Annotated in this window: 88 protein-coding genes, 4 tRNA genes and 2 pseudogenes (1 of these 94 cut by a window edge); 42 read left to right on the top strand and 52 right to left on the bottom strand. The window is 70.6% G+C overall.

Features of this window, described 5'->3' with window-relative positions; genetic code table 11:
- Positions 1-233 (bottom strand): hypothetical protein (locus ACGFR7_RS15785; protein WP_393318556.1); only part of this gene is annotated, 233 nt, incomplete at its 3' end.
- 22 nt (positions 234-255) lie between these two features.
- Here ACGFR7_RS15785 and sigJ point away from each other — a divergent pair.
- Together sigJ and ACGFR7_RS15775 are read left to right on the top strand one after the other, a co-directional pair.
- Entirely contained in the window at positions 256-1146 is an 891-nt protein-coding gene (sigJ, locus tag ACGFR7_RS15780; RefSeq protein WP_393318610.1) for an RNA polymerase sigma factor SigJ, read from the top strand.
- 92 nt (positions 1147-1238) lie between these two features.
- On the top strand, positions 1239-1865 hold the full coding sequence (locus tag ACGFR7_RS15775; RefSeq protein WP_096211573.1) for a flavodoxin family protein: 627 nt from the start codon (positions 1239-1241) through the stop codon (positions 1863-1865).
- 6 nt (positions 1866-1871) lie between these two features.
- Here ACGFR7_RS15775 and ACGFR7_RS15770 read toward each other — a convergent pair.
- From ACGFR7_RS15770 to ACGFR7_RS15735, 8 genes and pseudogenes are all read right to left on the bottom strand, one after another.
- Positions 1872-2727 (bottom strand): annotated as a pseudogene (locus ACGFR7_RS15770) (IS5 family transposase); the annotation flags it as partial.
- Between the two features lie 282 nt (positions 2728-3009).
- Positions 3010-3861, bottom strand: a complete 852-nt coding sequence (gene mltG, locus ACGFR7_RS15765) for an endolytic transglycosylase MltG (protein WP_393318554.1) — start codon at positions 3859-3861, stop codon at positions 3010-3012.
- 237 nt (positions 3862-4098) lie between these two features.
- Complete coding sequence (locus ACGFR7_RS15760; protein ID WP_393318551.1) at positions 4099-5385, bottom strand: CynX/NimT family MFS transporter; 1287 nt, start codon at positions 5383-5385, stop codon at positions 4099-4101.
- A gap of 175 nt (positions 5386-5560) precedes the next feature.
- Positions 5561-6271 carry a FadR/GntR family transcriptional regulator gene (locus ACGFR7_RS15755; protein ID WP_393318549.1) on the bottom strand — a complete coding sequence of 237 codons (711 nt, stop codon included), beginning with the start codon at positions 6269-6271 and terminating at the stop codon, positions 5561-5563.
- A gap of 319 nt (positions 6272-6590) precedes the next feature.
- The gene (gene lysA / locus ACGFR7_RS15750) at positions 6591-8114 is read right to left on the bottom strand and encodes a diaminopimelate decarboxylase (RefSeq protein WP_393318546.1); all 1524 of its coding nucleotides are present in this window, start codon (positions 8112-8114) and stop codon (positions 6591-6593) included.
- A 15-nt stretch (positions 8115-8129) separates the two neighbouring features.
- A complete protein-coding gene (locus tag ACGFR7_RS15745; protein WP_393318543.1) occupies positions 8130-8444 on the bottom strand; it encodes an SAV_915 family protein in 315 nt (104 codons plus the stop codon).
- A 321-nt stretch (positions 8445-8765) separates the two neighbouring features.
- A complete protein-coding gene (locus ACGFR7_RS15740) occupies positions 8766-9689 on the bottom strand; it encodes a LysR family transcriptional regulator (RefSeq protein ID WP_393318540.1) in 924 nt (307 codons plus the stop codon).
- A gap of 175 nt (positions 9690-9864) precedes the next feature.
- Entirely contained in the window at positions 9865-11505 is a 1641-nt protein-coding gene (locus ACGFR7_RS15735) for an MFS transporter (RefSeq protein ID WP_393318537.1), read from the bottom strand.
- A 185-nt stretch (positions 11506-11690) separates the two neighbouring features.
- Here ACGFR7_RS15735 and ACGFR7_RS15730 point away from each other — a divergent pair, with 185 nt between their 5' ends.
- Together ACGFR7_RS15730 and ACGFR7_RS15725 are read left to right on the top strand one after the other, a co-directional pair.
- On the top strand, positions 11691-12917 hold the full coding sequence (locus ACGFR7_RS15730) for an Lrp/AsnC family transcriptional regulator (protein ID WP_393318534.1): 1227 nt from the start codon (positions 11691-11693) through the stop codon (positions 12915-12917).
- A gap of 8 nt (positions 12918-12925) precedes the next feature.
- Positions 12926-13753, top strand: a complete 828-nt coding sequence (locus ACGFR7_RS15725; RefSeq protein ID WP_393318531.1) for a rhomboid-like protein — start codon at positions 12926-12928, stop codon at positions 13751-13753.
- Here ACGFR7_RS15725 and ACGFR7_RS15720 read toward each other — a convergent pair.
- The 9 genes from ACGFR7_RS15720 to ACGFR7_RS15680 all read right to left on the bottom strand — a co-directional run bounded on the left by ACGFR7_RS15720 (position 13741) and on the right by ACGFR7_RS15680 (position 24833).
- Positions 13741-14556, bottom strand: a complete 816-nt coding sequence (locus tag ACGFR7_RS15720) for an HAD family hydrolase (protein ID WP_393318528.1) — start codon at positions 14554-14556, stop codon at positions 13741-13743. The genes ACGFR7_RS15725 and ACGFR7_RS15720 overlap by 13 nt on opposite strands.
- On the bottom strand, positions 14553-15842 hold the full coding sequence (gene serS, locus ACGFR7_RS15715) for a serine--tRNA ligase (RefSeq protein WP_393318525.1): 1290 nt from the start codon (positions 15840-15842) through the stop codon (positions 14553-14555). Before serS ends, ACGFR7_RS15720 begins: the two co-directional genes overlap by 4 nt.
- Positions 15843-16591: 749 nt before the next feature.
- The gene (gene pheA, locus ACGFR7_RS15710) at positions 16592-17518 is read right to left on the bottom strand and encodes a prephenate dehydratase (RefSeq protein ID WP_393318522.1); all 927 of its coding nucleotides are present in this window, start codon (positions 17516-17518) and stop codon (positions 16592-16594) included.
- Positions 17519-17736: 218 nt separating this feature from the next.
- Positions 17737-19173: an iron uptake transporter deferrochelatase/peroxidase subunit gene (efeB, locus tag ACGFR7_RS15705; RefSeq protein WP_393318519.1), complete on the bottom strand. Its 1437-nt coding sequence runs from the start codon at positions 19171-19173 to the stop codon at positions 17737-17739.
- Positions 19173-21668: a copper resistance CopC/CopD family protein gene (locus tag ACGFR7_RS15700; RefSeq protein WP_393318516.1), complete on the bottom strand. Its 2496-nt coding sequence runs from the start codon at positions 21666-21668 to the stop codon at positions 19173-19175. Before ACGFR7_RS15700 ends, efeB begins: the two co-directional genes overlap by 1 nt.
- 207 nt (positions 21669-21875) lie before the next feature.
- The gene (locus ACGFR7_RS15695) at positions 21876-22325 is read right to left on the bottom strand and encodes a copper chaperone PCu(A)C (RefSeq protein ID WP_393318513.1); all 450 of its coding nucleotides are present in this window, start codon (positions 22323-22325) and stop codon (positions 21876-21878) included.
- Positions 22322-22966 (bottom strand): SCO family protein, encoded by a 645-nt coding sequence (locus ACGFR7_RS15690; RefSeq protein ID WP_393318510.1) that lies wholly within the window; start codon positions 22964-22966, stop codon positions 22322-22324. Before ACGFR7_RS15690 ends, ACGFR7_RS15695 begins: the two co-directional genes overlap by 4 nt.
- An 87-nt stretch (positions 22967-23053) precedes the next feature.
- On the bottom strand, positions 23054-23815 hold the full coding sequence (locus ACGFR7_RS15685; RefSeq protein WP_393318607.1) for a YcnI family protein: 762 nt from the start codon (positions 23813-23815) through the stop codon (positions 23054-23056).
- Between the two features lie 136 nt (positions 23816-23951).
- Positions 23952-24833 carry a hypothetical protein gene (locus ACGFR7_RS15680; protein ID WP_393318507.1) on the bottom strand — a complete coding sequence of 294 codons (882 nt, stop codon included), beginning with the start codon at positions 24831-24833 and terminating at the stop codon, positions 23952-23954.
- A 246-nt stretch (positions 24834-25079) separates the two neighbouring features.
- Between ACGFR7_RS15680 and ACGFR7_RS15675 the strand changes: the two genes are divergently transcribed.
- Positions 25080-25577: an ATP-binding protein gene (locus ACGFR7_RS15675; protein WP_393318504.1), complete on the top strand. Its 498-nt coding sequence runs from the start codon at positions 25080-25082 to the stop codon at positions 25575-25577.
- A gap of 269 nt (positions 25578-25846) precedes the next feature.
- On the top strand, positions 25847-26494 hold the full coding sequence (locus ACGFR7_RS15670) for a TetR/AcrR family transcriptional regulator (RefSeq protein ID WP_393318502.1): 648 nt from the start codon (positions 25847-25849) through the stop codon (positions 26492-26494).
- Between the two features lie 85 nt (positions 26495-26579).
- Here ACGFR7_RS15670 and ACGFR7_RS15665 read toward each other — a convergent pair whose 3' ends face one another.
- Positions 26580-28040: an aminopeptidase P family protein gene (locus ACGFR7_RS15665; RefSeq protein WP_393318499.1), complete on the bottom strand. Its 1461-nt coding sequence runs from the start codon at positions 28038-28040 to the stop codon at positions 26580-26582.
- Positions 28041-28340: 300 nt separating this feature from the next.
- Positions 28341-30023 (bottom strand): PP2C family protein-serine/threonine phosphatase, encoded by a 1683-nt coding sequence (locus tag ACGFR7_RS15660; protein WP_393318496.1) that lies wholly within the window; start codon positions 30021-30023, stop codon positions 28341-28343.
- 716 nt (positions 30024-30739) lie between these two features.
- Here ACGFR7_RS15660 and ACGFR7_RS15655 point away from each other — a divergent pair.
- Together ACGFR7_RS15655 and ACGFR7_RS15650 are read left to right on the top strand one after the other, a co-directional pair.
- A complete protein-coding gene (locus ACGFR7_RS15655) occupies positions 30740-31450 on the top strand; it encodes a bifunctional DNA primase/polymerase (protein ID WP_393318493.1) in 711 nt (236 codons plus the stop codon).
- Positions 31451-31767: 317 nt separating this feature from the next.
- On the top strand, positions 31768-32400 hold the full coding sequence (locus ACGFR7_RS15650) for a hypothetical protein (protein ID WP_393318490.1): 633 nt from the start codon (positions 31768-31770) through the stop codon (positions 32398-32400).
- Positions 32401-32648: 248 nt separating this feature from the next.
- On the opposite strand, the gene ACGFR7_RS15645 is transcribed toward ACGFR7_RS15650, so the two are convergent.
- The 3 genes from ACGFR7_RS15645 to ACGFR7_RS15635 all read right to left on the bottom strand — a co-directional run bounded on the left by ACGFR7_RS15645 (position 32649) and on the right by ACGFR7_RS15635 (position 35410).
- Complete coding sequence (locus tag ACGFR7_RS15645; protein ID WP_393318487.1) at positions 32649-33617, bottom strand: DUF5926 family protein; 969 nt, start codon at positions 33615-33617, stop codon at positions 32649-32651.
- Positions 33618-33815: 198 nt separating this feature from the next.
- Positions 33816-34424 (bottom strand): ATP-binding protein, encoded by a 609-nt coding sequence (locus tag ACGFR7_RS15640; protein WP_393318485.1) that lies wholly within the window; start codon positions 34422-34424, stop codon positions 33816-33818.
- A gap of 140 nt (positions 34425-34564) precedes the next feature.
- On the bottom strand, positions 34565-35410 hold the full coding sequence (locus ACGFR7_RS15635; protein ID WP_393318482.1) for a glycerophosphodiester phosphodiesterase: 846 nt from the start codon (positions 35408-35410) through the stop codon (positions 34565-34567).
- 629 nt (positions 35411-36039) lie between these two features.
- On the opposite strand from ACGFR7_RS15635, the gene ACGFR7_RS15630 reads away from it, so the two are divergent.
- Together ACGFR7_RS15630 and ACGFR7_RS15625 are read left to right on the top strand one after the other, a co-directional pair.
- Positions 36040-37566, top strand: a complete 1527-nt coding sequence (locus ACGFR7_RS15630; protein WP_393318479.1) for a S1C family serine protease — start codon at positions 36040-36042, stop codon at positions 37564-37566.
- Between the two features lie 54 nt (positions 37567-37620).
- Positions 37621-37707: transfer RNA gene (locus ACGFR7_RS15625), tRNA-Ser, on the top strand.
- Positions 37708-37848: 141 nt separating this feature from the next.
- Here the strand turns inward: ACGFR7_RS15625 and ACGFR7_RS15620 are convergent.
- Entirely contained in the window at positions 37849-38034 is a 186-nt protein-coding gene (locus ACGFR7_RS15620) for a hypothetical protein (protein ID WP_393318476.1), read from the bottom strand.
- Between the two features lie 611 nt (positions 38035-38645).
- Between ACGFR7_RS15620 and ACGFR7_RS15615 the strand changes: the two genes are divergently transcribed.
- From ACGFR7_RS15615 to ACGFR7_RS15590, 6 genes are all read left to right on the top strand, one after another.
- On the top strand, positions 38646-38960 hold the full coding sequence (locus tag ACGFR7_RS15615; protein WP_393318474.1) for a WXG100 family type VII secretion target: 315 nt from the start codon (positions 38646-38648) through the stop codon (positions 38958-38960).
- 200 nt (positions 38961-39160) lie between these two features.
- On the top strand, positions 39161-40579 hold the full coding sequence (locus tag ACGFR7_RS15610) for a toxin glutamine deamidase domain-containing protein (RefSeq protein WP_393318471.1): 1419 nt from the start codon (positions 39161-39163) through the stop codon (positions 40577-40579).
- A 10-nt stretch (positions 40580-40589) separates the two neighbouring features.
- A complete protein-coding gene (locus ACGFR7_RS15605; protein WP_393318469.1) occupies positions 40590-40898 on the top strand; it encodes a hypothetical protein in 309 nt (102 codons plus the stop codon).
- 1383 nt (positions 40899-42281) lie between these two features.
- Positions 42282-42683 carry a DUF4186 domain-containing protein gene (locus ACGFR7_RS15600; protein WP_393318466.1) on the top strand — a complete coding sequence of 134 codons (402 nt, stop codon included), beginning with the start codon at positions 42282-42284 and terminating at the stop codon, positions 42681-42683.
- A gap of 282 nt (positions 42684-42965) precedes the next feature.
- Positions 42966-43430 carry a GNAT family N-acetyltransferase gene (locus ACGFR7_RS15595; protein WP_393318604.1) on the top strand — a complete coding sequence of 155 codons (465 nt, stop codon included), beginning with the start codon at positions 42966-42968 and terminating at the stop codon, positions 43428-43430.
- A gap of 102 nt (positions 43431-43532) precedes the next feature.
- The gene (locus ACGFR7_RS15590; protein WP_393318463.1) at positions 43533-44291 is read left to right on the top strand and encodes a class I SAM-dependent methyltransferase; all 759 of its coding nucleotides are present in this window, start codon (positions 43533-43535) and stop codon (positions 44289-44291) included.
- Between the two features lie 225 nt (positions 44292-44516).
- Here ACGFR7_RS15590 and ACGFR7_RS15585 read toward each other — a convergent pair whose 3' ends face one another.
- Complete coding sequence (locus ACGFR7_RS15585; protein WP_393318460.1) at positions 44517-45548, bottom strand: bifunctional DNA primase/polymerase; 1032 nt, start codon at positions 45546-45548, stop codon at positions 44517-44519.
- A gap of 819 nt (positions 45549-46367) precedes the next feature.
- Between ACGFR7_RS15585 and ACGFR7_RS15580 the strand changes: the two genes are divergently transcribed.
- The 9 genes from ACGFR7_RS15580 to ACGFR7_RS15540 all read left to right on the top strand — a co-directional run bounded on the left by ACGFR7_RS15580 (position 46368) and on the right by ACGFR7_RS15540 (position 53624).
- The gene (locus ACGFR7_RS15580; RefSeq protein WP_359003949.1) at positions 46368-46673 is read left to right on the top strand and encodes a hypothetical protein; all 306 of its coding nucleotides are present in this window, start codon (positions 46368-46370) and stop codon (positions 46671-46673) included.
- A gap of 226 nt (positions 46674-46899) precedes the next feature.
- Positions 46900-48213, top strand: a complete 1314-nt coding sequence (locus ACGFR7_RS15575) for an acyl-CoA dehydrogenase family protein (RefSeq protein ID WP_393318457.1) — start codon at positions 46900-46902, stop codon at positions 48211-48213.
- Complete coding sequence (locus ACGFR7_RS15570) at positions 48210-49466, top strand: bifunctional MaoC family dehydratase N-terminal/OB-fold nucleic acid binding domain-containing protein (RefSeq protein WP_393318454.1); 1257 nt, start codon at positions 48210-48212, stop codon at positions 49464-49466. Before ACGFR7_RS15575 ends, ACGFR7_RS15570 begins: the two co-directional genes overlap by 4 nt.
- A 1-nt stretch (position 49467) precedes the next feature.
- Positions 49468-50661 carry an acyl-CoA dehydrogenase family protein gene (locus ACGFR7_RS15565; RefSeq protein WP_393318451.1) on the top strand — a complete coding sequence of 398 codons (1194 nt, stop codon included), beginning with the start codon at positions 49468-49470 and terminating at the stop codon, positions 50659-50661.
- Complete coding sequence (locus tag ACGFR7_RS15560; RefSeq protein ID WP_393318448.1) at positions 50648-51040, top strand: MaoC family dehydratase; 393 nt, start codon at positions 50648-50650, stop codon at positions 51038-51040. Before ACGFR7_RS15565 ends, ACGFR7_RS15560 begins: the two co-directional genes overlap by 14 nt.
- On the top strand, positions 51037-52239 hold the full coding sequence (locus ACGFR7_RS15555) for a lipid-transfer protein (RefSeq protein ID WP_393318445.1): 1203 nt from the start codon (positions 51037-51039) through the stop codon (positions 52237-52239). Before ACGFR7_RS15560 ends, ACGFR7_RS15555 begins: the two co-directional genes overlap by 4 nt.
- A 126-nt stretch (positions 52240-52365) precedes the next feature.
- Positions 52366-52902, top strand: a complete 537-nt coding sequence (locus ACGFR7_RS15550; RefSeq protein WP_393318442.1) for a SigE family RNA polymerase sigma factor — start codon at positions 52366-52368, stop codon at positions 52900-52902.
- Between the two features lie 274 nt (positions 52903-53176).
- A complete protein-coding gene (locus ACGFR7_RS15545) occupies positions 53177-53305 on the top strand; it encodes a hypothetical protein (protein ID WP_393318440.1) in 129 nt (42 codons plus the stop codon).
- Positions 53306-53396: 91 nt separating this feature from the next.
- On the top strand, positions 53397-53624 hold the full coding sequence (locus ACGFR7_RS15540; RefSeq protein ID WP_393318438.1) for a hypothetical protein: 228 nt from the start codon (positions 53397-53399) through the stop codon (positions 53622-53624).
- A gap of 162 nt (positions 53625-53786) precedes the next feature.
- Here ACGFR7_RS15540 and ACGFR7_RS15535 read toward each other — a convergent pair whose 3' ends face one another.
- Entirely contained in the window at positions 53787-54653 is an 867-nt protein-coding gene (locus ACGFR7_RS15535) for a helix-turn-helix domain-containing protein (RefSeq protein WP_393318435.1), read from the bottom strand.
- Between the two features lie 49 nt (positions 54654-54702).
- Here ACGFR7_RS15535 and ACGFR7_RS15530 point away from each other — a divergent pair, with 49 nt between their 5' ends.
- Complete coding sequence (locus ACGFR7_RS15530; protein WP_393318432.1) at positions 54703-55071, top strand: cupin domain-containing protein; 369 nt, start codon at positions 54703-54705, stop codon at positions 55069-55071.
- A 224-nt stretch (positions 55072-55295) separates the two neighbouring features.
- Here the strand turns inward: ACGFR7_RS15530 and infA are convergent, their stop codons facing one another.
- The 4 genes from infA to ACGFR7_RS15510 form a co-directional block, all read right to left on the bottom strand.
- Positions 55296-55520, bottom strand: coding sequence for a translation initiation factor IF-1 (gene infA, locus ACGFR7_RS15525; protein ID WP_010981942.1), 225 nt, complete (start codon positions 55518-55520; stop codon positions 55296-55298).
- Complete coding sequence (locus ACGFR7_RS15520) at positions 55517-56308, bottom strand: GNAT family N-acetyltransferase (RefSeq protein WP_393318429.1); 792 nt, start codon at positions 56306-56308, stop codon at positions 55517-55519. Before ACGFR7_RS15520 ends, infA begins: the two co-directional genes overlap by 4 nt.
- A 1157-nt stretch (positions 56309-57465) precedes the next feature.
- A complete protein-coding gene (locus ACGFR7_RS15515; protein WP_393318426.1) occupies positions 57466-57735 on the bottom strand; it encodes a DUF397 domain-containing protein in 270 nt (89 codons plus the stop codon).
- The gene (locus tag ACGFR7_RS15510) at positions 57732-58580 is read right to left on the bottom strand and encodes a helix-turn-helix domain-containing protein (protein ID WP_393318601.1); all 849 of its coding nucleotides are present in this window, start codon (positions 58578-58580) and stop codon (positions 57732-57734) included. Before ACGFR7_RS15510 ends, ACGFR7_RS15515 begins: the two co-directional genes overlap by 4 nt.
- A gap of 111 nt (positions 58581-58691) precedes the next feature.
- On the opposite strand from ACGFR7_RS15510, the gene ACGFR7_RS15505 reads away from it, so the two are divergent.
- From ACGFR7_RS15505 to ACGFR7_RS15490, 4 genes are all read left to right on the top strand, one after another.
- Positions 58692-59105, top strand: a complete 414-nt coding sequence (locus tag ACGFR7_RS15505; RefSeq protein ID WP_393318424.1) for an ATP-binding protein — start codon at positions 58692-58694, stop codon at positions 59103-59105.
- A gap of 270 nt (positions 59106-59375) precedes the next feature.
- Complete coding sequence (locus tag ACGFR7_RS15500; RefSeq protein WP_393318421.1) at positions 59376-60392, top strand: helix-turn-helix domain-containing protein; 1017 nt, start codon at positions 59376-59378, stop codon at positions 60390-60392.
- A gap of 181 nt (positions 60393-60573) precedes the next feature.
- A complete protein-coding gene (locus ACGFR7_RS15495; protein ID WP_393318418.1) occupies positions 60574-60732 on the top strand; it encodes a winged helix-turn-helix transcriptional regulator in 159 nt (52 codons plus the stop codon).
- Between the two features lie 316 nt (positions 60733-61048).
- Positions 61049-61192, top strand: coding sequence for a hypothetical protein (locus ACGFR7_RS15490; protein ID WP_393318415.1), 144 nt, complete (start codon positions 61049-61051; stop codon positions 61190-61192).
- 237 nt (positions 61193-61429) lie between these two features.
- Here the strand turns inward: ACGFR7_RS15490 and ACGFR7_RS15485 are convergent, their stop codons facing one another.
- On the bottom strand, positions 61430-62308 hold the full coding sequence (locus ACGFR7_RS15485) for a two-component system response regulator (RefSeq protein ID WP_393318412.1): 879 nt from the start codon (positions 62306-62308) through the stop codon (positions 61430-61432).
- Positions 62305-66606, bottom strand: a complete 4302-nt coding sequence (locus ACGFR7_RS15480; protein ID WP_393318410.1) for a HAMP domain-containing protein — start codon at positions 66604-66606, stop codon at positions 62305-62307. Before ACGFR7_RS15480 ends, ACGFR7_RS15485 begins: the two co-directional genes overlap by 4 nt.
- A 301-nt stretch (positions 66607-66907) precedes the next feature.
- Here ACGFR7_RS15480 and ACGFR7_RS15475 point away from each other — a divergent pair, with 301 nt between their 5' ends.
- The gene (locus tag ACGFR7_RS15475; protein WP_393318407.1) at positions 66908-68746 is read left to right on the top strand and encodes a SpoIIE family protein phosphatase; all 1839 of its coding nucleotides are present in this window, start codon (positions 66908-66910) and stop codon (positions 68744-68746) included.
- Between the two features lie 108 nt (positions 68747-68854).
- Here the strand turns inward: ACGFR7_RS15475 and ACGFR7_RS15470 are convergent, their stop codons facing one another.
- Positions 68855-69094 (bottom strand): hypothetical protein, encoded by a 240-nt coding sequence (locus ACGFR7_RS15470; protein WP_393318404.1) that lies wholly within the window; start codon positions 69092-69094, stop codon positions 68855-68857.
- A 308-nt stretch (positions 69095-69402) separates the two neighbouring features.
- Here ACGFR7_RS15470 and ACGFR7_RS15465 point away from each other — a divergent pair, with 308 nt between their 5' ends.
- Entirely contained in the window at positions 69403-71052 is a 1650-nt protein-coding gene (locus tag ACGFR7_RS15465) for a long-chain fatty acid--CoA ligase (RefSeq protein WP_393318401.1), read from the top strand.
- Between the two features lie 201 nt (positions 71053-71253).
- On the opposite strand, the gene ACGFR7_RS15460 is transcribed toward ACGFR7_RS15465, so the two are convergent.
- Together ACGFR7_RS15460 and ACGFR7_RS15455 are read right to left on the bottom strand one after the other, a co-directional pair.
- Entirely contained in the window at positions 71254-75837 is a 4584-nt protein-coding gene (locus ACGFR7_RS15460) for a PAS domain-containing protein (protein WP_393318398.1), read from the bottom strand.
- A 192-nt stretch (positions 75838-76029) separates the two neighbouring features.
- Positions 76030-76890: an SSI family serine proteinase inhibitor gene (locus ACGFR7_RS15455; protein ID WP_393318395.1), complete on the bottom strand. Its 861-nt coding sequence runs from the start codon at positions 76888-76890 to the stop codon at positions 76030-76032.
- A gap of 242 nt (positions 76891-77132) precedes the next feature.
- Here ACGFR7_RS15455 and ACGFR7_RS15450 point away from each other — a divergent pair.
- The 3 genes from ACGFR7_RS15450 to ACGFR7_RS15440 all read left to right on the top strand — a co-directional run bounded on the left by ACGFR7_RS15450 (position 77133) and on the right by ACGFR7_RS15440 (position 78441).
- A tRNA-Ser gene (locus ACGFR7_RS15450) sits at positions 77133-77223 on the top strand.
- 340 nt (positions 77224-77563) lie between these two features.
- Positions 77564-78235 carry an HD domain-containing protein gene (locus ACGFR7_RS15445; protein ID WP_393318392.1) on the top strand — a complete coding sequence of 224 codons (672 nt, stop codon included), beginning with the start codon at positions 77564-77566 and terminating at the stop codon, positions 78233-78235.
- Between the two features lie 133 nt (positions 78236-78368).
- Positions 78369-78441, top strand: a tRNA-Arg gene (locus ACGFR7_RS15440).
- 101 nt (positions 78442-78542) lie between these two features.
- Here ACGFR7_RS15440 and xerC read toward each other — a convergent pair.
- From xerC to ACGFR7_RS15405, 7 genes and pseudogenes are all read right to left on the bottom strand, one after another.
- Entirely contained in the window at positions 78543-79832 is a 1290-nt protein-coding gene (gene xerC / locus ACGFR7_RS15435; RefSeq protein WP_393318389.1) for a tyrosine recombinase XerC, read from the bottom strand.
- Complete coding sequence (locus tag ACGFR7_RS15430; protein ID WP_393318386.1) at positions 79832-79966, bottom strand: excisionase family DNA-binding protein; 135 nt, start codon at positions 79964-79966, stop codon at positions 79832-79834. Before ACGFR7_RS15430 ends, xerC begins: the two co-directional genes overlap by 1 nt.
- Positions 79967-79988: 22 nt before the next feature.
- Positions 79989-81571 (bottom strand): annotated as a pseudogene (locus tag ACGFR7_RS15425) (replication initiator).
- A gap of 129 nt (positions 81572-81700) precedes the next feature.
- Positions 81701-82429, bottom strand: coding sequence for a DUF2637 domain-containing protein (locus tag ACGFR7_RS15420; RefSeq protein WP_393318383.1), 729 nt, complete (start codon positions 82427-82429; stop codon positions 81701-81703).
- A gap of 44 nt (positions 82430-82473) precedes the next feature.
- A complete protein-coding gene (locus ACGFR7_RS15415; protein WP_393318380.1) occupies positions 82474-83895 on the bottom strand; it encodes an FtsK/SpoIIIE domain-containing protein in 1422 nt (473 codons plus the stop codon).
- Positions 83896-83897: 2 nt separating this feature from the next.
- Positions 83898-84095: a hypothetical protein gene (locus ACGFR7_RS15410; RefSeq protein ID WP_393318377.1), complete on the bottom strand. Its 198-nt coding sequence runs from the start codon at positions 84093-84095 to the stop codon at positions 83898-83900.
- Positions 84092-84448 carry a hypothetical protein gene (locus tag ACGFR7_RS15405; RefSeq protein ID WP_148588860.1) on the bottom strand — a complete coding sequence of 119 codons (357 nt, stop codon included), beginning with the start codon at positions 84446-84448 and terminating at the stop codon, positions 84092-84094. Before ACGFR7_RS15405 ends, ACGFR7_RS15410 begins: the two co-directional genes overlap by 4 nt.
- 167 nt (positions 84449-84615) lie before the next feature.
- Between ACGFR7_RS15405 and ACGFR7_RS15400 the strand changes: the two genes are divergently transcribed.
- The gene (locus ACGFR7_RS15400) at positions 84616-85059 is read left to right on the top strand and encodes a GntR family transcriptional regulator (RefSeq protein WP_393318374.1); all 444 of its coding nucleotides are present in this window, start codon (positions 84616-84618) and stop codon (positions 85057-85059) included.
- Here ACGFR7_RS15400 and ACGFR7_RS15395 read toward each other — a convergent pair.
- From ACGFR7_RS15395 to ACGFR7_RS15360, 8 genes are all read right to left on the bottom strand, one after another.
- Positions 85056-85241, bottom strand: a complete 186-nt coding sequence (locus ACGFR7_RS15395; protein ID WP_393318371.1) for a hypothetical protein — start codon at positions 85239-85241, stop codon at positions 85056-85058. The two genes, ACGFR7_RS15400 and ACGFR7_RS15395, sit on opposite strands and share 4 nt — an antisense overlap.
- Before the next feature lie 1908 nt (positions 85242-87149).
- Positions 87150-87530, bottom strand: a complete 381-nt coding sequence (locus ACGFR7_RS15390) for a hypothetical protein (protein WP_393318368.1) — start codon at positions 87528-87530, stop codon at positions 87150-87152.
- A 28-nt stretch (positions 87531-87558) separates the two neighbouring features.
- Positions 87559-88464: a radical SAM protein gene (locus ACGFR7_RS15385; RefSeq protein ID WP_393318365.1), complete on the bottom strand. Its 906-nt coding sequence runs from the start codon at positions 88462-88464 to the stop codon at positions 87559-87561.
- 205 nt (positions 88465-88669) lie between these two features.
- Complete coding sequence (locus ACGFR7_RS15380; protein ID WP_393318362.1) at positions 88670-88828, bottom strand: hypothetical protein; 159 nt, start codon at positions 88826-88828, stop codon at positions 88670-88672.
- Positions 88829-89300: 472 nt separating this feature from the next.
- Positions 89301-89540 (bottom strand): hypothetical protein, encoded by a 240-nt coding sequence (locus ACGFR7_RS15375; RefSeq protein WP_393318359.1) that lies wholly within the window; start codon positions 89538-89540, stop codon positions 89301-89303.
- On the bottom strand, positions 89537-89851 hold the full coding sequence (locus tag ACGFR7_RS15370; RefSeq protein ID WP_393318356.1) for a hypothetical protein: 315 nt from the start codon (positions 89849-89851) through the stop codon (positions 89537-89539). The genes ACGFR7_RS15375 and ACGFR7_RS15370 overlap by 4 nt, the downstream gene beginning before the upstream one ends.
- A 39-nt stretch (positions 89852-89890) precedes the next feature.
- A complete protein-coding gene (locus ACGFR7_RS15365; RefSeq protein ID WP_393318353.1) occupies positions 89891-91144 on the bottom strand; it encodes a helix-turn-helix domain-containing protein in 1254 nt (417 codons plus the stop codon).
- 1606 nt (positions 91145-92750) lie between these two features.
- The gene (locus ACGFR7_RS15360) at positions 92751-93425 is read right to left on the bottom strand and encodes a hypothetical protein (protein WP_393318351.1); all 675 of its coding nucleotides are present in this window, start codon (positions 93423-93425) and stop codon (positions 92751-92753) included.
- 173 nt (positions 93426-93598) lie between these two features.
- On the opposite strand from ACGFR7_RS15360, the gene ACGFR7_RS15355 reads away from it, so the two are divergent.
- Positions 93599-93672, top strand: a tRNA-Met gene (locus ACGFR7_RS15355).
- 116 nt (positions 93673-93788) lie between these two features.
- On the opposite strand, the gene ACGFR7_RS15350 is transcribed toward ACGFR7_RS15355, so the two are convergent.
- Positions 93789-94580: an NAD(P)H-dependent oxidoreductase gene (locus tag ACGFR7_RS15350; protein ID WP_393318348.1), complete on the bottom strand. Its 792-nt coding sequence runs from the start codon at positions 94578-94580 to the stop codon at positions 93789-93791.
- Positions 94581-94680: 100 nt separating this feature from the next.
- Here ACGFR7_RS15350 and ACGFR7_RS15345 point away from each other — a divergent pair, with 100 nt between their 5' ends.
- The 3 genes from ACGFR7_RS15345 (at position 94681) to ACGFR7_RS15335 (ending at position 98399) form a co-directional block, all read left to right on the top strand.
- Positions 94681-95817, top strand: coding sequence for a GlxA family transcriptional regulator (locus ACGFR7_RS15345; RefSeq protein ID WP_393318598.1), 1137 nt, complete (start codon positions 94681-94683; stop codon positions 95815-95817).
- Positions 95818-96032: 215 nt separating this feature from the next.
- Positions 96033-96890: a DUF2797 domain-containing protein gene (locus tag ACGFR7_RS15340; protein ID WP_393318345.1), complete on the top strand. Its 858-nt coding sequence runs from the start codon at positions 96033-96035 to the stop codon at positions 96888-96890.
- 633 nt (positions 96891-97523) lie between these two features.
- Entirely contained in the window at positions 97524-98399 is an 876-nt protein-coding gene (locus ACGFR7_RS15335) for an amidohydrolase family protein (protein WP_393318342.1), read from the top strand.
- A 42-nt stretch (positions 98400-98441) separates the two neighbouring features.
- On the opposite strand, the gene ACGFR7_RS15330 is transcribed toward ACGFR7_RS15335, so the two are convergent.
- Positions 98442-99035: an NADPH-dependent FMN reductase gene (locus ACGFR7_RS15330; RefSeq protein ID WP_393318339.1), complete on the bottom strand. Its 594-nt coding sequence runs from the start codon at positions 99033-99035 to the stop codon at positions 98442-98444.
- A 409-nt stretch (positions 99036-99444) separates the two neighbouring features.
- Here ACGFR7_RS15330 and ACGFR7_RS15325 point away from each other — a divergent pair, with 409 nt between their 5' ends.
- Both ACGFR7_RS15325 and ACGFR7_RS15320 read left to right on the top strand, forming a co-directional pair.
- Positions 99445-100146 carry a response regulator transcription factor gene (locus ACGFR7_RS15325; RefSeq protein ID WP_129298580.1) on the top strand — a complete coding sequence of 234 codons (702 nt, stop codon included), beginning with the start codon at positions 99445-99447 and terminating at the stop codon, positions 100144-100146.
- 205 nt (positions 100147-100351) lie between these two features.
- Positions 100352-100862 carry the 5' portion of a sensor histidine kinase gene (locus tag ACGFR7_RS15320; protein WP_393318337.1) on the top strand. Its footprint extends 1082 nt past the window's final position, so 511 of the gene's 1593 nt are visible here — the first part of the coding sequence; it begins with the start codon at positions 100352-100354; its stop codon lies beyond the right edge, outside the window.

The following is a 100862-nucleotide window of genomic DNA, read 5'->3' as shown; positions in this document are numbered from 1 at the left end:
ACCAGAACCGACCCACTCCACAGTCCCCTCAGCACCACACCACTACGCGAAAGAAAAGGCGTAATAACGGGACACCAGAGATGAAAACGACCTCTGAGTGGGTGTTTCACAAGTCCGCCCTTTCCCACTATGAGATACCGCCGCCTTGCGTCGTCGGTCTGAGCGGGCTCGCTCGCTTCTGCGGGGCTGTCTTCGAAGATCCCGAGTTCGGGGTAGCTACGCTGGATCCGCATGCTGGAGGAGGTTGCGATCGGTATGGGTGAGGGGCACGGGCCCGGACCGGCTGAGCAGGAGGAGGCGCTCGGAGCCGGATGGGAGAGGCACCGGCCTGCGGTTTTCGGTGTGGCCTACCGGCTGCTGGGGAGTGTGGCTGATGCCGAGGACGTGACCCAGGATGTGTGGTTGCGGGCGGCCGGAGCGGATCTGCGGGACATCGGTGATCTGCGGGCCTGGCTGGTGACGGTGGCCGCGCGGCGGTCGTACGACATTCTCAAGAGTGCCCGTTTCCGTCGGGAGAGCTATGTCGGGCCGTGGCTGCCCGAGCCGCTGCTGACGGGGCCGGACGCGTCGCAGCCGGTACTCGTCGATGAATCCGTCAGCTCGGCGATGCTGCTGATCATGGAAGAGCTGAGCCCGCCGGAGCGGGTGGCTTTCGTCCTGCACGATGTCTTCGGTCTTGAGTTCGGCAAGATCGCCGAAGTGCTGGACGTCTCCGTGCCGGGCGCCCGGCAGCTCGCCTCGCGGGCGCGACGGCGGGTGGCCAAGGCCAAACAGTCCATGCCGCAGGCGTCGAAGGCGGAGCGCGAACGCGTCCTCGCGGTTTTCCGCGCCGCGTACGAGGCCGGGGACCTGGCCGGCTTGGTCAGGCTCCTGCACCCGGACGCCGTCTTCGTCACCGACGGCGGCGGCAAGGCATTCGCGGCACGCAAGCTCATCCACGGCGGCGAGCGCGTTGCCGAGGTCATGGTGCGTGTGGGACGCCGGTGGCGTCCGGACCGTATCGCCTTCGCTGAAGTCGGCGGCGAGCTCGCCCTGGTGTCCTACCGCGAAGGCCGGGTTCACTCCGTGGACACGGTCCAGATCACAGACGGTCTGATCACCGCGTACCGCAGGGTCATCAATCCCGACAAACTCGTGCGCGTCTGAGCTGTCACACCTGGAGGGGCTACCTCGTCTCCCTGGTGAATTGACCGCCTCGCGCCGCGCCACGCGGCACGATCCTGAGGAGCCCTGCCATCATGACCACGCCTGCCCCGGCCGCTTCTTCCGCCGCTGCCGTCCCGCCGGTCGTCGCCATCGCCCATCACTCGGGCTTCGGCCACACCTCGGTGCTGGCCGAGGCGGTGCGCGAGGGCGCCGCCGACACCGGGGCGACCGTCCACCTGGTCAAGGTCGACGAGATCACCGAGGAGCAGTGGGCGCTGCTCGACACCGCCGACGCGATCGTCTTCGGCTCGCCGACCTACATGGGCACCGCGTCCGGCGCCTTCCACGTCTTCGCCGAGGCCACCTCGAAGCGCTGGGCGACCCGCGCCTGGCAGGACAAGCTGGCGGCGGGCTTCACCAACTCCGGTTCAAAGAGCGGCGACAAGCTGCACACCCTGCAGTTCTTCTCCGTGCTGGCCGCCCAGCACGGAATGCACTGGATCAACCTCGGCCTGCCGTCCGGCTGGCACTCCACCACCGCCTCCGAGAACGACCTCAACCGCCTCGGCTTCTACCTGGGCGCTGGCGCGCAGACCGACACCGACCGGGGCCCGGACGGCGTCCACAAGGCCGACATAGCCACCGCCGAACACCTTGGCCGGCGAGTCGCCGCCCAGGCCGCGGTGTACGCCGCCGGTCGCGCCGCGGTCGCTGCCTGATCCGCCTCCCACGGGGCCGGGCGCCCGTGCGCGACGTACGCGCCCGGCCCGCGCGCCCCGTTCCGCGCGTGCCGCCCGTACTGCTGGCGTCACGCGGCCTGGACGAGTTCGCCGGGCCGCGGCGGGGCGGCGCTGGGGTAGCGGCGGGGCCGGGTCAGGCGGCGGGCCAACAGCGTGATCGCCACCCAGGTGATGAGGGTTTCGGAGCGTTGGACGAGCCGTTCGTAGTCCCGGGCATGGCGGCGGGCGTGCATCATCCAGGCCAGCGACCTCTCGACGATCCAGCGGCGGGGCAGGATGACGAACCCGGAGGTGTCGCGGGGCCGGGAGACGGTCTTGATCGTGCGGTTGAGGTGTCTTTCCACCCAGGTCACGAGCTTGTCCGCGTAGCGGAGTCGGCTCAGACGATCGTGATCTCCGGGTGCATCAGGCGGAGCCTGAACAGCACCTCCTTCGCTGCCGCGGAGTCGTGCAGGTCCGCCGGTGGCACCATGACCAGCAGGGGAAGCCCGCGGCTGCCGACGACCAGGTGCCGCTTCCTGCCGTTGATTTTCTTGCCCGGGTCGTAGCCGCGGGTCGCCCGGCTGACGGTCTCGGCGGCCTTCACCGACTGCGAGTCGATGATCGTGGCGACCGCCCGCGGGCTCTTGCCCAACTCCCGACGGACCCGCCCAGCGAGCGCGTCGCGGATCTGCCCGACGATCCCGCCCGCCGCCCACCGGGCCATAAACCCCCACACCGTGCGCCATGGAGGGAAGTCGGCGGGAAGGGCCCTCCACTTGCAGCCGGTGTCCACGACATAGCGGATGGCGTCCACGATCTCCCGGCGGGGAGGCTTCTCCGGCCGCCCGCCGGACGCCGTCGACCGCCGGTCCACGCCGACGATCCACCGGCTCCGCACACCGGACACACCGCCTCGCACGCACCATCCCGGACGGCCGCCAGCCGCTTCCGCAGCCGCCGCTCCGCCCGCCACTGCCTGGAACGACACGACGACGAGCAGAACACAGCCTCCAGCCGGGCCCCCGGCCGCAGCCCTTCACCGCACGCCTGGCAGAACCTTTCCCCGGCCCGCCCCGCGTCCTCGGACACGGACCCGGCGTAGGCCGCTTTCCCACCTCCGGGCTGGGGATCGAAACCTCTACTAAGCCCCACCACCGCCACGACCGCCACCCCCACGACCGCCACCGCCACTCCCGGCGTTCGCCTGCCGGCCGTTGAACTCCCGGACGTTGCGCAGATGTTCCTGGTAGTCGGCGGTGAAGCGGGTGTCGCCCGGTTTGACGGTGACGAAGTAGAGCCAGTCCCCCGCGGGCGGCGCCCCGGCCGCCTTCAGCGCGTCCGCCCCGGGATTGTCGATCGGCGTCGGCGGCAGGCCCTGGTACCGGTAGGTGTTGTACGGGTTCTTGGTCCTGGTGTCGGCGTGGCTGGTGTGGAGGGTGCTGCGGCCCAGCGCGTAGTTGATCGTCGAGTCCATCTGCAGCGGCATGTGGTGCGCAAGCCGGTTGTCGATGACCCGGGCGACCTTGCCCATATCGGCCGGCCGGTCCGCCTCGGCCTGCACGATGCTGGCGATGACGATCGTCCGGTAGGAGGAGATGCCGTCGGCGGCGAGCCGCTGCTTGGCGGTTTTGACCATGTAGCCGAGCAGCGACGCCGGGGTGGTGTCCGAGTCGAGGGGGTAGGTCGCCGGGAAGAGGTAGCCCTCGGGGTTGCCCTTCGCCCCGGCCGGCAGGTCCAGATGCGCGCCCTTGGCGGCCTTCGCGGTGGACCCGGCCGGACGGTGCAGGGCCTTGTCGGCGGCCGCGTAGACCTGCGAGGCCCGCTGTCCCTCCGGGACGGTCAGCGTCTGCCCGGGCCGCAGCCCCCGCAGCAGCCGCGGCAGCAGCAGAACGGCAAGGACGACCAGCACACACAGCACCGCTACGAGGACGAGCCGGCCGGCGCGGGGGAGCCGCGGTCCTGACCGGCGAACGGTGCGCTCCACATCGCTCATGGGGGCACGGTAGGCGAGACCGAAGGGGCGCATGGCGGCTGCTCCCCGGATCTCCGCCGACGGCGGAGATCATTCACCGGCTCGCCATCCACCGGCCACACCCCGGCCGGTAAGGGGACGAGGGCCGGCGGCCGCATCAGCCCGACCGGCGGCCCTCCGCCCCCCGGCCCCGTCAATCCGTCGACCCCGGCCCCGACCCCGGCCCCGGCGCCAGCCCCGGCCTCTGCCCCGCCTTCCTCACCGGACGGCTGGTGTTCCGATCCGCTGGTCCCGGCCCGCACCCATGCCCACCAGGGCCAGGCCGGCGCAGACGGCCATCAGCAGCACGAGGGGGACGGTCCAGCCGTGGGTGGCCTGGTGGACGGCCCCCAGGACGAGGGGGCCGGCGGCCGCCAGAAGGTACCCGCCGGTCTGGGCCATACCGGAGAGGCGGGCAGCGGTGTGGGCATCGCCCGAGCGCAGCACCATCATCGTCAGGGCCAGGCCCAGCGCACCGCCCTGCCCGACGCCGAGGAGCGCCGCCCACAGCCACGCCCCCGCCACCGGTGCCAGCAGCAGTCCGCTGATTCCGCAGGCCATCAGCGCGGACACGGCGACTGCCAGCAGCCGCTGACGCCGCATCCGCCCCGCGAGCATCGGCACGATGAACGAACCGACCATCTGCACCAGCGTGCTGAAGGCGAAGACCAAGCCCGCTTCACCCTTGCCCATGCCGTGGTCGGTGAAGATCGTCGGCATCCAGGCGATGGACACGTACGCGATCAGCGACTGCGAACCCATGAAGAGCGTGACCTGCCAGGCCAGCGGAGAACGGCTCAGCTTCGGCCCGTCCTCGCCGACGCGCAGCGGGGTGGCCGCGGCCGCGCCATGGCGGGTGCCGCGCCGGGCCATGAGCGTCTGCGGAATCCAGACGACCGCGGCGACGGCGGCCGGCAGCGACCAGGAGACCAGCGCACCCTGCCAGTTGCCGAGCGCGCTCTCCAGCGGGACCGCGGAGGCGGCCGAGACGGTCGCGCCCAGGATCATCGCGGTCGAGTACAGCGCCGTCATCCCCGCGGCCCGCTCCGGGAAGTCCCGCTTGATCAGGCCCGGCATCAGCACGTTCAGCAGGGCTATGGAGGTACCGACCACGGCACACCCGGCGAACAGCGCGACCACCGGCGGGGCGATCCGCAGCACGATGCCGCCGCACAGAGCCACCAGCGCCCCGCACAGCGCCGCCTCCGTGCCCCAGCGGCGGGCCAGCTTCGGTGCCACGATCGAACCGAGGCCCATGAAGATCAGCGGGATGGTCGTCACCAGGCTGCTGGCCGTCGCAGCCAGCCGGAAGTGCCGTCCGATCTCGCCGAGCAACGGCGAGACGCCGGCCAGCGCCGCCCGCATATTGACCGCGGCAAGAATGATTCCGGCCATGACCAGGGCCGGGTGGGCCCGCAGACGCCGGCGGGCCGCGGCGACCGGCGGTGCCGCGACCAGATCCTCCTCAGCGTCGATCAAGGTTGCTTCGGACCTGGGCCCTGCCATATGTGCGTACCTCGCCAAGGGTGGTGTGTGTTCGGGGAAGGGAGTGGTGTGCGTTCGCGGAAGAGAGAAGGGACAGGAGACAAGAGCGAGAAGACAGAAGGGAGAAGGGTGAGCGGAGAAGGGAGAGGAGAGAGAAGAGAAGGCGGCAATCGCGCATTGGAAGTGAGCGAGGGCGTCAGCGGTCGGCCAGCAGGTTCTCCACGGCCCGCTTCGGCTTCTCCAGCAAGTCGCGGATGGCCTGTTGAGCGGCCTCCGGGTTGCCCGCCGCGATCGCATCCAGGACTGCGGCATGATCGCCGTGCACGATCTTCGGCATCGCCCGGTCGCCGAGAGCGTTGACCAGCGCTTCCCGTACCGAGCTGCTGAACCAGCCGTAGGTGGCCGTCAGCGCGGTGTTGTGTGCGGCCTCGACGACGGCCTTGTGGAAGGCGATGTCGTGATCGGCGTAGAGCTCCAGGCTGTCGGCATCGGGCTCTCCCTCCGCGTCCGCCAGCTCGGCCTGAGCGTCCAGGGCCGCCCGCATCCGCTCCAGATCATCGGGCAGATGGCGGAGCGCGGCCAGCCGGGCCGCTTCCGCCTCCAGGGCGATGCGCAGCTCCAGTACGTCACGGATTCCGGCCCGTTGGACGCCGCGCATGACGTCGCCCGGGTCGGTGGTGGAGACGACGAAGGTGCCTTCGCCCTGCCGTGAGCGCAGCATCCCGGCGTGTACGAGTACCCGTACGGCCTCGCGGACGGTGTTACGGCCGACCTGGAGCTGTTCGGCGAGCGCATGCTCGGTGGGGATCCGGGACCCCACCTGCCACTCCTTGGCCGTCAGTTGGGACCGCAGGGCTTCGACGACGGTGTCCACCAGGGACTGCCGTCCCGCTGCCTCTAGTGCCATGCCCGATCCGATCCGATTCGATCTGGTCCGGGTCTCATCTGAACCGCTCTTGCCCGGTCATCCTACAACTGATGCGTTCACGATACACGGAGCGAGGGAGGTGAGGGAGATGAGGGAGATGAGGGAGATGAGGAGGTGAGGCAGGCGAGGCAGGCGAGCAAGGGGGTGAGGGGGCGAGGGGGCCCGAAGAAGGTGAGGAAAGACGAGGAGCGCGACAGCCAGGAGGGCCCGCCCGCCGGGCGCCCGCGGGATGCGGAGGTGCAGCGCACGGGCGTTCGTGGCGGGCCTTCGGGGGCCCCCGCGGCGGGCCCTCCCGGCGTCACAGCCCGATGTCCCGCTCCTGGATGTCCGCGAGGGATTCGCGCCGTACAAGAAGGCGGGCGTGGCCCGCGGTGACGGCGATGACCGGTGGTCGGCCGACGAGGTTGTAGCCGGAGGCCATCGAGAGGTGGTACGCACCGGCGACGGGCACGGCCAGCAGGTCGCCGGGACGGATGTCGCCGGGCAGCCGGACATCGGCGGCAAGCACATCGCCTGCCTCGCAGTGCCGTCCGACCACGGTGACCCGTTCCGGTGCGGCGGACGTGCGGCGGCCGATCAGCCGTGGCGCATAGCGCACCCCGTACAGCGCGGGCCGCGGGTTATCGCTCATCCCGCCGTCAACCGCCACGAACGTATGCGTACCGGTGCGTTTGACGGACAGCACCCGGTAAAGGACGACACCGGCCGGGCCCGCGATGGCGCGGCCGGGCTCGATGGCGAGTCGTGGCACCGGCAGCCCGGACGCCGCGCAGCCGCCGGCCAGTTCGGCGCGGATCCGGTCGCCGAGGGAGAGGAGATCGAGCGTGGGCTCGCCGGGCTGGTAGGCGACGCCGTGGCCGCCCCCGAGGTCCAGCTCGGGCAGGGTGATGCCGTGCTGCTCGTGAATCCGCGCCAGCAGCCCGATCAGTCGGCGTACGGCCGAGAGATAGGGCTTGACGGTGGTGATCTGCGAGCCCAAGTGGCAGTGCAGGCCGACCAGTTCGAGACGTGGCTGGCTGAGTACCCGCGTGATGGCGTGCTGCGCGGAGCCGTCGGCGAGCGACAGCCCGAACTTCTGGTCGTCGGTCCCGGTACGGATCTTGGCGTGGCCGCCGGCGGCGATGCCCGGTACGACCCGGATCAGCACCTTCTGCCGGCTGCCGGCGGGGACCGCCGCGGCCAGCCGGGCGATCTCCGAGGTGCTGTCGATGACGATCCGGCCGACGCCGAGCCGCAGCGCCGCCCGCAGGTCGGCCGGGCTCTTGGCGTTGCCGTGGAGCACGATCCGCGCGGGCGGAAACCCGCTGGAGACGGCCAACTCCAGCTCACCGGCGGAGCAGACATCCAGGCCGAGCCCTTCCTCCCGCACCCAGTGGACCATGGCGCGGCACAGGAACGCCTTGGCGGCGTAGAAGACATCGGCACCCGGGAACGCCCGAAGGTAGGCGCGGCAGCGGTGGCGTACCTCGGCTTCGTCCAGGACGTAGGCGGGTGTGCCGAAGCGGTCGGCGACCTCGGTGAGCGGGACGCCGCCCACGGCGAGGTCGTCGTGGCCGAGCGGCGCCGCGGACCCGGGCCAGATGGACAACGGCTCGTCGATAGCCAACGGACGGTCGGCGGGCAACGGCTCGTGGGTGGACAACGGGTGGTCGGCGGGCAACGGCTCGTCGGTGGACAACGAGTGGCCGGCGGACGGCAGTTGGCCGGCGGACGGTGGCGGGGTGGCGGCCGGTGGCGCGCTCGTCACGGCGGTGGCCGGCGACGGGGTGGCGGTGTGGCGCGTGGTGCGGTGAGGGGGCTGGGGCAGTGTGCGATGGCTCATGGCGGTGGCTCTCCCTCACCCGGCCCGGAGGTGCTGACCACGGGGGACGGCGGGGGCGAACCGCGGATCGACGGTCAGGTCCGTCGCTCCGACGGGTTCGGCCAGCGCACGCAGCGCGGGCTCGGAGAGCCTGACCCAGGGCTGATCGCTGCCGAGGGCCGCGGCGAGCCGCTGGCGCGAGGTGAAACCGACGGCGGTACGGCCGCCGAGCGGAGTACGGAACAGGCGGGCGGTGCAGCCCGCGGGGCCCGACCGGACAGGGACGAAGAGAAGCCCGGCCGGGGCACGTTCGGCAGGCTCGGGATCTTCCGCGTACAGAAGGTGGGACACGGCGTTGCTCCTCGGACAGGACCTCGGCCCCGGACCGGTGGGAAACGCGTATGCCGGGGCTCGGCCCTGACGCTATTCCCGGGGAACCGGGCACTCCGCCGGCCACTGACGCGTCATTGACGGGTTGTGGACGCTACTTGACGCGATGCTGCTGTCTGGTGACCGATTGTGCAGCGGTGGTGACACCGGGGTGCCGGTCCCTGCGGCCGGGGCGGTCCCGGCCCGTTCCCCCCGCCGCCGCGTCTCCCGGGTCCGCCGGTCTGTACCTGGAGTGCCCGCCGGATCAGGAGAAGTGGGTCACCGAGATCCAGGAGCCGGTGGTCAGGGCCTGAGGCGCTCCGTACCGTCGCCGTCGCCCAGGCGCGCGGTGACCGTCTCCGCGAACGCCACCGCCGCCGGGCTCAGCGCCTCCCACCGGCGTACCGCCCAGCCGGTGGCCAGCGGGGGCAGCGCGGCGATCGGGATCAGCCGCAGTGCCGGAGGGACGGAAGCGTGCAGACCCGGCAGTTGGGGGACGACCGCATGGCCGACCCCGAGTTCGGCCAGCAGCAGGGCGGTGTCCCAGTCGGCGACGCTAGTGGCGCTCGGGGGCGGCACGGGTCCGGCCTCCCGGTGGCTGAGGTGATCGTCGAGGCGCATACGGGAGGTGGAGTTCTCCGGCAGCCGGATGTGCCGGATGCCTGCCAGTTCCTCGGGCTCGATCCGCTCCCGGCCGGCGAGCGGATCGTCCGCGCGTACGGCGAGGACCCAGGGCAGCCGGACCACCGGATGCTGCTCGATGCCCGGTACCGCCGGGCCGATGGTGATCCAGGCCAGCTCGGAGCTTCCGTCCGCGACGACCTCGAAGCAGCGGCGGCTGGAACTCTCGGTCCGGAACTCCAGGTTGACGTGCGGATGGTGCGCGCGGAAGGTGACGACCGCCTCGGACATGAAGTGCCGGACGGTCGTGGCGCCGGTGGTCACCCGGACCGTGCCGCCGTCGCCCGCGCGCAGGTCGGCCAGCCGGTGCAGTGCCAGGTCCAGTCCGCCGATGCCGTCCGCCGCCGCGCGGTGCAGGATCCGGCCCGCCTGGGTCGGTGCCACCCCGCGCGGCCGGCGTTCCAACAGCCCGCTGCCCGCCTCCCGTTCGAGGCGCTTGATGCGCTGGCTCACGGCCGACTGGGTGCAGCCGAGATCGCGGGCGACGGCACTGAGGCTGCCCGCCTCGCACACGGCGACGAAGACGCGCAGATCATCGAGGGTCACCCCCGTACGGTAGCTTCAACCCAAGCTATTGCTAAGGGCTTTGGAAGGAAGTCAGAGGATTGACTTGGGTGTGGGGTGCGGCGAAGATCGGCACAGGGCCCAGGGCGGCAACCCGGAACCCCATACGGCCGTACGGTTCCGGGTGCCGACCCGCACAGGGCGTGCTCCATCGTGGCTACGCCCCCTCTCTCGCCCCCTCTCTCGCCCCTTCTCGCGCCCCCGCTCGCGCCCCCTCCCGCACCGGGGCCGCCGAGGCGCCCTCCGCCTCGGGCGGGACGGCCGGACCGTCGCCGCTCTCCTCGCGCCGTACCACCGCAAGGACCAGCAGTCCGCCCGCCAGGGCCACCACCCCGGAGATCAGCATGATGTCCGTCAGCCCGCAGACATACGCGGATCCGAGCGCCGTACGGGATGCGCCGGGCCGTGCGGTGTCGCGCAGCGCGGTGGTGAAGACGGTGCCGAGGACCGCGATGCCCAGGGCGTAGCCCAGCTGACGGAAGGTGTTCACGGCGCCGCTCGCCATCCCCGCTCGCTGCGGGGGCGCCGCACCGAGTGCCGCGGAGACCAGGACCGGCATCGCCATCCCGATGCCAAGTCCGGTCACCGCGAGCCCGGGGACCAGCACCGCCCAGCCGGAGTCGTCGTCCAGCAGCGCGCAGGACACCAGTGCCCCGGCTCCCACGAGCAACATGCCGAGGCCGACCGGGAGTCGTGGCGCCATCCGCTGCAGTCGCCGGCCACCCAGCGAGCCGACCAGCAGGGACATCAGCGCCATCGGTGTCACCGCGAGACCCGCCTGCACCGGGCTCAGGCCCACGACGTTCTGCACCCACAGCCCCACGAACGACAGATACGGGAACGCCGCGGCCTGCAGCAGCAACGCCGCCGCCATCAGCGCCGCGAACGACGGCCGGCGCAGCAGCCGCAGATCGAGCAGCGGCCGGCGCACCTGCCGCTCGACGACGAGGAACACCAGCAGCGCGAGCACCGCCCCGCCGAACGAGGCGAGTGTCCCGTACTCCGTCCAGCCCTCCTCGCCGCCGCGGATCAGCCCGTACGTCAGCGCGCCCGCGCACCCGGTGAAGGACGCGGCCCCCGGCCAGTCGATACGGGTGAGGGGGCTCCCCGCGGCCGCGTGCGTTCGGGGCCGGGGGAGGTCGCCGTACGACTCCCCGACCGTGCGCAGGGTGATCCACACCGCGACGGCGACCAGCGGCAGATTGACCAGGAAGATCGCCCGCCAGTCCACGTACTCGGTGAGCAGCCCGCCCAGTACGGGGCCGATGGCGGCCGCGGCGCCGCTGGTGCCGCCCCAGACACCGAACGCCACACCACGGTCCCGGCCCTGATAGGCGGCCATCAGCAGCGGGGTGTTGGTGGCGAACATCGCCGCCGCGCCCACGCCCTGGACGGCGCGGGCCGCGACCAGGACGCCCGCGTCCGGGGCCAGACCGCAGGCGAGCGAGGCGAGCGCGAACAGGGCCAGCCCGGCCACGTACAGCCGGCGCCGTCCGAAGAGGTCGGCGGCCGAGCCCGCCACCATCAGCAGCGCGGCCAGCGCCAGCGCGTAGATGTCCAACACCCACTGGAGCGAGGTGAAGGAGGCGCCCAGGCCGTCGGCTATCCGGGGCAGCGCGGTGTTCACGATCGTCACATCGACCAGCAGCAGGAAGTTGCCGAGGGTGATGGCGACCAGTGGCCACCACTTTCCGGCCCGTCTCCCCACCGCACCTTCCGCCGGGCTCCTGCTCTTCTCCCCGCCCGCGCCTGCCGCCCGTCCGTCGGCCGCGGTCCCCCTCTCGGGTGTGTTCCCCATGCCCTTTCTTCCTCCACTCGTGTTGCCGTCTGCTGCTGCTGCCTGCCGGCGTTTGCTGCTGTCTGTTGCCGTCGCGTCGCCATGCCGGCGCCGCCCGTATTGCCGACGCCACCGTGCGGTCCGCGCCACCTGTTCTCCCAGCCACCGCGCTCCCGGCGGCGTAATCCGACACGCGCTAGCCTCGAATGGTGAAAATCGACGGGAAGTCCGGCGGGAAGTCCGGCGGAACATTCCGGGGGAGAGCCACCGGCCAACCCCCCAGCGGCCCTGGTGGCCCTGGTGGCCCCGGCGCCCCCGGTGTCCCCGCCGGCTTCGATGCCCTCGACCGCCAACTCGTGCATGCGCTGCAGCTGGACGGCCGGGCGCCGTTCAGCCGGATCGCGGCGGTGCTCGGCGTCTCCGACCAGACCGTCGCCCGCCGCTACACCCGGCACCGCACCAGCGGCGCGCTCAAGGTGCTGGGGCTCGCCGATGCGCAGGCGCTGGGCGACATCACCTGGATGGTGCGGGTCCAGTGCACGCCGGACGCCGCCGTCTCCGTAGCCGAGGCGCTGGCCCGCCGCTCGGACACGTCCTGGGTGAGCCTGATGTCCGGCGGCACCGAGATCGCCGCCGTCTGCCGCGCGCCGAGCAGCGACCACAGCGATGCGCTGCTGCTGCAGAAGCTGCCGCGCACCCCGAGCGTCGTCGGCGTCACCGCGCACTGCCTGCTGCATGAGTTCTTCGGCGGTCCGCAGGGCCTGATCAGCAAGTCCGGGGCGCTCACCGGCGCACAGATCGCCGAGCTGAGCCCCAACCCACCCGACCTACCCGACCCACCGAACTCGCCGAATTCACCCAACCTGGCAAACCAGCCCAGCCCACCGAACTCACTGAACTCACTGAACTCACTGAACTCACTGAACCCACTGAACCCACCGAGCCCGCCCGCCACCCCGGTGACGCTCACCGACGCCGACCGCCGGCTCTTCGCCGCGCTCGCCCGTGACGGCCGGACGCCGCTGGGCGAGCTCGCCACCGTCACCGGCTGGTCGCCCAGCACCGTCCGCCGCCGGCTGGCGGAGCTGCGTGCGGACGGTGTCCTGTACTACGACGTCGACTACGACCTGCGGCAGTTCGGTTACGGCGTGATGGTCGCCCTCTGGCTGTCCGTCGCGCCCGCCGAACTCGCCGCCGCCGGCGAGGCGCTGGCGGCACACCCGGAGGTCGCCTTCGCCTGTGCCACCACCGGACCGAACAACCTCTTCGCGTCCGTGCTGTGCCAGGGCACCGAAGCGCTCTACGCCTATCTGACGACCCGGGTCGCGGCGCTGCCCGGCGTACGGGCGATGGAGAGCGCGCCCCGCATCCGGCACATCAAGGGCCCGGGGCCGCTGTTCACCACCTCCCCCGCCGCCGGGCGCCGACGGTGAGACCGCTGATGGAGCCACCGCGCGGCGGCCGCCGGCCGTGGCCCGGCAACCCCCTGACCTGGGTGAAGGACGGAGTGAAGGACTGGGTGCGCAGCAGTCCAGGCACCCATATCTGGCTGCTGGTCATCGGCATCACCAGCCTGGTGATCGCCTCCGCGTCCGAGGGGCTGGGACAGTTCCTCATCCACCGCACCAGCAGCAACATCCACGAGCTGAACGAGCATCCGCTGCCGTCGCTGCTCATCAGCGGCTTCTGGATCGAACGCCCGTCGTCCTTCCTGCTCTACGTCGTGATGTTCGAGTTGCTGCACGCCAACGTGGAGCGCTGGATGGGCAGCACGCGCTGGCTGCTGACCGTCGGCGGTGCGCATATCGCGGCCACCCTCGCCAGCCAGGAGCTCGTCCTGCTGGCCATCGAGGGCCACCGGCTGCCGGGTTCGATGACCCATGTCGTGGACATCGGGGTCTCGTACGGGCTGGCCGCGGCCGCCGGTGTGCTGACCTACCGGCTGCTGCCGCCCTGGCGCTACGGCTATCTCGCCGCGGTGCTGGTCTTCTTCGGCATCCCGCTGACGACCGGAGCCTCTTTCACCGACTTCGGCCATGCCATCGCGCTGACCATGGGCTTCGCGGCCTGGCCGCTGACCCCTTCGGCAGCCGGGAAGCGGCCGGAGCGAGAGGCACACCAGGAGGCAGACCAGGAGGCACACCAGGCGTCCGCCGGGAAGCCGCCACCGCGTCACGAGCCGGACCCGGGCCCATGCCCCGACCCGGGCCCATGCCCGGACCCAGACCCAGACCCGGGCCCGGACCCAGAAGGCAGTCAGGAGAGGTAAAGCCGCTCCAGCACCACCGCGACGCCGTCCTCCTCGTTGGAGGCGGTGAGTTCGTCCGCGACGGCCTTCAGCTCGTCATGGGCGTTGGCCATGGCCACCCCGCGTGCGGACCAGGCGAACATCGGGATGTCGTTGGGCATATCGCCGAAGGCCAGGGTCTCCTTGGCGGTGACGCCCAGCCGGCGGGCGGCCAGCGACAGGCCGGTGGCCTTCGTCAGGCCCAGCGGCAGCAGTTCGACGATGCCCTCGCCGGCCACCGTCACGCCCACCAGATCCCCGGCGACCTGCCGTGCGGCCAGCGCCAGCGCATCGTCGTCCAGGTCTGGATGCTGGATGTAGACCTTGTTGAGCGGTGCCGCCCACAGCTCGCCGGGATCGTCCAGCATGACGCTGGGCAGCGGGCCCTCCTGGACGCGGTAGCCGGGGCCGACCAGCACCTCGCCCTCCAGACCGTCCCGGCTCGCCGCCAGATGCAGCGGGCCGACCTCCGCCTCGATCTTGGCCAGCGCGAGACCGGCCAGCTGGCGGTCCAGCGTCACCGAGGTCAGCAGGCGGTGCTCACCGGCGTGGTAGACCTGCCCGCCCTGTCCGCACACCGCGAGGCCCTTGTAGCTCAGGGCGTCGAGGATGTGGCGGGTCCAGGGCACGGCCCGGCCGGTGACGACGATGTGCGCCGCGCCCGCCGCGGTGGCCGCGGCGAGCGCCTGGCGGGTGCGCTCGGAGACGGTCTCGTCGTGACGCAGCAGCGTCCCGTCGAGATCCGTCGCGATGAGCTTGTACGGCAGCGGAGCGGACGAGCTCACTTGGCGACGGGCTCCAGGATCTCGCGGCCGCCCAGGTAGGGGCGGAGCACCTCGGGGACGCGCACGGAGCCGTCCGCCTGCTGGTGGTTCTCGAAGATCGCCACGATCGTGCGCGGAACGGCGCAGAGCGTGCCGTTGAGGGTCGCCAGGGGCGAGACCTTCTGCTTGCCGTCGACGGTCTCGCGCATCCGGACCGAGAGCCGCCGGGCCTGGAACTCGTCGCAGTTCGAGGCCGAGGTCAGCTCGCGGTACTTGCCCTGGGTGGGGATCCACGCCTCGCAGTCGAACTTGCGGGAGGCCGAGGCGCCGAGGTCACCGGTGGCGACATCGATGACCTGGAACGGCAGCTCCAGACCGGTCAGCCACTGCTTCTCCCAGTCCAGCAGCCGCTGGTGCTCGGCCTGGGCGTCGTCCGGCGCGACGTAGGAGAACATCTCCACCTTGTCGAACTGGTGGACCCGGAAGATGCCGCGGGTGTCCTTGCCGTAGGTGCCGGCCTCGCGGCGGAAGCACGGCGAGAAACCGGCGTAGCGCAGCGGCAGCTTGGCGCCGTCCACGATCTCGTCCATGTGGTACGCGGCGAGCGGGACCTCGGAGGTGCCGACCAGGTAGTAGTCGTCCTTCTCCAGGTGGTAGACGTTCTCCGCGGCCTGGCCGAGGAAGCCCGTGCCCTCCATGGCGCGCGGGCGCACCAGGGCCGGGGTCAGCATCGGCGTGAAACCGGCCGCGGTGGCCTGCGCGATGGCGGCGTTGACCAGGGCGAGCTCCAGCAGTGCGCCGACGCCCGTGAGGTAATAGAAGCGGGAGCCGGACACCTTGGCACCGCGCTCGACGTCGATCGCGCCGAGCAGTTCGCCGATCTCCAGGTGGTCCTTGGGCTCGAAGCCCTCCGCCGCGAAGTCACGGATCGTGCCGTGCGTCTCCAGGACGGTGAAGTCCTCCTCGCCGCCCACGGGCACATCGGGGTGGACGAGGTTGCCGAGCTTCTGCAGCAGCGCCTGCGTCTCCTCCTTGGCCTCGTCCTGAGCGGCGTCGGCGGCCTTGACGGCGGCCGACAGCTCACCCGCCTTCTTCAGCAGCACGGCCTTCTCGTCGCCGGAGGCCTTGGGGATGAGCTTGCCGAGCGCCTTCTGCTCGGCACGCAGCTCATCGAAGCGGACGCTGGACGACCTGCGCCGCTCGTCGGCGGAGAGAAGCGCGTCGACGAGCTCGACGTCCTCTCCACGGGCGCGCTGGGACGCGCGCACACGGTCGGGGTCCTCACGGAGCAGGCGAAGGTCAATCACCCCACCAGGCTACCGGGCCCCGCTCCGCCCTTCGACGCGATATTCACCCGCATCACCTTTTGCCCGTTTTGGGTAATTTATTCCCCTAGGGTCAGAGGAGGGAAAACGGGCGGGAAATTCGCGCGCATTCCGTGCTGCCGGTGACCGGGAAGGGGGCGCTCGGTGTGGTCGGCGGGAGTCTTTGCGGTAGCCGTCGGAGGCCTTCGCGGCGTTCGTCACGAGATCTTCGCACTGTCCGCGACGAGGCTTTCGCGGTCCGGGCGCCGGGTGATCCACGGTGTGGACAACGGGAGTTGGACGGGCGCCGGAGCGGGTGGCGAGCCCTGATTCTCCTCCTGGTTATCCCCTGGAATCCCTCGGTTGTCCACAGGGGGCAACGGTTTCGGGATCGTTATCCACAGGCTGTGTGCGAGATCTGTGGAAGTCGGAGCCGACCATTCCGCCCCCGAAATGCTCGGCTATGGATTCCCTGTCCAAACCCCGTTCACGCACTCTTTCGTGTGGGATTACCTCGCTCTAAAGGATTGATCACGTGAATTGTGCTGACGGCGTCCGACGTGCGGCACTGTGGAGCGGTGTGTGGTCAGTAGGGCGATATGTCGACTCTGTCCGACTCTCATGTCGACTTACCCACAGGTCGAGAACCAAGCCTGTGGATAACTTTGTGGATAACCTGCAGTCCCTCCAAAGGTGCAGGTCGTGCTGCTCCGCAGGGCCCGCCGGCCGGGCGCGGAGCACCCGTAACCGGCTCAGCCCCGCCCGTCCATGCAGCGCGCCAGCCAGTCCGACGCCTCGGTGAACGCCGCGTCCGTCATCTGCCGCCGCACGCTCGGCGGCGCCTCGTCCGCCCGCGGATAAGAGCCGAGGAAGCGCACCTCACGGCAGACCCGCTTGAGGCCCATCAGCACCTCGCTGACCCGGCGGTCGGTGACGTGCCCCTCGCAGTCCACGGAGAAGCAGTAGCGGCCGATGCCTTCACCGGTCGGCCGGGACTCGATCCGCATCATGCTCACGCCGCGCACCGCGTACTCCTGCAGCAGTTCGAGCAGCGCACCGGGGTGGTCCTCGGCCAGCCACAGCACGACCGAGGTCTTGTCGCTGCCGGTGGGCGCCGCGGGCCGGGCCGGGCGGCCCACCAGCACGAAGCGGGTGGCCGCGTTCTGCGCGTCATGGATGTCGGTGACCAGCGGCTCCAGGCCGTAGGTCGCCGCCGCGAACTCGCCCGCGAAGGCACCGTCGTAGCGGCCCTCCTGCACCAGCCGCGCGCCGTCGGCATTCGAGGCCGCCGACTCCCATACGGCCTCCGGGAGTTGGGCCGCCAGCCACTTGCGCACCTGCGGCTGGGCGACCGGGTGCCCGGTCACCGTCTTCACATCGCTGAGCACCGTACCGGGGCGGACGAGCAGCGCGAAGGCGATCGGCAGCAGCACCTCGCGGTAGATCATCAGCGGTCGGCCGGCGGCCAGTTCGTCGAGCGTGGTGGTCACCCCGCCCTCGACGGAGTTCTCGATCGGCACCAGCGCCGCGGCGGCCTCACCGTCGCGCACCGCGTCCAGGGCGGCCGGCACCGACACCATCGGCACCAGCTCGCGGGTCGCCGCCTCGGGAAGCGTGCGCAGCGCGGCCTCCGTGAACGTGCCCTCGGGGCCGAGATAGGTATAGCGGCTGGCCGACATGGATAAGGACTCCCTCGCGTGACTGCGGGGGCACCCCGCCGATCTTCTCCCTGTCCTGCCACGATACCCAGCCCCGCGGAACCCGGGCGGGACTTCTCCGGAGGGCCGGGCCCGAGGGCTGCCCGGCCGGGGCCGGTGCCTCGGTCCTGCGGGAGCGGCCGGCTGCCTCAGCTTCCAGGAGTGGCCGGCTCCTCGGCCTTCAGCGGCGGCCGGCGGCCTCAGCCCTCCAGCAGCGGCCGGCCCACGTAGTCGCCCGGTCCGGCCGCCGGGGGCACCGCGTACAGCCCGCTCGCCTCGTGCCGCAGGAACCGCGACAGCGCGTCCCCGCGGTCCAGCTTCCGCTGGACCTGGGTGAAGGCGCGCAGCGGGTCGGCCTGCCAGCAGACGAAGAGCAGCCCGGCGTCCGGGGCGCCGTCCTCCCGGAACCCGTCGTGGAAGGAGAACGGGCGGCGCAGCATCGCCGCGCCCTGGTTGGACTCCGGCGCCGCGATCCGCGCGTGCGCATTGGCCGGTATGACCGGCAGCCCGTCCGAGCCGTTCGCCTCCAGCCGCATCGGGGTGGTCTCCGAGCCGCCGGTCAGCGGTGCCCCGTTGTCCTTGCGGCGCCCGATGACCCGCTCCTGTTCGTGCCGGGAACGCTTCTCCCAGTCGTCCAGCAGCATCCGGATGCGGCGGACGACGGCGTACGAGCCGCCGTGCATCCAGGCCTGGTCGGCGCCTTGCCCCACGAAGATCCGCTCGTCGAAGTCCTTGTCCGACGGTTTGGGGTTGTTGGTGCCGTCGATCTGGCCCATCAGATTGCGTGCGGTCATCGGGTGTGCGGTGGCGCCCGGCGTGCGGTTGAAGCCGTTCATCTGCCAGCGCAGCCGCGCGCTGCCCGCCGCGTCCTTCTGCAGTGCGCGCAGCGCGTGGAAGGCGACCAGCGCGTCATCGGCGCCGATCTGTATCCACAGATCCCCGTTGCTGCGCCCGGGGTCCAGCGCATCGGCCGAGAAGTCGGGCAGCGGGTCGAGCTGCACGGGGCGCCGCTTCGTCAGGCCCGTACGGCCGAAGAAGCTGTGGCCGAAGCCGAAGGTGACGGTCAGCGAGGACGGGCCCGCGTCCAGCGCGACCCCCGTGTCGGCATCCGGGGCGCGCCCGGCCATCAGCTCCTCGGCCGTCCGCGACCAGCGGCGCAGCAGCGCGGCGGCGGTCTTGCGGTTCGCGTCCGGTGCCAGGTCGAAGGCGACCAGATGCCCCGTGGCCTGCAGGGGGGTGGTGATCCCCGCCTGGTGCCCGGCGCGCGCCGGGCGGAACGGAACCTCGGTCGATCCGATGCTGGTCACGGCCTTGGCGGCGCCGTCCTGCGGGGCGGACTGCGCGGCGGCGACCCCGATGGCGCCGCCGGCCCCGCCGACGACCAGCCCGGCCGCGCCCGCCGCGCCGACGGTGCCGAGCAGCCGGCGACGGGAGAGCTCCAGCGAGGGGGAGGGAGAAGGCGAGGGGGAGGTCGAGGGAGAGCTGTCGGCTTCGGGCGCCGGGGCGGCGCCCGGTGCGGGCACGCCCGCCGCGCTGCCCGGCCCCGCGGACTGCGCGCCCGCGGACTGCGCCCCCGGGGTCTTCTTCCCGGGCGCCGCCTTGCCGGGCGCCTTCTTGCTGGACTTCTGCTTGCTCATCAGCCGATCTTCACGTTCTTGATCTCGGTCACCTGGTCGATGTCGGAGGTCCGTACGAGCAGCGAGAGCTGCCACTGCCCCGGGACCGGCAGCTGGACCCCGTCCGCCCGCCATTGGCCCTTGCCGAGGTGCTTCGGGACGATCGGCAGCGGCCCGATCTTCTTGGCCTTCTGGGTGAAGGAGATCTTCACCTCGGGGACGTCGACCGCCTTGCCCGAGGGGTCCGAGATCCGCAGCCGCAGCGTGTTGGCGCTGCCGCTGCGCCCCGGGGCGAGGTCGAGGCGGGCGGTGCCCTTGCCGCCCGTGCCGCCGGTGTCGAACGGGATCTTCAGCACCTGGGGCCGGCCGGCCGTGGTGGACTGCCCGCCCGAGCGGGCCTTGACCGCCTCCTCGGTGCGAGCCGGTTCGGTGGCGGTCAGCACCGTGGTCACCACGAGCAGGACGACGGCGACCGACGCCTCGGCCAGCACCGACCGGCGCAGCGCCAGCCGCTCCGGATCGGCGTCGCGCTTCTGCTTGGTACGGGCGGTACGCAACGCGGCCTGCTGACGGGCGAGTTGGGCGGCGCGAGCCGGGTCGGGGGATTCGTCCGGCGCCCGGTCCGACGTCCGGTCAGGGTTCCCGTCCGGGTTCCGGTCCGGGGCCTGGCCCGAGGTCCCTTCCGCGGTCTTGCCGGGGCTCTGCGCGGGCGCGGCAGCGGAAGCCGAAGCCGAAGCCGAAGCCGAAGCCGAAGCCGAAGTCGAAGTCGAAGTCGAAGCAGCGGAAGGGGGCGGAGCCGAAGCGACGGGCGGAGCCGAAGCGACGAGCGGAGCTGATGCGGTGGCCGCGCCGGCCGTGGCCGAGACGCCGATGGCCGCCTTCTCCGCTTCGCCGCCCTTCTCCGCTTCGCCGCCCTTCTCCGCTTCGCTGTCCTGCTCCACCGCAGTGGCCTCGGCGGCCTGCGGCACCCCGGCCTCGGACGACCGGCCCTCGGACGGCTGACCTTCGGCCGCCCGGACCTCCGCCAGCCGCCCCGTCCACCGCCGCGACACCCCGGCGATCCCGACGAGCACCACGACCAGGCCCACCTTGAGCAGCAGCAGCCACCCGTAGGTGGTGTCGGTCAGCGCACGCCAGCTGCCGACCTGCCGCCAGGACTGATACACACCGGTGGCCACCAGCACCAGCACGGAGCCGAACGCGATTCGCGAGAAGCGGCGTACGGCGGTCCGCTCGACGGGCGGCCCCCAGTACAGGGACACGACCAGCGCCGCCAGCCCGCCGAGCCAGGCGGCGACCGCCAGCAGATGCAGCACATCGACCGGCATCGCGACGGCGGTCTGCAGACCGGTCGAGGCATGTTCGGCCAACGCCCAGGTAGCGGCGAGTCCCGCGGCGACGATCACCCCGCCGAAGGCGAGTCCGAAGGTGAGGTCCCTGCGCTGCCTGGCGAGATCGGCGGCCTCCACGGCCGGCTGCCCGGCAGCGTCGGTGTCCTTCTTCCCGGCGCCCGCGCCGTCCTTCTTCCCGGCGCCCACGCCGTCCTTCTCGTCCGGCGCGCTCCTTCCCGCCGGCTGCCCGGCAGCCCGCTCCTCTCCCGATACCCGCTCCTCTCCCGATACCGGCTCCTCGCCCGCTGCCGGCTCCTCTTCCGGAGCCGCCCCCTCTTCCGGAGCCGGCCCGTCCTCCGCCACCGGCTCGTGCAGCCGCGCGAACGTCCCGAAGAGCACCGCCACGAACAGCGCCGCGGCGGCGAGCAGCAGCAGCCGGGAGACCAGCGCCGCGCCCGGCTTGGTGACCAGGACCTGCTGGAGTCCGCCGAGGTCGAAGACATCGGCGAGATCGCCGGACCCGGTGTACGGGGTGCGTAGCAGCAGCATCACGACGGTGGTGCCGGCCAGCAGCGCCCACCCCTGGACGACCAGCCGCTGCACGGACCGTACGAGGGCGGCGGCCGGCCGGCAGGCCACCACGAAGGCCGCGCCGCCGACGAGCAGGATGAACCCGGCGTAAGCGAGGTAGCGGGCGACGCCGTAGAGCGCGCCGACCAGACCGCCGCCGGCCTTCTGCTGCGGTACCGGGGCAACGGCCTTGGAGGGCGCGCCGACCGAGAAGGTGAAGGCGCCGGAGACGGGGTGGCTGTCGGCGGAGACCGCCTGCCAGGTCACGGTGTATGTGCCGTTGCCCAGGCCCGGTGGCAGCCCCGCGCCGTATTTGACGATGCTGCCGCTGCTCAGGTTGCGCAGCTTGCCGGGGTCCACCCGTTTGCCCCGCGGATCCAGCACCCGGATCGAGTTGTCGCCCATCGCGACGCCCTCGGAGAAGGTGAGCGTCACCTGCTCCGGGGCCTTTTCCACCACCGAACCCTGCGCGGGGGTGCTCCCGGTCAGCGCGGCATGCGCCGAGGCCGGGGTGGCGCCGCCGAACCCGCCGAGCAGCGCGCCGGCCAGCGCCACCGCGACGACCAGCAGGCGCAGCACGGCGGACCGTCGGGGCCCGAGCCCGGTGGTGACCATAGTGATCGCTCCCCTTACTCCCGTTGTCTGTACGCCTGTGTGGTGATCCGCCGGTGGCCCGTACGGGCCCCTACGGCCCCTGCGGCCCCTTCGGCCCCTACGGCCTGTGCGGTTCCTCGGTCCCCTGTTGCTGCTTCCTCGGCCCCGGTCTGCTGCTTCGGCCCCGGGCTGCTTCTACGGGCCGGGGCTGCCCGCTTCGGTCCCCGGCTACTTCTTCGGTGCGTAGGTGAGGGCCTTGACCGGGACCGTCACCTTGATCGGACCGGCGGTGGCGAAGTGCAGCTCGATGGCCACCTTGTCGCCCTCGGCCGGCTTCTTCTTCAGCCCCATGAACATCAGGTGGTTGCCGCCGCGGCTGAGCCGGAGCTCACCGCCCGCCGGTATCGCCAGCGAGTTGACCTGCTCCATCTTGGTGCCGGCCGTCTTGTGGAGCGTGATGTCCTTGGACAGGTCGCTGGTGACCGAGGTGAGCTTGTCCGCGGTGCCGCCGCTGTTCTTGACGGTGAAGTACGCGCCGGCCATGTTCTGGTCGACCGGCTGGGGCATGTACGGGTCCGCGACCTTGAGCTGCGGTGCGCCGTCCGCGCCGCCGCAGCCCGCCAGGGCGAGAGCGGCGGTGAGGGTGAGGGCGGCGGCGAGGGTGGTGCGGCGGTTCACGGGTTCTGCCCCTTGACGATCTTCGGAAGTGCCTTGGTGTAGTTGTCGGAGGTCGCCTCCTGCATGCCCATCCAGTGGATCTTGTCGTCCTTGGGGGAGGTCAGCAGCACCTGCGCACCATGGGTGGAGACGACATCGCCGTTCTTCTTCTTGACCGGCTTCTCGATCCCTATGTTCACGTCGCGCGCACCACCCTGGATGGTGTCGAAGTTGCCGGTCAGGCCGGTGAAGTCCTTGTCGATACCGCCGAGCCACTTCTTGAGCGCGGCCGGGGTGTCCCGCTCCGGGTCGGAGGTGATGAAGACGACCCGCAGGTCCTTCCGTTCGGCCGGCGGCAGCTGCTTCACCGCGACCGCGATGTTGGCCATCGTCAGCGGACAGACGTCCGGGCAGTTGGTGTAGCCGAAGTAGATCAGCGTCGGGTGGCCCTTGGTCTTCTCCAGCAGGTCGTACTTCTTGCCGCTGGTGTCGGTCAGGACGAGGTCCGGCTTCTTCAAGGGGCTGTCGAGCGTGACGATCGGCTTGGCCGCGGTGCCCCCGGAGACCTCGGCGGCGGGCTTGTCGTCATCGCCGTTGCAGGCGGTCAGGCTGAAAGCCGCGGCCGCCGCCAGGGCGGACGCGAGCAGGGTCCTTCTGTGCATTGCAGACAAATCCTGTATCTGGGAATCCCGTTTGTCCGGGAAGGGTTGGCGGGCCGGCGCGGGTCGGGCGCCGGCCCCCGCCGGTGGTCAGGCGTTGCGGCGCCGGCCGGCGAACACACCGAAGCCGACTCCGACGACGCCGACGACGATGCCGATGGCGCCCAGGACGCGGGCCGTGGTGTCACTGCCGGACGCGTCCGAGGCGGCGGCCGTGGCCTTCATGCCGGTGGTGGCACCGCTCTTGTCGTTCGCGCCGGCGGCGCCGTGGCCGTCCTCCTCGGGCGCGCCGAGCTTGAGGACCGGGGCCGGGTTCTCCGGCTCCGGGCCGCCCTCCTTCGTCGGCTCGATCCAGCGCACGACCTCCTTGTTGTCGTACGTCTGGAGCGCCTTGAAGACGACCTGGTCGGTGTCCTTGGGCAGCTGGCCGACGGAGAGCGGGAACTGCTGGAACTGGCCGGGCTCCACGCCCTTGCCGTCGGCGGTCCAGGTGATCTTCGAGGGCGCTTCGGTGATCTTCTCGCCCTCCATCTCGATCGGCTTGGGGAGCTTGGCCTTGGTGACCGAGATCTTCCAGCCGGGCACCGGCTGCGGCATCACGGACGCCAGCGGGTGGTCGGTGGGCAGCGTCACCTCGAGCTTCACCGTCGAGGCGTCGTCCTTCTCATTGGGCACCTTGAAGTTGACGGTCGCATAGCCGCCCTTGGCTGCCGGACCCGACGGCTGCACACTGACGTGCGCAAAGGCCGGGCCGGCGAGCAGCAGCACGCTGCCGGCCGCGGCGGCGCCCACCAGCGGCAGCCGCCGTGCGAGCCGGCGCGTGGGCGACGCGTCCGACTGCCGCTGCGACATCTTCGCCATCTTCGAGTTCTTCGACATCGGTAAACACTCCACAGGAAGGAGAGAGGTACGGGTGACGGTGCAGGTGGCGCGCGCGGATGGCGGCGCATAAGCCCGTACCCGTCCTGTGGGAGCGTGCTTCGCGTCGTCAGGCCGCGAGGGCGAGGGGGGCCGGGGCGGGGGGCCCTCGCCTGATGACACTGTGGTGGAGTGCGCCGTTCTTCGGGCCGGGTTTGTCATCCCCGTACGAAACGGGGGCGCGCAGCGCTTCGTCGTGCGCCGTTTCCAGGCCCGTGAGCAGGGCGCGAGCCAGGGCGAGTGCCCCGCGCAGCACGCCGACGAGTGCCCGCACCGTGATCTCGTACGCCGCCGGAGCCGAGAGCCGGACCAGCCGCCACAGGGCCGCCTCGCCCCGCCGCAGCAGCCAGCCGACCGCGAGTGCGGCCAGCAGATGCCCCAGCAGCATGGGCAGCGACGGCAGGAGGCCATGCGTGATAGCAGGGTCGGCGGCGGTCGCGCCCCCGGCCGTGCCACCCGCCGGTCCGGTGCCTGCCGGAGAGGTCATCCCGGCGGCTGAGGCGGTGTCGAAGCCGCCCGAACCGAGAATCCGGCGCGCCTGCGCGCCGTCCAGCCGGCCGCTGCCGAGCCCGCAGGTCACATGCCGGGCCAGGGCCTCGGCCGCCCGGTCGGACAGCCTGCCGTCACCGAAGCCGATTCCTCCGCTTCCTGCGCGCCGCGCCATGGCGGGCATCGGAAGCTGGCCCCAGGCGAACAGCGCATGCAGGGCGAGCTGCCCCATGGCAAGACCGGCGGCGATCCCCGGCAGCGAACGTTCCCGCCCGGCCAGTGGTGCCGCGACCGCGAACACCACGGCCGCCGCCACACCCAGCGTCCACAACGGGACGGTGGCGCACGAGGCGGCGATGTGCCCGCCCGCGGACAACACGACACAGACCGCGGTGAAGACCGCGGCCCTCAACAGCCGAAGATCGGCGGCTGCGCGCGCTGTGGAGGCGGGCGGTGGAGTCATGGCGGCGCCATCATCCCACTGGTCCGACCTGTCACCTACGGCAGGGCACGCCGAGAAGGCTCCCTGCCCGGTGTCCAGGGAGCCCGGCGGGGCGCGCGGCAGCGCATAGCAGGCGCTTCGCCTACACCGATGCGCTCGCTCTTCGCATCCGCCGAATGAGCGGTATCACGTCCCGGACATGCTTACGGACCATGCGGCGCGGCAATAGGTATCGATATGTCGAGCCGCGGCCAGGAGGCTGGAGCGATGAGCATCTGGTGGTCACTCCATTTGCGGCGTGAGGCTGCGAGCGTGCCGCTGGCCCGTCGTCTGCTGCTGGGCACGATGGAGACGGCGGGCGTCGACCCGGACATCTGTTACGACCTTGCGGTGGCCCTCTCCGAGGCCTGCGCGAACGCCGTCGAACACGGCGGGGACGCCGCCACCGAGGACTACCGCGTCACGGCCTTCATCGACGGTGACACCTGCCGCATCGAAGTGACCGACTCGGGCCCAGGGTTCCGCCCCTGCCCCGCACCCCCCGCTCCACCCCATACCGCCGCGGACCGAGCCCTCCCGCCGGCCCCCGTGCCCACCCCCGCACAGGCTCCCGCCTTTGCCGAGGACGGCCGGGGGCTCTTTCTGATCGAGGCCCTCACCGACCACGTCCGCTACCGCAACCGCACGGGCCGCCCCGGCGCGGTCGTCAGCTTCGACAAGATCCTCAAGTGGCGCGAGGGGGCGGCGCTGCCGATGGCGTCCTAGGACGTCCGGGGAGCGCCGCATGCGGGATGTCCGCGTAGGAGATGTCCGCGTACGAGGTGTCAATCCGGGCTAACATCAGCAGTCGGAAAACTGGCTGGAAACCACCCTTGGCGGGAAGTGGGCAGCGCGGTCTCGCGGTGAGAGAACCTCCCCCGCGGCGTCCCCTGTCCCTGCGAGACCAGCGCGCACCATGGTTAACGCGAAGTTGCTCGCGTTAACCTTTCCCGGACAATACTTGGCGTGAACCCGCACTGCAATACGGAGCCGTCGTGACGACAGCGCACCATGCCCCGGGCGAGTCCAGGCCCGGTGGTCGTACCGCCCGCACCCGCCAAGCCGTATTGGCCGCCGTGTTCCAGGAGTTGGGCGATGGCGGCTTCGCCGCGCTGACCATGGAGAGGGTCGCGCAGCGGTCCGGAATTCATGTGGCGACGCTCTACCGTCGCTGGCGCTGCACCGAGGGCCTGGTGTGCGACCTGCTGACCGACCTGAGTTCGGAGGTGCCGCTGCCGGACTCCGGCACCCTGCCCGGGGACCTGCAGGCGCTGGCCGGCTCGATAGCCGCCTTCTACGGGGAGGCGCGGATGCGCCGGCTGATCGAGGCGGTGGTCTCCGCCGCGGCCCGTGACCCCGAGGCGGCGGCGGTGCTGCGGACCTTCTTCGGCGAACGGCTGGCGCTGGCCGGCCGGATGGTGGAGCGGGCCGTCGAGCGCGGCGAACTGCCCGCGGACACCGACCCGGAGAAGGTGATGTCGGCGCTCGGCGCGCCCTTCTACTACCGGATTCTGATCGCCCGTCGCCCCGTCGACCAGGATCTCGCCGCATCCGCCGCCACCGCGGTCTGGGCGGCGGCCCGGGCCGGTGCGTACGGGCGCAAGGACGACGGCTCCGCACATGACACGTCTCCCGGCGGCTGATGCCACCGGGAGACGCAAAACGAGCGGCGCAACGGGTGCTGCACACGGGGCGCCCACTCGGGCAGCCCCGCCCCGTACAGTGCGGCTACTTGCCGAGCAGCCCCGCCATCCAGGCCTCGACCTCGTCCGACCGCCGCGGCAGCGCGGCCGACAGGTTCCGGTTGCCGTCGTCCGTCACGAGGATGTCGTCCTCGATCCGGACGCCGATTCCGCGGTACTCCTCGGGCACCGTCAGATCGTCCGCCTGGAAGTACAGACCGGGCTCCACGGTCAGCACCATGCCCGGCTCCAGCGTCCCGTTGACGTAGTGCTCGGTGCGGGCCGCGGCGCAGTCGTGGACGTCCAGGCCGAGCATGTGGCCGGTGCCGTGCAGGGTCCAGCGGCGCTGCAGCCCCAGTTCCAGCACCCGCTCGACCGGGCCCTCGACCAGGCCCCATTCGACCAGCTTCTCGGTGAGCACCCGCTGCGCCGCGTCATGGAAGTCGCGGTAGGCCGCGCCCGGCTTGACCGCGGCGATGCCCGCCTCCTGCGCCTCGTACACCGCGTCGTAGATCGTGCGCTGGAGGTCGGTGTAGCGGCCGTTGACCGGCAGGGTGCGGGTGACGTCGGCGGTGTAGAGGGTGTGGGTCTCCACACCGGCGTCCAGCAGGAGCAGATCGCCGGAACGCACCTCGCCGTTGTTGCGGACCCAGTGCAGGGTGGTGGCGTGCGGTCCCGCGGCGCAGATCGAGCCGTAGCCGACGTCATTGCCCTCCACGCGGGCGCGCAGGAAGAACGTGCCCTCGATGTAGCGCTCGCTGGTCGCCTCGGCCTTCTCCAGGACCTTGACGACGTCCTCGAAGCCGCGCACCGTCGAGTCGACGGCCTTCTGCAGCTCACCGATCTCGAACGCGTCCTTGACCGCACGCGCCTCGGAGAGGAAGACGCGCAGCTCCTCGTCGCGCTCGGCGGTGACCTTGTCGGTCAGCGCGGCCTCGATGCCGGCGTCATGGCCGCGCACCACACGGACCGGTCCTGTGGCCTCCTTGAGCGCGCCGGCCAGCTCGCGGACGTCCTTGCACGGAACGCCGAGCAACGCCTCGGCCTCGTCGAGGCTGTGGCGCCGGCCGACCCACAGCTCGCCCATGCCGTCGAGCCAGAACTCGCCGTTCTCGCGGTTGGAGCGGGGCAGCCGGTGGATCGTCGCCTCGTGGCCGTCCTTCGTGGGCTCCAAGACCAGGACGCTGTCGTCGGTCTGGTCGCCGGTGAGGTAGACGTACTCCGTCGAGGCGCGGAAGGCGTACTCGGTGTCGTTGGAGCGGGTCTTCAGGTTGCCCGCGGGGATCACCAGGCGCTCACCGGGGAAGCGCGCGGACAGCGCGGCGCGGCGGCGGGCGGCGTTCGGGGCCTGCTCGACCGGCTGCAGGTCATGCAGCTCGGTGTCGGCCCAGCCGCCCTTCATGTTCTCCGCGAGCTCATCCGAGACGCCCGGGTAAAGGCCGTTCTTGCGCTGCTTGATCGGCTGCTCGTCCTCGTCCGGGGTCTCCGGCGTGAGCTCGTCGGTCACAATGCCTCCTTTTAAGACTGAACCGCCTTCCATCGTATGTGCGGATCGAAAGCGGTCCAGAGGCGGAAAGGCGTGACCTTCCCGTACGAAGGCGTGACCTTGCCGGTGCGGCGGCTGCCGGACGCGGGGCCGCCCACGGGACGGACGGGCGGCGGTACGACTGTGCTCCCCGGTTCCGGGGGTCCGGTATCCGGGGTGCCGGGTGCGTCCGGGGGCACGCCCCGGCACGCGGCTCCGTGCGCCGTGTGCGTCGCTCCGTGCCGGTCCGGCGCGGCCTGCGGCCCGGGCCGCCCCTGCTCCTCACTCCTCGAAGTACGCCGCGAGCAGCACCACGTCCTCCTCCGACGACGGATCGTCCAGACCCTGCGGCAGCATCGTGCGCACGATGTGATCGACGACCGCCTCCGGATCATGGCGGCTCGCCCTGGGCACGCCCGCGGCGGCCGCGTGCAGCCGGGTGAAGGCGCGGTCCATGGGCTCGCCGGTGCGGTGCAGCAGCCCGTCGCTGTAGAGCAGCAGGGTCTCGCCGCCGGCCGGTTCGATCTCCACGCTCGGCGCTTCCCAGCAGGCGAGCATGCCCAGCGGCGCGGACAGCGAGGTCTCCACGAACTCGGTCCGCAGATCGCCGAGGATCAGCGGCGGGCAGTGGCCGGCCCCGGCCAGCAGCAGCTTGCGGGCGAAGGGGTCGGCGACGCCTCCCGGCAGCACCGGCGGCCCGCCCGGAGCGCCGGGCGGCGGCTCGGTGAAGGCGAACAGCGCGGTGGCGCTGCGAGCCGGCTCGGTCAGCCGGAGCAGCAGTTCGAGGTCCGAGAGGACCGCGACCGGGTCCTCGCCCTCCATGACGGCGTAGGCACGCAGGGACGCCCGCAGCCGCCCCATGGCCGCCACCGCGCTCGGCCCGGAGCCGGTCACCGAACCGACGGCCAGCCCCAGGGCGCCGTCGGGCAGCGGCAGCGCGTCGTACCAGTCGCCGCCGCCGCGCGGCCCGGTGCTGTGCCGCACCGCGAGGCGTACGCCGGGGATCCGCGGCAGCCGGTGGGGCAGCAGCTCCTCGCGGAGGGTTTCGGTGGCCCGCCGGCTGCGGTGGAGTTCGAGGAGGCGGGCGACGTGTTCGGCGGCGTGCGCGCGGTAGAGGCCGACGAGATGGCGCTGCCGTGCGGTGGGCTCGGCCGGTTCGTCGTAGAGCCAGACCGCGGCGCCGGTCCTGCCGAAGGGTTCACCGCAGAGCGGGACCGCATAACTCGCGGCGTACCCGAGGCGGGCGGCGACCTCGCGCAGGCGGGGGTCGAGGTCCTTCTCGCCGGGGATGTCGGGTTCGGCGATCTCGGTGCAGGGGCCCGCCGGAGCGTCGTTGCGGGGGCCGGCGGCACGGCTCTCGCCGCGCGTCGGGTGGCGGGTGTCGTCGAGCGGACCGGTCCGGGTGTCGTCGCCGGTGGCCCGCTCCGGGAGGCCGTCCAGTATCCGCGCGTACGACAGGGCGCGGCGCGGGATGGTCTCGATGTGCCCGATCTCGGCGTGGCCGAGGCCGAGGCCGACGGTGGTCTCCGGGCCGAGCCCGTCGGACGGCGCGAGGACGACCAGACCGCGGCGCGCGCCGACCAGGGAGGCGCCGGCGCGCAGCAGCTCGTGGAGGGCGTCCTCCAGCGTACGGGTGCGCGCGAGCCGTTCGGTCAGGTCGTGCAGGGTGCTGAGGTCGGAGATCCAGCCGGCCAGCCGGTCCTGGACCGCGGCGAGTTGGTCGACGACGGAGATGTCGGGGACGGCACCGGGCGCGGAGCCGGGCGCGGTGCCGGGCGCGGCACCCGGGGAGCCGCCCGCGGAGGCGTCGGACAAGCCGTCGGACGACCCGGCTGACGAGGCGTCGGAAGGGACGCCGGCAGCGGGTCCCGGGGGAGCTTTCGGCCCGTGCGGGTCGACAGTGTGCGCGGGGGCGGGAAGGGCTGGTTCGATTCCAGCCACTTTCGGCACGTGAGGGGCGGTCATGGCCGACGGCTATCGTCGTGCCTGGCATTTCCCCAGGTCAGGCCGCTCTTTGGTAGGGAGTGCGGCATTTTGTTGAGTGATGTTGTGCGGTAAGGTTGGCCGCTCAATTTCCTCAATAGCATCGCAAACCCCCATGTCATGCTGCTCCGCTATTAATGCCTCCACATGTACACGGAGCAGTGATGCGATGTCCAGCATTGTCCCCATGGGGTTTGTGGTGTCAACGAGGTCTGTAGATTGGCCTGAAAAAAGCCCCCCGAACGTCAATTTGCGGTCGACTGACGGCGATCAGCAGCGCGTCATCACCACAGTGGCGGGTACGTAATCGGAAAGGTGCGGGGTCAGTTGGCGCCGCACCGGAACTCTCCGGCGGGCACCGGCGTCTAACAAGCCGACGACCGCGACGCACTCCCAAGAGGCGGGGACTGCACCACGGAAGCGCAAGCGCCAACGCACGCCACCCCTCGCCACACTTCACGCCCGGCGTACGGCGTGATGCGCTGCTTTGTACACGCGGTGACAAGTGACCACGTGGCGTGATCGATGCCGATCGACCCCGGGCTCCCGGCCGGGCCGCAGGACACGCCCCACAACGGCATGAAGCGGCACGGCGCGAAACGATGGTGAACCCGGCATGTAGTGCCATGTAGTGCCATGCAGTGCGATGCAGTGCGATGGACAAAGCCCTCGGCGTTAACGGAAAGGAACGAGCGCTCATGCGCGAGATCCTCGGAAGGCGACGCAAGCTCCTGTTCCGGCGCGGCGGAAAGCCGGCGCAGCTCGGTGCGGCGCTCCACTACGCCACCGAGTGGCAGTGGCCCGTACTTCCCGGTGTGGGACTCCGGTCCGGCGGCCGGCAGCCGGCCGGCGCCCGGCTCGGCCTCGGCGAGCGGGTCACGCGTCGCTGCAGCTGCCCGGACCCCGACTGCGTGGTGCCCGGCGCGCACCCCTTCGACCCCGGCCTGCTCGCCGCCACCACCGATGCCCGGATGGTGCGTTGGTGGTGGACGAACCGCCCCGATGCCCCGGTCGTGCTGGCCACCGGCGGCGGCGCGCCCTGCGCGGTGAGCCTGCCCGCGGTCGCCGGGGCCCGCGCCCTGGCGGCGCTGGACCACTTCGGCGTGCGCCTGGGCCCCGTGGTGGCCACGCCCACCCGCTGGTCACTGCTCGTATCGCCCTACGGCCTGCCGGAGTTGGGCGAGCTGCTGCACTCCCAGGACTGGGTGCCCAGCTCGCTGCGGTTCCACGGCGAGGGTGGCTATGCGGTGCTCCCGCCCTCCCAGATCGGCTCCGGCCGGGTCCGCTGGGAACGGCCGCCGGCCGTCACCCCGGCCGCACCCTGGCTGCCGAAGGTGGCCACCATCGTGGACGCGCTGGTCACGGCGAGCACCGGTTCCCCCGACGGCGGCAGCCGGCTCGCCTACTGACTTACGCGGATGCTCCGGGCGCCCGACGTGTACTCGGGCGCCCTCGTGCTGCGCGGGCCTGCCGCGGACGGATGAGGGCGGACGGGCGGACCCGGGGCCGCGCCCGACGGGCGACGGCCGAGGGGTGGACGCGAGGGACGGTGGACGCGAGGGACGGACGCCAGGAATGCCCCTCGGCGGATCACCCGTACGGGTGTGTCCTGCCCCGATCTCTCGGGGAAACGGGCGTCCGGGTGCCCGGGCGCACCCCCGAGGGCCGATAGGTTCGGCCCACCGTCAAGCCGTGGTCAGCGGCATCTCAAGTGCAGGTGGGGCCCATGCAGCGTGCGCACAAGATCCGCATGATCGGGCTCGCCGGCTCGGCGGTGCTCGCCCTCGCCGTGCCGCTGGGCGCCGCGATGGCCGGCCCGGCCGGCACCTCGTCCCCGGGAGCGGGACCCGGGGAAGCAGCCAAGGCCGGAAATAGCCCCTCGGAGGAAAAGGGAAACAGGGGAAATAACGGCACCAAGCCGGGCAAGACCCCTTTCGTTACCACCGCCGGCTCCAGAAGGCAGGGCGGCTTCTCCGACCGCCCCGGCCTGCCACAGCTCTCCGGCCGTACCTCCCGCTGCGGCCCCGAACTCACCGCTCCCCAGGGGATCGCAGCCCAGACCTGCGTGCTCGCCGAGGACGGTGTCACCTGGGGGCGTACGTACTACCGCAACCGCACCGCCGGCCGGCTCCGCGCCGTACTGACGCTGCTGCGGCCCGACGGCAGGACCGTCCAGGTGAACTGCGAGGTGGCGGCGGGTGGTGCACCGGGCGTGTGCGAGACGCCGACCGCCCCGACCGTGCACCGGAGCCGGCCGCCGTACGCGGCCGTGGCGGAGATCGCCGACGCGGCGGGGAAGCGGCTGCTGCTGCGGTCCGGCAGCAACTCGTCCGCGGCGGGCAGCGGTTCGGGGCACTGAGGCCGCAGGCTGCCGAGGGGCCGGACGAGCCAAGCGGAATGCCTGGTTCCGGACATGGAAGCGCCCGGTCGCTGGCGACGGGGGATGCACCAGCGACCGGGCTTTTAGAACCGTAACAAGAGATCGGCGGTTCGCAAATTCGATCGTGGAATTCCGGACGCCTATTTACCGGCAGGTACGGGGAGTTGTGACAGGTGTCACGCCTGGGGTTCCCCGAGGCGTCCGGACCACGGTCGAGGACGGCGCGATCAGCTCAGGGTGACCTGACGGTTGGTGAGCCCGCCGCGCGCCCGGCGCTCCTCGGGCGTCAGCGGGGTGTCCGTCGCCAGCGCGTCGGCCAGCCGCTCGGCGAACGCCGCGGCCGGCTTGGCGACCTCGTCGGCGCCCATCTCCGAGGGCAGGTCCCAGACCGGGACGACCAGGCCGTGGGCGCGGAACGAGCCCACCAGACGGGTGCCTTCACCGAGCGAGGCGGCACCCGCCGCGTGCAGCCGGGCGAGCGCGTCCAGCAGCTGCTCCTCGGGGTGCGCGGTGACCCAGCGCAGGTGGTTCTTCTCCGGGGCCTCGCACCAGTACGCACCCTCCAGGCCGGGGATCCGGGCGGTCGGGATGGCCGCCGCGTTGGCCCGCTCCAGGGAGGCGGCGACCTCGCCGGTGGCGTTCTCGGCGTCCTCCACCCAGAACTCGAAGCCGGTGTGGACCGTCGGCTCAAAAGTGGCGTCCGGGTCGAGCAGATCCTGCAGCCGCGGACCGTCGGCGGAGTGCCGCTCGGCGGGGACCGGGTTGCCGGGGGCCGTGGCCAGCGCGCGCTGCAGGGTGTCCGCCAGGTCGCGGCTGAGGTCGCCGGAGGCGGTGTCGTTCTGCAGGCCGAGCAGTACCGCGCCGTTGTCGCGCCGCAGCGCGGGCCACGCCATCGGCAGCACGGTCGCCAGCGTCACGGACGGGACGCCCTCGGGCAGCCCGCCCTTCAGCGTCAACTCGGCGGTGGCGGCGGGCACCAGCTCGCGCAGGGCCACCCAGTCGCACTCACCGGGCAGGCCCTCGAAGGGGCGCTGCACGAGCTCGGTGGCGGCGTGCGCCGCCTGCCGCCCGTGACAGGCCTTGTACCGGCGGCCGGAGCCGCACGGGCAGGGCTCACGAGCGCCGACGACCGGCACCTCGCCGTCCTTGATCTGCGGTGCTGCGGCCTGGGGCTGGGGACGGCGCTTCTTGGCCATGGCGACGGGGTCTCCTGGTCGATCCTGGGCGTACGGACGCGTATCTGCGCGAGCCTAGAGGATCGCTTGCGCGGTCGCGCCCGGTTGCATACCGGGCCGTGTCATGCCCGCCGCCGCGGACGTCGGCGCATCCCGGCCGGACGCCGCCCCGTCGCGTCGCCCCGTCACCGCCAGGCCTCGGCGTGCCGCTGCCTGCCGCTATGTCAGATCGTCGAATTCCGGGAAGGCCGGCCCCAGCGGCAGTCCGTTGCGCACGCCCGCGCCCGTGGTGAGCGAGGGCGGCAGATCGGGCATCAGGTCCACGCGCGTAGCGAACGCGCCTTGCAGGGAGAGGGCCGCCCAGACCGTGACTTCGCCGGCGACCGTGTCGCGCACGCCCCAGTCCTTGGCGAGCGACCGGATGATCGCCAGTCCGCGGCCGCCGCGTGCCGTGACCGACGGAGTGGCCGGAAGGGGGCGGGTCGGACCGCCGCCGTCCGTGACCGCGACGGTCAGTCGGCCCTGCGCATCGATACGCCAGGATGCCCGCACGGATGCCGAAGGGGCGTCCTTTGTGTCGGGCGCGACGGATGCGCCGGGAGTTACGGAGCCCGGTGATCCGTTTTCGTATATCGGACGCGCATGGCGACACGAATTGCTCAACAGCTCCGACAGAACGAGCACCGCGTCATCGACGACGCTGTCCTGAACTCCACTTGCCAACAGCTCTTCACGCATGCGTCGCCTGGCCATACCCACACCCACTGGACCATGGGGTACGGCCATGATCGACGACGTCGGCACCTCTTGTGCCACCACCAACGCCACCCCCGAGACCTCCTTTGCCCCACGCCACGGGATGAATGCCCCAATGGACTGGACCGGAAACCGGCCAAGCGGCACACAGTGACGCACTGGACATAACCGAATACAGCCCGAATGCGCCGGTGCACACCCTGTGAGGAGCTTTAGCCAAGGCCGAGTTGCTTACGCACCTGTTTGGGACGGTTTGTAATGACCGCATCCACCCCCAATTCCCGGCACAGCTCGACATCTTCGGCGTCATTGACGGTCCAGACGTGCACCCGGTGGCCGGCCCGGTGCGCCCTGGCGACGTACTCGGGGTGCGCGCGGAGGATCCGCATCCCGGGGCCCGCGATGCCGACGCCGGGCGGAAGCCGGCCGTCGCGGTGCCGCGGAGTGAGGAATTGCATCAGGTAGACGCCGGGGATGTCCGGCGCAGCCGCCCGTACGCGGTGCAGCGAACGCGCCGAGAAGCTCATGACCCGGACCGGGGAGGTCCAGTCGGTGCGGGTGGCCGGTCCGGTGTGCCCGAACCGGGCGAGCAGCTCGACCAGCCGCTCCTCCACCTGCCCGGCCCAGCGGGTGGGGTGTTTGGTCTCGATGGCCAGCTCGACCCGGCGGTCGGCGTCGGCGACCAGCTCCAGCAGCCGCTCCAGCGTCAGTACGGAGGTCCGCTCGGGGTCCTCGTGCTGCCGGTCCGGTGCCTCGTTCGCGGACCCGTCGTCCTTCCAGGAGCCGAAGTCGAGCGTGGCCAGGTCGGCGAGCTCGAGGGCCGAGACCGAGCCGCGCCCGTTCGAGGTGCGGTTCACCCGCCGGTCGTGGACGCACACGAGGTGACCGTCCGCGGTGAGCCGGACGTCGCACTCCAGGGCGTCCGCGCCGTCCTCGATCGCTCTGCGATAGGCGGCGAGGGTGTGCTCCGGGGCGTCCTCGGAGGCACCGCGGTGGGCGACGACGGAAATGGCGGGAAGGCCCGGACGGCCGTCCTGAGCGGGGCGTGCATAGGTCACCGCGTTATCGTGCCATCCACCGTCGCCGGGCCGCCGGGCGCGTACCCCGAGGTGCGGAACCGGGGGTGCGCCGGTTTTGTCCGGCATAAAGGATGAGGTGACAGTCACAGCCTTGGCTTACGGCGCTCTGACGCGCGGTGGGAAAGGCTGTGAAGGGAGGCTCGCCCGTACCGTCCGGCCCGTAGTGCCCGGCCGGACCTGCGGCCGGGTCTCGCGACAGCCGGGATGTGCGGGCCGGGTCCGCGGATCATGGCCCGCGGACCCTGATCCGCGGACTGTGATCCGCGGACCGGGACTCGCCCGTACTGCCCGGATCCTTGATGCTGGAGTACCGGGTCCCCCGTCCGGCAAGGGGGAGCCGCACGACCGGAGGGCCCGCCGGGTCCGCCGGACCAAAAGAGAGGACCGGGAGGCCCAGGGGCCTCCCACCACACGAACCGCACCACCCGGCGGACCGCACGGCCCGCCGTACCGCACCACTCGGACGCACCCCAGGGTGCGGCCGAACCGCAAGCCCCGGAAGAAACGGCCCGCCCCGGACCCCGCACAGTTGGCTGAGGCACCGGGCGGAGGGGACACTCTCCCGCCAGGCCGTGGGCGCCGACAGTCGTGAAGCTGAGGAGAGAGCTGTGAGCACCGAGAACGAGGGAGCCGCCGTCCCGTCGGAGGCCAGGCCGCCGACCGGGCCGCAGCCGGACAGCGCCCCCGCGTCCGCCTCCGGCGCCCGGACTCCCGGCGTCCCGCCCGCGGCGCCCCCGCCGCCGGACTTCGCGCCCACCGTCACCTCGGCCGCCGGCGCCGGCTTCGACGAACCGGGCCGGATGCCGCCTTACAGCGACGGACGGCTCCCGCAGCCCGGCTACGGCAGGCCCGGCCACGGCCACCCCGGCGACGACCCGGCGGCCGACCGGACCAGCCAGTTCCCCACCTACTCGGCGGCCGGCCCCGGAGCCGGTGCCGGCGGCTGGGGCCAGCAGCCGCCCTACGGTGGCGGCGGCGACCCCTGGGGCACGACCGGCAGCCCCGCCCCCAAGCGGCGCAACGGCGGGCTGATCGCGGCCGTCCTGGTGGCCGCGCTGGTCGCGGGCGGTGTCGGCGGCGGCATCGGCTTCTGGGCCGCGGGCCAGAGCGACAGCGACTCGACGACGGTCTCCGCGTCCGGCGACCCCGGGGCGCTGAACCGCAAGCCCACCTCCGTCTCCGGGATAGCGCAGAAGGCGCTGCCCAGCGTCGTGACGATCGAGGCGCAGGGTGCCACCGGCGACGGCGGCACGGGCACCGGCTTCATCTACGACAAGCAGGGCCACATCCTCACCAACAACCACGTCGTCGCCAGCGCGGCCGACGGCGGCAAGCTCACCGCGACGTTCTCCAACGGCAAGAAGTACGACGCCGAGGTCGTCGGCCGTGCCCAGGGCTACGACGTCGCCGTGATCAAGCTCAAGAACACCTCCGGCGCCCCGCTCAACCCGCTCCCGCTCGGCAAGTCCTCCAACGTGCAGGTCGGCGACGCCACGATCGCCATCGGCGCGCCCTTCGGCCTGTCCGGCACGGTCACCACCGGCATCATCAGCGCCAAGGACCGCCCGGTGGCCTCCAGCGACGGCGGCGGCACCAGCGCCTCGTACATGAGCGCCCTGCAGACGGACGCCTCGATAAACCCCGGTAACTCCGGCGGCCCCCTGATGGACGCCGCAGGCAATGTCATCGGCATCAACTCCGCCATCCAGTCGGCCGGCAACGGCGGCGGACTGGGCGGCGAGTCCCAGCAGTCCGGCAGCATCGGCCTGGGCTTCGCCATCCCCATCGACCAGGCGCGGCGGGTGGCGCAGGACCTGATCAAGACCGGCAAGCCGGTCTACCCCCAGATCGGCGTCCAGGTCGGCATGCGGGACACCGGCAACGGCGCGACCATCGCCCGGACCGGCAACAACGGCTCCGATGCCGTCACCCCGAACGGCCCGGCCGACAAGGCGGGCCTCAAGCCCGGCGACACCATCACCAAGCTCGACGACACGGTGGTCGACAGCGGCCCCACCCTCATCAGCGAGATCTGGCAGCACAAGCCGGGCGACCAGGTCACCCTGACCTACAAGCGCGGCGGCAAGGAGCACACCACCCAGGTCACCCTGGGCCAGCGCACGGGCGACAAGTGACGCGCTAGTCTGATCCCGCGACACCCAAGCGCCCCGCGCGCCGCGGTGCCGCGGGGAGGCTTGCCCGAGCGGCCTAAGGGAACAGTCTTGAAAACTGTCGTGGCGGCAACGTCACCGTGGGTTCAAATCCCACAGCCTCCGCAGAGGTAGGAAAACATGCAGGTGGGCGGCGGTTCTGGAGCGATCCGGGGCCGTCGCCCACCCGCATGTTGTCTCACTCAGGGCCGCCCCGGCCCGCCGTGTATCAGCCCGTGTGGACGGGATGTGGACGAGGAACCCGGCCTACTCGGCTTCCCGGAGGGCCCGCTCAATCCGCTCGTTGGCCTGGTCCCGCTTGCCGTCGAGCACTTTGGCGTAGAAGCGGGAGAGCACGGCCACGCTGTGGCCGGCCCGGCGGGCGACCTCGGTCGGATCGACGCCGGAGGCGAGCCACAGGGATACCCCGGCGTGCCGAAGGGAGTACGGCACCGCGGCGAGCGGAGTCGCGGCCTGCTCTGGCGATAGGGCGGGTGTTCGCCGTCGGCCGGCCGAGGGTCGGCGGCGGACATCATCAGCGGGTCTCCGTCGGGCCGGGCGGCCGTCACCCGGCCCGGCGGGGGCCCGCCCTTTGCGGGGTTTTCTGGCCGGCGGAACGTGATTCTGAGAGGTGCGGACGCACGGGCGCGGGGCGGCGCATCGCACGGAGGCAGGAGAAGCCTCTGCAACTGGGTGCCCACGTGGGAGGGAAGGCCGGGCGGAAGAGCCGCTCGATGCGTCGGTGCCGCCCCCGCGCCGGACCTTCAAAAGATCAGCTGGAGATGGTCAAGGGGGCTTCCATGAAGCTTCAAAAGTACGTTCGTTTCTCACCGTGCGTCGGGGAGCCGGGTGCGGCTCGCCGTCGGGGCCACGGGCTGTCAGCTGGTCCGGTACAGGGCGATGTCGTGCGCCGAGGCGGTGCGTGGCCCGGGTCGGCTCCGGTCGGCACGTCGGATGGGCGCGTCGATGTGCCGCCATCAGGAGTCACGGCTTGGCCAAGGAGCGCAAAGGGGCGTGCTCTAGGTTGGCCGTTTGGCATCCGCCCGGAAGAAGGGATTGGCCTGATGGCCGAGAACGGCCAGTTCTCCGTGCACCCGGAGGACATGAAAAGTGTGGCGCCGACTTTCGGCACGCAGAGTGCGCACCTGAACAAGGCCTTGGGCACGTTGAAGCACACGCTCGAGGGTCTCGGGGCGCCGTGGGGCGATGACAAGCAAGGAAAGCAGTTCGCCCACTCCTATGGGCCCCATCGCGATGCCATCCTCAAGGCGCTCGGCGTCCTGGCCAAGGGCTTGGACAGCGTCCACGACGGACTGACGCATCATGCCGACAATCATGCCGAAGGGGATCGGCACGCCGCCGGGCACTTCCGGCGCTGACCTCAAAGTGACGTCAAACAGGGCAATATGAGGGGGCGCCAATGGGCGAGTCCACCACTGCAAAAATTGTGCAGAAGACCACAGGAATGTGGTGGCCTGATGCCGATTCGGACGGTCTTCGCCAAGCGGCTGATGCCTGGCGAGTGATGGCCACCGCCATCGATGACGTCAGAGGGCCCACCGGCAAGGCAGCCCACAGCGTGATCGATGGAAATCACGGGAAGGCCATTGACGCCTTTCACTCCTTTTGGAACCGCTACGACAGCAACGGCAAGGGCTGGTTGCCCCAGACGGCTCACGCCTGTCGGCAAATGGCCAAGGCGTTGGACGAATTCGCCGACGAGGTCGACAAGGCCGTACACAAGCTGGAAGAAGAAGCGGCGATAGTCGGTGCCACGCTGGTCGCCGGCACCGCGCTGGCCTTCTTCACCGCCGGTATCTCCGAAGCCGCGGCGGGCGCCGCCACGGCAGGGATCGTTGCAGCGGCGGAGACGGTGGGAGTCGCGGTCTCCGAGACGGTCGCCTCCATCGCCGCCACCACGCTGACGGGTGCGGCGTTCGGCGCCGTGGAATCGGTGGCGGTCGACGTCGCCGTCGCCCAGCCCGTCCGTATCGCCTTCGGCGACGGCGGATTCAGCGGAACCGAACTCCTCGACGCTGCCGAGACCGGCGGCCTGGGAGGCGGGCTGGGCGCCGGCGCAGGCGCCGGCGCGCGGGCGGTGGGCAAGGCGGCCACGGGTGCGGAAGGGACGTCCACGGTACTCGCCGGCATCGGCAAGATCTCCACGGGAATGGACACCATGCCCGGCAGGATGGTCACCGGTGCAGCGATGGGTGCCGGGCAGGATGCCCTGTTCAACGGCGGCCACGTCAATCCCCTGGACGTCGCCACGGGAGCGATCGGAGGCGCTGCCGGCCCCGGGGGTGAAAAGGGCCACGAGTTCGAACGGGCGGACACCACGCACTTCGCGAAGAGTTCACGTCTCGATGAAATCCGCACGCCCCTTCTCGACCGCTCCACCGAGGGCCTCAGGCCGATTCGCGCACTGGACCAGCACATGCTGGAGGAGGCCATGCCGAGGACATCGGACGGCAGCTTCGAGAAGCACGCCGATCCCACGAAGTCCTGGGTGCAGCACCAGAATGACGGCGGACCTCAGGTACCGGGGCGCAGCAACAACTGTGCGGACAGTACGCGTTCATTTCTGGAGACGTGGTACGGAAATCCTCGGGTATCCGCCGCACGTACCCCCGACCTGCTGCCGGACGGCACCCTGGACCGGGCCACGCCGGAGCACGACTCCGTGGGAAACATGGAGAAGTGGACCGGGGCCGGGCACAGTGAGGGCGGTTGGGGCTACGCCGGCTACAAGCCCGTCCATGACGATCTCATCGCGGGTGGGCACGGGTCGTCCGCGATGGTCGGCGTGAGCTGGCCCGGCGGCGGCGGACACGCCTTCGCCGCGGTCAACCACCACGGAACGGTCCACTGGGTGGACCCGCAATCGGGTGTGGTCGGCACTCACCCGATCCATCCCGGCGCCGAATACGTCCGCTACATCCCCCTCGGGCCGGACCGGACGCCCATGCGTCCCGGTACGCGGCTCGCCACATCATGAAGGAGTTTCGATGAACAATATGAACACCCCCGCACCAGTGGGCCCCAGGACTCCGGAGGAGGCCGTGGAGATGGCTCGCCCCCACTACGGCTGGCGTCGGCCCGACGGCAGTGCCGGGCAGCTGATCGCCCGGGAATTCAGCCACGGGTACATCATCCTGCCGGACCAGTTTCCGCCTGCCGCCTCGCCCTCGCAGCCGCCGCCCGCGGTGGGATGCGCTGTCATCGACAAGGAGGACGGTAGGATCACGCACCTCCCGTACATGGGAGTGGAGGGAACCGCCCAGTTCTACCTGCAGCGGCGCGGACCACGGGGCTGACGAACCGGGTGGAGCGAGCTCGTCGACGGTGTGGTCGCCGGGCCGGTGCACCCCGGTCTCCTTGATGAGGCCGGGTGTACCGTCCCGGCTCGTCGTCCCGGCTCGTCGTTCCGGCTCGTCGTCCCGGCCTGTCGTCCCGGCCTGTCGTCCCGGCCGGTCGCGTCCCGCCCGGTCCGTTCCTGCCGGAGACGTCGAGCGGCAGTTCGTTGGGGCTGCCCATCCGTCTGGGTAGGCGGCCGCTGACAGCCACCCTGGGGGGGGGTGTGGGGCGCCGCCCTCGGTCAGGCGGCCTGAGACGGTGATCAGCGAGGCCCGCGGCGAGGAGCGGCGGCACGGCGTAAATGTGCCGCCGGGTTCCCGTCCCGGAGCTCCGCGGAGGAACGGCCTCTGACCGGCGATCTCCCGGTCAGGGGCCGCTTCCTTTCCCCGGGGCAGTTGATCCGAGGCGGTCGGTCCTGCCAGGAGACGCCACAAAGGCAATATGGAGTTTGCGGGGTTTTCAAGGCGCCCGTTGAGATCTATCGGGATGTGTTCCAGTTGCGATATTTGCAGGGTTGGTAAAGGGGTGAAGGTGGATTTGTGGTGGAGTACGTCGGGATCCGCTTCAGTCAGTGGACAAGCTGATCTGACGTCTGGCGCTATGGGGGCTCGCCGGTGAGGCGTCCGATACAGCATGCGGTCGTCGGGACTGCCCTGTTGCTTGCGTGCGTTGCATGTACATCAGGGGAGGGTGAAGGTAATCGTTCCGGCCTCCCGTCATCCGCTTCCGCTTCCGCTTCCGCCGAGCCTTCGCGGTTGCTTCAGCTTCCAGTGGTCGATCTGCCGGACGATCCGTTGTCCGAGCGGGACGGGTCGAGCGGACCGGAGAAGCGGCGAGTGATCGGGGAGGTCCGCGATGGGGCCGACCGGATCATCCTTTACGTCACGGAGCGGAAATGCGGTCTGGCGACGACTCGTGGGGGCGACCAGAACAATCTCTCCATTCACGTGCTCGACACTTGGTCGAAAGAAGGCGCTCAAGATGCTGTCGCCCTTCCCTACGGGCCCTACTCGCATACTTCGGCTAATGGGTCGGGCGGCACCTGGGCATCCCTTTCCTGCGGGAGGGATGCGATGGTGGTGAAGCTCTCCTCCCCGAACGTATCCAAGACCGTGAAACATCGGGGTTCGCTTGATGTCGTCAAGCCGACGAGCGCGGAACGTTCTATGTCCATTGTCGTAGGGACAAGAGGGACCAGGGAGAAGGTCAGGGCTGCTCTTCAGGACCATTCGTGAGTCGTGGGGATACGTCGATGGACGTCGCCTGCTTCTCCTGGCGGGCTCATGCGTACGACTTCGGTCATATGATCGAGGGGGAGCACCGTCTTTCCTGGGAATTCTTCGATGTCTGATCCGCTGCCTCGCCCGCTCGACCAACGGCTGGACGCCCTTGCGCGGCATCCGTTTCGTGCGAAGTTTCATCTGCGCGGCCGCGAGCGGGCCACTGCCGAGTTGAGCGGCCCGGCGACGATGCGGTGGCACGCCTACGACCTCATTGCCAAGCGGCTGGCACCGGCCGAGCCGTACAAGGACGGCAAGCAGACCCCGTACCGCGGCCATCCGGTGTTCGTCGCTCAACATGCGACCGCGACATGCTGTCGTAATTGCCTCCAGCGCTGGCACCAGATCCCCAAGGGGCGGGAGTTGAGCCGTGCGGAGCGTGCGTATGTGGTGGGCGTGATCTGCCGCTGGATCGAGCGCGAGCTGGCGGGCTCGGGCTCCTCGGGGTCGGTCGACGAGTCCTGACGGTCATTCCGGATGCATTTCTGATGCATTCCTGGCGCATTCCTGGCGCATCTCTGAATTCTTTCTGATTCTGATGCGCTCCTCTCAGAGATGAAGGAATGGCGGGATTTTCTTGGCCTATTCGCTGCAGGGGGTTCTGGAGAGGTTGGTGCCAGGGATTTTCTCGTGCCGTAGAGTGGTGGTGGGGAATGGAATTTGGTGGTCGTCGAGATGTGGGAAGCGGGCAGATTCGCCGTGGGTGCGCGTAGGGCGGGGGCGGTCGGTGGGGCGTGGCGGGGGAACGTGGTGATCCGGCGGGCTGAGGAACGGGATGCGGGCCGGCTCACGCGGCTGGTGCGGAGATCTCGGGCTTATCAGGGGCCCTATTCCTCGATGGTCGAGGGGTATCGGGTGGGGCCGGATTACATCCTGGCGCATCGGGTCTTTGTCGCCGTGGAGGAGTTGACCGGCGAGGAGGGGGGCGGCGAGCGGGAGGTGGGGTTCTATTCGCTGATGGTGGAGCCGGCCGAGCTGGACTTGATGTTTGTGTCGGACCAGGCCCAGGGGTACGGCATCGGGCGCCGGCTGGTGGAGCACATGCGGGGGGAGGCGCGGAGTGCCGGTCTCGACAAGGTGCGGGTGGTTTCGCATCCGCCTGCCGAGGGCTTTTACCGCAGTGCGGGCGCCAGGTTGGTCGGAACGGTGCCCGCGAATCCGCCGGCGGTGAGGTGGGACCGGCCGGAGCTCGAATTCTTGGTGGTCGAGTAGAGGGAGAACGCGAGGAGAGGGGGAGGGGAATGAGGAAGCGGGTGCCGGGCCGGGGGGAGTAAATCGGTGGTCAGGTGGTTCCTTGGCAGTGAGGGTGTGGGGATGACGCGATCTTTTGAGGAGCTGGTGGCCGAGGCCGATGCCGTATCGGTCGAGGGATGGGACTTCTCGTGGCTGGCGGGGCGTGCCACGGAAGAGCGGCCCTCGTGGGGCTATCAGCGGGCGATGAGCGGGCGGTTGGCGCGGGCGTCGGCGGCACTGGACATCCAGACGGGCGGCGGGGAAGTGCTCGCCGGGGCGGCGAAGCTACCGCCGGTGATGGTGGCGACGGAGTCCTGGCCGCCGAATGTCGCCAAGGCCACGGAGCTGTTGCATCCGCTCGGCGCGGTCGTGGTGGCCGACGCGGATGAGCCGCCGCTGCCGTTCGGTGATGCGGCCTTCGATCTGGTGACGAGCCGTCATCCGGTGACCGTGTGGTGGGAAGAGATCGCCCGCGTGTTGCGGCCCGGGGGTACGTACCTCTCCCAGCAGGTCGGACCGGCGAGCGTGTTCGAGCTGGTCGAGTACTTTCTGGGGCCGCAGCCGGAGCACGTCCGGCGGGCCCGTCACCCCGAGGATGCCCGCCGGGAGGCGGAGGCGGCCGGCCTGGAAGTGGTCGATCTGCGTGCGGAGTCGCTGCGGACCGAGTTCTTCGACATCGGGGCGGTCATCTACTTCTTGCGCAAGGTGGTGTGGATGGTCCCCGGGTTCACTGTTGCGCAGTACCGGGAGCGTTTGCGGGAGTTGGATGAGCTGATCCGCGCGGAGGGGGCGTTCGTGGCGCATACGACCCGGTTCTTGATTGAGGCGCGTCAGGGCTGATCGTCCTGTTGGCTTGGCTTGGCTTGGCTTGGCTTGGCTTGGCTTGGCCTGCCTCTGCCTCTGCCTCTGCCTCTGCCTCTGCCTCGGAGCCTTTCCCTTCCCCTTTCCCTTTCCCTTCCCCTATCGACCCTCCGCCGCTTTTCCCTGCGGGCTCCCGTGCCTGCTTTTCCCTACGGGTTCCCGCGTCCGGCTTCCCCTACGGGTTCCGGGGCCCGGCCTCTTCCCCTACGGGTTCCCGCGTTCGCCGCTCACCTGCCGGTGGCGGGCTGCGGAGGCGATCGTGGCGCGCGCCTCCTGCGCTGACAGGCCGGTGTGGCGGGCGGCCTCCGTCAGCCGGGCGGCGAGTTCCTGGCCGAGGCCGGACTCGTCGGCGCGGCAGGCGGCCCAGAAGAGGCGGGCATTGCGCTGGCCGGCCGGGGCGGTGCGGACGAAGCGTACGAGGGCCGCGGCGGGCTGGGGCGGGACGCCGGGCGGGGGTGCGCGGCGGGCGGACGGGGGCGGAGCCGTGAGGAGTGCGAGCAGGGCGTCCGGTGCGGGGGCGGGGCGCTGTGTTGTGTCCGGCGCCAGGGCGTAGCGCCCGTGGACGGTGAGCGAGCCGGGGCCCACGAGGTAGCCGCCCGCGCCGCGGATATCGATGCCGGGCGCAAGCCGGCCGACCGAATTCGCGATGACGGGGGACGGCGGGCCGGTGAGCCAGAGGTGGCGGCCGCCGCTGGGGGTGAGGACCGTGATCGTGGGCGGGATCGGGAAGGCGTGCTGTTCGGCGAGGAAGCGGAGGGCGGTCAGGCCGTCGGCGCCGTGCTTGGTGTCGAGGTCGATGCCGATGAGGTGGTGCGGAGGCCGTCCGCAGGCGAGGCCGTAACCGGTGGCCCAAGGGGCGGCGGCGAACATGCGGCGGACGGTGAGCGGGTCGGTGCTCGCGTCGTGTACGCCGTGCCCGAGTCGGCCGCACTCGCCGCGGCAGGGCGGGACCTCGGGATGCCCGCGGTGCGGGGACCGGAGGGCCGGAAGTTTGTTGCGGGTGAGCGGGAAGACGGGGTAGCCGCGTTCGGCGGCAAGGAGGGCGTGGGCGAGGGCGGCGGCGTGCGCATCGGTGGGGCCGGTGGGACTGGTAGGGCCGGTGGGGTCGGTGGGGCTAGTGGGGCTGGTAGGGCTGGTGGGTTTGGTTGGGCGGAGGGTGAGGTGCGGCGGCTCGGGATGGTCTTCCGGCGGCGGCTCGGGTCCGATCTCCGTTGGCGCGTCGGGTCGGTCCTCCATCGGCGGGCCGGCTGGTATCCCGGTGTTCGGTGCGCAGGCCGGTGGCCCGGCGTTCGGCGGGGCGGTCGGTGTCCCGGTGTTCGGTGTAGAGGCCGGTGGCCCGGCGTTCGGCGGGCAGGCCGGTGTTCTACCGTCCGGCGGGGCGGTCGGTCTGCCGGACGGTGTTCCGGCGGGGCGTCCATGGCGGCGGTGCAAGGCCATGGATCTATTTTCGTACGAATGTTCGAGGAAGGGAAGGGGGGCGCGCGTGAACCGGCCCGCGCGCCGGTTGTGGCGGCCGGGCGTGTGGGGCGCGCGGGCATGGGGAGGGCGGGCCGTGGTGGGGTGCTGTGCTGCCGAGGGCTGCTGACGGGGAGGTCGTGCGCCGGCCGGGGTTTACCCGGGGTCCCTCATGCTTGCGGGGGAATCGCCTCTTCGCGGCGGGTTCGCCGGGGATTGATGGGCAAGCCTGAGTGCGCGACGTCGAAGCAAGCATCGTGGCGGTCGGCCAACTGCCCGGTGCGCAAGCGGAGTTCGAGTTCCCCCGATCCAAGTAGCCGAGCAGCACGACCGATCCAAACAGCACGACCGATCCAAACAGCACGACCGATCCAAACGGCACTGCCGATCCAAACAGCACGAGCGATCCAAGCAGCCAAGCAGCCCAAGCGATCCAAGCAGCACAAGCGATCCAAGCAGCACAAGCGATCCGCAAGCAGCCCGAACGATCCGAGCGACCGAGCGATCCGAGTGGTCCGGACGATCCAGGCAAGCCGACCGATCCAAGCGATCCAAGCGACCCAAGTGATCCAGCAGTCGTGTTCCGTAGGAGGAAGAGACATGGCAAGTACCCGTACCGCCCGCGTCATCGCCGTTGTTGCCGCACTGCCCTTTGCGGCCGCACTCTTCACGGGCGTGGCGCAGGCCGACAACGGCGGCTTTGCGACGGGTGGGTCGAGCTCGGCGGCGACGAGTCAGACGGGAACCGGTGTCGGGGGCAGTAACTTCGGTAACTCCACCACCGGTCAGCAGGTCGCCAATGGCGCCGGCGCCTCCAATCAGAACAACACCGCGAGCGTGAACGGCTCCGGCCCCACGCGTATCGACCAGACCAATGCCACCGTCAACTTCACCAACCTCTGGTGACCCGGCCCGCCGCAAGGGGAGGCGGCGGCTGACCGAGGGGTGATGCGTCAGGGGCGGCACGGAGAGAATGGGGCTTCTCCGGGGTTCACTGCGCCGGCCTTGACAGCGAGCGGGTTTCTGACGGACAGTCAGAAACCCGCTCGCTCGTCCGTACGCCGGGACCTCGTGTTCGTCCGCCGGGGCCCTGCGCACCGGACGTACGGCCACCAGAAGGGGAGCCGCCGACGTGCACCTCGCCCCCACCGCGCGCCAGGAGCAGCTGCGCACCGACCTCCGCTCGTACTTCCGTGAGGTGCTGCCGGACGGGCCGGTCGAGGACCCCGCCCAGCAGCGGGCGGTGCTCCGCCGGATCGGCGCCGACGGCATGCTGGGGCTGGGCTGGCCCACCGAGTACGGAGGGCAGGGCCGCGGCGCCGACGAACAGTTCGTCTTCTTCGACGAGGCGTACCGCGCGGGCGCGCCGGTCTCGATGGTCACCCTCAACACCGTCGGCCCGACCCTGATGAAATACGGCACCCGGCTCCAGAAGGACTACTTTCTGCCGCGGATCCTCAGTGGTGAGCTCGTCTTCGCGATCGGCTATACGGAACCCGAGGCCGGCACCGACCTCGCCGCGCTCCGCACTCGCGCGACGAAAGGCCCGACCAGCGGCCCGACCAGCGGCCCGACAAGCGGGTCCACCAACGGCCCGACCAGCGGGGCGACCAACGGCACGACCAGCGGCACGACCAGCGGGGCGATCGAAGAGGCGGGCGAAGAGGCGATCGAAGAGGCGGGCGAGGGCGACGACCGCTGGCTGATCAACGGCGCCAAGAGCTTCACCAGCAATGCCCATCGGGCCGACTGGATCTGGCTCGCCTGCCGCACCGACCCCGACGCCCCGCAACACCAGGGCATCTCGATCATCCTCGTGCCCACCGATGCCCCGGGTTTCTCCTGGACGCCGATCGAGACGGTCGGCGGGCTGACGACCACCGCCACCTACTACGACAACATCCGCGTCCCGGCCGGGAATCTCGTAGGGGAGGAGAACGCCGGCTGGCGGCTGATCACGCACCAACTCAACCATGAGCGCGTGGCGTTGGCGGCGATCGGTATGCAGGCCGAGGATGCCTTCGAGGCGGCGCTGGCTCATGCCCGTACGCCGGATGCGGTGACCGGTGAGCGGCCCGCCGACCGTCCATGGGTGCGGTCCCGGCTCGCCGAGGCGCATGCCCGGCTGGCCGCCACCCGACTGCTGAACTGGCGGTTGGTCGATGACGTGGGCGCCGGGACGCTCGGGCCCGGTGACGCCGCCGGCGTCAAGTTCGCCGGGACGGAGAGCGCCGTCGAGGTCTACCGGATGTGCCAGGAGGTGGTGGGCGACGCCGCCCTGGTGCGGACCGGTTCGCCGGGCGCCTTCGGGGGCGGCGAGCTGGAGCGGATGAACCGCGCGGCGCAGATCAACACCTTCGGGGGCGGAGTGAGCGAAGTCCAGCGGGAGATCGTCGCGTCGATGCGTCTGGGGATGCGGCTGGGGAAGCGGAGGGGACGGCGATGAGCCAGGCGCAGCTCACCCACGAGCAGCTCAAGGCCTACGAGGGGCGGCCGACCGGGACCGCCGGCGTGGGAAAGGACCTGGTCAACGAGCCGATGATCCGCCACTGGTGTGAGGCCGTGGGCGATGCCAACCCCTCCTACCGGGGGCCGGACGCCGTCGCCCCGCCGACCATGCTGCAGGCCTGGACGATGGGCGGCCTCTCCGGCCACACCGACCGCTCGGGGGCGTACGGCGAACTGTCCGAGCTGCTGGACGGCGCCGGGTACACCTCCATCGTCGCCACCGACTGCGAGCAGGAGTATCTGCGGCCGCTGCGCCCCGGTGACCGGATCACCTTCGACGCGGTGATCGAGTCGGTGTCGGCGCGCAAGACCACGAAGCTGGGGACCGGGCACTTCATCACGACGCGGATGGATATCCGCGCGAACGGCGAACCGGCCGGCACCCATCGCTTCCGGGTCCTCAAGTACGCCCCGGCGGTACGGGACGCCAAGACGGCCGAGCGCGCGCGGGCACAGTCACGGGCTCAGGCACGGGCACCTGAGCAGGCGCAGGCACCTCAGCAGGTGCAGGCGCCCCGGCAGGTGCAGGCGCCCCGGCAGGTGCAGGCGCCCCGGCAGGCGCAGGCGCCTCAGCCGGCGCAGGCACCCCAGCAGCGGCGTGCGCATCAGCAGGCGGAGGCGCCTCAGCAGCCCCGGGCCCGACGGCCCCGCCCCGTCGTCAACCGTGACAACGCCGGCTTCTGGGAAGGCGTCGCCGGACACCGGCTGCTGATCCAGCGCTGCACGGAGTGCCGGACGCTGCGTTTCCCCTGGTTGCCGGGGTGCAATGCCTGCGGGTCAGCGGAGTGGGACGCCGTCGAGGCGAGCGGCGCGGGAACGGTCTTCTCCTACGTCGTGATGCACCACCCGTCCTTCCCGGCTTTCACGGGGCCCGCTTTCACGGGGCCAGAGGTCACGGGACCCGAGTTCACGGGACCCGAGTTCACGGGACCCGAGTTCACGGTGCACGAGCACGGCGCGGACGGGCCCGGCCCCCAGACGGACGCCCCCGGCGGCCCCCGCACGGAAGCACCCGGCCCCTACGCGGTCGGGCTGATCGAGCTCGCGGAGGGGGTGCGGATCGTCAGCAATGTCGTGGGCGTCCCCGCCGACAAGGTGCGGATCGGGATGCCGGTACGGCTCGCATTCCTGCGCGTCGACGAGGAGTTGGAGCTTCCGGTCTTCCGCGCGGAAGAGGGCGGTGAGGGGTGACATGGACTTCACTCCCACGCCGGAGCAGGCGGCGGCCCGCGAGCTGGCGGCGCGGATATTCGGTGACCTGTCCACGCCTGGGCGGCTTGCCGTCTGCGGCGGTGGCACGGACGCCGCGCTGTGGAAGGCCCTGCGCGCGGCCGGCCTGCTGGGCGCGGTGGAGGAGACCGGCCTCCTCGGGCTCGTGCTGATGCTGGAGGAGCAGGGGCGTACGACGGCGCAGGTGCCGTTCGCGGCGACCTGTGTGTACGGACTGCTGGCGATCGGCGCGCAGGGTGACCCGGAACAGCGGGCGCGGCTGCTGCCCGCGCTGCGGGACGGCGACGCGATCGCCACCGGGGCGTTTCCGGCGCGGCGCGGCGGCGTACGGGCCGAGCGCACGGCGGACGGTACGGGGCGGCTGACCGGCACCGTCCCCGTGGTGCCGTGGCTGCGCGAGGCCACCCATGTACTGGTGCCGGACGGGACGGCGCGGACGCTGTGGCTCGTACGCACCGACGACTCCGGGGTGCGGCGGGGCCCGGTCGAGACCACCGCCCCGTGGTCGGCGGGCCGGCTCACTCTGGACGACGCCCCCGCCGAAGGCCTGCACGGGCGAGACGCTTCCCACCGGCCGGAGGCCACGTACGCCGGCACCCCCGCAGCCCCCGATGCCGCTCCCCGCCCCACCCCCTACGCCGACGTCCTCGCCCTGGCCCGTACTGCCTTCGCCGGCCTCCAGGCCGGGGTCTGCGCGGGCTCCCTGGCCCGGGCGGTCTCCCACACCACCACCCGTGAGCAGTTCGGCCGCCCGCTCGCCACGAACCAGGGGGTGCAGCTCCGCGCCGCCGACGCCTGTATGGACACCGAGGCCATCCGCGTCACCGCCTACGAGGCGGCCTGGCGCCGGGACGCGGGCCTGGACGCCGGGCCGCATGCGCTGACCGCCGCCTGGTGGGCCTCCGAGGCCGGCACCCGCGTGGTGCACACCGGCCAGCATCTGCACGGCGGCATCGGCGCCGACGTCGACCACCCCGTCCACCGGCATTTCCTGTGGGGCAGACAGCTGGCCGCGTATCTGGGTCCTGGGGCAGAAATCCTGGACGAATTGGGGGAGTTGCTGATCTCGCCACCCAGGGGTGGCGAAGCCCCGAGGAGACGACGACCGGAAGGCGACCGGAAGGCGACCGTAAGGAGACCGGATGAAGGCCGGTGACGAACTGCCGACGCTCACCATCCCCCTCACCCGCACCCTGATCGTCGCCGGGGCGATCGCCTCCCGCGACTACCAGGACGTGCATCACGACACCGAGGCGGCCCGGGAAAAGGGCTCCCCGGAGATCTTCATGAACATCCTGACCACCAACGGCCTCGTCGGCCGTTACATCACCGACCACTTCGGGCCGCGCTGCACCCTGCGCAAGGTCGCCATCCGCCTCGGCGCCCCCAACTACCCCGGAGACACCATGGTGTTGAGTGGCACCGTCACCGAGGTGACGGACGGTACGGCGGTGGTGCGGGTGGTCGGCGCGAACGGCATCGGCCACCACGTCACCGGCACGGTGACCGTCAGCCTCCCGGAGGGCACGGCATGAGCGTCCACCGCCCCGACACCCTCGGCGGCCGGGCCGCCATCGCCGGGATCGGCGCGACCGAGTTCTCCAAGGACTCCGGCCGCAGCGAACTGAAGCTCGCCGTCGAAGCCGTGCGCGCCGCCCTCGACGACGCCGGGCTGACCCCGTCGGACGTCGACGGCCTGGTCACCTTCACCATGGACACCAACCCCGAGATCACCGTCGCGCAGGCGGCCGGTATCGGCGAGCTGTCCTTCTTCTCCCGGGTCCACTACGGGGGCGGCGCGGCCTGTGCCACCGTCCAGCAGGCGGCCCTGGCGGTCGCCACCGGCCTCGCCGAAGTCGTCGTCTGCTACCGCGCGTTCAACGAGCGCTCGGGCCGCCGCTTCGGCTCCGGCGTCCAGCAGCGGGAGCCCACCGCGGAGGGTGCGGCGCTCGGCTGGAACCTCCCCTTCGGCCTGCTCACGCCCGCCTCCTGGGTCGCCATGGCCGCCCAGCGCTACCTCCACACCTACGGGCTGACCCCGGACGCCTTCGGCCCGGTCGCGGTCACCGACCGGCGCCACGCCGCCCGCAACCCGGCCGCGTACTTCTACCGCAAGCCCATCACCCTCGCCGACCACGCCGCCTCCCGCTGGATCGTCGAACCGCTGCGGCTGCTGGACTGCTGCCAGGAGACGGACGGCGCCCAGGCGATCGTGGTGACCTCACCCGAGCGGGCCCGCGCACTGCCCCACCCGCCGGCGCTGATCAGGGCCGCGGCGCAGGGCGCGGGCCGCGCCCAGGAGCAGATGACCAGCTTCTACCGCGACGACCTGACCGGCCTCCCCGAGATGAACGTGGTCGCCCGCCAGCTCTGGCGCACCGCCACCCTCACCCCCGCCGAGATCGACGTCGCGATCCTCTACGACCACTTCAGCCCCTTCGTGCTGATGCAGCTGGAGGAGTTCGGCTTCTGCGCCCCGGGCGAGGCCTCGGACTTCGTCGCCGCGGACACCCTCCCCCTGAACACCCACGGCGGCCAGCTCGGCGAGGCCTATCTGCACGGCATGAACGGCATCGCCGAGGCCGTCCGCCAGCTCCGCGGCACCTCCGTCAACCAGGCCGGCAGCCCCGCTCACGTCCTGGTCACGGCCGGGACCGGAGTCCCGACCTCGGGGCTGATCCTGGGAGCTGACTGCGGTGGCGGGGCGGCCCGGTCCTCCAGCGACAGGACCTAGGGGTCCGCCGGCCCCCGTCCCCCTGGAGTAGGTGGAGTCGGCTCCACCCCTACAACTTGAGAGGGATGGCGCTTCGGCACCTTGGGGCGATCCGCTCGCCCACCCTTCGCTTCTAGCGTGGTTCCCATGACCACGCCAGTGTGCACCAGCGCTTCGACCGTCGCTGTGTTCCCGACGTTTTCGTCCTATGTACGGGCCCGGGGGCCGGTCCTGCTGCGCGCCGCGCGGTCGCTGTCCACCAACCCGAACGACGCCGAGGACCTTCTCCAGACCGCCCTGACCAAGACCTTCGTGGCCTGGGACCGGATAGAGGACCACCGCGCACTGGACGGCTATGTCCGCCGCGCGCTGATCAACACCCGCACCTCCCAGTGGCGCAAGCGCAAGGTCGACGAATTCGCCGTCGACGAGATGCCGGAGCCGGACCCGCTGCCCGCCCCCGACCCGGCCGAGCTCCAGGGCCTGCGCGACGCGATGTGGCGCGCGGTGATGCGACTGCCCGCCCGCCAGCGTGCCATGGTCGTCCTCAGGTACTACGAGGACCTGAGCGAGGCCCAGACCGCCGAGGTCATGGAGGTCTCGATCGGCACGGTCAAGAGCGCCGTCTCCCGCGCCCTGGCCAAACTCCGGGAAGACCCGGAGCTGGCCATGATCTCGGGCTGAGGCCTCGCCTCGGGGGAGCGCATCCCGACAGCAGCCGGGCCGCCCGAACCCCACCGCGGCCGACTCCACCACCGCGGCCGACTCCCCCACCGTGGCCGCAGCAGGCTCGTTGACCTCTCATCCGACGCCCGGCGAAGCAATCGGCAGAGCCGGTTGCTGGACCCTTGGCCATCCCCCTGCAAAAAGCCAGCTCGTGTGCCGTGCTCGTGATCAGGCCTGGCGCCGTACACCGTCAGGCATGCGGATCGATCGCATCAACCAGGGGGAACTGCACATGAACACACGCAAATTGGCCGGCGTCGGCATCATTACTACTGCCCTGATCGGCACCGCCCTGACCAGTGGTGCCGTCACCGCCACCGAGCGACAGCTCCAGCCATGTGGCCTCCGTCCGCCCCTGTAGCGGCAGCGCCTACCAGAAGTGGGACTGGGTGCCGGGCATGGGCGCGTATGACTTGCTCCAGAACAAGGCAACCCACCGCTGCCTCCGGAGCGTGCTCCACACACCCGAGGCCAAGGTCACCACGGTCAAGTGCAACAAGAAGTCGGAAGGGGTGCTCTGGGGGTGGGACGCAAAGTTCGGCATGATTGACGGCGTGTCGAACCAGACCGGGATGCGTACGATTCTGGTCACGAAGAAGAAGGGCAGCCGCGCCGTCTTCGCACTCGGCCAGAACAACCCTGCCGGGTCCCACGGTCTGCACTGGTCCCACCCCAACTGACGCCCGGCAGCCGGACGACGTGTAGCGCCGGCCCCTGGCAGGCCGGCGCTCCGCACACCTGCCGAGCACTACGCCGCTTTCACCAGCATTGCCTGCACCGGCATCGCCTCCACCCGCATTGCCTGCGGCCTTCAGCTGCTGCCGCAGGCTCGGTGACGGCCTTCAGGACGGGGGCGGCCGTAGCCCGGTCGCATAGCGGGCCGGTGTGGTGCCCACATGGCGGGTGAAGTGCCGGTTCAGATGCGCCTGGTCATGGAAGCCCACGGCGGCCGCAACCGTCGCCGGACGCCTGCCGTCGAGCAGCAGCCCACGGGCCCGCTCGATGCGCTTGCCGGTCAGGTAGGCGTGCGGCGGCAGGCCGTAGGTCTGCTTGAAGCAGCGGATCAAATGGGTGGGGTGGGCGTGCAGGACGATGGCGGCCTCCTGCAGGGACAGGCCGGTCGGCAGACGGGCATCCAGCAGCTCCCGTAAGGCGGCAGCCAGGCGATTCGCCTCGCGCCCCGGCGTACGAGAGGGCGGCAAGGCGTCCAGGTGGAAGCGCAGCCGTTCCCGTATGAAGGACAGCCGGGACTCGGCCTCGAAGCCGTCGCCCGGGTGACCGAGGGACCTGTGCAGCAGGTGGATGCGATGGCGCAGCACCTCATCGCCGAAGACCGGACCGTCCACGGCGCGGCCGGTCAGCCCCTCGGGGAGCACGGTCGTGTCGAGGTAGATCACGCGCTTGCGGAAGCCCACCGCCGTGACCGTCCTGCCGTCATGGGCGACCCCGGGAGGCAGCAGAACGACCGTGCCGGTCCCGGTCACGCCATGACGGTGGCGGTCACAGGCGAAGTCGACCGCCCCGTCACTGAGGATCATCAGTGCCCAGGTGTCATGGGTGTGGGACGGGTACGCGTGCTCGGTGAAGTGCGCGTGGAAGACCTCGGCTATGCCCGGGACGGGCGGCCGCCAGGCACTGATCGTCGTACGGGGCAGGCCATTCGTCGTACGGGGCGGGCCGATCGCCGTACGGGGCGGGCCGTCTGTCATGCCAGGAACGTACAAGACCGCCGGAGCACGGGCACGGCAATCTCAGGGCATGACCAATACTCCCGCTCCCGTCAATCTCACCGACAAGCTCGCGCAGTTCAGCGACCTGTGGTCGCAGAAGAAGATCGCTGACATCAACGACTACGAGGTCAAACTCGCGAAGCTGAAGGGGGAGTTCGTCTGGCACACGCACGACGAGACCGACGAACTGATGATGGTCGTCAGTGGCCGGCTCATTCTCCAGCTCAGGGACGGCGAGGTGGAGCTCGGACCCGGCGAGCTGTACGTCGTCCCCCGAGGCGTCGAGCACTGCCCGGTGGCCGAGGAGGAGACCGCCATCCTCCTGCTCGAACCGGCGGGCACGCTCAACACGGGTGACGCGGGCGGGCCCAGGAGCAAAGCACCCGAGGCCCTTTGACTCGTCAGCGCCCCTCCGCGGCGTACGCGACGAAGTCGGCCCGGGCGGCGCAACGACATCGCCTGCCAACTGCGGCCCCTGGCTGGGGTTCGCCTCTGGCCAGGCCTCCTGGCGGCCGCTGGAGCGGCGGCCGCCGCAGCCGTGCGAGCCATCCTGGGGCCCCGGTCACGGAAACGCCGTGACCGGGGCCCAGGATCAGCCACCGCGAAGGGGGCCGACCGCCGCTAGTTCCGGTACCGGAACACGATCCGGCCGCGCGTCAGGTCGTACGGCGGGAGCTCCACCAGCACCCGGTCTTCCAGCATGATCTTGATGTAGTTCTTGCGGATCTTCCCGCTGATGTGCGCGAGCACCTGGTGGCCGTTCTCGAGCTCCACGGTGAACATGGCGCTGCGCAGGCACTCGACGACCTTGCCCTCGACCTCGATGACATTCTTGTTCTTCGTCATCGCACCAGCTCCAGATTGCTGCTCATCGGCCGGGCGCCGATGCCCTCGAACAGCGACGAGGCTGCTTGGTTGGACTCGTGGACTTCGGTCCAGGCCGCGGCGGACCCGGAGCGGTGCAGCGTCCCCAGCGTGTGGGCCAGCAGCGCCCGCGCGATGCCGCGGCGCCGCTCGCCGGCCCGGACCGCGATCAGACCGATGCGCGGCCGGTTCACCGTCACCACGCGGATCAGACCCAGGTAGCGGTCCGGCGCCGCGGCCACCGCGTACTTCGACGGGTCGACGATGGTGTCGCCTTCGGGGCGGGGAATTACCTCCGCGGGCATCGACTGCCACCCGACGGTCGCCTCGACTTCGTCACGGATCGCGCGGTCCACCGCCCGCAGCAGACTCTCGTCCGCCTGACCGGCGGGCACGACCGTCACGCCCGAAGGCGGCAGGGCTGCTTCGAGCCCTGTGACCTGCGGGTCGGTCGGCACGACGTACTCCCACTCGCGGCGCCGGACCGTGAAACCGGCCCGCCGCCAGCCGGCCGTCAGCTCGATGTCGGCTTCGTCGACCACCGTGTACAGCGGCGCCGGCAGTTCCGCCGGCATCGCCTCGGCGAGCCGGTCGAAGACGGCGTCGTGCCAGGCGTCGATGCTGACGAACAAGCGGCCGTCGGGCCGGTGCTCCGCATGTCCGCGGCCGACCACCAGGTCGTCATCCAGTGCATGCCATTGCCTGTCCGCAACGCGCGTGATCACCACCGCGTTCCCGCTCAGGCCGGATGTGAAGGGCTTCGTGTTCATCGGAGTCTCCTTCCAGGAGTGCCTCGGTCTCAGGCGCTCCTGGCGGCACCGAACGTCAGCCGCCGGACCGTGACGGGTTGAGGGAGCACCCACGGGTAACTGTGTTCACGGGGGCTCACCTCCCTACGACGACTTCACGGTCCACCGCGAAAGTAGCAGCGGGGCGCCGCCGCACTCAACGCATTTCCTATGAGCTCGTAACGCGATCAGGATCCGGTCTTCTTGAGGCGTCTCCAGCAGATGAGGCTGCAAGCCAACGAGAGGAAGGGGTATACACAGCAGGCTCCCGGGACCAGGTCCCGGGAGCCTGCTGCTGGAGGACGAACGTGCGGGCTGATGGTCTTGTCAGCGTTGTCGTCCTGCTCGGGCCGGAGCATCGCGCCCCGCGGAGCTCACCGCCGTCCGCCCTTCGCCGTACTCCTGGCCGAGGCCGGAGTATGTCGGCGTCACGTCAGCCATGAAGCCGATCTGCGCTTCTTACGCCAGGTCGCAGGCCTTGATTGCGTACGCCTCCTTGACGTGGAGGTCCAGCAGCTCCCGCCAACATGCGTCGCTGCCCACCGGGCCTGGGACGGTTCCAGCGGCACATGCATGCTTCACCCCGGGGCCGACCTTGTAGCCCCTCCCGGCCAGGTATGCAGTGCAGTCTGACTGGGACGCCGAGGCCGGCGTCGCAAGCGCCACAGGCACAGCCGCTGCGATCAGGGTCAGAGACGCGGCGGCAGCTGCACGACGCAGCGCTCCCCGGTGGTTCGTACGAACTTTGTCGCGCATGGAACTTCCCCTCGTTTCCTGCATGGAGCTTTCCCCAGTTGCATCTTCTTGGCGCGGCCTTCCTCACCGAGTGCGCGCCGGTCATGCGCGCACTCGGCAACGTCGGCTGACGGGCACCGGGATACGAGAACACTCACCGGAGAGTGCCGCATCGGCGATACGGAGGTTCCGGGTATGGCGCTCTCGCGCCTCGCTGCCCTGCCAACGTGCGCCAGTCGAACAGATGATCACGATACCTGCGCGTCTCACACGCCGCCCGGGTTTTCGAAAGCCTCGCTCTGACGCGGCGGTACGGCTGGATCGCGCCGGGTGCGTCGGCTTCGGCGTCCGATCTGTCCGTCAAGTCCGCTCAGGTGAGCCCACCCACGGCAGCAGCCGTGCGCTCAACCCCCTTCGACGGCAAACGCGACGAAGTCGGCCCAGGCCGCCGGCTGGAGGTGCAGCCGCGGGCCCTGAGGGTTCTTGGAGTCGCGGATGTGGATGGTGTCGGGGGTGGTGGCGACCTCGATGCACTCGTTGCTGTTGCTGTCGCCGCTATAGCTGCTCTTCCGCCAGGCGACCTCGATGCAGTCGTTCCCGTTACTGCTGTCGCTGTAGCTGCTCTTCGTCCGCTCCAGCACGGAAGCGTTCACCGCAGAGGGCTTGAGGGTCATGTCTCTCCCAGCACTTTCTCGATGAAGGCCAGTGACTCCCGGGGCGTGAGAGCCTGGGCCCGGATGATGCCATAACGCAGCTCAAGGACCTGGATCTCCTTTGGGTGGGAGACGCGGCGATTGCCGTATTGCCCCTCGGAGTGACCTACAACTGAGCCCTCGCCGAACTTGAGTAGCTGGATCCGGCCGCCCATACCTGCGTGGTCCTCGCGGTCCGTCGGCATCACCTGGATCTCGACGTTCCGCAACTTGCCCACCTCCAACAATCGTTCGAGCTGCGGACGCAAGACCATTGTGCCTCCGAGAGGACGGCGAAGTGTCACCTCTTCCTGGACGAATGTGAGCGCCGGGGCGGGGGTGCGGTCGAAGATCGACCGTCGGGCCATGCGGGCGGCGACCTCGCGGTCTACCTTGTCTTGCGTCCATGCAGGCCGCCGCATCTCGAAGAGCGCCCGCGCATACTCCTCGGTCTGCAACAAGCCATGCAGGTTGTGGTTTTCGTACGAGCCCAGCTCGACGGTCTCGGACTCCCACCGCGTCAGGTCCCTTACCTTCTTCGGATATCGGGCCTGCTCCACGTCCTTCTTCATGGCGGCGACCTTGCCGTCCGCGCCTAAGACCTCATCTGCCTTGTCGAGGAACTCCGGGCGTGGGATGCGGGCGCCGCGCTCGATCTTGTAGATCAGGTTCTCTCCGTAGCCGACGGCCGCCGCGAACTCGGCCGGGCGTAGCCCCGCCGCCTCCCGCCACAGCTTCAGCTGGCGCCCGACCGTCTCGACGGTCGCCTGTGCGTCGTCTTCCGGGTCAAGTTCCCAACCCCCGTCTTCCACAGCGTCAACATTCATCCACTTCCACCTCCTGGACAGCGGGGACGCCTCTGGACAACCCGTGGACATCACCATGAGTACTGGCGCCATCACTATTCAGCGTAAGCACCCACGACCACGCTGAGTGACATGAATCAGGAAATCGCCGAGTACAAGCTCCAGTTCAAGGTTCAACTCTCCGCGACCCGTCGGGGCGCGCGCCTCGCGCGCCTGCTTGCCACTGAACAACTCCGCTCGTGGGGCCTGCCGTTCGAGTCCACGGCTCATGTGATCGCCGAGCTGGCCGCGAATGCCGCCACGCATGGGCGCGTACCGGGGCGCGATTTCCGCCTCGCCGTCCTGGCTGACGCGGACACGCTCCGTATCGAGGTGACGGACGCGCGCGGTGACCGGCTTCCGGTCCTGCAGTCGTCAGGGCTACGGGAATCGGGTCGCGGGCTGGTCCTTGTCGATGCGCTCGCCGACCGGTGGGGCACCTGCCGGGGGCCGGTCCCGTGCAAAACGGTGTGGGCGGAATTCGACCTTCCGATGTGGGGTCGATGAGACCGCGGGTGAGGAGACCGGCCGCCCGCCGACCGGAGGCCGGGAAACCGGGCGCCGGTCCGCCGCGGGCCGGGGTTTGGGCCGGTAAAAGACCCATAACCGCAGGTAGAGAAACCCATCCAACCCAGCCCGACCCAGCCTGACGCCACCCCGGTGCGCCCCCCGCCGTCACTCGCGCGGGTGATCCATGACCGGAAGACTCGCTTCCGCGGCCCTCGCCCCGGCACTCTCGGTAACGACACCCCCGCAATCCCGCACCCACCCGCACACATGCGACGGCCCCCGGCCGGGACTGGCATCCCGATCGAGGGCCTGACCACCGAGGAAGAGAAGACCTTCCTGATGGCTCAACAGAAGTCTAATGCGCCTGCGCGCGCCCAGCACGAGATTCGACGATCCCCGGCCGGCGTCCGCAAAGTCACCGAGTACCAGGACCCCGGCTACACGATCGTCGGCAACTGCCTCACCCAGCACCGCTCCCTGTCCGGCCTGGCGATCGGGCTCGCCGCCCACATCCAGTCGCTGCCCGAGGGAGCGCCGGTCGACATCCGTACGCTGGCCAAGCGCTTCCCCGAGGGAAGGGGCAGGATCGCCGCCGCCTTACGGGAGTTGGAGGCGTACGGCTATCTCGAACGGGTCCGGCGGCGCACCGACGACGGCCGGGTGGTCACGCTCACGATCTCGTACAACAACCCGGAGGCCACCCGCGCCCGTCGTGCGCGCGACGCCGCCGAGCAGGCCAAACGCCGTACGGCCGTCGAACCGCCGCCTCCCGCGCCGGTCCCGAACCCGGCGCTGGCCCCGGTCCTGGCTCCGGCCCCCGTAAGGCAACCCCCGCAGCCTGCCCGCACGGCGCAGCCCTCTCCCGTACCCGAGCCTTCGCCCGCGGCTCCGCCTTCGCCCGCACCGCAGCCATCCCCCGCATCACGCTCACCGGAGCCCGTGCCCCGCGCGCACCTCCGCCGCGACGACGCCCGCCTGCTGCTCTCCGTACAGGACATTCACCGCCTCACCCCGCCCGTCGCCGCCTGGCTGGAACGCGGCGTCGCCCCGGACGCCGTACGCAGCGCCCTGACCGCAGGCCTCCCACCCACGCTCCGCCACCCGGCGGCCCTGCTCGCCCACCGGCTTGCGGTGCTCCTTCCTCTGCCCCTCCCGGCGGCGCCTCCCTCCGCCCCCCAACCACAGGCGCCACCCCCGCTCCAGACCTGCGACGGCTGCGAACGCGCCTTCCGCGCCCCGGCCCCGGGCCTGTGCCGCGATTGCCGCCCCCGGCCGCGTCCGTAACGGAACAGCGGGCCGCTTCCTGACCCCCTGCGGGCCGCTTCCTCACTCCCTACGGAAGGGAACGGGACAGCGCAGAACCTTCATGAGGACGTCGACCGTCGCGCAGGCCGACCCTGCGCATCATGGGGGAACTGCGGGGCGGAGCCCTGGGTTTCGCCCCTTGCCGCAGCGGCGCGACGGCATGTCCTCCAGCGTGCTGCAGCAGCGCCTCACCGAACTGCAGGAAGGCCGACTCGTGGAACGCGATACCGAGGAGGGCTATCGCCTCACCGCGCTGGGCAGGGGTGCATCCGACGAATTGCGGGGGCTGCACCGGTGGTCCGAACACTGGGCGGCCTAACTCGATGACGTGTCCGCCGAGGGGGCGAACGCCGAGTGAACCATGCGCGGCTCGCAGGGAGTTGACGGTTCCTGCCTCGCCTTTCGCGGCGTTCCCCGCTGCTGCGGATAGCCGGACATTGAGTTATCAGTCGGCTGAAACACCGCGATGGACTGCCACGTGCGAGTTTCACAGAATCCGCAAGCTCAAGAAGTGTCAAGATCCGCTCAACCGGGTTCCCGGTGGAGATGCGGACTAGTACGTTCGTGGGTGACCAAGAACGGGCGCGGTATCTGACCCATACCGCCCTGTGTGAAAAGTTGAATGGGGAAATTCAATGAAGAGCCTTGCCGCGGGTGCGGTGTCGGGTGGGGCCGGGGCGCTGGTCGTCGGCCGGTACGTCAGCAGGGGCGCCGCCTCGGACAACGCGAAGAAGACGGTTGCGGGCGGCGTCACCGCCTGCCTCTCGCCGCTCGCCTGAAGGCTTAGGAAATCCTGATGGGCAAGATTGTATTCACTGTTCTCTGGGCCGGTGTGCTCCTCGCGGTGGACAGGGTGCTGGAGGGATTCACCTGGGCTCAGTATCTGGCGATATTCGCCCTGGCGGGAATTTACGCCTTTACCGTTGACAAGGTACCGGGGCCTCGCGGAAAGAGCTCCCGAGAAGGCTCCAAGGTTTAACTTTCCCGGCGTCAGTGGTTCCGGCCCTTGAGAGGTTTCACGTCCCCCGGGTGACCATCAACCGGCCCACCGCCTCCTCCAGTTCGGCGATGCGGTCGGCAAGACGCTCCTTGTCGGAACCTTTTGCGTCGCGCAGGAGGAGTTCCACCTCGGCGAGCTGGCCGGCGACTTCCGCGAGCCGGGACGCGTCGCCGGCGGCGGGCGCCGCGGCCGGCGTCGGCGAAGGGGGAGGCTCGGGAGACGCCGGGGCGCCGGGGCCTTCCGGCGGGATGGGCGGGTGCCCGGCCGGCCTCGTGGGCGAGGGGGCGGGCCGGTGTGAGGCCGAGTCCGTTCCGGCTGTGTCCGCTTCGGCCGTGCCCGTTCCGGCCGTGCCCGTTCCGGCGGTATCCGTTCTGGCCGTGGGCGCGGCCGGGGCCGTGGTCGTCGTGGTCGTGGCGGGCGGCGGGCCCTCGCCCCCGGCCTGAGCGTCCGAGGTCAGCAGACGCTTCAACTGTTCCGCCTGGGCGGCCAGTTGGCGGTTCTTGCGGTGGAGGTCGAGGAAGACGTTCACCTTGGTGCGCAGCAGCCAGGGGTCGAAGGGCTTGATGAGGAAGTCGGCGGCGCCGACCGTGTAGCCGCGGTAGGCGTAGTTCGGGTCGACCGAGGCACCGGTGAGGAGAATGATCGGGACGTCCTTGGTCTGGTCCAGACCCTTGATGTTGGCGGCGGTCTCGAAGCCGTTCATGCCCGGCATCAGCACATCGATGAGGACGACCGCGAATTCCTCGCGGAGCATGGCCTTCAGGGCCTCCTCGCCGGATCGCGCACGGACCACCTTCTGGGTGAGCGAGCCCAGTACGGCTTCCAGTGCGACGAGGTTTTCCTCCATGTCGTCGACGATGAGGATGCTGGATGAGGTGTCCGGTGCGGTCGTCATGAGGGCTCTCCCGCCGTTCCCGTTCCCCGGCCGTTCTCGGGGCTGTCGTCCTCGGAGCTGACGAACTCGGGGCTGGCGCCCTCGGGGTTGCGGCCCTCGGGGTTGCCGTCCTCGGGACTGATGACCTCGGCAGTGGCGCCCTCGGGGCTGACGGCCTCCGGGTGCGGGGCCGGATCGCCGTTGTGCGGGTCCAGGAGGCCGCAGATCACCGACAGCAGGCGGTCCACATCCACCGGCTTGGGGATGTAGTCATTGGCCCCGCTGTCGATCGCCCTTTCGCGGTCGCCCGGCATGGCCTTCGCGGTGAGCGCGATGACCGGCAGGGCCGCGAATCGAGGCGCTTGTCGGATCGCCTTGATCATCTCGTAACCATCCATTTCGGGCATCATGATGTCCATCAGCACCAGCGAGACGTCCGGTGTCCGGTCCAGGACCTCCAGCCCCTCGCGGCCGTTCTCGGCGTATTTGACGCTGATGCCGACCCGGCCCAGTACGTGGGTGAGCGCGAAGACATTGCGGATGTCGTCGTCGACGATGAGGATCCGGCGGTCGGCCAGGACCTCGCCGGGGCGTCCGCTGAGCCAGTCCCTGAGACGGGTGGTCTCCGGCCAGGTGACATCGCTGCCGTCGGGGGAGGAGGCGCCCAGGTGCGGCGCCTGATCCTGTTCCGGCTTGGTGGGGAAGACGTCGCCGACCTCACTGGCCTCACGGGAAGGGCTGCTCCGCGCGGTGAGGGCGGCCGGGCCGGGCGGCGTGGCCGTGAGCTGTTCGGCCAGGACGGGGCGGTCGGGGCCGGCCCGTGCGGTGCTGTCCGCGGGACGGGTGGCGGCGGTGGGGCTCGGTGCGGGGAAGGGGCCGGTGTAGCGCGCGGGCACGTACAGGGTGAAGGTCGAGCCGACGCCCGGTTCGCTCTCGGCGATGATCCGGCCGCCGAGCAGCGCGGCCATATCGCGGCTGATGGACAGGCCGAGGCCGGTGCCGCCGTATTTGCGGTTGGTGGTGCCGTCGGACTGCTGGAACGCCTCGAAGATGCCGTCGAGTTTTTCCGGTGAGATACCGATGCCGGTGTCCTTGACGGAGAGGGCGATGACGTCGTCGGCGGTACGGAGGGATTCCTCCTCGAATTCCGTGCCCGGTACGCGCTGGACGATGAGTTCCACGCTGCCGGAGGAGGTGAACTTCACGGCGTTGGACAGGAGGTTGCGGAGGATCTGCTGGAGGCGCTGCTCGTCGGAGAAGAGTTCCTTGGGGACGTTCTCGCCGACCTTGACGTCGAAGGTGAGACCGCGGTCGACGGTGAGCGGCCGGAAGGTGGCGCGGACGTAGTCGAGCAGCTTGATCAGCGGCAGGGCCTTGGGGTGGACGTCCATCCGGCCGGCCTCGATCTTCGACAGATCGAGGATGTCGTTGATGAGCTGGAGGAGGTCGGAGCCCGCGCGGTGGATGGTGACGGCGAACTCCACCTCCTGGGCGGAGAGCCGGCCGTCGGGGTTGTCGGCGAGGAGCCGGGAGAGCACCAGCAGGGAGTTCAGCGGGGTGCGCAGCTCGTGCGACATATTCGCCAGGAACTCCGACTTGTACTGGGAGGAGGTGGCGAGGAGGGCTGCCTTCTCCTCCAACTCGGCGTTCGTCAGCTGGAGTTCGTCGGAACGCTGGCGCAGCTCGGCGGTCAGGCGCTGGGACTCCGACAGCAGGGACTCGGTACGGGCGTTGGCGATGATGGTGTTGATCGAGACGCCGATGGTGTTCACGAACTGGTCGATGAAGGCGAGGTGGACCTCGCTGAACCGGCTGAAGGAGGCCAGCTCGATGACGCCGAGCACCTGGTCCTCGAAGAGAACCGGGAGGATGACGATGTTGGCCGGGGCCGCGGCGCCGAGCCCGGAGCTGATGGTGATGTAGTCGGGCGGGACGGCGTCGACGACGATGCGCTTCTTCTCCATGGCGGCCTGGGTGATCAGGCCCCAGCCGGGGGTGCCCAGCCGCAGCCGCGGCAGCGAGCGGCGGCCCTCGGGCTGGCCGGTGCCGTAACCGGCGATCAGCTCCAGGCCCTCGCCGGGTTCGGCGCCCGCCTCGGCCAGGAAGAACGCGCCGAACTGCGCGTTCACCAGCGGGGTCAGCTCGCGCAGGATCAGATCGGCGACCTCGACCAGGTCGCGGTGGCCCTGCATCAGGCTGGCGATACGGGCGAGGTTGGACTCCAGCCAGTCCTTGGCGCGGGTGGTCTCGCGGAGGTTGGCGACCATCAGGTTGACGTTGTTCTTCAGGGCGGCGACCTCGCCCTGGGCGTCCACGGTGATCGAGCCGGACATGTCGCCCTGGGTGACCGCGCTGGCCACCTCGGCGATCGCCCGGACCTGGGTGGTCAGGTTCAGCGCCAGCTCGTTGACGCTGGTGGTCAGCCGCTTCCAGGTGCCGTAGACGCCCTCGACCCGGGCCTGGCCGCCGAGCTGGCCCTCGCTGCCGACCTCACGGGCCACCCGGGTCACCTCGGACGAGAACGACGACAGGGTGTCGACCATCGTGTTGATCGTCGTCTTCAGCTCCAGGATCTCGCCGCGGGCGTCGACGTCGATCTTCTTGGACAGGTCGCCCTTGGCGACGGCGGTGGCGACCTGGGCGATGTTGCGGACCTGGGACGTCAGGTTGTCGGCCATGGAGTTGACGTTGTCGGTGAGGTTCTTCCACACGCCGGAGACGCCGTGGACCTGGGCCCGGCCGCCGAGCCGGCCCTCGGTGCCGACCTCGCGGGCGACGCGGGTGACCTCGTCCGCGAACGCCCGCAGCTGCTGGACCATCGTGTTGACGGTGTCCTTCAGCTCCAGGATCTCGCCGCGGGCGTCGACGTCGATCTTCTTGGACAGGTCACCGTTGGCCACGGCCGTGGTGACCTGGGCGATGTTGCGGACCTGGGACGTCAGGTTGAGCGCCATGAAGTTGACGTTGTCGGTGAGGTCCTTCCAGACCCCGGAGACGTCCCTGACCTGTGCCTGACCGCCCAGGTTTCCTTCGGTGCCGACCTCGCGGGCGACGCGGGTGACCTCGTCGGCGAAGGCGGAGAGCTGGTCGACCATCGTGTTGATCGTCGTCTTGAGCTCCAGGATCTCGCCCTTGGCCTCCACGGTGATCGTCTTGCCGAGGTCGCCCTGAGCGACGGCGGTGGCGACCAGGGCGATGTTGCGGACCTGGGACGTCAGGTTGTCCGCCATGAAGTTGACGCTCTCGGTGAGGTCCCGCCAGACCCCGGATACGCCCCTGACCTGTGCCCGGCCACCCAGCCGCCCTTCGGTGCCGACCTCGCGGGCGACGCGGGTGACCTCGTCGGCGAAGGCGGAGAGCTGGTCGACCATCGTGTTGATCGTCGACTTCAGCTCCAGGATCTCGCCCCGCGCGTCCACGGTGATCTTCTGGCTCAGGTCGCCGTTGGCCACGGCCGTGGTGACCTGGGCGATGTTGCGGACCTGCCAGGTCAGGTTGGACGCCATGAAGTTGACGTTGTCGGTGAGGTCCTTCCAGACCCCGGATACGCCCCTGACCTGCGCCCGGCCACCGAGCTGGCCCTCGGTGCCGACCTCGCGGGCCACCCGGGTGACCTCGTCGGCGAAGGCCCGCAGCTGGTCGACCATCTTGTTGACGGTCAGCTTCAGCTCCAGCAGCTCGCCGGTCGCCTCGACCGTCACCTGTTGGGTCAGGTCGCCGGTGGCCACCGCGGTGGTGACCACGGCGATGTCCCGGACCTGCGCGGTCAGCCGCGACGCCATGGTGTTGACCGCCTCGGTCACATGCAGCCAGTCGCCGGACAGCCCCTGGACCTTGGCACGGCCGCCCAGCCGGCCCTCGGTGCCGACCTCGCGGGCGACCCGGGTGACCTCGCCGGTGAACAGCGACAGCTGGTCGACCATGCGGTTCACCCCGCTGCCCAGCCGGCGCAAATCGCCGCGCAGGGCACGGTTGCCGTCGTGCAGATCGACCCGCTGGGTCAGGTCGCCGTCGGCCACCGCGTCCAGCACCCGGGTGGCTTTGGCGAGCGGGACCACCAGCGCCTGGAGCACGGTGTTGGCCGCCTCGATGTTCGTCGTCCAGGTCCCCTGCCCGGGGCTGGCGGAGATCCGCTCGTCCAGCCGGCCCTGCCGGATGACCTCGCTGCGTACGCGTTGCAGCTCGGAGGCCAGGTGGGCGTTGCGGGCGGCGATCTGGTTGAAGACGCCCGTCATGTCGGCCACCACGCCATCCGTGGAGGAGCCGTCCTGCGGGATATCCACGCGGGCGGTGAAATCCCCGTCCCGCAGCGCAATCATCGCCGCGAGGAGAGGCCGTAGCTCACTGGTCCGTACCCACTGCCCGTCGTGCCGGGGGACGGGGGGCTGCGGGGGCTCAGTGGGCTCGGGAGGCTCCGGGGGCGAAGAAGCAGACTCGGGCCGGACCGGGTCGAGCGCCATGGCACACCATCCCCCCAATGATCGTTGCGGAGAGAGTCGGTCGAGCGGGGTGATCCATTTGGGCAGATATGACATAGTATAAAGCGCTTGTAATCAGTTTTTCCCGGCATATTCAGGGGGCGCAGTGGTAGCGCTGTCCTCCCCGTACGCGACGGAATCCGTGTCCCGGAAAGGGCTGCCCGCGAACCAGCTCGCGGCCGCCGGGGCGCGTAAATTCGTGCGCGCGCTGCTCACCGAACGGGCGATGGCCCCGCCCGCCACGGCAGGGCCCGGTGCGGCGGCGATCAGTGCCGAGCTCATCCACGATGCCGTGCTGCTCACCAGCGAGCTGGTCACCAATGCCGTGATGTACGCCGGCACCGATATCGATGTGGCCTGCCGCCTGGAGCACGACGGACCGGCGGCCGCCGAGGGCGACGGGGAGCGCCGCCCGGCCAAAGTGGGCGTCGTGGTGGAGGTCTCCGACCGCCACCCCGCCCGGGGCGTACGCGGCGGGGTCGATGCCCGCACCGGAGAGCCGGGATTCGGACTCCAGCTGGTGGGCGCGCTGGCGGAGTCCTGGGGCGTGACCTACCGCCATGCGGTGAAGACGGTCTGGTTCCGCCTGGAGGCCACCGAGGGCGAGCCGCTGCGCGCCCGCGCCGCGCCCGCCGCGCCCCGCCGCGAATCGCCCGGCCCCGAGCCTCCCGTACGCCTGGGCCACCCCCCGCCCACGCCCGGCCGCCCGCACGGGTTCGCCGCCGAATGGGCCGACCGCGGTGGCCCGTCCTTCCTCGCCGAGACCAGCGAACTGCTGGCCGGGCAGCTCGACCAGGACATGGTCACCGCGCTCGCCGCCCAGCTGCTGGTGCCCCGGCTCGCCGACTGGTGCGCCATCTGGCTGACCACGGAGGGCGGCGGGGTGCAGCTGTCGCGGGTCTGGCACGTCGACGAGCGGCGGATCACCCCCCTCCGCGCGGAACTGGAACGGGACCCGCCGTCCGACATCATCCGCACCGCCGGCACCCCCTGGCCCTGGCCGGAATGTGCCGGTGCGGCCCCCTCGGGCGGTTCCGCGCTCGCCTTTCCCCTGGTCGCCCGCGACACCGATCAGGGCATGCTGCTGCTCGGCCGGGCGGGGCACCTCCAGATGACCGACACCGTGGTGCGGATGGTCGAGGACGTGGCACGCCGGGTCGCACAGGCCGTGTTCACCGCCCGCCAGTACACCCGGCAGACCACGATCAGCCTGGCGCTCCAGCGCCGGCAGCTGCCCGCGACGCTCGCCAGCATCCCCGGCGTCGACACCGCGATCGTCTATGAGCCGCACGGCGAGGGGCAGACCGTCGGCGGCGACTTCTACGACGTTTTCCCGATGGGCGACCGCCGCTGGTGCTTCCTGCTCGGGGACGTACAGGGCAAGGACCCCGAGGCGATGTCCGTCACCGGACTGGCGCGCCATCTGGTGCGGCTGCTGGCCCGCGAGGGGCATGGCGTCGAGTCGGTGCTCGGCAGGCTGAATCTGGCCATGGCCGAGGAGAGCGCGGAGGCGGTGGAACTGGGCGGCGAGCAGGCCACCTCCCGCTTCCTGAGCCTGCTGTACGGGGAGCTGGAGGTCGATCGGGGCGTCCCCGGGGCGCGCTGTACGGTCGCCAGCGCCGGCCACCCGCCACCGCTGCACATGTTCGTCGACGGTGCCGTGGAGCCGGCCTCCGACCCCCAGATGCTGCTCGGCATCGACGAGGGCACCGAATTCCACGCCAGTTCCTTCGCTCTCGCGCCGGGCGAGACGCTGCTGTGCGTCACCGACGGCGTCACCGAACGCCGGTGCGGCAACTGGCAGTTGGACGACAACGACGGCCTGATCGAGGTGATGCGTGACGGCATGGGCCTGGGTGCCAAGGCCCTCGCCGAACACGTACGGCGCGCCGCCCACGACTTCGGCACCGGCCCGGTCGAGGACGATCTGTCGGTGCTGGTCCTCCAGGCGGCGACGCCGGCGGCGGAGCGGAGGCCGTGAGGGGCGGCGCGGTTGCCCGGGGAGGGGCGGGCGGGCTGTCCGGGGCGGTGGCCCGACCGCCGGAGACGGGTGGCCGGGCCCGGGAGGCAGCCGGCCGGCGCCGCGGTCTCAGGCCCTGCCGCCGGCCTGGGTGGACACCGGCCTCCCACCGCCGGAGATCACCCCTCCGCCCATACCGGCGACGGGATCGAACTGCCCGCCGAAGAGCGGCCGCACGAGTGACGGGCCGTCGCCGGAAGGCCGCTGTGCCGGTGCGGCCTGCGGCGCCGCCTGAGCGGTACCGCACGCGAGCGCGCTGACGCCGCCGAGGGCGGCAACGACGAGGAAGCGGCGGAGGTGGGGGCGCATGTGATGCTCCTTCAGGAGGGGGCGGGTAGCCGAATAACCGAGTGACGGGGTGCCGGGTAACGACTGTGCGGGCGACCGGGGCACGTCTTCCGGATCGGTCCGGCCTCATCGGCGGCGCGAGGGGGGCGGGCAGGCGCGCAACACCACGAGGGGCGTGCGACGGACCCCCGTGCTCCGGATGCGACCCGCTCATGGCCGCATTCCGGCACGAGAGGGTAAGAACACACCTCGGAGGGCGTGACATACCGATCGGTATGCGCTGACAATCTCAGCACCACTACCCGCCCGTAACAAAGCGGAGGCACCCGGTGCTCAGCACGATGCAGGACGTACCGCTCACCGTCTCGCGAATCCTGGCCCATGGGGCGACGGTTCACGGCGAGTCGCAGGTCATCACCTGGACCGAGGGAGATCCGCACCGGCGCACCTTTGCCGAGGTCGGCCGCCGGGCCGCGCAGCTGGCCCAGGCGCTGCGCGAGGAGCTGTCCGTCGCCGAGGAGGAACGGGTCGGCACCCTCATGTGGAACAACGCGGAGCACCTGGAGGCCTATCTCGCGATCCCCTCCATGGGGGCGGTGCTGCACACGCTCAATCTGCGGCTGCCCGCCGAGCAGCTGGTGTGGATCATCAACCACGCCGAGGACCGGGTCGTGCTCGCCAACGGCAGCCTGCTGCCGCTGCTCGCCCCGTTGCTGCCCCGGTTGCCGAACGTCGAGCACATCGTCGTCGTCGGCCCCGGTGACCACTCCCTGGTGGCGGGCGGCCCGGCGCGGGTGCACGACTACGAAGAGCTGATCGCCGGGCGGCCGGAGAGCTACGACTGGCCCCGGATCGACGAGCGGGAGGCCGCCGCCCTCTGCTACACCTCCGGGACCACCGGCGACCCCAAGGGCGTGCTCTACAGCCACCGCTCCCTGTATCTGCACTCGATGCAGGTCAACACCGCCGAGGCGTTCGCGCTCAGCTCGCGTGACATCACGTTGCCCGTCGTGCCCATGTTCCACGTCAACGCCTGGGGCCTGCCGCACGCCGCCTTCATGGCCGGTGCCTCGCTGCTGATGCCGGACCGCTTCCTGCAGCCCGCGCCGCTCGCCGAGATGATCGAGACCGTACGGCCCACCATCGGCGCCGCCGTGCCCACGATCTGGCAGGGCCTGCTCGCCGAACTCGATGCGACCCAGCGCGATGTGGCCTGTCTGCAGACCGTCGTCATCGGCGGCTCCGCCTGCCCGCCCGCCCTGATGCGCGGCTTCGAGGAGCGGCACGGCATCCGCGTCGTGCACGCCTGGGGCATGACCGAGACCTCCCCGCTGGGCAGCGTCGCCCACCCGCCGGCCGGAGTCAGCGGCGACGACGAGTGGGCCTACCGCGCCACCCAGGGCCGCTTCCCCGCCTCCGTCGAGGCGCGGCTGATCGGCCCCAACGGTGAGCGGCTTCCCTGCGACGGCACGGCCGCGGGCGAACTGGAGGTCCGCGGCCCGTGGATCGCCGGCGCCTACTACGGCGGTGCGCAGAGCGGACCGCTCCGCCCCGAGGACAAGTTCAGCTCTGACGGCTGGCTGCGCACCGGCGATGTCGGCACCATCACCCCGAACGGCTATCTGACGCTGACCGACCGGGCCAAGGACGTCATCAAGTCCGGCGGCGAATGGATCTCCTCGGTCGAGCTGGAGAACCATCTGATGGCGCATCCGCATGTCGCGGAGGCAGCCGTGGTCGCCGTACCGGACGACAAGTGGGGTGAGCGGCCGCTGGCGACGGTGGTGCTCATCCAGGGCGCGACCATCGGGTACGAGGAGCTGAAGGCGTTCCTCGGTGAGCGCATCGCGCGCTGGCAGCTGCCGGAGCGCTGGGCGGTGATTCCGGCGGTGCCCAAGACGAGCGTGGGGAAGTTCGACAAGAAGGTGCTGCGCCGGCAGTACGCGGAGGGGGAGCTGGACGTGACGTTGCTGGCGTGAGCCGGCGGCGGCCCGGGCGCCGGCGGCAGGGCGCCGGGCCGGTGCCGGGTCGGGCCGGTGCCGGGCCGTGCCGCCGCCCACCGCGCTCAACTCGGTTCAGTCCAGCTGAGTACGACTCGACCCAGCTCCAGCTCAGCTCAGCTCCAGCTCAGCTCAGCTCCAGCTCAGCTCCAGCTCAGCTCAGCTCCAGCTCAGCTCAGCTCAGTTCGTGCCGATCTTGGCGAGCAGGTCGACGATCCGGGCCTGCACCTCGGCGCTCGTGGAGCGCTCCGCGAGGAAGAGCACCGTCTCACCGGCCGCCAGCCGCGGCAGCTGCGCCGGGTCCATGTCGGCGGAGGTGTAGACGACCAGCGGCGTGTGGTCGAGCAGGCCGTTGGCGCGCAGCCAGTCGACGACCCCGGCCCGCCGGCGGCGTACCTGCATCAGGTCCATCACGACCAGATTCGGCCGCATCTGCGTCGCGAGGGTGACCGCGTCGGCGTCGCCGCCGGCCCGTGCGACCTGCATCCCGCGCCGCTCCAGCGAGGTGGTGAGGGCGCCCGCGATGGCGTCGTTCTCCTCGATCAGCAGCACCCGGGGCGGGTGGACCTCGCTGTCGCGCGGCGCCAGCGCCTTGAGCAGGACGGCCGGGTCGGCGCCGTACGCGGCCTCCCGGGTGGCCTGCCCCAGGCCGGCGGTCACCAGCACCGGGACCTCGGCCGCACCCGCCGCCTGGCGCAGTGACTGCAGTGCGGTGCGGGTGATCGGCCCGGTCAGCGGGTCGACGAAGAGCGCCGCCGGGTACGCGGCGATCTGGGAGTCCACCTCTTCGCGGGAGTTGACGATGACGGGGCGGTAGCCGCGGTCGCTGAGCGCCTGCTGGGTGGCGACGTCCGGCGCCGGCCAGACCAGCAGCCGGCGCGGATTGTCCAGCGGCTCCGGCGGCAGCTCGTCATCCATCGGCATGGGCTGGCGGTCCATCACCTCTATGGCGCCGTTCGGGCCGTCCAGCGGCTCGGGGCCCTCGCTGCCCTCGTCGGGCGCGGAGATGGCAAAGGCCCGCCCCTCGCCGGCGTCCATCAGATGCGGCTGAGGCTGCGGCTGCGGCGGGGCGGGGGCCTGGTGCGGAGCCGGCGGTCTGGGCTGCTGTTGCTGAGGCTGCGGTGCACCGGGGTGCGCACGCGTCTCGGCCGGCATCGACCCGGCGGCCGCGCCCTCCTGCGGCGGCGCGGCGAGCTTACGGCGGCGGCCCGAACCTGCGGACGTACCGCCGGGGGGTGTGCTGCCGGGCGGCGGGGTGCCCGGGGGCGTGCTGGCCGGGGGCACCTGCGGGCGCTGCTGGTCGGCGATCTGCTGGGTGAACGGCACGCCCTGCCCGAGCGTGCGCACGCTGAACGCCCGCCCGTGGGAGTGTCCCGCGGCGTGCGCGTCGTCCTCGGCGGCGGGCGGCAGCGGCTGACGGTGCGGGGCGGCGGCGGGGCCGCTTTGCGGGGGTACGGGCGGCTGCCCCGCGGCCTCTTCGGCAGGGCTGGGGCGACCGCGCCGCCGGCCGGTGGGGGCGGGAGCGCCGGGCGCCTGGGGGTTCTGGGGATCGTGGGGGGCGGCGGGCGCGTCGGGCGGCTGAGGCGCACTCGCGTCCGGGGCCGGGGCCGTGGCCGGTGTCTGGGCCTGGGCCTGGGCCTGGGCGATCCCGGGCGCCGTGCCGGTGACCGTACCCGTCGCCTCCGCCGGCCCGGTGTGCTGCGCCACGAGCCCTTCCGGGCCCGCCACGAACGTGCCGGACGACTCGGAATCGGCCATGGCGGCCGCCGCCCGCTCCTCGGCAGCGGCCCGTCTCGCCCGCCGCCGGCCGGTCGGCTCGCCGTCCCACTCGCCCTGTGCCGCACCGGCGTTGACGGCCGCTTCCAGCTCGTATCCCGGCTGTCCGCCGGACGTCGCCTGCTCCGGCCCGTTGGCCACCGGCCGGCGCGCCCGACGGCGTCCCGTGCCGGCGGCCTCCTGAAGGCCGGCGGCCTCCTGCGGACCGGCCTGTGCGGGCACCTGGTCCCCGGTCGAGGGCAGCGACTGCGGGGTACGGTCCGCCGCGGCGGGCGGCAGCGCGAAGGCGGTACGCGCACCGGCCTGCTGCTGCCCCCCGGAGGCGGCGGCCGCCGATGCCCGCTCCCGGTCACCCTGCGCGGACCGCTCGGGTGCCTCGGCCAGCGCCCGGCGCGCCCGCCGGCCGCTCGGCTGTACGGGACCGAGGCCCTGCGGCCCGCCCGGAGCCGGTGCCTGACCGGGAACATGCGGCTGCCCGGGAGCCGGGGTCCGGCCCGGAGCCGGGGTCTGTCCCGGGACCGACACCTGCCCCGACGCCGAGGCCTGCCCGGGAATCTGCGGACGGGCAGGAGCCGGAGACGAGCCCGGAGCGGGGACCGGAGCGGACGCCTGCCCGTGGGCCGACGGCGTCGCCGCGGGCCCCTGGGTACCGGCCGCCGGCCCACCCTGTGCGCCAGCCACCGGGCCGTGTCCCGGCTGCTGCACCGATCCCGATGTCTGGCCCGATCCCGACGTGTGGCCCGATCCCGACGTGTGGCCCGTCCCGGAAGGGAGCGCGGGCAGCCCGCCGCCCTCCGTGGTGTCCTGCCGTGCCCGGCGCCGCCCGGTCGGCGGTACGGACTCGGCACCCGTCATGCCCGGCGGCAGCCCCGTACCGGCTGCCGGCCGGCCGCCCTGCGTACCCCGCGCGACGTCACCGTGCGGCGGATGCGCCCCGCGGCCGCCCTCGGCCGTCCCGGGACCCGTTTCGCCCGTCCTCGTCCCACCGTCGTCCATGGCACCGTGCGCCCCACCGGCCCCCGGCGCCGTGCCCGCCCCCATGGCCGGACCGCCCGGGTGCGTGCCGTGCTCCGCGTCCTGCTCCGCGCCCGAGTGCCGCGCACGGCGACGGCCCGTCGGCTGTGCCCCGCGCGCCTGGTCCGGCACCACGGCGCCGCGCTCCGCGCCACCGCCATTGCCACCGCCACCGAGAGGCCCACCGGACCCGCCACCGGTCCCACCGGTCCCACCGGACCCGCCGGAACCACCCGACCCGCCCTCGTCGCCGCCCTCGTGGCCCTCGCCGCCCGGCCCCTGATCGCCCTTGCCCGAGCCGTTCCCCGAGCCGTTGCCCGCGCCCTCGCCCGAGTCCGCGGCATTGCCCCGGGTGCCGCGCGCATGGGCAGCCGGTACCGGCATCACCGTCGTCTCGTTGCCGGTCGGCCCGTCCGCCCGGTCCGCGCCGCCCGTCGCGCCGTCCACCGTCGTGCCGTCCGCCACCACCGGCAGCTCCAGCACATACGCACTGCCGCCCGCGCCGGGCCCGCCGCCGGGCACCTCGTGCGTCTGCATCAGCCCGCCGTGCTTCCGCACGATCCCGCGGACGATCGGCTCATGGACCGGGTCGCCGCCGTCGAACGGGCCGCGCACCTCGATCCGTACGACATCACCGCGCTTGGCCGCCGCCACCACGATCGTCGAATCGCCGGGGATCGGCCCCGAACGCCCGCCGACGGCAGCCTCACCGGCCGACATCCGGCCCGTCGAATCCACCCCCGCGACATCCGCGATCAGGTGGGAGAGCGCCTGGGCGATCCGTTCCGCGTCGACCGTCGCCTCTATCGGCGGCGCATGCACCGCGAACTGCGCCCGGCCGGGACCGATCAGCTCGATCGCGCCCTCCACGCCGGCCGCGACCACACCGTCCAGGGAAACCTTCGTGCGGTTGAGCTTTTCCTTGCCGGAGTCCAGCCGCTGGTAGCTCAGGACGTTGTCGACCAGGGTCGTCATCCGGGCGTGGCCGGCCGCGAGGTGATGCAGGATCTGGTTCGCCTCGGGCCAGAGCTGGCCTGCCGGGTCGGAGGCGAGCGTGCCCAGCTCGCCCTTCAGCTCCTCCAGCGGCCCGCGCAGTGCCTGGTCGAGCACCGCAAGCAGCTGGGTGTGCCGGGCCGCCAGCGAGTCGAACGCACGGCGGTCGGTGAAGGTCATCACCGCACCGACGAGCTGATCGCCGTCCCGCACCGGCGCCGTCGTCAGATCGACGGGCACCGCCCGCCCGTCCTTCGACCACAGCGCCTGCCCGCGCACCCGGTGCTTGCGCCCGGACTTGAGCGTGTCGGCCAGCGGGGTGTCCTCCCACGGCAGCGCCGAGCCGTCCGCCCGCGAATGGTGGATCAGCGGGTGCAGCTCCTTGCCGCCGAGCTCGCTCGCCCGGAACCCCAGGATCTGCGCGGCGGACGGATTGACCAGGACGACCTTGCCCTCGGCGTCCACACCGACCACACCTTCGGCCGCGGCCCGCAGGATCATCTCGGTCTGCCGCTGCTGGCGGGCCAGCTCGGTCTCGGTGTCCAGCGTGCCGGTCAGGTCACGGACGACGAGCATCAGCAGCTCATTGCCCGTGTAGCCATTGCGGTGATCGGCGTACGCGGCCTCGAAGGCGGACTCGTACGGGGTGCGCCCGTCCTCCAGGTTGGCGCTGGTCACCTCGACCAGCAGCTCGGTCCCGTCCGTCCGCCGCGCGACCATGCGGGTCGGCTTCGTCCGGCCGCCCTCGGTGTCCTCGTCCCGGCGCCGCATGGAGCCGGGGATGCGCTTGGAGTCGAAGGAGGGCAGCAGATCGAGCAGCCCGCGCCCCACCAGGGCCGTGCCCGGCGCCTCGAAGGTCTCCAGCGCGATGGAGTTGGCGTTGACGACCGTGCCGTTGCAGTTGACGAGCAACAGCGCGTCGGGGAGGGCGTCGAGTATGGCTGCGAGGCGAGCAGCGCCTCGGGATGGCCTGCTGCTCACGACGACGCTTCCTCCCTGTTACCGCACCTTGCCGACCCACCGTGGCGGGTCGCTGGAATGGAGTCTACGGGCACTTGCCCCAGGCGCGGAGGCGGATGACGAGGAGGTAATGCCACGGCCTTGTGCGACTCACCGCACGCCCGACATGTGCCCCTCGTCCTGACCTGGCGCGCTACTAGGGCACGAACCGGGTCAGGAACTGGTCGACGGGAGCAGGGGTTCGAACCGGCCCCAGCGGCTGATCTCACACCCATTGGTGCGCCGGAAATCCGCGTTGACGGGACGCCCCGCCCAGGTCCCGGTGACATGCGCGGTGGCCGGGCCGCCGTACATCATCGTGCAGTTCACGCCCTGCGGTACGGGGGCGAACGGGTCTTTGCCCCACTTCGTCATCCCGTCCAGCTTGGCGCAGGCGCCCTTGATGTGGCGGTGGTTGCCCCCGCCCGGGTGGCAGTACAGCTCGAAGGTGCCATTGGTGGCCGCCGAACCGGAGCCGTGGACGGTGACGGTGAGGTGGTCGGCGGGGGTGCGGCGGGAAGCGGGTGTGCCGTGGCGGGGGGACGCGTCGCGGCCGGGGGGCGCGTCGTGGCCGGCGGGTGTGCCGTGGCCGAGGAGCGCGTCGTGGCCGGCAGGTGTGCCATGGCCGAGGAGCACGTCGTGACGAGCGGGTGTGGGGACGCGGTGATCGACGGATGCCGCGTGACCGGCGGGGGTGCGGTGATCGAGAGGCGCGCCGTCTTCAACGGGTCTGCCGTGATCAACGGGCCTGCCGTGATCAACGGGTCTGTCGTGCTCGGTGCGGCCGGGGTGAGCGGCGGCCGCGTGGTGCCCCGCGCCCGTGATGCCGCCCCCGGACCAGTGGTGCCGCAGCGGGATCGGGGCGGCCGACGCGGCAGGCGCCGCCAGGACCAGCGCGGCGCTGACGGAGACGACGGACACGGCGACGGCGGAGACGCGGCCCGCGGCGGCAGCGGTGGCGGTCAGGCGGGTCACGGCCGTGGTGGCGGCGCCGGCGGCCGCGGCGAAGAGGGATGACGTCTGGCGGTGCGGCATCACAGGCTCCAGGGAGGCGAGTGCGGGGCGGTACGCGGTACGTACACGCCGGGGGCGCACGACGACGCCAGCCGCCACGGCCCCGATACCTCTAACGCGCTGCCGCCCCCGACGTTGCGCTGCAGGAACGTCTTTGCTCGCCGACCCGCTCGCCTAGTACCGTAGGGGGCGATTGGTGACAGCCCCGGGGGCTGTGCCATCATCTGGACACACCACAGCGTGCCTGCACGCGTGGAGTGTGTGGAGGCGTCGCCTAGTCCGGTCTATGGCGCCGCACTGCTAATGCGGTTTGGGGCTTACCCCCCATCGAGGGTTCAAATCCCTCCGCCTCCGCTCTTCTTCGTTCAGGCCCTAGTCCTCACCGACCGGGGCCTGAACGCTTTTGTGCGCTTCCGAAGCGATCTTCCCTCTCCGCCCCGGTGAAGCGATCTTTCCCCCCACGGGCAATCTGCTCCCCGGCTCCCCACACCCGCGGAGTGATGCGGAGTGATCTTGCCTTCCCCGCGCCCCCTTCACGCAGCCCCTTCACGCGGCACCGGATTCACCCATCCGGGGCGACCCACGCCCCGCCATGCCGTCCATGGGCACCATCCAGGCCAACCGGATCCCGCATCCAGGCCAACCGGCTCCCGCGTACTGGGCGACGGTCACCCATCCACGCGACCCTGGACGCATGACACCTCAAGACCGCTCACCCTCGTCGGCGACCGACTACGCCATCGGGGGCATCCCGCTCCCCGACAGCCGGCTGGCCCGGGAAGCCACCGAGCTGATCCGCGATGTCACCGACGACCTCATCTACCACCACTCCCGCCGCGTCTACCTCTTCGGCGCCCATCACGGTCGCCGGCACGGCCTGGCCTTCGACCCGGAGCTGCTGTACGTAGGGGCGCTCTTCCACGACCTCGGTCTCACCGAGAAGTTCCGCACCTCCCAGCAGCGCTTCGAGCTCGACGGCGCCGACGAGGCCCGAGCTTTCCTGACCGCCCGCGGTATCCCCGCGGACCGCGCCCGCCTGGTGTGGGAGGGCATCGCCCTGCACACCACCCCGGAAATCCCGCACCACATGGCCCCGGAAGTGGCGCTCGTCACAGCCGGCGTCGAACTCGACGTCCTCGGCGTCGGCTACGACACCCTCCCCCCGGAGACCCGCGAGGCCGTTGTCGCCGCGCACCCGCGCCCCGACTTCAAGCACCGCATCCTCCACGCCTTCCACGCCGGCCTGGCTCACCGCCCCCAGACCACCTTCGGCAATGTGAAGGCCGACGTCCTGGACCGCTTCGAAGAGGGCTACACCCGCCCGAACTTCGTCCGGATCATCGAGGACTCCCCCTGGCCCGAATAGCCCACCGAACCTCCCCAGAGGTTCGTTTCCGCAGGTCAGAGGTGCTGCGAGCAATGGATTTCGCCTCACGGCGCAGGTCATGTAATGTTGTTCCCGCAACGCCGACCGGCAAGAAAAACCGCCGGAAAGCCAAGCGCTCGTAGCTTAACGGATAGAGCATCTGACTACGGATCAGAAGGTTGCAGGTTCGAATCCTGCCGAGCGCACAGCAGGCCAGAGGCCCCGTTCAATATCGAACGGGGCCTCTGGTGTTTCTCTTGACGGCAGTGATTGACGGCAACCGCCTCAGCAGTCGGTGCGAGGTCGATCAGATGGCTACCGGAACGCCGGCCGTGCCGTCGTCATCATCCGGAGGGTTGCCGTCACCCCTCAACACTTCCCCCATGCGGTCGAAGGCGGAGCGCTGGGAGTCGAGCCGCACGAACGTGTAGATGTCCATGGTCACGCGGATCGAGCTGTGGCCCAGCACTTCCATGATCATGCGGGCATCGGCGCCCTGCTCGTGGAGCAGTGACGCGCACGTGTGACGCAGGTCATGAAAGCGCACCCGGCGGACCTCTGCACGGGCGCACAGAACTTCGAAGGACCGGTTCAGGTTGCGCGGCTCGATGGGGGTTCCGTTCTTCGTGGTGAAGACCAGGTCGTGCCCCGCTCCCTTCCAGGTGTCGCCCGCCGCCTTCCTGTCGGCGATCTGTTGGGCGCGCTGGGCACGGAGAGCCGTCACACACTCGGATGGCAGCGCCACACGACGGGCCGAGCGCTGCGTCTTCGGTGCGACGATTAGCAGCTCCCCGCCGACCCGCTGAAGCGCCTGCCGGACGGTGACGACGCCTTCGTACAGGTCCACGTCCGACCAGCGCAGGCCCAACACCTCACCACGTCGCAGGCCGATGCGGACCGCGAGTTCGTACGCGGCCCACAGCCGGTTGGGCCGAGCCGCAGCCAGGAGTCGGCGCCCTTCCTCTGCCGTCAGCGGTTCGATCTCGCGCTTCGTGCCCATGCTCAGCTCGACGTTTCGGGCGACGTTGCGCGGCAGCTCGTCCTCACGCACCGCGTGCTGGAGGGCGGCGCGCAGGAGCACCAACAGGAAGCGCACGGTCCGGTCAGACGGGAGCTTCTTGCAGCACTTCCCGAGGGCACAGCAGCGCTGCTTGTGCTCCGGACGGCTCTTGTCCTTGCCCTGCGCGCAGCACTGGCAGGTGGCAGCCGTCTTGGTGAGGAACGCGCGGATGTCGCGGGCGGTGAGCCGCGCCAGCTTCTTCCTGCCGAAGTCCGCGGTGACGTAGTTGCGGACCAGCGACTCGTAGTTGACGTAAGTCGTCCTGCGGACCTTGCCCTTGGCGACGCTCGACAGCCAGTACGTCAGGTACGCGCTCAGCGTCATCTTGCTGGTCGCGACCGGGAGACCGTTCAGGGAGTCGGCCTTGAGCCTGGTCAGCTTCTCGTGCGCGTCGTCCCCCCAGGTCCTGCCGTAGACGCTGCGCCGCTTGTACGTGCCGTCGTTGGTGAGTACGTACGCGCTGCCCTCCCAGCGGCCGTCCTTGCGCTGGTAGATGGTGCCCTCATTGTTGGCGTTCTTCTTCGGCTTGGAGGCCATCAGGCAGCTTCCTGTTCTGTGCGGAGGGATATGTAGGCGTCCAGGGCGGCCTCATTGATGCGACGGCACCGGCCGATGGTCAGGGAATTCAGCTCACGGGAGCGGATGAGGTTGTAGACCGTCCAACGGCTCACGCAGAGCCGTGCAGCTACCTGGTCAACGGTCAGCAGCGCACTCGGCACTGAGGTCACCTTCCTCCTGGCGGAACCGGAGTTCTTGTTTGTTCTCGTAGCGGACTTGAGCAGCGAGAAGTTCTTCGCCGGGGCGGTAGCCGGAGGCGAGGTAGGACCAGGAGGATTCGGTGACGAGGGTGCTGCTCTCGTCCGGAGCGTGCAGGCCGGCGCGGGCACGTGCCTGCTCCACCCGCCAGGCCCTGCGCACATCGCGGAGGGCGCCGAGGGTGGTGGAGTAGCGGCGGGATTTGGTGGAGAAGTGGCCGCGGAATCCGAGCATGTGCGCCCACTTGGAGAGCTTGAGGTCAGCGAACTCGGGGAACTGGCCGAGTTCCCACGCCGTGCTGATCATGCGGCGGACGTGATCCTGTACGGGCAGGCTCTCGATGGGCTCGGTCTGTCCTGTGCCTTCGCAGTGATGGCACAGGTCGCGGAAGCGGCCAGGCGGAATGTCGAGGCGTGGGCGGTTGCCGTCGGGGTTCCTGGGGGTGTCGGCCCGCTTCCATAGGCGCTCGCGGCGGTACCCATCGGGCCCCATCTGGTAGCCGCGCCCACCGCAGGGGGCGCAGATCAGCGAGCGGTCGACGGCGCCGGAGTCTTCGGCGCTTTTGGTGGCGTACTTGGCGACGTATCCGGCGACGGCCTTGTCAGTGAGTTCGCCGTCGCCGAGTGCCGTGATCTCACGGACGTCGAGGCGGGCACCCCAGCGGATCTCGCGGTCTCCGGTGTGGGCGGAGGTCACCGTGAGACGGGCGCGGGTATCCCTCCCGTGGGATTCCGCTGCGTTCTTGATCGTGGCGCTCTCGATAGCGGTCTTCAGGGCATCGACGGTGGCCCAAGTGGGCGGGGGCTGGTTGCTGCCCTTGGGCCCATCGAGGCGGATGACGGCGTGGAAGTGGACCAAGCCGCGCTTTTGGTACTCGGCGACCTTGGCGAAGGAGATCCGCAGTGCGGCGTTCAGAGCCTTTTGGGTCATGCCGAGGTGCGCAGCGAGGGCACGGCGAATGTAGGTGGTGGTCCGGGCCCACAGGGCGCCCGCGTGGGCGTTCCAGAGGACGGCGCCGGTGTAGTCATAGGTGGACGGGCGCAGCGGTGTACCCAACTCAGGTGATTCTTCCGCATGTTGGGCACCGCAGGCACAGCGAGGCTTGTCGGTGGGGCGATTGTGGACGGGGCCGAAGGAGGGGGCGGTGAGGGTGGCGAAGACGCGGGGGTGGGTGCGGACGGTTTCGGGGACGGTCTTGCCACCGGAGAGTCCGGCTTTGATCAGGTGGTAGGTGTCGGCGGCGTAGACGCGTGAGCAGGAGGGGCAGCGCGAGGCGCGGCGGTTGCCGCAGGTGGTCAGCAGGCGGCCGGTCGGTTCTTCGGTGGTGCTGTAGGAGCGCAGGACGGTACGGGTGGTGGCGTCGAGGGTGGTGGTCTGGCGACGAGGTTGACGGGCCGGGTGCATCCGGCGACTTGGCGGACCTGTTCGTTGACGCGGTCGAAGTCGTCGAGGTTGGCCAGCTCGATCAGGTCCCGCACGGCGAGGCTCTTCACGTGGCTCAGGTCGAGCATGCGGGGCATTGAGGCTGTCCTTTCCGTTGGGAAGGGGCCCCGAGCAGCACCGGACAGGGGTGTGGTGCTGCTCGGGGCATGGCGAACCGAGGCCGGTAGGCCAGGTCGGGGGAATTTGCCGGAAAGGCCGGCGGAGGGTCAGGCGGTCAGGGCCTGGTGTGCGGCGGTCGCCAGCGGGAGGGCGACGCCGAGTCGGGCCTTGAGCTGGGCGGCCGTGATGGGATCGCTGTGCTCGGCCTGGTGGGATGCCGCGATCTTGCGGGCCTCCTCCAGTAGCGGAGCAGGCACCGGGGCCGAAGCCGCAGGGGCCTCTACTGCTCTTGCCGGAGCCAGGACCGGGGCGGGAGTCGGCTCGGGCGCAGGAGCCGGAGTCGTGTCCGCGGGTTCCTCAGTCGGAGCCGGTTCGCTGGCCGGGGCCGCCGGGGCGGGGGCGGTTTCGGTGGAAGCCGGGGCCGGGGCGGGCTGCGTCACGGTGTGGAAGTGGCGCAGGAGCTGGGGGCCGACCGCTCCCCAGCCGAGGAGGAGCAGGGGTGCCACCGCGTCCACGCAGGCGCGGCCCCAGTGGTGGGCGATGAGGGGTTCGGCGATGTTGAGGGCCAGGGTCAGCAGTCCGGACAGGTGCATCAGCCGGGAGGCGGAGCGCATCTGTTCGGCGGGGATGCCGCGCAGGGACAGGTAGCGCAGGGCCACCAGGAGGCCGACGACGGACAGGTCGACCATGGGGGCGATCAGCGGTGCAACGGGGCGGGGGACGCCCAGGCGCAGGGCCAGGGACCAGACGTTGCCGAAGGAGAAGACGAACGCCAGGGTGGCGATGACGGCCATGACCACGGTGACGGTGCGCTGAGTGATCCGGTCCTCAGACATAAGGGTTCACCTCCTTCATGGGCTGGTGGGGACAGGAGTGCGGGTCAGGCTGCCTCCGGGGTGCCGTCGTCGGAGGTGGGCTTGGTGAGTCGGATGCGGCGGAGATCATCGCCGGGGAGCTGGGCGTTGAGGAGTTCGGCGGGGTCGCGGGTCAGGTGGGCGGTCTCGGCGGTGATGCGCACGGCGTCGGCTTCCGCGACGAAGGGCGTGCGGATTCGGATGAAGCCGGGACGGCCCTGGTGCTGCATGACCGCGACGCCGACGTAGGCCGGGTCTTGCAGGTGGATCGGGTTGGCGTCCGGCCAGTCGCGGATGGCCTCACCGAGCGCGGCCACGGAGGCTTCAGCGGTCTTCTGCGCGAAGGACAGGCCCACCGGGCACACGTCCCGGATGAACGTGGGGATGGCGTCGCCCGTGGTCTTCTGTGAGGTGAGGATGACCAGGATGCCGACACTGCGGCCCATCTTCACGAGGTTTTCGACCAGTCGGGCGTTCTCCGCAGCCAGCGCGGCCAGCTTCTTGGTCTTCGGGTCGCTGCCCTTGTAGTCGCGGAAGTAGGTGTGGGCCTCGTCCATGATCAGGACGACCAGCGGCCACGCTGCCGTGGGCCCGACGTGCCACATGTCCTTGGTCTTCAGCACGTCCTTCATTGCCAGGGTGCGCGCTTCGCGCAGGTCCACCAGGCGCTGGAAGAGCTTGTTGCCTTCTTCCAGATCGCTGCCGACGAACGCGAAGAGGCGGTCAGCCAGATCGGCGTAGTCGCCCACACGGGACGAGGTCACCTTGCCGTCCGCCACGGCGAACTGGATCGCGGGCGAGGGCGCGCAGTCGCAGATGAAGCGATTGATCAGTGAGGACTTCCCGTAGCCGGGCAGGCCGGCAACAGTGACGCCGGGCACTTCGGCGAGGTCCACGGCCACATCCTGGGCGTACTCGTCCAGGCCCAGGTTCCACGTGGTCAGCTTCTTGGGCGGCTTCCCGGACGGGACGTGCTCAGTTGCGGTGATCAGCGGATCGACCCGCACGCCACGGATCAGCACCCTCCCCGGGCCGTCGGGCTGGACCGAGACGCGAGTGCAGCGCCAAGCGTCCGCCAGGAACCGCGCAGACTTCTGGAATTCCTCCAGGCCGACCTTGGGCAGGCAGTTGGCCCGGACGAGCAGGCCGAACCGGTCGGGCTTCACCTTCAGCACCGGAGTGCGGACCCGCGGCTTGGGGGGCTTGCTGGCGTCGGTGGTGGTCAGGGAAGCCAGGACGGTGGGCATCTTGTCCGTGACCGACAGCCCGGCCATCTGCGCCAGTCGCTTCCAGCCCCGCCGCACGCGGATCGCCTGGCGCATGCTGGCCCGCATCATGCTGTCGGCTGCGACGTAGCGGCCCAGCCACACCGCCCCCATGACCGCGAAGACGGTCGCTATCGTCACCGCCACCATCGGGGCGTAGGTGGCGAGTTCGTTCACTGTCACGTCTACTTCCGATCTTCGTAGAGGAAGGCCGCCAGGGCCTGATCGAGGTCGCCCCAGTCGAAGTCGTTGATGACCGGTGGGAATCCGTGTGCCGCTAGCACGGCCGCCACGTCACGGGTGACCTGTTCGCTGAAACGGTGGTCGGGGCCGGGGGCTGGGACCGGATAGGCCCGATCCCAGCCCGGAATGAAGTCCCTCACTCGCCCGACTCCGTGCCCTGGTCAATCACCAGCGCCTTGGCGCGGTAGGCCACACCCGAGGACACCTGACCGTTGAACAGGTTGGCCCAGGGGTTGGCCATCAGGTCCACGGTCCTGATCGGCATCCCCGGCTTGAGACCGTCGGGCAGACCCTTCACCGGAACGGTGACCTTCAGCGCCTCAGCGCGCTCACCCTCCATCAGGAAGATCATCACCGTGGACAGCGGGGAGCCGGTCTCACGGTCCACGGCCCGCTCACCCTTCTCCTGGTCCGTCCACTTCGCCACCGGCATGCCGCCAGCCATGAGCTGGGTCTCTTCCGTCATGCCGACGCGGATGCTCGTGCGAGCCATGTGTTTCTCCCTTTCGTTCGGCACCGCCGTGTGCGGTGCTCGGTAGACCCATTTACACATAGCCAGGCTAGCCCAGTCAAGTCACCGAGCTAGGGATGCGCTGGCTAGCCCTGTGGTTGCAGGCGAATCCTGGGTTAGCAGGGCTAACGCGGGCTACCCTGAGGGGCATGACACCCCCGAGCCAGCACGACCCACGCCCGCCCTACCAGCAGGCCGCAGACGCCATCCGGCGCGACATCGAGACGGGCAGACTCAAGCCCGGAGAGCAGCTCCCGTCGCATCGCGAACTGCAAGAGATGTTCAACATCGCGAACATGACCGCGCGCTCAGCGCTTCGAGTGCTGCGCGAGGCTGGGCTGATCTACACCGTGCAGGGGCGCGGCAGCTACGTGGCCGACAAGCCGGGCGAGCGCAGCAGCGACACCCAGGCAGCCGGGACTGCTGCGGGTGTGCGAAAGAAGGCGGAGGTGGACCCGGAGAGCGGTCAAGCCACCGGGTCCCTCCCTGAAGTGCTGCACGCACTGAATGAGCAGATCCGCACCCTCAGCGCGGAAGTCCAAGACTTGCGCAAGGAAGTGGACACGCTGAAGGCGCAGCGCAAGAAGTCCTAGGCGGGCGCTTGCCCTTCGCGCAGCTCCGCCACGTCTTCCCTCATCGCCCGAACTTCCTCACTCAGGCGACCCACCATTGCGCTCATCTCCCGGATCAGGGTGAGCACGTCCTCTTCCTGCGCGGCCGCTGAAGTCTTCAAGGCATTCCCGTTCACGGTGCTCGTCCCCGTCTTATGCGTCATTTCGTTTCCACCCCAGTTACCGCCAGCGCCCTTACCGCCCCGCTTACCGAACCCGCCCACTCCGGTAACGGAAGCGCCACGACCTTCCTGGTAAGCCGCACGGTGTACCCCTGGCGGGCTTGGGAAGTGCCGCCCCGGCAGCCAAAGGCCGGCAACCAGCCCCGACCCCGGCCCTCGCTTTTCGGGCCCTCGGCCTCACCTTGCCGACGGAGAGAAGCGAGCGCAGTAGCGGATTCCGCCCAGCGGCCTGCCCCTGTCCAGCACCCCGCCCTGCGGGAAGCAAGCCGCACCGGCATCCCGCCCGGCGGAACATTTCCGCGATCACCGCTCATCGCCTCCACGGCGCACTCCTCCGCTCCGTCGGGACACCGAGCGCGCGAGAGCCCCTGCTGACCCTCACTACACCAACCGGTCCCGGATTTCCCCAGTCCGGCATCCCGTGCCACACTCCGGCCCTTCTCTGACCAGCACATCACCGCTGTCGGACACCTCCTCATGCACGCGCTCCCTGGCCCGCCGACCGAACTCACCGGTCCGCAAACTCTCTTCACCAGGACCAAGCCCGAGCAGAAGGCCATTTGTGACAGGCTGTGATGCAGATCACGCAGATTTCCTTCCTTTCGGGGTGCCGCCCCAAAGTGAGGTTCATGTTCCAGAGGGAGCCCGGTTTGGACAGGTCGTGATTGCGTGCTAGGCGCCACCCTCCGCCCCTGAACCGCCTTCTCTGCAGAGAAGGGAAGGCGGAAGCGCCAGATGTGACACCGCCCGCGAGTGGCCTGGATCACACCTTCCGCCTCCGCCTTTCTCGGCCCGAAGAATCGCCCGCGCATGGCGTGCGTGATGCAGGCCATGCAAGCCGAACCCGCCCTTTCAAGGTGTCGTCCGCAGCGAGATCCATAGTCCGGAGAAACGCCGGTTTGGGTAACCGGCGATCGTCGGCTATGTTCCGCCCGCCTCAGGGCCCCACGTGCCACACCTGAACTCCTCCCTGACGGCCCCTTCGCTACAGATAAGGGATCGCTCAAGGCCCTGATGTGACACCGGGGGCCCGACTTCTTCATCGCCCGCGCACCACATCACCCAGACCGGACACCTCCGATTGGCGGCTGGGATCAGAAGTCGGCGATTCATCAGCAACCCCCGTAAATCGGCGTAGTGAGCTACATCACTTGTGGATAACTTCCAGGATTCTGCCGCTGAGGCAGGCCCAAGAAGATCTTTAAACGAACGTCCTGTGGATAGATTTCGCCGACCCACGAGACAGACCCGCACAAATTGCCGCGATCCAGGGCAATCAGGGGTGCGAGCGGCATAGGCGAGGTAGCGGCGGCGGAACGCTTCGCAGAAGCGGCCAAAGAGGAGCGGCAGCCGAGCTGTTCAAAGTTTCTTTACTGGATCAAGGCGGCCCGCTACGCGGGCCGCGCGCGCTGGCGGCCGAAGGCCGCCGACGCTCCTGTCTACCGCCCCGCTCTCGGCAGCCCCCGGCAGCTCAGCGCGCAAGGAGCACAAGCGTGCCGGCCGGGCCCAGGAAGCAATCCGACCAGCACGAAGCAGCACCACCAGGCCGACGCCACGCAGCAGCCGCCACGGGCACCGAGACCAGGCGCACGCGACCAGCTGCCCTGGCTGAGCCAACTCCGCGGTGGCACCACGCAGTTCGTGACCCATTCGGAACAGAGCAGAGTGGCGGGGACCGATGTGGCGCGGGTGGCACACGTGACGGGTGCCCGTCATTGCGCGGGAGCGTCGTGGCTGACTTTCGGAGGCTGGGGCCCACGGCCTACGTGATCACTCTCGACCAGGCCGGCGGAGGTGCCGCCTCGAAGCAGTAGAGCTCCGACCAGCTAGAGCGTCATAGCCGGTCGGAGCTCTGTTCTCACCGCGCAGACTGACCTGCGCGCCCCATGTTCACCCGGTCAGATACGGGCCTTCGTGCTGTGTGGTGGAGGCGGCAGCGGGCGAGGTGTCCTGGGCGCGCAACTCGGCCAGCCGCCTTTGGTAGAGCGGCCCCGCGACGTGTGCCGCACGCGCTGGATTGGTAGCGGCTTGTTCGATGAGGTGATGGGCGGCAGCTTTCACCGCCGCCGACCAAGCCAGCACATGTTGTTGAGCGGTGCGCCCGCATTCCTGGGGCTCGCCCGGAAGGCAGTGCGGGAGAGCGGGGCCGATCTTGTTCGCCGCGTGGCGCACATACCGGGCGATCTGGTCCCACTCTTCTTCGGTCCGCTGCACAGCTTCGGGGTGCCGCTCTTCCAGCCACCTGCCGAAGTCGTCGCCGTGATCAACCATGTGCGTGCTCCTACGACTCGATCAGCGCTTACGCGGGTGCGCCGATCGTAGCCGCGGCGGGAGTGGCTTCCTGCGGATCGCAGTGGCCCACCGAAGGGACGCACGGCCCGCACGGTCCACAGCTCGGGAGGAATTGCGGGGGTGTGCAAGCCTGCGCCGGCTTCAGGCCCTGTGCGGCTGCGATCTCTGCGCGAGCTTCCGCCGTACGGGGGCTGTTCCAGATCTCGGCGAGCGAGGTCTCGCGGATGTTGCCAAGGGTGATGAAGCGTCCCAGGACGCAGGGCCAGACGTTGCCATCCGGGCCGATGGCGCATTGTCCAAGGGCGCAGTGTCCACACAAGTCATCAACCGTGGGATGAGCCCCGTTACTCGCTCGTCCGAACGCCCGTGTCCGGTCTCCGCCGACGTGCTGCACCCCGAGGGTCGTGAGGTCTTCCGCCGCTTCGTGCACGCGCTGTTGCGCATGAACCGCGACGACGCCGCCGCGGAGCGGGACGCCCAAGCTGAGCGCTTTCTTGATGTTCGCCCTGGTGCGTCGGTGGGAACCCCGCAGGTTGGTCACCTTGTCGTGATCCTGCGCGCTGTCGGAGTAGTAGGACGTGGCGAGCTTGACCCCACAACGGGTGAACACATCCCACAGATGTTCACGCACGTAGGTGAGGTTGGAGAACACTTCGATTGCCAACCCCGTCCCGTGGGCGTACGAGATCAGCTCGTGCAGGTGCGGGTACAGCGTCGGCTCACCACCGATGAACTGCACATCGCGCGCGCCAATGTCTGCTAACTGGTCGATGGCGGCCTTCCAGCCATCAACAGTCATGGTCCCGTGGGTTCCCTGCGGGGACGAGTCTGCGTAGCAGTGATCGCAGTGCTCGTTGCAGAAGCCCGTCACTTCCAGCCACGCGAACTTCAACGGCTTTTGGGCAGCACTCATCGTGACACTCACTCCTTGGGATTCACGGCAATCGGGCCGAGTGACCCGAGCTGGTACCGAAAGGCGCGCCAGCCTCAGAACGGCCCGCCGAAGGCAGGTACAGGCTGGTCGGTATGGGGTCCGTCCTGGTCGCAGCGGGGAGCTGAAAGCGACCAGGACGGGTACCTAGTGGCAGGGCGCCTCGTGGGGCGTGCCAACGGTTGGCTTATGCAGCAGCCAATGCGCCCACCAGATCGAACGCTTCGCCCTGATCGGCACTTTCGTCGTCCGTGCTGGCGGGGTTGGACACCTCGGTGTCGGTCGTGACGGTCGCAGGCTGTTCCGTCTCGGGCTGTTCCGTCTCAGGCTCCGTACCCACGGGCATGCCCGTCTCCTCTCTCTCGTTGGTCCCGGCCCGGTTGGACCCGGGAGTGCCCGTCCGTCCGTCACAGCGGAGCGGGCTTCCGCCATCGGTGAGCTACCGGCCGTGATGGGGACCGGCGCCCTCGGGAAGTCCCCGCCGCTGGCGGAAGTCATAGGGGCTACCGCTCCCGCGGTAGACGAGCAAGCGGCGCTGCACCCAGCGCGAGAGCATTTCGTTGTCTCGGCAGCTCTGGGGCCCTAAGGGCTGCTGCGGCGACCGCAACGGCAGGGATGTTGGGGAGCGTGCTGTGCCGTCGTGACGGCGTCTGAGCCCACGTCCGGAGAGCTGACTGGTGCCGGCGCGCTACGAGTATCACTGGCCCCAACGAGGACCACAGCAGGGCCGCCTGCGCCGAGAAGAGCGAGGGCAGCGATGGGGCGCCAAACGGCTAACCGAATCGACGACTCGGGGCGCGGCCTAGCATGCGAGCCGCTCATTTGACCGCCTCGATTGCAGAGGGGTCTGTCGTCCACTCCAGGCCGCCGGCCTCAGGCGCGAGCCATGCCACAGGTGGAGTGTCCGGAACCCTGAGCACAGGGCCGAGGCTGTTTCCCTTCACGTCCGGGGCAAGTGCCCGGAGGACGCCGCGCCGATCGTCGTGTGCGTGGTCGATGACCAAGTGACCCAGCAGCGGGTGGTCCAGGTGGCCGAGGCCAAGAGCCTGCCTGCTCATGAATCGCCCCCTCGGTCAACAGGGAAGCCGCCCGGGGGCATGGCAGCCTCGTCCAGAGTGAGGTCGTTGTCCGTCGGCTTGGGGTGCTCCTTCAGGCGAATAAGGGGAGCTGTCCAGCCGTCGCCACCGCCTTCCGGTCGCAGGTGGTAGACGGTGGTCCCGGTGTCCTCCGGTAAGGCGACCACGACACCGGGGCGCCGCCGTTCGGTGTCGTATACGAGGTCGCCGCGATCGGGTGCCCATCCAGCAGCTGCATCGGCCAACGCGCGGCGGCGCTGGACGCTCTGTGGGGTGCGTCGTCCTTCCGTCATGCAACAGACGGTAAGGACGCAACTACCCACGAATATGAATCAGGGGAATAGCTCCTGGTCATCCAGGTGAAAACGGCTCGACATTCCCCGCAACTGCTCGCGGGTGGAGGCGCGTTCGGCATAGACGATCTTGCGGAGGGTGGCCCGTGCGATGGGGTGGTTGCGGATCAGCTGAGGCGCCAGCCTCTCGGCTTCTCGCAGCTCCCCAAGAGCCTTGTGCCGGTCCCCGTCCCACAGCCACGCTCGGGCGAGATCCATGCGGTGATGCCCCCGTCGGGAGTTGGGCAGCACGGCCAACTGCTCCGGGTCAGCCTCATTGTTCAGCCGCAGGGCCTCGGTCTGGTTGCTCATCTCCAGGGCGACGTTGATCCCATGGATGGCCACATTTCCAGCGGAGAACGTGAGCGAATGGCGGTCGTCTACCGGCGGTCCGCTCCTGGCGTCGCCGCGTTCTGCGGCCTGCCGAGCAAGGCCGATGCGGTGATCCGCTTCGGCGGGATTGTTCGCCCGCGCTGCGGATACAGCCGCACGGAGCTGGAGGCTTCCCCAAGCCCGTACGGCGAGCGGCGCACCCTCCTCGTACTGCGATTCGATGCCGAGCAGCGCCTTGTCGGCGAGGGCGGAAGCGTCGGCCCAGTCGGCGGTAGCCCACATGTCCCATACCCGCATCCAGTCCGCGACGGCAGGCATCACCGGGTCGCCGGACAACCTGGCCGCCCAGGACGCACGCTCGCACGAGGTGGCAATCAGCTCGGGATGCCCCAGTGCATGAGCAGCCGTGTGCGCAAACTTGCAGCACACGGCGTAGACACCGAAGGCTTCTTCCTGCTCGTGGCCGGCCGAGACTTCAGCCAGAGCGTGAGCCTCACGCAGCAGGTCAGGAAGGCTCCGCAGAATCGCGACGTTCGCCGCTGCGTCCCGGAGCCGGTGCAGACGCTTCATCTCCTGCCAGAGTGCGCCCGAGGGGCGGGGAGTCCCGTCAAAGACCGGCGTCAGGTCGTAGCGGCGCAGCTCACGCAGAATGGAAGCCGCAGCAGGCTGCCACTGGTTGTCCGGTGCCGTCCCGACATAGGGGCGGTCGATCAAGTCGTTCGGGTGGCAGTGCAAAGCGGCAGCGATGCCGTTGATCAGCACAGCACGGTCAAGCTCGATGTGTCCCTTCTCGACCTTGGACATCCAGCCTTGAGACTTGCCTACTGCCGCTCCTAGATCAGCCTGTGGCATCCCGAGGCTGAGCCTGCGGCGCTTGATGCGACGACCAATGGCCTCTTGCTCTTCCAACTCGTGCGCCATGCTGGGCTCCTGGTTCCGTTCAGGATCGACACCAGAACGGTACTCACACCCCTAGCAGCGGGTGAACAGGTTCAGGGTGCGAACCGGACCGGAGGGCTTGGCAGTGTCGGAGGGGTACTTCGAGAACGCCGACGGCTGGGAGGGCAACGCCGTGATCGGCGTGCTGTGAACGTCGGTGCCGACTTTCGCAGCGACTACCCCAAATGGGTTAACCCCTTTCACAGCGCCCGGTGAAAGGGGTTGCCCGCAGCGCACCGCCAGCGGCAATAACCGCAGGTCACCGGGGTGGCGTGAGACAAGGGCGTTATAGTTTTCTCCGTCGGGTAAGCTGCTTTTGGCTCTTAAAGCTTGCACGCTCCGACTGGGGCGGTGAGGTCTTACGAGTCAGCGCGTGCGGAGTGGCCCTGCCAGCGGCAGTGTCCCCACGCACGAAGGCCCAGCCCCGGGTTGCAGCCCGGAGCCAGGCCTCATGCAGTTACCGAGCCCGGTCGAGCATCAAGCGACCGGGCTCGCTGCGTGTGCAGCTCGCCGCCCGGTTCGACCGCGTCCTCGGGGCGAGCGCCCAGACCTACTGGGCGAACTACCTCGCCAGGGCAATGACCGCCACCAATAAACTCGCCACCGCCAGGAAGACCTGCCACTTCTCAGGACTGGTCCACTTCCTGCCGCGCTTGTCCAGGGGGACGCTCACAGCACCACCTCGCCTTTCTCTCCGGCCGGTGCCTGCCTGTCAGGCTCCGGAGGCATGTGAACTGCGCGACCCCACGCCACAGTTCGGGAGATTCAGGTGAAGCACGGCAATCGTATCGGAGCCTGGTACAGACGATGTGACGCCGCCCGTAAGTATGCCCATGGTGGTAGAAATTCGCCTGTACGTTCGATTCCAACTCCAGTGTAAACCCTCAGCTCAGAGGCCTGATGAGACTTCATGGAGACGCCCAAGAGGGCTTCTTGTGAGTGTCGCTGTACTCAACGACGAGCACCCCATCTCCCACTCCCTGCCTTCGCCCTCCCCGCGCAGCCCCGTTGCAGTGCTGATGAGGTGCGCATCGACCCCATCGCCATCGTCAGGTTGCTCGACCTCCTGCAGCCCTTGTTGGACAGGTGAGAAGCCCTGTTGGCGTAGGGATCACTGGCGTCCAGGAACCGAATGATTGACGGACATTCCCGTTGCCCGTGAGTCGGGAGGATTTGCCCCGGCGTCTGTTCTCGGCGGACTCCCGTCAGGCGGGGGATGTGCAAGGCGTTTCCCCCAATTGATGCGGTACCAGTGGCAGGACCACCGGCGTGCCGCCGCTGCTTCTGCCGTGGTCATGGTGACGGCAACATTGACGGCAACGACGGCACACATGGGCTGTCACCAGCGGTGAGCCGAACACGGGGCGGGCGATCAGGCGGCGTCGCTGCACAGCCATGCCCAAAGCTACGGATCAGAAGGTTGCAGGTTCGAATCCTGCCGAGCGCACAGCAGATCAAAGCCCCCGCCGGGTAATCCGGACGGGGGCTTTGTCGTGTCGTGCCGCAGTGAAGTGCGGCTGCAGTCAAGCGCTGTGTCGCCCCGGCCATCGAGCAGCTTGGTGGACGGGGAGGGTGCGGGGACGGGGCTTCAGTGGGGTGTGGAGGCGATGAGTCCGGCGAGTTGGTGGCGGACGTGGTCGGCGGTTCGGGAGGCGTCGAGGTCGGCGACGTCCACGGTGATGACGTTCCACGGGGTGGTGGCCAGAAGGCGCAGGGTCAGGGCCGCTTCGCGGCGTAGGTGGGCGGCGGCCGAGGCGAGGTCGTGGACGGAGCTGGTGCCGGGGGAGGCCGCGAGTTTGGTGAGGTACCAGCGTTCCCAGTCGGGGCCCTCGCGGGTGAGGGCACGGCGGAGGGCGGTGGCGGGATCGTCGTGTACGTAGACCACCGTCACCTGGGTCGGTTCGACGGCGGTGGTCAACTCGTGCAGAACACCGGCTATGGAGGGCTCGTCGTGGCCCCAGGCCACCAGGGAAGGGATGAAGGGGAGCAGCGCGTCGGTGACCAGTACGTCGATGCCGGCGGCGCGGGACTCGGCCAGGTAGGCGCGGGTGCATTCGACCAAGGTCTCGGGGCGGACGCTGTTGCTGCCGTCGGAGAACTCTTCGGCCACGGGGCGGAAGGCGGGGCGGGTGAGGATGTCGGCCTCTTGGAAGTGGTCGACCGTTGCTCCGGTATCCCCCAGCCAGGCGGCCAGGGAGCGGCAGAGGGTCGACTTTCCGACGCCCGGGCTGTTGCCTGCGACTGCTATCAGGTGCCTCGTCATGGTGGCAGCCTTGCATGAGGGGGAGAGGGAGGGGGGAGGGCCCGGGCGGGCGTGGTGGGCTTCAACCGGGGTGGCTTGGTGCCGAGTTGAGGGCGGGCGGTGCGGTAGGGGAGTGGTGGTGAGGGAAACGATTAGGCGTTGGCGGGGGAGTGGCGTAGTGTTCATTTCACCGACGCGGGGTGGAGCAGCTCGGTAGCTCGCTGGGCTCATAACCCAGAGGTCGCAGGTTCAAATCCTGTCCCCGCTACTGATAGCCGCAGGCCCAGTGGATTCGTTTCCACTGGGCCTGCGGCTTTTGTGCGTCCGCGTCTGCGTCTCTTCCTGTGTCCGTGTCTGTTTCTGTGTCCGGGGGCGTGACTGCGGTCAGTCGTGGGTCGGTGGGGGCGGGGCTGTGTAGTGGGCGGCGGGGCCGGTGTGGGGGCCGGCCAGGGCGGGGTGGAGGAGCAGGTCGTCGTCGTAGTCGCCGTTGTTCTGGTGGCGGAAGGGCAGCGGCTCGGTGGTGGGGAGGGTGTGGAGGCGCTTGCGCAGGCGGGTGGCGGCGGTCGCGTAGGCGGTGGGGGTGGTGCGGTCCGCGCCGGGGATCAGGAGGGGCGGGACGACGGAGATCCCGGTGTACCAGAGGGTGCCGTGCTGGAGGGGGAAGAGGAGGTCGTTGAGGTCTCCGTTGACGCCGCGCGGGCCGAGGGTGGCGGCGCGGGCGCCGGCGGTGGTGATGACCATGGCGCGCTTGCCGGTGAGTCTGCCGTCGCCGTAGCGCTGGGGGCGGCCGGTGGCGGGGTCGGTGAGGCCGAAGGCGAAGCCCTTGACGAAGACGCGGTCGAACCAGCCCTTGAGGATGGCCGGCATGCCGTACCACCAGAGGGGGAACTGGACGATCAGGGTGTCCGCCCAGGTGAGTTTTTGCTGCTCGGCGTCGATGTCGGGGCTCAAGTGGCCGTGTGCGTAGGCGCGTTCCGAGGCGGGGCCGACGAGCAGGCGGTCGGCCGGGTCGTGGTCGTAGTCGGCGGCGTCGACCACCGGGTTCCACTTCATGGCGTAGAGGTCGGAGACGCAGTACTGGTGGCCGTGTGCGTCCAGGGTGCGCAGTCCCTCGGCCAGGAGGGCGCCGCTCAGGGAGCGCTGGTCGGGATGGGCGAACAGCCAGAGGACCTTCATGTCCTCCACTGTCCCGGGAGCGGTGGGCGGCATACGAGTGGCCCGATGGCCATTGTGTGCAAGGATCGGGCCATAAGGTCGGGTCATGGAGGGCCGGGTCATGGGTGTGGTGGAGAGCGGGAGCGACAGCAGCAGGGGTGGCCGTGGGGGTGGCGGCGGTAGTGACGGTGGCCCCGGTGAGGGTGGCCGTAGTGGGGGTGGGGAGGTGCGGGCCGTACCGGGGGGCGGGCGGACGCATCGGGTGGCGGTGCTGGTGCGGGACGGGATGCTGCCGATCGAGGTGGGGATCGTGCACCGGATCTTCGGGGAGGCGCGGTCGGCGGGTGGGGAGCGGCTGTACGAGCTGGTGACCTGCGCCTTGGAGCCGGGGGAGGTGCGTACGGACACGGATTTCACGGTGAATGTCGCGCACGGGCCGGAGGCGCTGGCAGCGGCGGACACCGTGGTGGTGCCGGCGTCCGGGGCGGATTACGGGTGGGGGGAGGGCGGAAGCGCGGGGCGGCTGAGTCCGGCGATGGCCGCAGCGCTGGGCCGGATCCGGTCCGGGACCCGGATCGCGTCGATCTGTACGGGGGCGTTCGTGCTGGCCGCGGCCGGGCTGCTCGACGGACGGCGGGCGACCACGCACTGGCGGTCGGTGGAGGACTTCCGGCAGTTGTTCCCGGCGGTCGAGCTGGATGCGGATGTGCTGTACACGGACGAGGGGGAGGTGCTGACCGCGGCGGGGGTCGCCTCCGGGATCGATCTGTGTCTGCACATGGTCCGGTGCGATCACGGGGCGGCGGTGGCCAACGATGTGGCGCGGCGGACGGTCGTGCCGCCGCACCGGGAGGGCGGGCAGGCGCAGTACATCCGGCGGCCGGTGCCGGAGCCGCAGGTGTCCTCCACGGGGGCGGCCAGGGCCTGGGCGCTGGAACGTCTGGACCGGCCGCTGAGCCTGCGGGAGCTGGCGGCGCGGGAGTCGATGAGCGTACGGACCTTCACCCGGCGGTTCCGGGACGAGGCCGGGGTCTCGCCGCTCCAGTGGCTGACGCAGCAACGGGTCGAGCGCGCACGGCAGTTGCTGGAGGAGACGGAGCTGACGGTGGACCGGATCGCGGCGGAGGCGGGCTTCGGGACGGCGGCCTCGCTGCGGATGCATCTGCAGGCGGTGCTGGGGGTGTCGCCGCGGGCCTATCGGAGCACGTTCCGGGGGCCGGGAGGCGGGGACGGGGGCGGGGACGGTCCGGTGGCTTGAGCCGGGGGGGTGTGGGGCCGGTCTCGTGTGGCGCCCGGTGGGGTGCGGGCTGAGGCCCGTCGGTGACTGGGTGCGGGGGCGTTGTCAGTGGGTGGTCGTACGCTGGCGGTGTGTGGCGATGTACGGGACCGCGCTGGTCAGGTGGCGGGCCGGGGCCGGAGGGGCGGTTCGGGCAGCGGCTCGGTTGGTACTGCGCCGAGCGGGGCGAGGAGCGGGTGAGCATGCTCCCCGCGGGCAAGGTGCTGGCGTTCGCCGCACAGGGGGAGCGGCGCTGTCTGGGGGTGCGGCGGGCCGCTCGCCGGATCGTGTGCCCGTACGGTGCGGTGCTCGACGGTGCGAGCGCCAAGGACCAGTGCGCCCGGTGCGCCCAATTGGACCGGTCGCGTTCGGTGGCCGCGGACACCATGGCTGATGATCCGCGCCCCTACGGGGTCTACCTCGCGTACTTCGGTCCCGGCCTGCTCAAGGTGGGGATCACGGCCGTCGAGCGCGGCCCGGCCCGGCTGGTGGAGCAGGGGGCGGTGGCGTACGCATGGCTGGGGCGCGGGCCCTTGATGGCGGCGCGGCGGGCGGAGGCGCTGTTGGGGAGCGCGCTGGCGGTGCCCGACCGGTTCGGGAAGGGCACGAAACGGGCAGCTCGTGGGGCGCTGCCTCCGGTGCCGGAACGGGCCGCCGAGCTGGCTCAACTGCACGAGGCGGCACGGAGGTTGCCGGGCTGGCCGGAGACGCTTCAGCCGGTGGACTTCGCCTGTGCGGACCATACGGAGCTGTTCGGGCTCGACCGTATTCCGGGGGAGGTGGCGGAGCTGGGCGGGATGACGTCCGGGGTGGAGGTCGTGGGGGAGGTGCTGACCGGGGTGGGACCCGATGTGTACCTGCGGCTGGCGGGGGACGGGGCCGGTGCGTCGAGCAGGGCCGGTGGGGTGGTTGCGGTGATGGATGCGCGGGTGCTGTCGGGGTGGGTGCTGGGGGCGGCTGAGGGGCGGGTGACGACGGCGCCGGTGCGGGCCGCGGTATCCGGGACGGGAGAGCGGGAGGGGGAGGAGAAGGGGAGCCAGGAGGGGTTGTTCTGAGGGGCTGGAGCCGGGGCCGGGGCCGGGGCCGGAGCTGGAGCCGGGGCTCGGGGCCGGGCCGGGACCCGGGGCCGCAAGGACCTCGCCGACGAGGCCGTCGCCCGCGCGTCTGTGAGTGAGGTGGTGGGCGACTGCACCTCCTGTTGAGCCTCCCCGGACGGGCGATGAGGACACCCGCTGACCTCAATGGCTCCTGCGTTCGGTCCATGACCACTTCGTCGCAGAACCCCCACCCCCGTTTCTTCCGGGCGAGCCCGGTGAGCTGCTACACGCACTCGCGGACCAGCGGACGTTGCTGCTGATCGGAAGACGGCTGACGGGGTTGTTCCGGGCCGGGTGGGGGCGTTTAGATGCTGTGTGCAGGTAGGTCGGTAGGTCGGTAGGTCGGTAGGTCAGTAGGTCCGGGGGCGCGGGAGCTGGGCGTGTTGGCCGGGCGCGTTGGGCCGGTTCGGTGTGTGCCGTCGGCTGGGCGCGGTTGCGTTGGCGTCGGCTGAGCGTGGTGTGCCGGCTTGTGGAGGAGGGGCCGGCCCGCGGAGGGATGCGTGGCCTGGTTGCGGGCGTAGTGGCCGGAACTGTTGGCCGTAGTGGCCGTGGTGGCAGTAGTGGGCGGAACCGTATGGGGAGGGGCCCGGCGTGGTGGAGGGTGATGAGCGGGTCGGGTCGTTCTGGCGGGAGTTGGGGCTGCCGGGGCTGATCGATGTCCATACGCACTTCATGCCCGAGCGGATGATGGCGAAGGTCTGGGCGTACTTCGACGCGGCCGGGCCGCTGGTGGGCAGGGCGTGGCCGATCGCGTACCGGTTCGAGGAGGACGAGCGGCTGGCGGTGCTCCGCGGCTTCGGGGTGCGGGCGTTCACGTCGATGGTCTATCCGCACAAGCCGGGGATGGCGCAGTGGCTGAACGGCTGGGCGGCCGACTTCGCCTCCCGTACGCCGGACTGCCTGCGGACCGCGACCTTCTTCCCGGAGGACGGTGCCGCGCTGTATGTGCGCGACGAACTGTCCGGCGGGGCACGGGTCTTCAAGGCACATGTGCAAGTGGGCGGGTACGACCCGACTGATCCGCTGCTCGACTCCGTGTGGGGTGCCCTTGCGGAGGCGGGTGTGCCGGTGGTCGTCCACTGCGGGTCGAGTCCGGCGCCGGGCAAGCACACCGGGCCCGAGCCGATCAGGCGGCTGCTGGCCCGACACCCCCGGCTGCGACTGATCATCGCGCACATGGGGATGCCGGAGTACGCCGACTTCCTCGATCTTGCGCAGCGCTATGCGGGCGTGTACCTCGATACGACGATGGTCTTCACGGACTTCTCCGAGCGGAGCGCGCCGTTCCCGCGGGCCGAGCACCGCCGGCTCACGGACCTCGGCGACCGGGTGCTGTTCGGCAGCGACTTTCCCAACATCCCCTATGGGTACGCGCATGCGCTGGAGGCGCTTGACCGGCTGGAGCTGGGCCAGGAGTGGCTGCGGGGCGTCTGTTACGGGAACGCGGCCCGGTTGTTCGGGGTGTGAGGCGTGGCGGCGCTGCGTGGGTGTTGCGTGCTCCCGGCGCGTTCAGGGGCCTTCGGGCTCGTGTGGGGCGGTGGCCGCGGCAGCGGGTGTGGGTGTGGGTGCGGATGCTCGGGTGGCTGCCGCCAGGTGGGACAGGGCCGCGCGTAGTTCGGAGAGGGTGGTCTCGTCCGTCACGCGTTCCGTAGTGGGGTCGATCTTCGGGCCGATGGCGGGGAGTTCGCGGCAGGCGGCCTCGATGACCTCGCCGGTCATCATGCGCAGGGTCTCGCGGAGCTGGGCGTTGGCGTGGTCGCCGCCGGTAGGGAACGGCGAGGCGGTGATCACCGCGACCGGCTTCGCGACGCATTCGCCGCTGCTGACCAGCCAGTCGAGGGCGTTCTTGAGGGCGCCCGGGACGCCGTGCGCGTACTCGGGGCTGACGACGAGCAGGGCGTCGGCCGCCGCGACCTGGGTGCGCAGGGCGGCGACGGGCGTGGAGGGGGTGGCGTCCTCGCCGTCCAGATCGGGGTTGAAGTGCGGGAGGGCGCCGATGTCCGCGGTGGCGGCCGGGCCGTCCCAGAAGGCGAGCGCGGAGCGCAGCACCGCGCCGTTGGAGGAGCGCGCTCGCAGACTGCCGGAGAGGGCGAGGAGTCTCATGGGAGTGACGGTACAGAAGTTTTCGCAGGCGTTCGTAGGGCTGTGTATGTGCTGGTCAGAGGGATTGTCAGTGGTGGGTGCGATGCTGAGGAAGTGGTGATCGACCTGGGCCGCGCGGGGGGCGGCCCAGGTCGGTCAAGGTGCCTCGGCCAGGGGCTTCGGGTAGGGGTCGGTGACGGGCTTCCGCCACACGGGCTTCCGCCAACGGCCGGGGTCCCGGGGAGGAAGAGGCCTCGGCGGGGCGAAGCACGGGGAATTCTCAGGAGATTCACAGGAAGGCGCAAGGGAGCTCTCACGGGACCGGCTCAGGCTCACCGGCATGACCGTGACTTCGTCGTCCCAAGCGTCGTTTCGTACCCCGGCTACGGCCTCGTCCTCCAGGGACGCGCCGGCGAAGCAGCCGGTGTTGTTGCGGCCCGACGGCAGTCCGCTGCGCGTGCTGGTCGTGGACGATGAGTCCTCGCTCGCCGATCTGCTGTCCCTCGCCCTGCGCTATGAGGGCTGGGACATCCGCTCGGAAGGGGACGGTGCGGGAGCGCTGCGCTGTGCCCGTAGTTGGCGGCCGGATGCGGTGCTGCTCGATGTGATGCTGCCGGACATGGACGGGCTGACGGTGCTCGGGCGGTTGCGGCGGGAACTGCCGGATGTGCCGGTGCTGTTCCTGACCGCCAAGGACGCGGTCGAGGACCGGATCGCCGGGCTGACGGCGGGCGGCGACGACTATGTCACCAAGCCGTTCAGCCTGGAAGAGGTGGTGGCCAGGCTGCGGGGGCTGCTGCGCCGGGCCGGGGCGGCGGCGGCCCGGAGCGAGTCGCGGCTGACGGTGGGCGATCTGGTGCTCGACGAGGACAGCCATGAGGTGTGGCGGGACGGCCAGGAGATCCACCTGACCGCCACCGAGTTCGAGTTGCTGCGCTACCTGATGCGCAATCCGCGGCGGGTGCTGAGCAAGACCCAGATCCTCGACCGGGTCTGGAGCTATGACTTCGGCGGCCAGGCCAACGTCGTGGAGCTGTATATCTCCTATCTGCGGCGGAAGATCGACGCGGGGCGGACACCGATGATCCACACCCGGCGCGGCGCGGGCTATCTGATCAAGCCGGGCGGGTAGGCCGGTGCCGCGAACGCGAAACCCGGCGGTCACGGGGCCGGCCGGTCCGGGTGCGCCGACCGGGCCGGCCGCCCCGGCAACGCCAGACCCTCCGGAGGCCCCGGCCACCTCTGCCACCCCGGCAAGGCCGGCCGCCCCTGCCCCCACCCCCACCCCCACCCCCCGCCGCCGCTGGTCGCTGCGGACCCGTCTCGTCGTGTCGGCGGTGGCGCTGATCGCTGTCGTCGGTACCGTCATCGGCACGGTGACGACCATTGCGCTGCACGACTATCTGCAACGGCAGTTGGACCAGAAGCTGCTGGATTCCGTCGCCCATGCCCAGGCGCCGCGCCCGCATGGTCCGCGGCGTACGAAGGGCCTGGACTTCGTGGCGATGGGCGGTCAGCCGCTGAAAACGGTGGGGGTGCGGTTCGGGCCCGACGGCATGGCCGACGAGGGTGCCATGCTGAGCCATTCGACCAACTGGCTGTCCGAGGACCCGTTGTCGCCGCTGCCCCGGGCGCAGGTTGCGGCGCTGAACGCGGTGCCGCGGGACGGCAGGCCGCACACCGCCGAGCTGCCCGGCCTCGGTGATTACCGGGTGGCATCCACCAGGGACGGCTCGCTGGCGCTCGGTCTGCCGCTCGGCTATGTGCAGGACACGGTCAGCCAACTGGTGGTCATCGAGGAGTGCGTGACGGTCGCCGGGCTCATCGCGGCCGGTATCGCCGGTTCCA

It is taken from the genome of Streptomyces sp. NPDC048516 (assembly GCF_043199875.1).
In the GTDB taxonomy this organism is placed as follows: domain Bacteria; phylum Actinomycetota; class Actinomycetes; order Streptomycetales; family Streptomycetaceae; genus Streptomyces.
This window is presented reverse-complemented; position numbering and strand designations above follow the sequence as displayed.

Coding starts and splice junctions, on each gene's coding strand:
- ACGFR7_RS15590 (WP_393318463.1), top strand. CDS start 43,533: ATGACGCGATCTTTTGAGGAGCTGGTGGCCGAGGCCGATGCCGTATCG.
- ACGFR7_RS15775 (WP_096211573.1), top strand. CDS start 1,239: ATGACCACGCCTGCCCCGGCCGCTTCTTCCGCCGCTGCCGTCCCGCCG.
- ACGFR7_RS15730 (WP_393318534.1), top strand. CDS start 11,691: ATGGTGAAAATCGACGGGAAGTCCGGCGGGAAGTCCGGCGGAACATTC.
- ACGFR7_RS15485 (WP_393318412.1), bottom strand. CDS start 62,308: ATGACGACCGCACCGGACACCTCATCCAGCATCCTCATCGTCGACGAC.
- ACGFR7_RS15545 (WP_393318440.1), top strand. CDS start 53,177: ATGAACACACGCAAATTGGCCGGCGTCGGCATCATTACTACTGCCCTG.
- ACGFR7_RS15735 (WP_393318537.1), bottom strand. CDS start 11,505: ATGGGGAACACACCCGAGAGGGGGACCGCGGCCGACGGACGGGCGGCA.
- pheA (WP_393318522.1), bottom strand. CDS start 17,518: ATGTCGGCCAGCCGCTATACCTATCTCGGCCCCGAGGGCACGTTCACG.
- ACGFR7_RS15655 (WP_393318493.1), top strand. CDS start 30,740: ATGCGCGAGATCCTCGGAAGGCGACGCAAGCTCCTGTTCCGGCGCGGC.
- lysA (WP_393318546.1), bottom strand. CDS start 8,114: ATGAGCCATCGCACACTGCCCCAGCCCCCTCACCGCACCACGCGCCAC.
- ACGFR7_RS15455 (WP_393318395.1), bottom strand. CDS start 76,890: ATGCCGCACCGCCAGACGTCATCCCTCTTCGCCGCGGCCGCCGGCGCC.
- ACGFR7_RS15535 (WP_393318435.1), bottom strand. CDS start 54,653: ATGACAGACGGCCCGCCCCGTACGGCGATCGGCCCGCCCCGTACGACG.
- ACGFR7_RS15760 (WP_393318551.1), bottom strand. CDS start 5,385: ATGGCAGGGCCCAGGTCCGAAGCAACCTTGATCGACGCTGAGGAGGAT.
- ACGFR7_RS15445 (WP_393318392.1), top strand. CDS start 77,564: ATGACACCTCAAGACCGCTCACCCTCGTCGGCGACCGACTACGCCATC.
- ACGFR7_RS15495 (WP_393318418.1), top strand. CDS start 60,574: ATGTCCTCCAGCGTGCTGCAGCAGCGCCTCACCGAACTGCAGGAAGGC.
- ACGFR7_RS15350 (WP_393318348.1), bottom strand. CDS start 94,580: ATGAAGGTCCTCTGGCTGTTCGCCCATCCCGACCAGCGCTCCCTGAGC.
- sigJ (WP_393318610.1), top strand. CDS start 256: ATGGGTGAGGGGCACGGGCCCGGACCGGCTGAGCAGGAGGAGGCGCTC.
- ACGFR7_RS15685 (WP_393318607.1), bottom strand. CDS start 23,815: ATGTCGCAGCGGCAGTCGGACGCGTCGCCCACGCGCCGGCTCGCACGG.
- ACGFR7_RS15365 (WP_393318353.1), bottom strand. CDS start 91,144: ATGGCGCACGAGTTGGAAGAGCAAGAGGCCATTGGTCGTCGCATCAAG.
- ACGFR7_RS15650 (WP_393318490.1), top strand. CDS start 31,768: ATGCAGCGTGCGCACAAGATCCGCATGATCGGGCTCGCCGGCTCGGCG.
- ACGFR7_RS15560 (WP_393318448.1), top strand. CDS start 50,648: ATGAAGGCCGGTGACGAACTGCCGACGCTCACCATCCCCCTCACCCGC.
- efeB (WP_393318519.1), bottom strand. CDS start 19,173: ATGAGCAAGCAGAAGTCCAGCAAGAAGGCGCCCGGCAAGGCGGCGCCC.
- ACGFR7_RS15330 (WP_393318339.1), bottom strand. CDS start 99,035: ATGAGACTCCTCGCCCTCTCCGGCAGTCTGCGAGCGCGCTCCTCCAAC.
- ACGFR7_RS15660 (WP_393318496.1), bottom strand. CDS start 30,023: ATGACCGCCCCTCACGTGCCGAAAGTGGCTGGAATCGAACCAGCCCTT.
- ACGFR7_RS15345 (WP_393318598.1), top strand. CDS start 94,681: ATGGGTGTGGTGGAGAGCGGGAGCGACAGCAGCAGGGGTGGCCGTGGG.
- ACGFR7_RS15470 (WP_393318404.1), bottom strand. CDS start 69,094: ATGCGCCCCCACCTCCGCCGCTTCCTCGTCGTTGCCGCCCTCGGCGGC.
- ACGFR7_RS15510 (WP_393318601.1), bottom strand. CDS start 58,580: ATGAATGTTGACGCTGTGGAAGACGGGGGTTGGGAACTTGACCCGGAA.
- ACGFR7_RS15530 (WP_393318432.1), top strand. CDS start 54,703: ATGACCAATACTCCCGCTCCCGTCAATCTCACCGACAAGCTCGCGCAG.
- ACGFR7_RS15515 (WP_393318426.1), bottom strand. CDS start 57,735: ATGACCCTCAAGCCCTCTGCGGTGAACGCTTCCGTGCTGGAGCGGACG.
- ACGFR7_RS15550 (WP_393318442.1), top strand. CDS start 52,366: ATGACCACGCCAGTGTGCACCAGCGCTTCGACCGTCGCTGTGTTCCCG.
- ACGFR7_RS15755 (WP_393318549.1), bottom strand. CDS start 6,271: ATGGCACTAGAGGCAGCGGGACGGCAGTCCCTGGTGGACACCGTCGTC.
- ACGFR7_RS15380 (WP_393318362.1), bottom strand. CDS start 88,828: ATGCCCGTGGGTACGGAGCCTGAGACGGAACAGCCCGAGACGGAACAG.
- ACGFR7_RS15565 (WP_393318451.1), top strand. CDS start 49,468: ATGGACTTCACTCCCACGCCGGAGCAGGCGGCGGCCCGCGAGCTGGCG.
- ACGFR7_RS15500 (WP_393318421.1), top strand. CDS start 59,376: ATGCGACGGCCCCCGGCCGGGACTGGCATCCCGATCGAGGGCCTGACC.
- ACGFR7_RS15555 (WP_393318445.1), top strand. CDS start 51,037: ATGAGCGTCCACCGCCCCGACACCCTCGGCGGCCGGGCCGCCATCGCC.
- ACGFR7_RS15700 (WP_393318516.1), bottom strand. CDS start 21,668: ATGGTCACCACCGGGCTCGGGCCCCGACGGTCCGCCGTGCTGCGCCTG.
- ACGFR7_RS15505 (WP_393318424.1), top strand. CDS start 58,692: ATGAATCAGGAAATCGCCGAGTACAAGCTCCAGTTCAAGGTTCAACTC.
- ACGFR7_RS15490 (WP_393318415.1), top strand. CDS start 61,049: ATGAAGAGCCTTGCCGCGGGTGCGGTGTCGGGTGGGGCCGGGGCGCTG.
- ACGFR7_RS15675 (WP_393318504.1), top strand. CDS start 25,080: ATGAGCATCTGGTGGTCACTCCATTTGCGGCGTGAGGCTGCGAGCGTG.
- ACGFR7_RS15580 (WP_359003949.1), top strand. CDS start 46,368: ATGGCAAGTACCCGTACCGCCCGCGTCATCGCCGTTGTTGCCGCACTG.
- xerC (WP_393318389.1), bottom strand. CDS start 79,832: ATGGCCTCCAAGCCGAAGAAGAACGCCAACAATGAGGGCACCATCTAC.
- ACGFR7_RS15615 (WP_393318474.1), top strand. CDS start 38,646: ATGGCCGAGAACGGCCAGTTCTCCGTGCACCCGGAGGACATGAAAAGT.
- infA (WP_010981942.1), bottom strand. CDS start 55,520: ATGACGAAGAACAAGAATGTCATCGAGGTCGAGGGCAAGGTCGTCGAG.
- ACGFR7_RS15385 (WP_393318365.1), bottom strand. CDS start 88,464: ATGAGTGCTGCCCAAAAGCCGTTGAAGTTCGCGTGGCTGGAAGTGACG.
- ACGFR7_RS15725 (WP_393318531.1), top strand. CDS start 12,926: ATGGAGCCACCGCGCGGCGGCCGCCGGCCGTGGCCCGGCAACCCCCTG.
- ACGFR7_RS15395 (WP_393318371.1), bottom strand. CDS start 85,241: ATGACGCATAAGACGGGGACGAGCACCGTGAACGGGAATGCCTTGAAG.
- ACGFR7_RS15600 (WP_393318466.1), top strand. CDS start 42,282: ATGTCTGATCCGCTGCCTCGCCCGCTCGACCAACGGCTGGACGCCCTT.
- mltG (WP_393318554.1), bottom strand. CDS start 3,861: ATGAGCGATGTGGAGCGCACCGTTCGCCGGTCAGGACCGCGGCTCCCC.
- ACGFR7_RS15400 (WP_393318374.1), top strand. CDS start 84,616: ATGACACCCCCGAGCCAGCACGACCCACGCCCGCCCTACCAGCAGGCC.
- ACGFR7_RS15585 (WP_393318460.1), bottom strand. CDS start 45,548: ATGGAGGACCGACCCGACGCGCCAACGGAGATCGGACCCGAGCCGCCG.
- ACGFR7_RS15405 (WP_148588860.1), bottom strand. CDS start 84,448: ATGGCTCGCACGAGCATCCGCGTCGGCATGACGGAAGAGACCCAGCTC.
- ACGFR7_RS15680 (WP_393318507.1), bottom strand. CDS start 24,833: ATGACTCCACCGCCCGCCTCCACAGCGCGCGCAGCCGCCGATCTTCGG.
- ACGFR7_RS15645 (WP_393318487.1), bottom strand. CDS start 33,617: ATGGCCAAGAAGCGCCGTCCCCAGCCCCAGGCCGCAGCACCGCAGATC.
- ACGFR7_RS15360 (WP_393318351.1), bottom strand. CDS start 93,425: ATGACGAGGCACCTGATAGCAGTCGCAGGCAACAGCCCGGGCGTCGGA.
- ACGFR7_RS15605 (WP_393318469.1), top strand. CDS start 40,590: ATGAACAATATGAACACCCCCGCACCAGTGGGCCCCAGGACTCCGGAG.
- ACGFR7_RS15390 (WP_393318368.1), bottom strand. CDS start 87,530: ATGGTTGATCACGGCGACGACTTCGGCAGGTGGCTGGAAGAGCGGCAC.
- ACGFR7_RS15420 (WP_393318383.1), bottom strand. CDS start 82,429: ATGTCTGAGGACCGGATCACTCAGCGCACCGTCACCGTGGTCATGGCC.
- ACGFR7_RS15370 (WP_393318356.1), bottom strand. CDS start 89,851: ATGACGGAAGGACGACGCACCCCACAGAGCGTCCAGCGCCGCCGCGCG.
- ACGFR7_RS15480 (WP_393318410.1), bottom strand. CDS start 66,606: ATGATTGCGCTGCGGGACGGGGATTTCACCGCCCGCGTGGATATCCCG.
- ACGFR7_RS15520 (WP_393318429.1), bottom strand. CDS start 56,308: ATGAACACGAAGCCCTTCACATCCGGCCTGAGCGGGAACGCGGTGGTG.
- ACGFR7_RS15570 (WP_393318454.1), top strand. CDS start 48,210: ATGAGCCAGGCGCAGCTCACCCACGAGCAGCTCAAGGCCTACGAGGGG.
- ACGFR7_RS15690 (WP_393318510.1), bottom strand. CDS start 22,966: ATGCACAGAAGGACCCTGCTCGCGTCCGCCCTGGCGGCGGCCGCGGCT.
- ACGFR7_RS15375 (WP_393318359.1), bottom strand. CDS start 89,540: ATGAGCAGGCAGGCTCTTGGCCTCGGCCACCTGGACCACCCGCTGCTG.